This window comes from Bradyrhizobium diazoefficiens, from assembly GCF_016616235.1.
Lineage (GTDB): Bacteria > Pseudomonadota > Alphaproteobacteria > Rhizobiales > Xanthobacteraceae > Bradyrhizobium > Bradyrhizobium diazoefficiens_H.
Genome location: NZ_CP067100.1, coordinates 1399664 through 1511114, shown reverse-complemented (window position 1 = coordinate 1511114; position 111451 = coordinate 1399664). Strand labels below are relative to the sequence as shown.

The window sequence follows — 111451 nt, the reverse complement described above, 5'->3', positions numbered from 1 at the left end:
CGACGATTTCTGCGTGATCGGCGCCTATCCGCCGGGCGCGAAGATGGAGGTTACACGGGCGACGCCAGAGAACCATGCCAAGGCGCTGAAGACGATTCCGCAAGTGGCGCTGCCACCGGCAGATCCCGTGACAGGGAGCAATGGTGCGCTGATGCGGTTGTGGCAGTAGTCGAGAGCGCGGTGTGCCGTAGGGAGGGCAAAGGCGCGCTCTTGCGCGCCGTGCCCACCAAATCTATCGGCACGATACGGTTGGTGGGCACACTTCGCTTTGCCCACCCGACGCAATCCCCTACGCCTCGTTGCCGCCTTCCTGGCGGGTGGCTTCGAACAGGAACCACGTCCGGCGCTCGGTCTCGTCGATGAAGACTTCGAGGATGCTCGCGCTGGCGACGTCGCCGGCCTCATCGCAGACCTCGTGCGCCTTGCGCATCGCAGCGGCGACGTGCTTGTTGTCCTGCATCAATTCACGCAGCATCTCACGCGGCGGAACGTAGTCCTCGTTGTTGTCCTTGATGGTCTGGAGCTTGGCGACCTGGCCGATCGACTTCAGCGTGGTGCCGCCGATCTTGCGGACGCGCTCGGCGAGCTGGTCGGTGGTGGCGAAGATCTGGTCGGACTGCTCGTCGAGCAGAAGGTGATAGTCGCGGAAATGCCGGCCGCTGATGTGCCAGTGGAAATTCTTGGTCTTCAGGTACAGCGCGAATGCGTCGGCCAGAAGCACGTTGAGCGCCTCGGAAACCTTGTTGACCGCCTGGGGCGACAGATCGGTGGGAGTGTCGAGGTCGGGCGAGACCTTGCTGGGGGCTTTGCTCACGGGAAACCTTCCTGTTAGGACGCGGACATTGACGGCGCGTTGCCGCCGCCCTAACGCATAGGGGGCAGCGCCGGTTCCTGAACAGGAACCGTTGGGTCGGGATACCATGGACGATTGGATCGATTACTACGACTCCACGCATACGATCTATGTCAGCAAGCTGCATCGCGATTTGCACTTCCAGATCATCGCGCGGGACATCATCGGCTACATCTCCTCGCCCGACGCGACCGTGCTGGACTATGCCTGCGGCGAGGCGCTGTCGGCGAGCCAGGTCGCATCTGCCTGCGGCCAGCTGATCCTCGCCGAGCCGGCACCCGGGGTGCGCGGCCGGCTGATTGCGCGCTTTGCCCCGAACACAAAGATCCGCGTCCGCTCGCTCGACGACGTCCGCAAGATGCAGGATCAGTCCATCGACCTGGTGGTGATGAACTCGGTCGCGCAATACATGGCGCCCGAGGAGCTCGATGCCGCGCTCCTCACCATCCGCCGCATCCTGAAGCCCTCCGGCAAGCTTGTGCTCGGCGATATCCTGCAGCCCAATGTGGGCATGGGCCGCGACGTGATGGCGCTGCTGAGCTTTGGCCTCCGGCATGGCTTCCTGAAGGACGCGCTGATCGGGCTCATCAGCACCGCACTGTCAGATTACCGTCATCTGCGCTCGCGCATCGGGCTCCAGCGCTACAGCGAGGACGAGATCACCGCCAAGCTCACCGCGGCCGGCTTCGCGGCCCAGCGTGCGCACGCCAATATCGGCCACAATCGCTGGCGCATGACCTTCGTCGCGCGACCGCCCCTGGTGCGTTAAGCATAATCATCGGCTGAGGTGGCCTGACACCGCCGGATCGGACATGATTGTCCCGGCCCGGTGGCGGAAGCGTCTACGCGAGGGCGGTGCATCGCTCTTTATCCTGGTTCAAATCCAGGCCGGGTCTCCAGCCTTCGCGGCTGACGCCGCTTCGGCTAGGCAAGCCCTGTCGTAGCGAAGGCTGCCTCGGCGAAGCCCGAAGGGCGAAGACGGGCACGCTTCGACAGGCCGCTCAAAGCAAACCTCGAAGAAGCGCGAAATCGTCAATCCGCCTCAACCACATCGCACTCCGCAATCAGCTGAAGCCTATCCGCATCCTTCGCCGCTGACTTGAGGACGGCATCGAGCAGGCCCGGAAACCGCGCGTCGAGATCCTCGCGGCGCAGCCGCATGAAGCGGTTGGTCCCTGCGACGCGCGTCAGCATCAGGCCGCATTCGCGCAATTTTGCGAAGTGATAGGCGAGGTTCGACTTGCCGGCGAGCCCGTTGAAATCGCCACAGCAGAGTTCGCTGCTGACACGTTCCTGCTGGGCGAGCTGGTAGACGATCGCAAGACGGATTGGATCGCTCAAGCAATCCAGAACCATCGGCAGCTCGATCTGCTCGCGGGTGGGATGGAGGGGTGTGCGGCTCATGGTCCGGAATCATAGCAAAGCGGCCTCTATGTTCAATAGTTCTTGAACCAATTGACAGGGAAATCTTCGCGTTCGATAGTTCAATAGACATTGAACATAGGGATCATCCTCAAATGAGCATATTCTGGCTGGCCCTCGGGGCCTTCGCAATCGGCACGGAAGGCTTTGTCATTGCAGGGCTTTTGCCGGCGATCGCCAATGATCTTACGATTTCGGTCCCGGCCGCCGGGCAATTGGTCACCGCCTATGCCCTCACCTATGCCGTGGGCTCGCCGATCCTGGCCGTGGCGCTGAACAATATCGACCGCCGTACCGTGCTGGCACTGGCGCTGACGACCTTCATCGCCGGCAACCTCGCGGCTATGGTGGCCTCCAGCTACGCCCTGCTGCTGGCCTCGCGGATGCTGATGGCGCTGGGCTCCGGGCTGTGCATGCCGACGGCGCTCGCCGTGTCGGTGGCCGTCGCCTCCCCTGAACGGCGCGGCCGCGCCGTCGCGCTTGTCACCTCCGGCCTTACGGTTGCGACCGTCATCGGCGTTCCCCTCGGCAATCTGGTCGGCAGCCTGCTCGGCTGGCGCGCGACCTTTGCGATGGTTGCCCTGATTGGGACTGTCGCGCTCGCAGGCCTTCTACTCGGCCTGCCCCGCGGTCTGCCGCGCAATACGGCCTCGTTCGGCGAAAGGCTGGCGGTGGCGCGTCACAGCAATGTCGTGATCGCGCTCCTGATCACCATTCTCTGGGCTCTCGGCGGCTTCACCCTTTTCACTTACTTCGCCGTCCCGCTGCGCGGCCTCGGTTTCGATGCCTCGCAGATCAGCCTCGCGTTGCTGGTGTTCGGCGGTGCCGCCGCGATCGGCAACATGCTCGGCGGCGTCCTGGCCGACCGGCTCGGCGCGCTGGCGACCGCAGCCCTTGGCCTTGCCGGCATGGCGAGCGCGCTGATGCTGTATTCGCTGGTCCTGAAGCTGATGCCGGGGCAGGCGCATTACGCCGTGCTGGGCGCTATCTTCCTCTGGGGCCTCTCGGGCTGGGCGTTCTACCCGGCCCAGATCGCCAGCATCATCCGGATCGAGCCGCAGGCCTCGATGATCGCGCTCTCGCTCAATGCCTCCGCAATGTATCTCGGCTTCGCCATCGGGGGCGCATTGGGCGGCGCGGTGCTGGCCACCCTGTCGCCGAACGATCTCGGCTGGATCGGCGGATCGAGCGTTGCAGCCTCGCTTCTGGTGCATCTCGCCCGCGGCTGGCAGGCACGGCCAAAACCCGTCAAAATTGCCGGTTGATGGGCATTTTTCGGGGTTTCGCCGCCCCAAAAACTGGTCTATGACCCACCCGCGCGCGAGGGAAGACCCCGCGCTCTCGCAGAAGGGGACGCGCGGCGAGCGCGCCCTTTTTTTGTGCCCAGATTCCAGCCCGGCGAGAGTTGATGCCCAAACGTACAGACATCACCACGATCCTGATCATCGGCGCCGGTCCCATCGTGATCGGCCAGGCCTGCGAGTTCGACTATTCGGGCACGCAAGCGGTGAAGACGCTGAAGGAAGAGGGCTATCGCATCGTCCTCGTCAATTCCAACCCGGCCACCATCATGACCGACCCGGAATTGGCTGATGCGACCTATATCGAACCGATCACGCCCGAGATCGTCGCCAAGATCATCGAGAAGGAACGTCACGTCATTCCCGGCGGCTTCGCGCTGCTGCCGACCATGGGCGGCCAGACCGCACTGAACTGCGCGCTGTCGCTGCGCCGGCAAGGCACGCTGGAAAAGTTCGATGTCGAGATGATCGGCGCCACTGCCGATGCCATCGACAAGGCCGAGGATCGCCAGCTGTTTCGCGAGGCCATGACCAAGATCGGGCTCGAGACGCCGAAATCGCGTCTCGCCAACGCCTCCGAGCTGAAGAAGTCCTTCCGCGACAAATACCACGCCGAGCGCGAGAAGCTGTCGGGCGCAGCGCTCGAAGAGCTCGATCGGCAATGGACCCTCGGCGAGAGCGACCGCCGCAAGCGCTATCAGGAATATGCGCTGGGACAGGCGATGATGGCGCTGTCCGAGATCGGCCTGCCCGCAATCATCCGTCCCTCCTTCACCATGGGCGGCACCGGCGGCGGCATCGCCTACAACAAGGAAGAGTTCCTCGACATCATCGAGCGCGGCCTCGACGCATCCCCGACCAACGAAGTGTTGATCGAAGAATCCGTGCTCGGCTGGAAAGAGTTCGAGATGGAGGTGGTGCGCGACAAGAAGGACAATTGCATCATCGTCTGCTCGATCGAGAATTTCGATCCGATGGGCGTGCACACGGGCGATTCCATCACGGTGGCGCCGGCGCTGACGCTGACCGACAAGGAATACCAGATCATGCGCGACGCCTCGCTGGCGGTGCTGCGCGAGATCGGGGTGGAGACCGGCGGCTCCAACGTGCAGTTCGGCGTCAATCCCGAGGACGGCCGCATGGTCGTGATCGAGATGAATCCGCGCGTGTCGCGTTCGTCCGCGCTGGCCTCCAAGGCGACGGGCTTTCCGATCGCCAAGGTCGCGGCCAAGCTTGCCGTCGGCTACACGCTCGACGAGATCGCCAACGACATCACCGGCGGCGCGACGCCGGCTTCGTTCGAGCCGACGATCGACTACGTGGTGACCAAGATTCCGCGTTTCGCATTCGAGAAATTCCCCGGCGCCTCCACCACGCTGACCACGTCGATGAAGTCGGTCGGCGAGGTCATGGCGATCGGCCGCACCTTCCAGGAGAGCCTTCAGAAGGCGTTGCGCGGGCTCGAGACCGGCCTCACCGGCCTCGACGAAATCGAGATAGAGGGCCTTGGGCACGGCGACGACAAGAATGCGATCCGCGCCGCGCTCGGCACGCCGACCCCGAACCGGCTGCTCCAGGTCGCCCAGGCCATGCGGCTCGGCTGGACCAACGAGGACATCTTTAACTCCTGCAAAATCGACCCGTGGTTCCTCGGCGAGATGCGCGGCATCGTCGACATGGAGGAGAAGGTCCGCAAAAATGGCCTGCCGGGCAATGCCTTCGGCATGCGCACGCTCAAGGCCATGGGCTTCTCCGATGCGAGGCTCGCGGTGCTCGCCCACGCGACGGAGGCCGAGGTGACCGCGAAGCGCCACGCGCTCGGCGTTCGTCCCGTTTACAAGCGCATCGACACCTGCGCGGCCGAATTCGCCTCACCCACAGCCTACATGTATTCGACCTACGAGGCGCCGTTCGCGGGCACACTCGCCGACGAGAGCACGCCGTCCGACAAGAAGAAGGTCATCATTCTCGGCGGCGGACCGAACCGGATCGGCCAGGGCATCGAGTTCGATTATTGCTGCTGTCACGCCTGCTTTGCGCTGCATGACGCCGGCTACGAATCTATCATGGTCAACTGCAACCCGGAGACGGTGTCGACCGACTACGACACCGCCGACCGCCTCTATTTCGAGCCGCTCACCGCCGAAGACGTGCTGGAGATCATCGCAAAGGAACGCAGCAACGGCACCCTGCACGGCGTGATCGTGCAGTTCGGCGGCCAGACCCCGCTGAAGCTGGCGCGCGCGCTTGAAGCCGCCGAAGTGCCGATCCTCGGCACCTCGCCCGACGCCATCGACCTCGCCGAAGACCGCGACCGCTTCAAGCGCGTGCTCGACAAGCTCCGTCTGAAGCAGCCGAAGAACGGCATCGCCTATTCGGTCGAGCAGGCGAGGCTCGTTGCCGCCGATCTCGGCCTGCCGCTGGTGGTACGCCCCTCCTACGTGCTCGGCGGCCGCGCCATGCAGATCATCCGCGAGGAGAACCAGCTCAACGACTATCTGCTCGGCACGCTGCCCGAGCTGGTGCCCGCCGACGTCAAGGCGCGCTACCCGAACGACAAGACCGGGCAAATCAACACCGTGCTCGGCAAGAACCCGCTGCTGTTCGACCGCTATTTGTCGGACGCGACCGAGATCGACGTCGACTGCCTCTGCGACGGCAAGGACGTCTTCATCGTCGGCATCATGGAGCACATCGAGGAAGCCGGCATCCATTCCGGCGACAGCGCCTGCTCGCTGCCGCCGCACTCGCTCGAGCCTGAGATGATCGACGAGCTGGAGCGGCAGACCCGTGAGCTCGCGCTCGGCCTTGACGTCGTCGGCCTGATGAACGTGCAATACGCCATCAAGGACGGCGAGATCTACGTGCTCGAAGTCAATCCGCGCGCCTCGCGCACGGTGCCGTTCGTCGCCAAGGTGATCGGCACCCCGGTTGCGAAGATCGCCGCGCGCATCATGGCCGGCGAGAAGCTCGCCGAGTTCAAGCTGAAGAACCACGATCTCAAGCACGTCGGCGTCAAGGAATCGGTGTTTCCGTTCGCTCGCTTCCCCGGTGTCGACACGGTGCTCGGTCCCGAGATGCGTTCGACCGGCGAGGTCATGGGCATCGACCGCAATTTCGAGGTCGCCTTTGCCAAGAGCCAGCTCGGCGGCGGCACGCGCGTGCCGCGTAAGGGCACGGTGTTCGTCTCGGTGCGCGAGAGTGACAAGACGCGTATCACGGAGGCCGTGCGCGAATTGCATTCGCTCGGCTTCAAGGTGCTGGCAACCTCTGGCACGGCGCGCTTCCTCACCGATGAGGGCATCCCGGCCGAGAAGGTGAACAAGGTGCTGGAGGGGCGGCCGCACATCGTTGACGCCATTACCAATGGCGACGTCCAGCTGGTCTTCAACACCACGGAAGGCCCCCAGGCGCTCGCCGACAGCCGTTCGCTGCGTCGCGCGGCCCTCTTGCATAAAGTGCCGTATTACACCACTCTTTCCGGGGCCGTGGCGGCCGCGCAGGGTATCCGCGCCTATCTGGGCGGGGACCTTGAGGTTCGTACCCTGCAGAGCTACTTTTCGGAAACCTGATCGCGCGCGGGAGGCCAGGCCTTGACGGGTTGAGCCTTCCGCTAAGTGATTGGCAATGAAGCCACAATGGCCGGAGGAACTGTCCGGCCATGTGGTTGTTCTGTTCCGGCGCCAAACCCACGTAGCGCTCCGGTGGCCGTGTGTTCAGCCCCGGACATACCGACGAATCAAGGCTGTCGCGCCCCCTGTCGTTGCGGGCGCGTGGCTGAAGGACGAGAGAAGAGATGGAAAAGGTTCCGATGACCCAGGCCGGCTTTGTCGCGCTCGGGGAAGAATTGAAGAAGCGCCAGTCGGAAGACCGTCCGCGCATCATCGAGCACATTGCGGAGGCGCGTTCGCACGGCGACCTGTCGGAAAACGCGGAATATCACGCCGCGAAAGAAGAGCAGTCCCACAACGAGGGCCGCATCGCCGAGCTCGAGGACAAGCTCGCGCGCGCCGACATCATCGACATTTCCAAGCTCTCCGGCGACACCATCAAGTTCGGCGCCACAGTGACGCTGGTCGACGAGGACACCGAGAAGAAGACGGTGTGGCAGATCGTCGGCGAGGTCGAGGCCGACGCCAAGAAGGGCCGCATCTCCATCACCTCGCCGCTCGCGCGCGCGCTGATCGGCAAGAAGAAGGGCGCCTCCGTCGAGGTCAACACGCCCGGCGGCGCCAAGGCCTATGAGATCACCAAGGTGGAGTGGCGGTAACGGAGTTGCTGCTGCGCGCTGTGAGGTTTGAAAAGGCCGCGCGATCTGCGCGGCCTTTGTTTTTGCGTGTTGTTGGGAATGTGATGGACTCGCGCCCTCATTCTCGTGTCCCGGACGCGCTGCAGCGTTCTTACGCTGCCGCGCTGAGCCGGGACCCAGAAGGCAACATGGGAAGGCGCCGTGAGATGGGCCTCGGCTCTGCAGCGCACCGCGGAAGAAGCGCTGCGCTGCGTCCGGGGCACGAGATCAAAGCTACCTGCGCCCCTTCACGTCGAGCGGCACGGCCGCCTCGTATTTGGAGTTATGCAGCACCAGCGACGTCCGCACGTTGCGCACGTGCGGCGCGGCGGTGAGATGCGTGACGAAATCCTGGAACGTCGCCATGTCCGGCGCGACGCATTTCAGGATGAAATCGACCTCGCCCGATAGCATCCAGCATTCACGCACCAAGGGCTCGGCGCGGACGAACTCCTCGAAGGCGCGCAAGTCGGCCTCGGCCTGGCTGGAGAGATGCACGGCGGCGAACACGGTGACGTCGAAGCCGAGCTTGCGGGCGTCGAGCAGGCCGCGATAGCCGTGGATATAGCCTTCCTCCTCCAGCGTCCTGACGCGGCGGAGACACGGCGGGGGCGAGATGCCGACCCGCTTGGCCAGCTCAACATTCGTGATTCGACCGTCGGCCTGGATCTCAGTGAGAATTTTCAGGTCAATCTCGTCTAGGTTCCGCGACACGTGATTGGAACTCCTGCCCTTTTGCGGCGGTATTCGCTGGTTTTCGCAATCCTCATAGCGCAGTCCGCGGCGTTAGCGCAATTTTATTGCGCGTGCATCGCAATCGACTTTTGTTCCTTGTTGGAAAAATCCGCCGACAGGGAATGCAATTCTTGCATAGCTCATCAGAAGGCTTAGATTAGCTCTGACATTTCAGCGCCTCCGCGACGCCTCCCGGCATGTTCCGCGCCCGCGCTGCAAATCCCCCGTGAAAGGCGTCCATCGAAATGTCCGTTCCTGTTCATGCAAAGGTCGTCATCATTGGCTCCGGCCCCGCCGGCTACACCGCCGCGATCTACGCCGCGCGCGCGATGCTCGAGCCAATCCTGATCCAGGGCATCCAGCCGGGCGGCCAGCTCACCATCACCACCGACGTCGAGAACTATCCGGGCTTCGCCGACGTGATCCAGGGCCCCTGGCTGATGGAGCAGATGGAGAAGCAGGCGGTCCATGTCGGCACCAGGATCGTCTCCGACCTGGTCATCAAGCTCGACACCTCGCACCGGCCGTTCCGCCTCACTTGCGACAGCGGCGACGTCTATCTCGCCGACACCGTGATCCTCGCCACAGGCGCGCAGGCGCGCTGGCTCGGGCTGCCGTCCGAGGCCAAGTTCCAGGGCGGCGGCGTCTCGGCCTGCGCCACCTGCGACGGCTTCTTCTACCGCAACAAGGACGTCGTGGTGGTCGGCGGCGGCAATACCGCCGTCGAGGAAGCCCTGTACCTCACCAACCACGCCTCGCAGGTCACCATCGTGCATCGCCGCGACCATTTCCGCGCCGAGCGCATCCTGCAGGAGCGTCTGTTCAGGCACCCCAAGATCAAGGTGGTTTGGGACTCCGCTGTCGACGAGATCTGCGGCACCGAGAGCCCGAACAAGGTCACCCATGTGCGGCTGAAGAACGTCAAGACCGGTGCGCTCACGGACGTGAAGACCGACGGCGTCTTCATCGCCATCGGCCATGCGCCCGCGACCGAGCTGGTGAAAGACCAGGTCAAACTCAAACCCTCGGGCTATATCGAGGTCGCTCCGAATTCGACCGCGACCTCGGTGCCCGGCCTGTTCGCCGCCGGCGACGTTGCCGACGAGACCTATCGTCAGGCCGTCACGGCCGCCGGCCTCGGCTGCATGGCCGCGCTCGAGGCCGAACGCTTCCTGGCCCTGCGCGCCAGCGAGCGCGCCGCAGCGGAATAACGATCATGCCTCGAACACGCGACGGATTTACGGATATGGACTGGGACAAGCTGAAGGTGTTTCACGCGGCGGCGGAAGCGGGCAGCTTCACGCATGCGGGCGAGCAGCTCGGCCTGTCGCAATCGGCGGTGTCGCGCCAGGTCTCGGCGCTGGAGCAGGAGCTCTCGGTCTCGCTGTTCCATCGCCACGCTCGCGGCCTGATCCTCACCGAGCAGGGCGATCTCTTGTTCCGCACCGCGCATGACGTGTTCATGCAGTTGCAGGCGGCGCGCGCGAAGCTGACCGACAGCCGCGAGCGGCCGAGCGGCGATCTCAAGATCACCACCACGCCCGGCGTCGGCATCAACTGGCTGATCCCGCGCCTCGGCGAGTTCACTGCGCTCTATCCGGAGATACGGATCTCACTGATCGTCACCGACGAGGAGCTGGATCTCTCCATGCGCGAGGCGGACGTTGCGATCCGCACCCGCAAGCCGACCCAGCCCGATCTCATTCAGCGCAAGCTGTTCGCGATGGGCTTCCACGCCTATTGCTCGCCGGAGTACATCAAGCGCTTCGGCACGCCGCGCACGCTGGAGGAGCTCGACTCCCACCGCATCATCACGCTGTCCGACGGCAACTTCGCGCCGCATCTTCAGAACCGCAACTGGCTGGTCGAAGCTGCGCGCAACGGCTCGGGTCCGCGCGAGGCGTACTTCAAGGTCAACAACATCCTCGGCCTCGTGCGCGCCTGCCAGCAGGGCCTCGGCATCGCCGCGCTGCCCGACTACCTCGTCGAGGACCAGAGCCGCCTCGTGCAGCTGTTCGGCGAATCGGATTCGATCCAGCTCGACACATATTTCGTCTATCCCGAGGAGCTGAAGACGGTCGCGCGCGTGCAGGTGTTCCGCGACTTCGTGGTGAGCAAGGCGCAACGCTGGCCGTCCTGATTTCCGCATGTCTGACATGCGGCCCCGGCTGTTGCTGCATGGCGCTGGCCAAGCCCATACTGCTTGCACGCTGAGCCTTCGCGTTGCGCATTTGTCCCCCTCCTCCAGTGGCGCGGGAGTTCAGTAATCCCTCTTGGAAGGTGATTGTGTCGGCCTCACGTGGCCAATACCTAAGCCGGGCTCTTTGAGCCCGGCTTTTTTTCTACCGAATCCGGCATTCGCCCTCCGCGTGTATTGACAGTTCCACGTATCCCTCGCATCATTTGCCCCATGATCACGAAGTCGTGCGCCCTCGTTTCGAAAAGGCCCCCGCCCGGGGACCTCGGAATCGTGCGCGCGCTAGGCTGACTTCGTCATCGCGAACTGATCCTGAAAACCCCGCCGCCTGGACGGGGTTTTTTCATGTGCCCTCCGTCTCAGGTTCTCGACGAGAAGGAGATGGAACATGACCGGACTAAGAGAGCATTTGCACGGGCTGTGGCTGCCGCTGGTGACGCCGTTTCAGGGCGGCAGGCTGGACGAGACCTCGCTGCGGCGGCTGACGCGGCACTATAGCGGCGAGAGCATCGAAGGCTTCATCCTCGGGGCGACCTCGGGTGAAGGCATGACCTTGCGCGAGGCCGAGCTCGAGCGCCTCGTCGCGGTGGTGCGCGATGAGATGGCGGCGGGCCGCCGCAATATCCCGATCTGCCTCGGCCTGTCAGGCGCGGATACGGCGCGGCTGAAGAACCGGCTCGATGAGACCGCCGACTGGCCGATCGAGGGCTATCTGATCGCGAGCCCCTACTACGTGCGGCCCTCGCAGCGCGGACTGCTCGCGCATTTCGAGGCGCTCGCCGACCACGCTGCCTGGCCGCTCGCGCTCTACAACATCCCGTATCGCACCTCGGTCAACATCACCAACCAGACCATGCTGCGGCTCACCGAACATCCCAACATCGTCGGCCTCAAGGATTGCGGCGCGAGCCGCGAGCAATCGATCGCGCTGCTGCGCGACAGACCGAAGGGATTTCGCGTGCTGACCGGGGAGGACGCGAACTACTTTGAAGCGCTCACGGACGGTGCCGATGGTGGCATCGTGCTGTCGGCGCACGTCGAGACGGCGACATTCGCGGCCATCTATGCCGAGCACAAGCGCGGCAACGACGATGCGGCACAGGCGCGCTGGAATGAGGTCGCGGAGCTGACGCGTCTGTTGTTCGCCGAGCCGAGCCCCGCGCCGGCGAAGTACTGGCTGTGGCGATCCGGCCTGATCGACAGCCCCGAAGTGCGCCTGCCGATGGTGGAAGTGAGCAGCGAGCTCGCGGCCACGATCGATCGCGAGATCGCGCGACGGATGAAGGTCGCGGCGTAGTCTTTTGAAGGTCGCGGCGTAGTCTTTCTTCGCCTCTCCCCGCTTGCGCGGAGAGGGCTGAATTTGCGCGTGCGCAAATTCAGAGGGGAGTCTCCGCGAGTCCAGCTGCCAACGCATTTGCGGAGACAGCCCCTCACCCCGCCCTCTCCCCGTAAGAACGGGGAGAGGGAGTGACAGAGTGACTGCGTGGTTAACCGGGTGCGAACAGCCGTCGCGCCGGCGGCATGGCGCATCCACGGCTCGTTTACTCGATCGACGCTATCGTTCTCATTCAAAGTCTTTCAAACGGGGAATGACCATGCGGCATCGCACCCGGCCTACGGCCGCGAGCCAGTTCGCGCCCGCCGATCTCTTGCAGGGAATTTTGGTCGTGTCGTCGTTCGGGTTCTGGGCAGTGATGCTCGGCCTGATGCCGGTGCTGCTGTTTCGGATCTGGCTCGCCTGAGGCGCGACGCGCCGGGATAGTTAATCCGTGGTGGCAAATGCGCTCAAAATGCGCAAGCGTCTGCGGGGCGGAATCTTAAAACATCCTGCGTATCGTTGACGTCCATAAGCGAAGAAATCGCGGGGGCGTTTTGTGAACAGTCATAACGAGGCGGCGTCGCATTACGACGCCGGACAGCAGAGCTTTACCACCGAGGACATTCTCTGGGCCGTCGGCATCTGGTCGGTGATCCTGACGCTGTCGCCGGTCATCGTGTTCTACATGCTGATGGTGGCATAGCCGCACCTTCATCTTCATCTCCAGAAACGCAAAACGCGCGGAGCTCCGCGCGTTTGTCGTCCGGGGAATGATTTGATGAAAATTATGCCGCCTGCTTGTGCATTGCGCCGGATGCCGACGCCGTGCCGCGAATAGCCTTGACTGAACGCTCGATCGCCGCCCACAGCCTTGCAATTTCCTGGGCCGCGCGGCTCTCGGCCTGATACTCGCGCGCGCCTTCGCCGTGGCTCAGCGCCATCAGCAAATCCGAACGGTTGGTGATCTGGCCGCCCCACACCGGAGCACGGAATTTCGCCAGCGCCTCGCGGGCGATGGTGACGATCGGGCTTTCGGATTCGTCACGCTTGGCCGGAGCGCCGTTGAGCACGACCGCGTAGGGCTTGCGCGCCGCGCGGCACATCTGGATGGTTTCCTGCACCGCGTTGACGTCGAACACGCCGGGACGGGCCGGAATGACCACCATGGTGGCATTCTTGATCGCATCGTCGACGACGGCCGACAGGTTCGGCGGCGTGTCGATCAACACCCATTCATAACCGTCGCGCTTGGCGGCGGAGACGATGCCGCTGACGGAGTTCACGGCCGACTTGATCGGCGGTTCGTTGGTGCCACGCAGTTTGTGCCACAGCGTGAGCGAGCCTTGCGGATCCGCATCGACAAGCAGAATGGGCTTGGTCGCCTTGATCTGCGCGGCGAGATGTGCAGCCAGGGTACTCTTGCCCGAGCCGCCCTTACGCGATGCAAAAACAATAACGTTCATTCCTTCGGCCTCCAGATTGACCCCAGGCCGCGAAAATGAATCACCGCGCTGATTCGTGAAAGAAAAATTTATGGGGAGTTGTGTCGAAGCCACGAAATAACAAGGCGTGTTGGCTTTTGAGTCACACTGCTCCGCGCGACGACGGAAACGAACTGCAATGAAATGCCTGTCGCGGGCGCGTCTGTGCGCTATTTGAGCAGCGCGGCGGGACCAAGCGGAATTGCAACCTGCCCGCGCAAACCTTGCGACGGCTCTTTTCCATCGCGCGCCTTCACGATTGACGCAAGTCGGCGCGAACAAAACGAGTCCGGTGGCTGGCGCGAGGCTGATGCCGGACCGCTGTCGCTTCCCTCGCGGCAATCTGCGTCACATTGGCCGCAATCGGAGGACGGAACGCAAATGCCCGGGCGAGCGTCCGGGCATCGCAAGTTTCAAACCCGGAACGCGTGCCGCGCTCAGCCCTCGTCGGTTTTCTTCCTGCTCGCCTTCGCCGGCTTCTTTTTCACGGTCTTCGACACGCTCTTGGACGCGCTTCTGGGCGCGATGTGGGTGGGCCTGCCGGCGCGCGGGGCGGCTGCCTCGCCCGGCTCCGGCCCGCGGCGGAAGAACGCCGCGCATTGCGGCGAAAGCTGCGCCTTCTTCTGGATCATGCAGGCGGTGATGGCGTCGACGTTCGGAACGAACTCGCCGCACAGCCGCATCGCATCGGGCGTGCAGGCCTGCTGCTCTTCCTGCGTGTAGGCAAAGCCGCTACCGGGCTGGACCAGAACGGCCAAGGCAAGCGCGAGGCCTGCGGCGCCCAAGGATTGTCTGAAGCGAAACACCGGCATCGATCCCCCAAATGTCGAACAGATGGGAATAGTGGGTGAACGGCGGTGCGTTGGCAACCGAGGGGGGATGCGAAAGCCGGGAGTTGTGCGGTCTCGGCAACAGGGCAGAGGGCAACCGGCGGTCAGCCCGGCAGCAGCGGCACTCTCCGCTGTCATCACCCGCGAAAGCGGGCGACCCAGTATTCCAGAGGCGCCTGACGTTCCCCGAGGGGCCGCGGCGTACTGGATCCCCGCTTTCGCGGGGATGACAGCTGTGAGCACCGGTGAGATCACGGCCGAGCTGCGGCTTCGATACCCCAAGAGAAAAACCGCGAAAACAACCCCATGCACAGTAGCCATGGCATTGCACCCCTTCGCGAATTTTCGCGCCTTGCGGATTTTACGAAATCAATTTGACACGTCGGGCAAAACAGGAGCATGATGGCAACATCGAGGGCGCGTGGGGTGGTGAGGCCATATCCCCCGAGAGGTTGAGGGGCGCATGGCCACCGTATTGATCGTCGCGCCGGTGTTCGCCCTGATCGCGGCCGGCTATGCGTCGGTGCTGTTTCGCTTCGTCAGCGAGAGCGCGCACAAGGGCATCTCCGAATTCGCCTTCAGCATCGCGATCCCCGCGCTGCTGTTCCGCACCATCGTCGTGTCGGAATTCCCCGATGTCAGCCCTTACAGGATGTGGGCCGCCTATTACGGCGCGCTCGCGCTCACCTGGATCGCGGCGCTGGTGCTCTCGGCTCTGCTGCGCGCGCGGCGCGAGGACGGCGAGGACGGCGTCGTGTTCGCGATCGGCTCGGTCTACGGCAACATCGTGATGCTCGGCATTCCGCTTGTGCTCGCAGCGCTCGGCAACGAGGCCGCCCGCCCGATGGCGCTGATCCTGTCGGTGAACACGCCGCTGCTCTGGCTCTGCGGCATCCTGCAGATCGAGCTGGTCAGCCGCAAGCGCACCGGCTCGCCGCTGGCGGTGATCCGCCCCGTGCTCGCCGATCTCGCGCGCAACCCCCTGATGCTGGCGATCGGCTTCGGCGTGATCTGGCGCTTCACCGGCCTCGGCCTCAATCCGGTGGTCGACAGGACCGTCGAGCTGCTCGCGCAGGCGGGATCGCCGGCCGCGCTGATCGCGCTCGGCATCAACCTGTTCCGCTTCGAAGTGAGGGGCGAAAAGCTGAGCATTTTGGTGATGTGCGCGCTCAAGCTGATGGCGATGCCCGCGGCAGCGTTCGTGCTGGCCAAGCTGCTCGGCCTGCCGCCGTTAGCTGCCGGCGTCATCGTGTTGTTCGCGGCAATGCCGACCGGCGCCAACGCCTACATCTTCGCGGCGCAGTATCAGCGGCTAGTGAACCCGGTGTCGGGCGCGGTGGCGCTGGGGACGCTGCTGGCGGCGGTGACGTTGCCGGTGGCGGTGATGGTGGTGGCGGGGGTGAGATAGTGCCCATGGCGATCGCGCGCGAACACGCGGATGCGCGCCGGCGTCCTTGTGTCCCGGATTGATGATGCCGTCGAAGACGCCTTCGGCGACTCGCCAGCGCAAGCCAAACAGCCCTATAAGGGCGATGCGCGATACGGAACTTGGGGCTGAAACGTGACACCGGAAGAAATCCAGAACGAGCGCCTGAAGCTCACGGCCAACTGGTTCAACACTCTCGCCACCGCCGTTCTGACCGCCGGTCTGTTCGTCCCGGCCGCCCAATTTCTGTTCGGTGTGCTGCCTGCGAATACGGATGTCGGCTTGGTCTATGGCATTGGCGGGATTTGCATACTGGCGGGCGTGGGCCTACATTTTGCTGGTCAATGGACGCTCGGAGGCCTGGAATGAGCCAGACCAACCAGATCATCTCAATGCTCTTTCCGCTGCTTGCGCTTGTGGTCGCAGGCCTCACGGCGGTCGCGGTCAGGAAGCCCTGGCGCCCGAAGGCGGTTCGCAACGTTGAGGCCACAGGTAGCATTGCGACCACGCATGTCGTCGGAACAGGTTTCCTGGTCGCCGCCAAAGACCTCGAGCGCCGCGCCCACAACCTCGCCCAAGACCTGGAACGAACTCTCGTCCGCTAACGACCGACAGGCGAAAATGGGCTCGGAGTGTCTCCGGCTTCAAACGCGACGTCTAAAGAGCCAGACAGAACCTTCTGGCTACAGGGCGCGCAGGCGGGATCGCCGGCCGCGCTGATCGCGCTCGGCATCAACCTGTTCCGCTTCGAGGTGAAGGGCGAGAAGCTGAGCATTTTGGTGATGTGCGCGCTCAAGCTGCTGGCGATGCCCGCGGCAGCGTTCGTGCTGGCAAAGCTGCTCGGCCTGCCGCCGATCGCCGCCGGCGTGATCGTGCTGGTCGCGGCGATGCCGACCGGCGCCAACGCCTACATCTTCGCCGCGCAGTATCAGCGGCTGGTGAACCCGGTGTCGGGCGCGGTGGCGCTGGGCACGCTACTGGCGGCGGTGACGTTGCCGGTGGTGGTATGGGTGGTGGCGGGGTGAGATAGTTTGTCGGCGATGCGGCGAACTCGGCCAATCCGGGGCCGTGGCGCCGGCGCTTCGCTGGCGGCTATTGCACACCGGATCTCCGTTTGCCTCGAGGTTGCATCGGCCGCGGAACACGTGCCCGTCACGCCATCGCCATTTTGATCTGGCTCAAATCGGCTTGGAAACCCGTCGATACGGTGGGCTTGAGTGATCACCCCGGGCAAATACTCCGTTTGGTTCAAAACACCGGTCCGCGAAGCCTCCGGCGTGGTCGAGTTCGGGCCTGACGGCAAACTGGACGGCGGCGATTCCACCTTTGCCTACACCGGAGTTTGGACCCAGGAGGGCGAGCACTTCAAAGCCACTGTTACGGCCCGACGCGTCGAGCCGGGGCCGCCCGGTGTCTTTGGACTGGATGAGATCGACATCGTCGTGTCAGGCCGCTCGGTCGATGCCACATCCACGTTCTGCACGGGCTTCGCAAAACAATCGCCCGGGCTGAAGCTCGAAGTGGAGCTTGTGCGGATTGTTGGCGGTCAGTGACGATGGTGCGCGGCCGCAGGTGCTAGCTGGATCGCAGCGAGGATGGCGCGCGGTCCGCGCGGACCCGGCTAATGAAGTTACGGTGACCGCGCACGATTACCGTTTGTCGGCGTGATAGCACGCGCTCTGCGGGATCGGAGGTTTTGTGCAATGTCACCGTAATCGCTCAGTCAGTCATCCGCGCTCTACGGTGGAGAGCGCGTATGACCCTAAGTCTTTGACTTATCACATGGTCGAATGCCGCGTGTAGCTGACTTTCGCTACCAGATCGGTTCACGAACGAATCTGCGCGCTGATTTCGCAGGCTTGTCAAAACGGTGCCGGTATAGCGACCGAACAAAAAGTACTTCAACGCTCTTCTGCATAGATCGTGCAAGCAAACGAATCGCAATAAGCTATTGAAGTTGCTATCATTCGTTTTTGTCGCAAATCTTCGTTGCGTGTGAGCCGAACAATGCGGTCAATCTGGACCATCGCTCGACTCCCACACCCAACTGAGGAAACATCATGCGGCATCCACAACGACTCGACATAAGGTTTCTTGGCACTCAAGTCCGCGCTGAAGGCGTTCTTGGAATTCTTGGGACGATCGTTATCATCGCAGTTGTTATATCGGTCTATTTTAGAACTTGATCATCCGGATGATGAATAGACTAAGTGAACTGATCGAGTCCTACCGCACTGATCGGCAATCTTCTTTTCTCAAGTTGAGCCACAGCGTGCGCGTAAGGCACGAACGTTTAAACGCATCTTGGATAAGAACTTCCGGGAGTTCGGTAAACTTTGGGCCAACGATGCTCGATGCGACCTTCTAATCTTTGGGTTCTTGCCCACTGATAATGAATTGAAGTGCTTTCACCTGGGTTCAAATGTCGTGGCCAATTCGATAACGACCCATTGCGACGAACTTCCGGTAGTGAAAGAAAGAACGTGTCATGCATTTGGTAGCTGCGGCCCGTACTACACAGAGAGGCTTAAAGCTGACATGGCAGCGACACGCAACTTTCACCCCTTCAACATGCTCAACTCGATCATCAAAGAAGGCGTCAGGAGTGACATTGGCGGCTTTATACAAGTAGCTATGGCCTCAAAGAGCGGCGTTAAGCTGCCGCACGTGTTATCGCCACGCTTCGATCTTGGAGATGACAAAGCAGATGTGACGTTTCTCGGACGCGACGCCTTAGAGATTGGAAAGGTCGGGGACTGCGAAGTTGGCAAGGACGCTGTGGGTCCGGACTTGGTTGCGCTTGCGAAAATGCGGGAGGCCGCGAAGAAGACGACGTCCTAAAGAGGCGCACAAAACCGGCATTGACTGGCGTTGCGGATAGGGCACTCCTCGCGTCGAGAGTTTGGTGCACTGTCACCGCAATCTCGGCTAAGCCGGTTGAGGCGCATTGCATGTTCAATCTCTGATCAAAGTAGCTTCGCTGCAACAGCGCTGCGTGATCTCGGATCAGTTCAACAGCTATTGGGTGATTTGGGAGGCGCTGGTACAGTTGGGTGGGCTCGAACCACCGACCTCCTGTTCCACAGACAGGCGCTCTAACCAACTGAGCTACAACTGCATCCTTGCGAGCCGCGCCTTGTGGGCGCCCTGAACGGGCCGTTTCCAAAGGGGGCTGAACGGGGCGGAAACTAGGTGCAACGGCCCGGTTTGGCAAGGCCGCAAAACCCGATATTTGTCCGCTCCAGCGCGCGAAAACAGGGTCGATTGGCTGGGCCTTGTCCACCTCTCCCCGGCGGGGAGAGGTCGGATTGCGCTGGCGCGCGCATGCGCGGCGGAGCGATCCGGGTGAGGGGGCGCAGCCGGAAGTGAGCCCTGGGCCCCTCACCCGGATCGCATCTTCGATGCGATCCGACCTCTCCCTCCGGGAGAGGTGAAGAAAAACCCGGGCCTTTCGACCCGGGTTTTTCAGGTTCAAACCGGCCTCACCGCTCAGGCGGCGGGCGGGGTGTAGAGCTTCGAGGCGCTGGCCTTGATCGGCTCGGCGGTCTCGTTGGCGATGCGCTGGGTGAGCTCGGCCAGCTCTTTGGCCTGGGCCTGGAAGGTCTCGAGCTGGGTGCGGGCGTGGCCGGTCCACAGCGCGAAGGCATCCGACGGCGACTTGGCGCCGAGCAGCTGCTGGGCGAAGTCCAGCTGGGCGCTGCTGTTGGCCTTCATGAACTCCACCAGCTTGGCGGTGTATTCGCTCGCGCCCTTGCTGGCGGTGGTGAACACGGCCTCGACGGTGCCGTTGTGGGTCTCGGCGGCGTCCTTGAACTTGGCGTAGTTCTCGCGGGCCTGCGACACGCCCTTTTCGGCGAACGCACGCATCTGCTCGGGGACCTCGAACGGAATGATCGAGGCAGAAAACGGATCAGTCGCACCTGTCATGGTTGTCCCTCACGATAATGAAAAAAATGCAGTGAGCCTTCTGGCGCGCCCGCCGGGCCCCGAAGGCCTGCCATTCAGCGGGTACGAAGACTGGAAACGCGATACAAACGAGATGGCTCGCCCAGCGCCAGTACTATTGCTGCCTATCATGTCAACATTGTGCAGCGCAATGCGGTACTAGGGTGCATTGCGATAATTTAATCTCGGAGGATGAGGTTCCCAGGCTGAGGAACTCTGGGTTGAGGGAGTCGGATCGCTTGGTAGCGCGCTCTCTCCGTTCCCTCCCCCCTTGTGGGGGAGGGACAGGGAGGGGGGTGCCACACGGGGATTCCATCCGTTGTGCACCCACACTCGATGCCCCACGTCAGCAGCTTTTGCTGGGCTGCCCCTTTCCCTAGCCCTCCCCCACAAGGGGGGAGGGAACGCACCTTTGCCGAGGCGCGTTTCGTTTCCTCAGGCTTCAATGCTTTGGCTTGGTCGCGTCCATCGCGGCGCGGTGGACGATCTGGCCCATTTCGCTGGCCTGGTCGGCCAGCGCCTTCATCTGGGCCTGCACATATTCGCTGTGCAGCCGCATCACCTCGGAGACGTCCTTGGCGTGTACCAGCGACTGGGCGTAGTTGAGGGAAACCTGCACATTGGCTTCGGCAAAGGCGAGCACTTTCGCGCTGAGGTCCCTGGCGCCGGCGCGTATGGTCGCGCCATGTTCCTCCAGCGAGCCCGCGGCAGCCTAGGCGTTGGCGAGGAGCTTGTCGAACGCCTCCCGCGCCTGCTTGAAGCTCGTCTCCGCCATCGACCGCATCTCCGGCGGAAGCTCGAAACGGTCATGTCCCTGGTCGGTCATCCCTGGCACTCCTTCCATGTTCATGTTGCCGGCCTTATCGGCCGTCCCCGGCGCGCCCGCGGGCGAGATCAATGCAGCCCGGTATTGCCGGTATGAAGCGGCCCGGCCCCCCCCGGATTCCTGCGGATGCAACCGCGCTTGCGGCTTGCGGGTTCAGCCACATTAAGGTTATCGCGGCTTGGGCCGCCCTTCGGGAAGCGGGGCCGTGGACCTGCCCGCGCCCGCGGGCGATACTAACCCTTTCTTAAGGCTGCCATTCCCGGCAGCCTGGCCTTGGTTGCGGATACGCGGGACGTAAAGCCGGTCGGATGACGAGTTCGGATTTCCAGTTGCGAGGCGTCGGCGATCCCCGGCTCGCCGTGCACGCGACCTCGCCACTGCCGAGCTGGCTCTGGTCGACCGACGGTGCCCGCGTGCTGTGGGCCAATCCGGTCGGCGCAAAATTCTTCGGCGCGCCCCATGCCGCCGCGCTGGCGGGCAAGACCTTTGGCCCGGCCGACAGCCATCGCCGCCAGGTCGCGCGGCTGGCGCGGCGGCTGCCGGCGACCGGCGCGGTCAGGCTCGAACGGCTGCAAGGTTTTGGCGCCCGGCTCGGCACGCTGATGACCTGCGCCTGCGCGCGGCTCGATTTTGCCGATGGGAGTTCTGGCGTGCTGGTCACCGCGATGGACGCCGCAGCGCGCAGCATGCCGCTGGTCGAACGGCTGCACCGGCTCGTCGCGGGCGCGAAGGTGCCGATGGCGGCGTTCGCGCCTGACGGCCTATTCGCCGGCGCCAGCGAAGCTGCCCGTCCCCTGCTCGGCTGCCACGATCTGACTGATCGGGGCCTCGACCAGGCGCGCAGCGATGCGTTGAAATACGGGCGCGCCGAGGCGCCGACCGCTGACGGCCGGATGGTGCTGCAACGGGTCGGCACGGGCGCCGATGTCGCCCTGATCGCGTTGATCGAACCGGCCGCGCAGCAGGCCGCGCCCGCGGCATCCGCGGACGCCGCACGGGAAGCGCCGGTTGAAGCTGCGCAGCACGCTGCCGCGACGCCCAGCGCCCCGCCGTCGCAGGATGCGCCGGCCGGCATCGACCTGTTCGATGCCTTTGCCGCGCCGGTCGAACCGCTTGAGCCGGACGAGACGATCGAGAGCACGCCCGAGCCGCCCGCGAGCGCAGCCGAGATCCTATCGATCCAGGACGCCGTCAAGGCGGCGGCTGAGGCGCCCACCCAGGAAACGGCCGTCGAGCCGATCGACGCTGCGGCCAAAACTCCGGTTGAAAACATCCCCGCAGCCATTGTGCCGCCCCAAGCCGGGCCGATCAATCCAGGCATGGACGAGCCGCCGTCAGCAGCGCCACCGCGCCAGCATCCGCTGCGCTTCCTGTGGCAGATGGATGCGGACGGCCGCTTTGTGCTCGGCTCGGACGAGTTCATCCGCCTGATCGGCGCGCGCACCGCCGCCGGCTTCGGCCGGCCCTGGCGCGAGATCGCCGAGGAATTTGCGCTCGATCCGGAGGGGCGCGTCGCAGCGGCGCTGGCGAGCCAGGACACCTGGGCCGGCATCACCGTGAACTGGCCGGCCGATGGCGAGCACATTCCGGTCGAGCTCGCCGGCCTGCCGGTCTACGATTGCGAGCGCAAGTTTGCGGGCTTCCGGGGCTTTGGCGTCTGCCGCGATCTCGACGGTCTCAACCGACTCGAGGCGCTGCGCCGCTATGAGCTGCTGGTCGGTCCGCCGGCGCGGCATGAGCCCGAAACTGCGGAGCCAGAACCCGAGGCCGAGGCGCCGCCTTCACCGATCGAGCCGCCGGCACCCGAGCCTGAACCCACACCCGAGCCTGTCGCCGAACTGCCCGACTCCACCAACGACGCGAATTCACACCCAACCGATCCGGAAACGTCAGTGGAAACGCCCTCGGAAACCCCTCCCAACGTCGTGCCGTTCCGCCCGCACGGCGATTCGAGATCGCCGACGCTGACGCCGGTCGAGAACAGCGCATTCAACGAGCTCGCCCGGCAATTGTCCGAGCGGCTCGAACGGGAGCGCGAGAGCATCGCGGCCGTCGCCGAGCCGATGCCTGGAGAGATCACAGCGCCGACGGCCGAGCCCGAGGCGCCGCACGCGCCGGCGCAATGGCTGACCGCGCCGGCGCCGCCCGCGCAAGGCCGCAGCATGCGCGACCGGGCGCTGCTCGACCTCGTGCCGACAGGCATTCTGATCTACCGCCTCGACCGCCTGCTCTACGCCAATCCCGCCTTCCTCGCGCGCATGGGCTATTCCAGCATCAACGCGCTGGAGGATGCCGGCGGGCTCGATGCGCTCTATGTCGAGCCGGGCGTATCGTCGGCCAGCAGCACCTCGCAAGGAGGCACGCCGGTGACGATCAGCGCCACGCTTCCCAACGGCGAAGCGCCGCTTGCGACCACCGAAGCGCATCTGCACACCATCGACTGGGACGGCGACAGCGCGCATGCGCTGATCTGCGCGCTGCCGCAGGCGGCCGTCGCGCCGCCCGTTATCGCCGAGCCGATCGCAATGGTCCCGATCGAGCCGGAGCTCGAGGCGGGCGATGCCGATGCCGAAGATCTCGCCGCGATCCTCGACACCACGGCCGAGGGCATCGTCATGTTCGATGCCGAAGGCAACATCCACGCCTGCAACCGCAGCGCCGAGGCGCTGTTCGGCTATGACGGTCAGGCGCTGCTCGAGCAGACTCTGCTGACGCTGTTCGCGCCCGAGAGCCGGCAGATCGTCGTCGACTATCTCGAAAGCCTCAAGAGCCAGGACATTGCCAGCCTGCTCGACCACGGCCGCGAGGTGCTGGGCCGCGAGAGGAAGGGCGGCGTGATTCCGCTCGCCATGATCATGGGCCGCACGCGGCCCGACGGGCCGAACTTCTTCGCCGTGTTCCGCGACCTCTCGCACGCCAAGAAGGACGAGAGCGAGCTGACCCAGGCGCGCCGCCTCGTCGACGGCGCGGCCAATGCCAAGGCCGACATGCTGGCGCGGATCAGCCACGAGATCCGCACGCCGCTCAACGCCATCATCGGCTTTGCCGAGGTGATGATCTCGGAGCGCTTCGGCACGCTCGGCAACGAGCGCTACGGCGAGTACATGAAGGACATCCGCGCCTCCGGCGAGCGCGTCATCGCCATCATCGACGATCTCCTGGAGCTGTCGCGGATCGAGACCGGCAAGCTCGATCTCAATTTCGCCGATCTCAACCTCAACGAGCTGGTCGAGGCCTGCGTCACGGTGATGCAGCCGCAAGCCAATCGCGAGCGCATCATCATCCGCACCTCGCTGGGCCATGCGCTGCCGCAGGTCACGGCCGACGCGCGCGCGATGCGGCAGATCACCATGAACCTGATCTCGAACTCGATCCGGCTGGCGAGCGCCGGCGGGCAGGTGATCGTCTCCACCGCGATGACCGATGGCGGCGAGATCGCGCTGCGCATCCGCGACACTGGCCATGGCCTCAGCGAGCGCGAGCTCGCCGCCGCGATGGAGCCGTTCCGCACCCCGCCGCCCGGGGATGCCGCAGACAATGCGGCGCTGAGCCTGTCATTGACCAAAGCGCTGGTCGAAGCCAACCGCGCCCGCTTCAACATCAAGAGCGCCGGCAGCTCCGGCACGCTGATCGAAGTGGTGTTCGCGCCGGTGGTGGCGCGGGCGTAAGAGTTTCTTTTAACCTCTCCCCGCTCTTCTGCGGGGAGAGGTCGGATCGCCCCCGGCGATGCGCAGCATCGTCCGGCGCGATCCGGGTGAGGGGCTGGGCACTGTATTCGCCCAGATGAAGTCCATCCGACTCCTCGGACACTCTACTCCCATTCAAACCTCGCCCGCGGAGACAGCCCCTCACCCCACCCTCTCCCCGTAAGAACGGGGCGAGGGAGCTACACAGCGGCGCGTCCCTTACGGTGTTGCCGTCAAAGCTCAAACAAAAGGGCACGGCTTGCGCCGTGCCCTTCGCATTCCGGTCGCTTGATCTCAGCTGTAGATCTCGAACAGCCCCGCGCCGCCCTGGCCGCCGCCGATGCACATGGTCACGACGCCCCATTTCGCCTTGCGGCGCGCGCCTTCCTGGAGCAGATGGCCGGTGAGGCGGGCGCCGGTCATGCCGAAGGGATGGCCGATGGCGATCGAGCCGCCGTTGACGTTGTACTTGGCGGGATCGATCTCGAGCTTGTCGCGGCAATACAGGCATTGGCTGGCGAAGGCCTCGTTGAGTTCCCACAGATCGATGTCGTCGATCTTGAGGCCGGTGCGCTTCAAGAGCTTCGGGATCGCGAACACCGGACCGATGCCCATCTCGTCGGGCTCGCAGCCGGCGGTGGCCCAGGCGACGAAGCGCCCCATCGGCTTGAGGCCGCGCTTCTCGGCGTCCTTGGCTTCCATCAGCACCACGGCGGCGGCGCCGTCGGAGAGCTGGCTGGCATTGCCGGCGGTGACGTACTTGCCGGGGCCCTTCACCGGCTCGAGCTTTGCAAGACCTTCCATCGTGGTGTCGGGGCGATTGCATTCGTCGCGGTCGACGACGTAGTCGACGATGCTCTCGGCCTTGGTCTGCTTGTCGACCAGCTTCATCTTGGTCTTCATCGGGACGATCTCGTCCTTGAACTTGCCCGCCTGCTGCGCCGAGGCCATGCGGCGCTGCGATTCCAGCGAGAACTCGTCCTGATATACGCGACTGAGCTTGTAGCGCTCGGCGACGATGTCGGCGGTGTCGATCATCGCCATGAAGATGTCGGGGGCGACCTTGAGCAGCTCAGGATCGACCGATTCCTTCGGCGTGCCGCCGCCGGGGATCGAGATGCTCTCGACGCCGCCGGCGACGATGCAGTCGGCGCCGTCGGAGCGGATCGAGTTGGCGGCCATCGCGATGGTTTGCAGGCCCGAGGAGCAGAAGCGGTTCACCGAAACGCCGGCGGTGGTCTTCGGCAGGCCGGCGAGCAGCGCGGCCTGGCGCCCGATGTTCGGCGCGCCATGGGCGCAATTGCCGAGATAGCAATCCTCGACATAGTCCTTCTCGACGCCGGCGCGGCTCACCGCGTGCTGGATGGCGTGCGCCGCGAGCGACATCGGCGGCGTGATGTTGAACCCGCCGCGGCCGGATTTGGCGAGGCCCGTGCGTGCATAGGAAACGATGACGGCTTCACGCATTGTTTTCTCCCTTGTCGAACGATTTTGAACGGAGCGCTGGTGCGAGGCGTTCTCGCCGCCATTGGTACACAAAGTGGCGGGTGCGGGGAAAATAAAAACGCCGCCCTCGCGAGAAGGCGGCGTTGTTCCGCGGGTCGGAATATGTCGGCGGATCAGAACGTCAGCGCCTTGACCTGCTTGACCTGCGGCAGGGCCTGGATCTTGGCGAGCACGTCCGCCGGCACCGCGCCATCGACCTCGACAAGCGCGATGGCGTCGCCGCCCTGCTCGACGCGGCCGAGATGGAAGGTGGCGATGTTGATCTTGGCGTCGCCCAAAAGGCCGGCGAAATGGCCGATGAAGCCCGGCTTGTCCTCATTGGTGACGTAGATCATCGACTTGCCGAACTCGGCGTCGACCCGGATGCCCTTGATGTCGACGAGACGCGGCTTGCCGTCGTGATAGACGGTGCCGGAGACCGAGCGCTCCTGGCGTTCAGTTGCGACGGTGACGGTGATCAGGCTCTCATAATCGCTCTGCGCGGCGCGGACGATCTCGTCCACCACCATGCCGCGCTCCTTGGCGACGACGGGCGCGGACACCACGTTGACCTCGCCCAGCATCGGCCGCAGCAGGCCCGACAGCACCGCCGAGGTGATCGCCTTGATCTTCATCTCGGCGACGTGGCCCTCATAGGTGATCTCGACCTTGAGGATGCCGCTCTCGGTGAGCTGGCCGGCGAACGAGCCGAGCTTCTCGGCGAGCGCGATGAAGGGCTTCAGCTTCGGCGCTTCTTCGGCGGTGATCGACGGAAAGTTGACCGCGTTGGAGATCGCGCCGGTGAGGAGATAGTCGGACATCTGCTCGGCGACCTGGAGCGCGACGTTCTCCTGCGCTTCCGTTGTGGAGGCGCCGAGATGCGGCGTGCAGATCACGTTGGGATGGCCGAACAGGACGTTCTTGGTCGCGGGCTCCTCGACGAAGACGTCGAAGGCGGCGCCGGCGACGTGCTTGGAATTGAGCGCATCGACCACCGCCTGCTCGTCGACGAGACCGCCGCGGGCGCAGTTGATCAGGCGCACGCCCTTCTTCATCTTGGCGATCGCGGATGCGTCGATGATGTTCCTGGTCTTCTCGGTCAGCGGCGTATGCAGCGTGATGAAGTCGGCGCGCTTGAGGAGCTCGTCGAGCTCGACCTTCTCGACGCCGATGTCCTTGGCGCGCTCCGGCGAGAGGAACGGATCGAACGCGATCACCTTCATGCGCAGGCCGAGCGCGCGGTCGGCGACGATCGAGCCGATATTGCCGCAGCCGACGATCCCGAGCACCTTGCCGGTGATCTCGACGCCCATGAAGCGGTTCTTCTCCCACTTGCCGGCCTGCGTGGACGCATCGGCCTGCGGGATCTCGCGCGCCAGCGCCAGCATCAGGGTAATCGCGTGCTCGGCGGTCGTGATCGAATTGCCGAACGGCGTGTTCATCACGATGATGCCCTTGGCCGTCGCCGCGGGGATCTCGACATTGTCGACGCCGATGCCGGCGCGGCCGATCACCTTGAGGTTGGTGGCCCTGTCGAGGATTTTTGCGGTCGCCTTGGTCGCGGAGCGGATCGCAAGGCCGTCGTAATTGCCGATGATCTCGGCGAGCTTGTCCTTGTCCTTGCCGAGATTGGGCTGGAAGTCGACCTCGATGCCGCGGTCTTTGAAGATCTGGACGGCGGCGGGAGACAGAGCGTCGGAGATGAGAACTTTGGGTTTGGTCATGGGATTTGTCCTTCACACCCTCCCCTGGAGGGGGAGGGTCGGCGCGAAGCGCCGGGGTGGGGTGAAGCTGCAAAGAGAAAATCGCCGGTGCGCCGTGTGGAGAGATCACCCCACCCCGCCGCACCTGACGGTGCGTCGACCCTCCCCCTCCAGGGGAGGGTAAGAACTCACGCTGCCTTGGGGAGCGCGGCCTTGGTCTCGGCAAAGGCCCAGTCGATCCACTGCGTCAGCAGCTCGACGTCCTTCGCCTCGACGGTCGCGCCGCACCAGATGCGCAGGCCCGCCGGCGCGTCGCGGTAGTACGCGAAGTCGTAACCGGCGCCTTCCTTCTCGACCAGCGCCACCAGCTTCTTCGAGAACTCCGCCTGCGCGTCGTCCGAGAGCGAGGTGATCGCGGGATCGGTGAACTTCAGGCACACCGAGGTGTTGGAGCGGATCGATGGGTCCTTGGCCAGGAAGTCGATCCACGGCGTCTTCGCCTGCCAGTCGGCCAGCACCTTGGTGTTGGCGTCGGCGCGCGCGATCAGCGCCTTGAGGCCGCCGATCGACTTGGCCCAATTCAGCGCATCGAGATAATCCTCGACACACAGCATCGACGGCGTGTTGATGGTCTCACCGACGAAAATGCCTTCGTTGATCTTGCCGCCCTTGGTCATGCGGAAGATCTTCGGCAGCGGCCAGGCTGGCTTGTAGGTCTCGAGCCGCTCCACTGCGCGCGGCGAGAGGATCAGCATGCCGTGTGCGGCTTCGCCGCCGAGCGCCTTCTGCCAGGAAAAGGTGACGACGTCGAGCTTGGCCCAGTCCAGCGGCTGAGCAAACGCGGCAGACGTTGCGTCGCAGATGGTCAGACCTTCGCGGTCCGCCTTGATCCAGTCGGCGTTCGGCACGCGCACGCCCGAGGTGGTGCCGTTCCAGGTGAAGACGACGTCGCTGTTGGGATCGACCTTGGAGAGGTCGGGGATCTCACCATAGCCTGCGTTGAGCTTGGTGACATCCTTGAGCTTCAATTCCTTGACGATGTCGCTGACCCAGCCTTCGCCGAAGGATTCCCAGGCGAGCGTGGTGACCGGCCGCGCACCGAGCAGCGACCACAGCGCCATCTCGACCGCGCCGGTATCGGACGCCGGCACGATGCCGATGCGATAGTCGGCGGGCACTTCAAGCACTTCGCGCGTCAGATCGATCGCGAGCTTGAGCTTGGCCTTGCCGACCTTCGCGCGATGCGAACGGCCGAGCGCTGCGTCCTTGAGATTTTGGGCGTTCCAGCCGGGCCGCTTGGCGCAGGGGCCGGAGGAGAAATGCGGCACGGTCGGCCGCGAAGCGGGCTTCGCTACAGTCATGATCTACCCTTCCAGATAGTAAGCCTCCCGTTGGGGGGAGGTGTCCCGCCGCGGCTGATACGGGAATCGGGAAGACCAGTCAAGAAAGTTTCAGCGTCTCACGCCGGAGTGAAGGCGCTTCCGGCGCGATTTCCGGGGATTCGACAGCCGCGAGCGCGTTCAGCAAGTCCGTGGCCTCGCTGATCAATTGCGCGGCCCGACGGCGGCTGCCGACTTTCAAAATGCATTTGTCATGGGCCAGCACAACGTAGTCGTTGCCGACCTTGATCATCGAATAGCTTGTCATCGAAATCCCCGAACCGACCGAGCTCGGTGTCTGAAGCTCCCGTAGCACCCTTCGTTCCTAGCGCCACGTGAACGACGAACGGGTAGTTTATCAGCTGTTAAGATGAACGAATGCGCGAGCCGATTGTGCAGCTTGCGCAACGTTCGCGACCAGAGCCCCATTCCGATACAATCGGAATGGGGCGCTGGATTTTTGTACTGACGCGCTTTCTTTACGCGAACCGGTATCCACTTCGCTCGAAAACGCTCCTGCTGCGTCAAAAGCGGACAGTCATTCCGACATGGCTCGCGGCAAATCCGAGCCGCTTGTAGAACCGCTGCGCATCGACGCGGCTCGAATGCGTCAGCAATTCGACCAGATTGCAGCCGCGCGCCTTTGCCTCCGCGATCGCCCATTGCACCAATTGCTCGCCGATGCCGCGGCTGCGGCAATCAGTGGCGACGCGGACGTCTTCGAGCAGACCGCGCACGCCGCCCTGCGAGCTGATGCCTGCGAGCACAGCGAGTTGCAGGCAACCAACCACCCTGCCCTCGCTCTCGGCGACCACGAGCGTCAGGTTCGGATCGCGATCGACCCGCTCGAATGCTGCGTAATAGGCCGCCGGCAGCGGAGTCTCGAGTCGCTCGCGGGCGCGCCCGAGATGATCGTCGGCGAGCATTGCGACGATCGCGGCGACGTCCTCGCGGCGCGCGGGACGGATGGAAACGGACGTGTCGGTCATGTCGGAAATCCCAGCCTCAGCGCACAGGCCGAAGGCCGAGAAAGGCCTCCGCTTCGCCGATCCAGCGGCGAACCGCCGCATAACGGCCGAGATCGAAGCCGCCTTCATGCGCGAGGCGGGTATAAGCGAGCAGCGCAATATCGGCGAGCGAAACCTCTTCGCCGGCGAAGAAGCGGCTTGCGGCAAGATGCTGTTCCATGCGGTCGAGCGCCGCATAGCCGCGCTTGATCTTGTCAGGATCGAGTTCGGAGGCGTCCTTGCCGAGATAGATCATGAGGAAGCGGCACACCGCGATGTAAGGCTCGTGGCTGTACTGCTCCCAGAACAGCCACTCGTCCATCTTCGCCGCCGTGAACGCATCGCGCGGGATCAGCGCGCTGTCGCGGGCGAGATAGCGGATGATGGCATTGGATTGCGCCAGCGTGCGGCCGTCGTCGAAGGCGACGGTCGGCACCTGACCGGCGCCGTTCATCTTCAGGAATTGCGGCGTGCGCGACTCGCCCTTGCGCGTGTCGGTCTCGACCCAGCGGTAAGGCAGCGCGAGCTTATCGCAGACCCACTTCACCTTCAGACAATTGCCCGAATTGGTGTCGCCGTAGATCTGCATCGTGGTCGCCCCGCGTTGGAGCGACAGAGCATCAGGACGGAGGAAACCTGTCAACCAGCTGCCAAGGCGGGTCTAGAACTTGTAGCCGGCGCCCAGGCGAAAATTGTTCAAGTTGACCGAGATATCCTTGGCGTTCGAGAAACCGACATGTTCCCATTCGCCGCGCAGGATCACACAGTCGAGCAACGCGTATTCGATTCCGATGCCCCCCGTCCATCCGTAGATGAAGCTGTTCGCGCGCCGCTCCGATTGTGACATCGTACCGGCGCCGGCGACCGAGCGAGTGGTGACGCCAGTGATCGGGTCGGTAAAGTCGTCGTATTTCACGTATGATACGGTCGCAAACCTCGACACGTCGGCACGTCCGACCGCAAGGCCGCCAAACGCATAAGGCATGAAGTCGCCACCGGACCATCCAACACGACCTCTGAAGGTCGCGTAGTCCTTGAGCTGCAACGCGGCGCCGCCGCCGAGCGTCGTATTGTAGGTATAGAGGTGATTCGTGGGAGCTGTTTCGCCGGGGACCAATCTCGTCATGGAGTCGCTTGCGCTGCTCGCGAGATTGTTCATGTAGCTGTAGTTGGCCTCGACGCCCATCACGGCATCATAGTACTGCCAATTCCGGCCAACATAGGCGCCAAATCCAGTCGCCTGGACGTGATTTTTCGGCAGCAGCGACCATCCCCCAACCGGGGCTTGCAGGACGCTATCGCGAAGCATGAAATCGGTCATCGATTTCGGGGCATGACTGAAATTGATCTCAGAAGTGGCAAAGCCGAACTGGCCGCCGACATAAAAGCCGTCCCAGTTATGAGATGACTTCGACAGGCCATCGTCGAAGCTGCCGCGAAGGATCGGCAGATCCGGCATGTCGGCCGCATGCGCGGCAGACGCCGTCCCCAACATCGCCGCCGCCAACAAAAGCCCACGCATCGCAACGCTCCAAATCGAACTCGAACTTTTCGCCATGATCATGGCTCGTTAACCTTAACCAATGGTTGCGCCGGAGCCTTTCGTCGCCGCGGAGCAATGAAAAAATCGCAAAAGCAAAACGGCGCGGGATTATCCCGCGCCGTTAAGAGAGTTTAACCGGTGAGCTTAAGAATCAGCCCTTGGTGACGAGCGGCGGCGGCATGTAGGCCGGCGGGCTGTTGAGATCCCAGCGCACGCCGAGCTTGACGTCGTGCGAGGTGATGTCCTTGACCTTGATCGTCGAGGCGCCGGAGATACTGCCGTCGAACGCGCGGAAGTTGCCGGGCGCAGCGTCGCCGAGATCCATGTAGCTGTAGGCCAGTTCGACGGTGAAGCCGGGATTGACCTTGTAGGCGAGACCGGCGTGAGCGGCCCAGGCGAGGTTCCATTTTCCGTTGTCGCCGAAATAAGTGACGCTGTTGGACAGCGCACCGGCGGTGTAGCGGACGCCGTTGTCCTGGAAGCTCGAGAGCTTGTTGTAGGAGCCGCCGATACCGGCGCCGATGAACGGCGTGATGCACCACCAGGTGCCGAGATCGACATAGGCGTTGGCCATCACGACCCACTCGGACTTGCTGCCGGTGTAGGTATTGGCTTCGACGTCGGTAGGGCCGAGAACGACGCTGTCCGACCCGTGCAGATTGGCCTTGCCGCGATACTGGCCGATCACGTCGGCGCGGAACCAGTTGTTGAAGCGATAGCCGACGCCGAGATCGAACAAGGGCGAGGAATCGAAGCCGAGCCCATTCGTGGTGGTCGGGAACGCAGCCGCGGTCGCACTCTCGATGCGCTTGGCGCTCTGGTTCGTCATGCCGACGTCACCGCGCAGATACCAGCCACCGAAATCGGCGGGCGGGGCGGGCGGCGCGTACATCGGAGGCGGAGCCGCGATCGGCATGTCGGCGGCGAACGCCATCGACGAGATCAGTGATGCCGCGCCTGCGGCAAGGAGAGACTTAACGCTACGCATTGGCTTCGTCCTTATGGCCGGTGAGGCAAAATGCAGATGCCCCACGTTCTGGAAACTCACGGGAGGACGATGGCACCAAATGCTTAAGCGCCACTTAACCCTAATTTTTAAGGTTGATTTTTTCTGAGCGCACACGCGGCTGCGGCGCAAGCGTTGCAAAATTGCGGCAGCCCGCGCGCCGCAATTGCTAACGAAGTGTGAAGGCATAGCGCCGCAAGAGAGGATGCGTTAACGCGCGCGCTGCGGAAGCTTCGGCAGGAATGCGCATATGGCGTGTTGGAGAACCTGAGCGCGCGCCTCGTCCTTCGAGACGACCGCTCCGCGGTCTCCTCAGGATGAGGCTAAGCGGCAGCTTTGCCGGCTGAAACTGCTGCCGCGCACTCCGCCCTCATCCTCAGGGCCCGTCAAAGGCGGGCGTCTCGAAGGATGGACGCGGGGAGGCCGCTTCCAAGCGCGATTGCCCCGCGCTCCAGAGGAGGGTGACGAAGAAAGCTCAGGCCGCCGCCTGCCCCAGCGCCGACACGATGGTGTCGACGACGTCCTCGACCAGGATGCGGTCCTCGCCTTCGCCCATGACGCGGATCACGGGCTCGGTGCCGGAGGAGCGGATCAGGAGGCGGCCATGGCCGTTGAGGCGCTTCTCGCCGTCGGAGATCGCCGACTTGACGTCGGAATCGTCGAGCGGCTTGCCGCCTTTGTGGCGGACGTTCTTGAGGATCTGCGGCAGCGGATCGAAACGGTGGCAGACCTCGGAGACAGGGCGGCGCAGCTTCTGCACCACGGCGAGCACCTGGAGCGCAGCCACGAAGCCATCGCCGGTGGTGGCGTAGTCGGACAGGATGATGTGGCCGGACTGCTCGCCGCCGAGATTGTAGCCGCCGCTCAGCATCTGCTCGAGCACATAGCGGTCGCCCACCGGGGTGCGCACGAGATCGAGGCCCTGCCCCTTCAGGAAGCGCTCGAGACCGAGATTGGACATCACGGTGGCGACGATGCCGGGCCGCGACAGCCGGCCGTCTTCCTTCCAGCTCTGCGCGATCACCGCGAGCAGCTGGTCGCCGTCGACGACATGGCCGCGCTCGTCGACCAGGATGACGCGGTCGGCGTCGCCATCGAGCGCAATGCCGATATCGGCGCGCATCTCGCGCACCTTCTTCGACAGCGCTTCCGGCGAGGTCGAGCCGCAATCCTTGTTGATGTTGAAACCATCAGGCTCGACGCCGATCGGCACTACGTCGGCGCCCAATTCCCACAGCGCTTCCGGCACCACCTTGTAGGCGGCGCCGTTGGCGCAGTCGATCACGACGCGCAGGCCCTCGAGCGACAGGTCGCGCGGCAGCGTGCGCTTGGCGAATTCGATGTAGCGGTCATGCACGCCGTCGATGCGGCGGGCGCGGCCGAGGCTGGCGCTCTGTGCCAGGCGCTTGTCGATGGGTTCGTCGAGCAGCTGCTCGATCTGCTTCTCGACGTCATCGGAGAGCTTGAAGCCCTGCGGGCCAAACAGCTTGATGCCGTTGTCCTCGAACAGATTGTGCGAGGCCGAGATCATCACGCCGAGATCGGCGCGCATCGACTTGGTCAGCATTGCCACCGCCGGCGTCGGCATCGGGCCGACCAGCAGCACGTCCATACCGACCGAGGTGAAGCCCGCGACCATCGCGTATTCGATCATGTAGCCGGACAGGCGCGTGTCCTTGCCGATCACCACGCGATGGCGGTGGTCGCCACGCTGAAATGCAAGGCCTGCGGCCTGGCCGACCTTGAGCGCGAGCTCCGGCGTGATCAGTCCGTTGGCGCGGCCCCGGATCCCGTCCGTCCCGAAATATTTGCGGCTCATATCGTCCCCCAGCGCAACAACCAGGGAGTCCCTCTACAACCGCGGGCTGCCCGGAGGGGACCCGCATCCCTGATTTGCCGAGGTGTTATAAAGCCAACGCGGCTATCTTGGCTTCAAAAAATATGATGAATCATTACGGAACCGGGGTGCCCCTTGCTCCAGTAACCCGCTGTTAACATTATATTTCCCCTGCACCTGGGGAAAATGGCGGGAACCGGCCTAGTCCGAACGTTTGACATGGCCATCGCCCCGGCTCGGCGCCGGTTGGGTGACGTTGACGGGATCGGAGGCCGGGAAGGTCTCCTCCAGGCCCTCTTCCAGCGCCTCCTCGAGGTCGCGCTTCTCCTTGATCTCTTTGATCTCTTCCGGCGTCGGTTCGCTGCGTGGCCCGGGTCCTGTACGCGGCTTGGTCATGGCGCCCTTTCGCAAACGATTTGGCTGTGCATCCAACCATGCTAGATGACCCCTAAACCTTCCGATGCAAGCCTTCCAATTCAAGCCTTCCAATTCAAAGCTTCCGAGACAAGACGGGCCGGGGAAACCTTCATGAAGCACATCACCTGTATCGACGATCTTCGCGCGCTGCATCGGCGCCGCGTGCCGAAGGCATTCTTCGACTATTGCGACCGCGGCTCCTATGCCGAGGAAACACTGCGCGCCAACCGCGAGGACATGCAGGCGATCAAGTTCCGCCAGCGCATCCTGGTCGACGTCTCCAGGCGCGACACCGCGACCACGATCCTCGGCGAGCCCTCGACCATGCCGCTGATCCTCGCGCCGGTCGGCCTGCTCGGCATGCAGCATGGCGACGGCGAGATCCACGCCTGCCGCGCCGCGCAGGCCGCCGGCATTCCGTTCACGCAATCGACGATGTCGATCTGCTCGATCGAGGACATCGCCGCCAGTGTCGAGAAGCCGTTCTGGTTCCAGCTCTACGTGATGAAGGACCGCGGCTTCATCAAGGAGCTGATCCAGCGCGCGATGGCCGCGAAATGCAGCGCGCTCGTGCTCACCGTCGACCTGCAGGTGATCGGCCAGCGCCACGCCGACATCAAGAACGGCATGACGGTGCCCCCCGAATGGTCGCTGTCGAAGCTGCTGGATTTCGCCAGCAAGCCGGCCTGGGTCTCCGGCGTGCTGCAAGGCAAGCGCCGCACCTTCGGCAACATCGCAGGCCACGTGAAGAACACCGAAGATCTCAACCGCCTCGCCGAATGGACCGCCTCGCAGTTCGACACCTCGTTGAATTGGAAGGACGTCGAATGGGTCCGCAGCCTCTGGCCGGGCAAGCTCATCATCAAGGGCATTCTCGACGTCGAGGACGCCGAGGAAGCCGCCAAGACCGGCGCGCAGGCGCTGGTGGTGTCGAACCATGGCGGCCGTCAGCTTGACGGCGCGCCGTCCTCGATCGAGGTGCTGCCGGAGATCGCCGATGCGGTCGGTGAGAAGATGGAGATCATGTTCGACGGCGGCATCCGCTCCGGCCAGGACGTGATGCGCGCGCTCGCGCTTGGCGCAAAGTCCTGCATGATCGGCCGCGCTTATGCTTACGGCCTGGGGGCCGGCGGCCAGGCCGGCGTCGCCAAGGCGATCGACATCATCCAGAAGGAACTGCTGACCACGATGGGCCTGTGCGGCGTCAACCGGATCGACGAGATCGACGATCACGTGATTGCGGTGTGAGCTGCTTTCTAACCTCTCCCCGCTCTTCTGCGGGGAGAGGTCGGCGCGAAGCGCCGGGTGAGGGGCAAGGCACGCCTGTAGCAAACATGGAAGTCCATCCGACCTCCGTTATGCCATACACCTCAAGCCGAACGCGTGGAGAGAGCCCCTCACCCCACCCTCCCCCGTAAGAACGGGGCGAGGGAGTGAGGGGGCGGTGCGTCTCTCACAGTCTCACATCGGCGGGGTCAGGCCATCACGGCCGACACTGACGCGGTTGGTCTCGAACGAGCCGTCCGGCCGCTGCTTCATGAAAGCGATCACCTTGGCGCCGGGCTTGAGGTCGGACTTCTCGCCGGGCACGTAAGTGACGACCGGCGTCGTGTCCGGGACGAACACCTTCTTCTCACCATCCTTGTATTTGACCAGCAGCGTGTGCCCGTCATTGCCGACCACGCTCTCGGACACGGTCGCGTTGGTCATGGTGGAATTGGGTTTCAGGTCCCAGGGCCGCGAGCCCTCGCCGGTGCCGCGCATGCTCTCCGGAAACACGTGGACCTCGACGGCGTTCTGACCGCCGTCCGGGCCCGGCACGGTGGTCGCGCCGATGAACGAACCCGCCTTGATGTCGGCAAGCGAAATCTTCGTGATGCCGGACACGCGCAGATCGGGCGCGATGTGCAGCTTGACGTCCTCGCCGCTGCGCGACTTGACCTGCATGGTGTCGCCGTCGACGCTCTCGATCGTGCCGCGCACGCGCGTCGGCACCGGCGCCTTTTGCGCGGCGGCATAGAGCGTGGACGCGGCCACCATCGCGACGGCGATGAGCGGACGCGTGAAAGTTGAACGTTGAACGGTCATGACGGTCTCCGATTGTCCCCACGGATGGTGAACGCCGCAGACTGCCGACTATTCTCTCAAGTCTTTGTGAGGTCGGCCTCGACCAGCACGCGCAGCTCCGCCGTCACCTGCGGCCGCCGGCCGAACCACAGCTCGAAGCCGCGCACCGCCTGGTGCAAGAGCATGCCGAGCCCGTCGGCCGTCTTGAGGCCGCGCGCCGCTGCTGCCGCCAGCAGCGGCGTCACCAGCGGGACATAGACGAGGTCGGCAACGACGGCATCCTGCGGCAGGCGCGCCGCGTCGACATCGAGCGCGGGCTGGCCGTGCATGCCGAGCGAGGTCGTATTCACGAGAAGCTTTGCGCGCGGCAAGACGTCCTTGACCGCGTCCCACGTCACGGGAAGCACGTTCGGCCCGAACTGCTTTGCAAGAGACTCGGCGCGCGCGATGGTGCGATTAGCGAGATGGATGCGCTTGATGCCGCGCTCGAGCAGGCCGAACACGACCGCACGCGAGGAGCCGCCGGCCCCGAGCACCAGCGCTTCGTCCGCCTTGTCCCAGCCGGGCGCGCTGGCGTCGAGATTGCCGATGAAGCCTTCGACGTCGGTGTTGGTCGAGCGCAGCTCGCCGTCGGCGAACCACAAGGTGTTGGCGGCACCGACAGTCTTGGCGCGCGCGTCGGGTGTCGACAGCGCCAGCACAGCTTCTTTATGCGGAATGGTGACGTTGGCGCCGACGAAGCCGCGCAGCGACAGCCGCAGCACGAAATCTCTGAGGTCCTCGGGCGGAACCGCCTCGATGACATAGCCGCCCTCGATGCCCAGCGTGCGCAGCCAGTAATGATGGATCAGCGGCGAGCGCGAATGCGCGGCCGGCCAACCGATCAAGCAGGCTGCGGGCGTCTTGGGCGCGGTCATCACGTCTGGGGACCCTCGGGATAGTGTCGCTGGGCGATCTCATTTCGCCTTGCGGCCGTCCTGTCAAGGATGCGCTCGTGGAACGGATGTCGCGGCAATGATGGCCAGCAACAAGGCGCAGGCCAGCGCCAGAGTGCGGCGGGATCTCAGCACAGAAGTTTGCGCCCCATTTACCGGGCGCAAACTAGCTGGCTCGATGCGGATTGCCAACGATCGCGCGGGTTTTCACTTCTCCCGCTCTTGCCTAGAGAGACGTCGGATCACGTCAGTAATCCGGGTGACCGGCTGGGCACAATCGCGCGAGGAGCAAATGTCCCTCCGGCTCGTAAAGTCGTCCGCCTACAATTCAGACCGCATTCGTGGAGAGGCCCCTCACCCCACCCTCTCCCCGTAAGAACGGGGAGAGGGAGTGAGAGAGTGGGGCGCCCCTTACAATGAGAGAACGGTGCATCCCTTACTGCGCGGGACGGATCACGCCGCGTGCTGATGCGCGGCGATGATCTGGTCGGCGGCGCGGCCGGTGACTTCGGCCATGTGGTCGAACTGGCGGGTGAAGCTGCCCGCCCCTGCCGTGGCCGAACGCAGCTCGACGATCAATTCGCCGATCTCGGCCTCGGGCATCATGGCGCGGACACAGTCCCAGCCATTCCAGCCGTCGCGGGTGTCGAAGCCGAGGATCTGGCCCCGACGCGCCGACAGGATCGCATTGATCTTGGCTGTGGCATCGGTCGGACAGACGATCTCGACCACGTGGATCGGCTCCAGCAGCACCGGCTGGCATTGCGGCAGGCCTTCGTTGAGCCCGATCCGCGCCGCCGTGCGGAAGGCAAGATCGGAGCTGTCGACGCTGTGATAGGAGCCGTCGGTCAGCGTCACCTGCACGTCGGTGACGGGGAAGCCGAGCGGACCGCGCGCGAGGCCGTCGACGACGCCTTCTTCCACCGCCGGGATGTAGTTGCGCGGCACCGCGCCGCCGACCACCTTCTCGGCGAACTTGAAGCCGTCGCCGCGCGGCAGCGGCCTGATGTCGAGCACGACGTCGCCGAACTGGCCATGGCCGCCGGACTGCTTCTTGTGGCGGCCGCGCTGGGTGATCGGCTTGCGGATGGTCTCCTGATAGCCGATCGCGGGCGGATGCGAAGAAATCTTGACGCCGAAACGGTCGCGCAGGCGCTCGACCTCGACGCGCAGATGCATCTCGCCCTGCCCCCACAGCACGGTGTCGTGGGTCTGAGGATTCTGCACCACGACGAGCGAGGGATCCTCCTCGTGCAGGCGGGCCAGCGCCTGGCCGAGCTTGACATCGTCCTTGCGGTCGGTGGACGCGATCGAGATCGCGAGCACCGGCGGCGTCGGCTCCGGGGCGGTGAGCGCAGTCGGCGGCGTCTTGCCGTTCGAGATGGTGTCGCCGGTCTTGAACGGATCCAGCTTGGCGAGCGCCACCGTGTCTCCGGCGTCAGCCGCGGCACGCTTGGTATCGTAGGCGCCGTTGACGGCGAGGATGCCGGAGATGCGGCTGGTCCCGCCGGAGGACGATTGCAGCGTGGCGCCGTCGTCGAGATGGCCGGTGAGCAGCCGTGTCAGCGACAGCTTTCCGCCGTGCTGCGAATGCAGCGTCTTGAAGACGTAGCCGATTGCGTCCTTGCTCTCGGGCACGCCGAGACGTTTGGCGGTCTCCGCCACACCGGGTGCCTCGTGGCGCAGCGCCTTCATCAGGCGCAGCACGCCGTTCTCGCGCGCAGCAGCCCCTAGCAGCACGGGGCAGATCAGCCCTTCGCGGAGTTCGCGGGCGAGATCGTCGAACACCGCATCGCGCGGCGGCTGGATGTCTTCGAGCAATTGCTCCATCAGCGCGTCATCGTGATCGGCGAGCTTCTCCAGCATCGAGAAGCGGGCCTCCTTCTCGCGATCGAGATCGCCGCCTTCGAGCGCGATCACCTCGGAAGCCTTGTGCTCGCGATAGACGAACGCGCGCTCCAGCGCGAGATCGACGAAACCCTCGATCAAATCGCCCTTCCAGATCGGGATCTGGCGCAGCACCAGCGGCACGCGCGAGGCGGGCTGGAGCATCGCGAGCGTCTCGCGGATGCGCTGGCTGGCGCGATCGATCTTGTTGAGGAACAGGAAACGCGGGATCTTCAGCTCCTCCAGCTCGCGCAGGATGATCTGAAGCTGCGGCAGCTTCTTCTCGTCGGCCTCGCACACCACGATCGCGGCGTCGATCGCGGGCAGTGCGGCGCGCATGTCGTGGGCGAATTCGACGGAACCGGGACAATCCAGGAAAGTATAGCTGTCGCCCATGAAACTCGTGGTGGCGGCAGTGAGGCCGACGGTCATCTTGTGATGACGGGCCTCGGGCGTGGCGTCGCCGACGGAGGTTCCAGCATCGACGCTGCCGGCACGCGGGATTGCGCCGGTTCGCGCCAGGATGGCTTCGAGAAGTGTGGTTTTACCGCTTTGGAAAGGGCCCACCAGCGCAATGCACCGTGGACCTCGGGGACTTCTGACGTCTTGTCCCATTTCGCCGCCTCCTTTTTGTGGAGCTCGGCCCATGATTGGGTCGGCAAACGTTGATGCTCTGCCCGTCCCCGAGGTTTGGCAAGCATCAAACGTCGCTGCGGTGCGTCGTCAGCTGGATCGAGATCAGATCGCCGTGATGTTCCATCTCTCTCCGACGGGGAGAGGTTAAAACATCGGCGCCGTCGTCAGGCGTCAACGGCCCGGACGGAGTTCCAGGCTTTCGAGGCCGGCGGCGACGTTGAGGCCGACCTGGCCCTGCACGCTGAGCGGCTGCAGCGCGATCGAATTGTTGGAGCCGCCGACCAGCACGTTGCCCCCTAAGCCGACGCCGATCGAGGCGCTGCCCTGCGCGCCGGCATAATTGCCCGAGAGGTCGCCGGGGCCGAGCCGGTCGACCGGCGCGAACACGCCCCAGGCCAGCGTGGTTTCCTGGGTGATGCCGATGTCGAGACCCACTTTGCGGATCGTCGCGACGTAGCGATCTTCAGGCAGGCCGTCGGCGCGCAGCACGCAGCCGAGATTGGTCACCGATCCCACGATGAAGCCGACGCTGGCGCCGCCGCGGCATTCGAGCACGCCGACCCGCACCATCCGCTGCTGCTGCGCGCCGCTGCTTGCGACGGAGGCAATGAGACCCGCCGCGGTGAGCCCGGCGAAGATGAACGAACGGCGCATGAAACGTCTCCGGCGATGAATGTGATGCGGCAGGAAGGCGCGGCGACGCCGCGCGATGGTCTATGCCACAACAGCGTTGTGGGTGCCAGATCGGACACGGCTGAAATCGAACGCGCGGAGAGAGCCCCTCACCCCTCCCTCTCCCCGCAAGAGCGGGGCGAGAGAGCGAGAGAGCCGTGCGCCCCATACGATGGGAGAAGAACTGGCGCGTGCGATCGGAGGCGACTTAACCTCTCCCCGCCCTTCTGCGGGGAGAGGTCGGATTGCGCAGCAATCCGGGTGAGGGGCAGGGCACAACGTTGATCTGAGCAAAGGTGCCCCTGACTCCGACGCCCAACCATTCTCGCTCGGACTGAAAACAAAAAAGCCCGCACGAAGCGGGCCTTTCCAATTTACGCTGTCGCGACAGCCCTACCGCAGATTTCCGCAAAAACGCTGGATGCGCTTGCAGGCGTCTTCGAGGTCGGAGGTCTTGGTTGCGTAGGAGATGCGGAACGCCGGGCCAAGGCCGAAGGCCGACCCCTGCACCACCGCGACGCCTTCGGTCTCCAGGAGTTCGGTGACGAACTGCTCGTCGTTGCCGATCACGTTGCCCGACGGCGCTTTCTTGCCGATCGTGCCGGCGCAGGACGGATAGACGTAGAACGCGCCCTCCGGCCGCGGGCACTCGATGCCGTTCGCCTGGTTGAGCATGGAGACCACGAGGTCGCGGCGCTCCTTGAACACCTTGTTGTTGGCGGGGATGAAGTCCTGCGGACCGTTCAGCGCCTCGACCGAGGCCCACTGCGCGATCGAGCACGGGTTCGAGGTCGACTGCGACTGGATGGTCGACATCGCCTTGATGAGCTGAGCCGGGCCGCCGGCATAGCCGATGCGCCAGCCGGTCATGCAATAGGCCTTCGACACGCCGTTCACGGTGAGCGTGCGGTCGTAGAGACCGGGCTCGACCTGCGCGACAGTGGTGAACTGGAAGTCATCATAGACGAGGTGCTCGTACATGTCGTCGGTCATCACCCACACCTGCGGATGCTTGACCAGCACGTCGGTGAGCGCCTTCAGTTCAGCCTTGGTGTAGGCGGCGCCGGTCGGGTTCGACGGCGAGCACAGGATCACCCATTTGGTCTTCGGCGTGATCGCGCGCTCGAGCGCCTCGGCGCCGAGCTTGAAGCCGGTTGCGGCGGTGCAGACCACCGGCACCGGCTCGCCGCCGGCGAGCGCCACCATTTCAGGATAGCTGACCCAGTACGGCGCCGGGATGATCACCTCGTCGCCCGGATTGATGGTCGCCATCAGCGCGTTGTAGAGCACCTGCTTGCCGCCGGTGCCGACGATGATCTGGTTCGGCTTGTAGGCGACGCCGTTCTCGCGCTGGAACTTCGCGATGATGGCGTCCTTCAGCTCGGGAATGCCGTCGACCGCGGTGTATTTGGTCTTGCCGGCCTCAATGGCGCGGATCGCCGCCAGCTTGATATTGGCGGGCGTGTCGAAATCGGGCTCGCCTGCGCCGAGGCCGATGACGTTGCGGCCCGCCGCTTTCAGCGCGCGTGCTTTATCCGTGACCGCGATGGTCGCGGACGGCTTCACACGGTCGAGCGCAGCGGCAAGGAAGGACATCGTCATCTCCTGACAAGCGCCGTGAACCCTTTGGCTTCACGACTCCAATTGTGGGAATGCAGCCACCCTAAAACGTGTACCGCTGCGCCGCAAGAAACTTCGGTCCAATCTCGAAAAAGTTTCGGGATTTCGAGCGTTTCAAGGCAGGATTTCCCGCAATTTTCCGCAACTTTGCCGACCAAACTCCTCATATCCGGCAAGGCTTGTCCTCGGAGCAATTCTGCGTGTCGCGCGCTGACGCTTCTGCACCTTCATGACCGGGGCTTGTCCCGGCCATCCCGTCCTGGTCACGCGGCACGAAGAACGACGATGCGGAGAGATTTAATTCCCTGGCGCAGATTGCTCCCTATTCACACCAACGCACGGCACAACTGTCCGTCTGTTGACGCAAGCGTGAACTGAGTTGCACGGTCGCACGGAAATGATCTTCCGCCGCGTTGCAATGCGGTAGGGTTTTCGAGTTTTTCTATTGGCCAGCCCTTGCAGCGGATTCGCATCGGCATCATTGTTTAGCCGCGGCGCGTAGGCAGGACGCACCGCACTTTCCCCATCCAGGTTAGAACTCCCAGAATGTACAAGCTCTATTCGATGCAACGCTCGGGCAACAGCTACAAGGTCCGCCTTGCGCTGGCGCTTTTGAACGTGCCCTACCAACCGATCGAGGTGGACATTCTGCGCGGCGAAAGCCGCACGCCGGACTTCCTGGCGAAGAACCCGTCCGGCCAGGTGCCGCTGCTCGAGGTCGGCGACGCCCGCTATATCGCCGAGTCCAACGCCATCCTGTGGTACCTTGCGGTCGGCACACCACTTGCGCCGGAGCACCGCATCGATCGCGCCGAGGCGCTGCAATGGATGTTCTTCGAGCAGCACGCGCTGGAGCCGAACATCGGCGCCGCCTATTTCTGGCTGTCGCTGGTCAAGGGTGGCCGCGATCTCCAGACCCACGCGCTGGAGGACTGGATGGAGCGCGGCTATGGCGCGCTCCAGGTGATGGAGAACCATCTCAAGACCAACGCCTATTTCGCCGCCCGCCAGCTCACGGTCGCCGACATCGCGCTCTACGGCTACACCCACCTCGCCGATCGCTGCGACTTCGACCTGTCGACGTTCCCGGCGATCCGGGACTGGCTGAAGCGGGTGGAAGCCGCGCCCGGCTTTGTGTCGATGGAGTGGCGGCCGGCCGAGATCGACGATCCCGCCAGCATCGCCGCGAGCGCGTGACGCCGCAGTCCCGCTCAGGCGAATAGCGGGCGTAAGGCCCGCCTCCGCCGCAATCTCGCCATATTCGGCGCGACAGCCGCCGCAATATTGCCCGTTGAGGTCGTGAGATTGTTCGATGTCGCGGGTGATTCGCTCGCATGTTGAAGGATTTAGACCCATGATTCGGGCGTCCGGCACGGCAGGCTTTCAGGGCCGAACCGATACCGTTTCGTCTTCCCGGCTGACCAACGCGGTCGCGGCCTCGCTCGCCGTCGCCGCGCTCTCGCTGTGCCTGATCGTCACCCTGACGGTGCTGTCGACCAAGGCGACCATGGCGATGGGCCTGCCGGCCTGATTCCCGTCTCATCCTCGACCAGCCTTCATGGCGCCAAGAAAACCTTTGATCTGGCCCGTGCCGACCGGCATCGCGACAGGACGTCGATGAAATCACCTGTGCTCATCGTTGCAATCACCCTGACGGCGGCCATCCTGGTCGCAGCGTCGCTGCTGATAGCGGTCGGCACGCGCAGGGGGCCGGGGACGTCGACGCTGAATGCGCCAACGCAGCAGCAGCGCGTCAAGCACGCGCATTTGGCCTAAAATCATCCGAAAGCTTTTCGTGGAGCCGCAAGCGCCTCTTAAGCGCACCGCACGAAATCGGATTGCGACGCGGCTGAATTCATCAACCGCGCATTCCGCGACTACTTTGCGGTGGCTGATGACATCGCCGACGCCAGGCCGCCCTTCATCGCGCTGATGTATCACGGCCGCGACACCGGCACGTTCGAGCTGCCGGAGGACGAGCTCGGCACCTTCGTCGCCCAACGCATGGAGATGGTGCGGATCGGCGATGCCATGCCGATCAACATCGCCTTACGCAATGGCGAGGTGCTGCGCTTCGTCTGCGCCGCGCTGCCCGACGGTGGCCGCATGCTGAGCTATACGCCAGTGACCGACCTCGTGCGCCACACCGATGCGCCCGCGCGCGCCGACTACTACCGCTCGCTGCGCGATCCCCGGAGCCGCAAGCTGATCCGGTATCTTCCCGCCGCGGAGTGAGGCGACGGCGAACTTCGCTCGCAATTGATCGGCATGCCCTTCATCACGTATGAAGCTCCTTCACTCATCGCGGGATCTTCACATGTCGCTCACCATTCGCTCCGTCACGAGGCAGGACTATGATCAATGGCTGCCGCTGTGGGACGGCTACAACGCCTTCTACGGCCGCTCGGGGCCGACCGCGCTATCGGGCGAGATCACACGCGTGACGTGGCAGCGCTTCTTCGATGCCTATGAGCCGGTGCATGCGCTGGTCGCCGAGGGCGACGGCAAGCTGCTCGGGCTGACTCACTACCTGTTCCATCGCAGCACCACCGCGATCGAGCCGTCCTGCTATCTGCAGGACCTGTTCACGCTGGAGGCCGCGCGCGGCAAGGGCGTCGCCTCGGCGCTGATCTACGGGGTGTACGAGCGTGCAAAACTTGCGGGCTCGCCACGCGTCTACTGGCAGACGCACGAGACCAACGTCACGGCGCAAAGCCTTTACGACAAAGTCGCGGAGCGCTCCGGTTTCATCGTCTATCGCAAGCTGTTCTGATCCTGGCATACAGCCTGTGGATAATTCCCGCTGTCACCCGCGCGTTACATAGCGAGACTAGGCTGCAGCTGCGTCTGATCAGGCCCCCCGTCACCGATCAAGCGCCCCAAAGCGGTCCCCGTCAGTCGCCGCGTCTGACAGGGGCCGCATTTTTTTTGAAGCGCGGCGTTACTTCGCGCCGCGCCCGACCGTCTGCATCACCTCAAAACCTTCGAACTGAGGATGGCCAAGATAGAGCGGCTTGTTATCGCCCGCTTTGTGATGCGCCGCGCGAAACGCCTCCGACTTGGTCCAGGCCTCGAACGCGGCATGGCTGGTCCAGATCGTGTGCGAGGCGTAGAGCGTGTGGTCCTCGAGCTCGGGACCGCGCAACAGGTGGAATTCGACGAAGCCCGGCACCTTGTCCAGATGCGTATCGCGGGTGAGCCAGACCTGCTCGAAGGCGGCCTCGGAGCCCTTGGCGACACGGAAGCGGTTCATGGCGATGTACATGGGTGAATTCTCCTGCAGGCGGATGATTGTAAGGGAGGCGCCGCTCTCTCACTCCCTCGCGCCGTTCTTACGGGGCCGCGACGAGCTTCGCTCGCGCTGAGAGGGTGGGGTGAGGGGCTGCCTCCGCGAGTTCGCTCTCAACGTAGACGAAGCGCCGCTGTTGTACGAGTCGGACAGGCCGTCACTTCGGCAATAGTGTGCTCTGCCCCTCACCCGGATCGCATCTGCGATGCGATCCGACCTCTCCCCGCAAAGAGCGGGGAGAGGTTAAGCAACCAGCCCCTTCATCGGCTTTGCTGCCGCGCTGTCCGGAAACACCGTCTCCGCCAGCACGCGGTCGGACAGGCCGAACTGGCCCTGCAGCGCGCCCTTGATCACCGAGCGCAGATCTGTCGTCGGCTTGAGGTCGCGGCCGTCATACAAGTTCGCGGGCTTGAGGCCGGGCCAGTCGGAGATGACACGGCCGCCTTTCACGGCGCCGCCGGCGAGCAGCGCGATCGTTCCGGTGCCGTGGTCGGTGCCGTCGGTGCCGTTGACGCGCGCGGTGCGGCCGAACTCGGTGGCGACGAGGACGACGGTATCGCGCCAGCGATCGCCAAGGCCGCTTTCGAATTCGGCGAACGCGCCGTCGAGCCCGCCGAGCAGGAAGGCGAGACGCCCCACCGGGCCGCCTTCATTGGCGTGGGTGTCCCAACCGTCGAAGGCGAGCGCAGCAATGCGCGGGCCATCGTCCGCCGCCATCAGCTTCGCCGCGCCGCGCGCAACCTGACGCATCTGCGCAAGCTGGTTGCCGGGCTTGCGCTTCATGTCATCGCCGTTGGCAGCCTTTTCCAGCTGAAGGCCTTGCGACAGCGCCGCGGCCAGTGCGGGATCGCGGTGGCGATAGAGATCGACGAGACGCATCGCGGTGTCGTCATCGGCCTGCGGCAGCGCCACCGGCGCCCAGCCGACGGTCGGCGCATTGCCGCGCAGCACCAGCGGCGTGGTCGGGCCGACCGCAAGACCGCTTGACACGCGCTCGCCGCGCGGCAGCGTTTCCAGCGCGCGGTTGAGCCAGCCGGATTGCACCCGGCCCGGGCCCGCATAGCCGCTTTCGAGCACGTCCTGGCCGTCGAAATGCGAGCGGTCGCGATAGGGCGTCGCGACCGCGTGGATCACCGCAGCATGCCCATCGCGGTACATCCGCGCGAATTCCGGCATCGCCGGATGCAGCGCGAAGAAGCTGTCGAGCTTGAGCGCGGGATGCGCGCCATCCACCGCGAGCGCGATGGAGCCGTGCAGGCCGGCATAATCGGGATCACCGACCGGCGCGACGGTCGAGAGCCCATCGAGCGCGCCGCGCAGGATCACCACGACCAACCGCGGATCGCGGCCGTCGGCCGCGCGCGCGAATTTCGGCAAATAGGCCCAGGCCGCGAACGAGGCGCCGCCCAGCAAGAGGCCACGGCGCGAGGTGAGGAGCCGGTTCTCGACGCAGTCGATCATCTTCATCTCCTCTGCATCTCGGGCGACATCAGCAATAGCGCCAGCGCCTGCTGGCGCGATTCCGCGCGCTCGATGGTTTTGCGCGTTTCGATCGACGCCGCATCAGCGGCGGCGAATTCGAGCAGGTCGAGCGGATCGATGTTGTTGCCGAGCCGCGCGCCCATCTGCGCGGCGATGTCGAGCCTGAGCTTCATTCCCTCAGGCGCGGCCCAGGCGGCGCTGGTGTCAGGAAAACCGTTCGGGCCGGACGGCGACCACAGCGGCTGTCCCAGCAGATTGAGACTGTTGAGATACGCACCGGGATCCTCCGGCACGCGCGCGAGCAGCCGGCCGCTCGCGACCAGGAAATCGTAAGGGCTGCGCATTTTTGTCAATGGCGCCTTCCAGGCCTCGTCGGAATCCACCAGCGCGGTGGCGAGCGCCTTGAGGTCACCGTCGGTCCTGACGAAGACGTCGCGCAGTCGCGCCACCAGTGCCGGCGGCGGATCGTCGGCGACGAAGTGACGGACGAGCTTGGTCGCGATGAAATTCGCGGTCGAGGGATGGCGCGCGATGTCGGCGAGCGCGGCCTCGCCCTGCGCCAGTCCCGCCGGCTCGTAGGTCTTGCCCAGCAGCATCTGCGGCCCGGGCTGGTGCGCATTGGCGTTGAACACGAAGGAGCCGGGCGTGCCCAATTGCCCCTGCCGTCCGGCAAAGGTCCACCCCGTGATGATGCGCGCGAGCGAGGTGACGTCGCCTTGCGTGTAGCCGCCGCCGACGCCGAGCGTATGCAGCTCCATGATCTCGCGCGCGAGATTTTCGTTGAGCCCGCGCTTGCGGTTTTGTCCTGCGCGCGAATCCGGCCCGAGCGATTGCTGGTTGTCGAGGAAGAACAGCATCGCCGGATGCTGCTCGACGGCTTTCAGCATGTCGGCAAAACGCCCGAGCACGTGCGGCCGGATCGCCTCGCGCTCGAACGCGCCGGCCCAGATCCGCGCCAGCTCGCCCTTGCTGGCGGAGATGCAGAAATGATTGGACCAGAACACGACGAGGCGCTCGATGAAGCCGCACTCGACCAGCGTGGCGCGCTGCAACCGCGCCAGGGCTTCAGTGCGAAAGGTCTTTTGAATGACGTTGAGCGGCTGCGGCGCGGGCTTTGCCGCCGGCGGCGCGGCGGCGTTCGGCTGCATCGTATCGGGCTTCGCCGTGGTGTCGGCCGGCTTCGCATCAGCCATCTGGCCGGCGATCTCGGTCGCGACCGTGTTCAGCGAGAGATTGCGGCGCAAGCCCGGCTTCTGGTCGGCCGGCGCCTGTTGCGGCGCCTCCGTGGGCGCGGCCGCTTTCGCCGCCTCGCGCGCCTGCTTGACCTGATCCTGATAGGCGAACACGGCTTGGCCAAGCTGCGGCGTCGATTGCAGGCCCGGCGCCTCCAGCAGCACGCCGTTGCGCCGCGCGAGCTCCGCCTTCACGAAACCGCGCGGGTCGGAGGCCGCATTGATGAGATCACCGGAGGCCCCGCCACGCGCGCCGAAGCCGAAACGGTTGAGCGCGACGAGCGCGGCTTGCGAATCGCGGGCCATCGATTTGTCCTTGCTCACCGCTTTCCGAGTCTGTGGGCAGCACATAATATACCGCAGCGAGAGATGAACCCGACATGAAAATAACGGCGCATGAATTATGACAAGTTGGAAAGAATCCCAAGCGCCGGAGCCGCGCCGCCTCGCCTGCTCCCGCTGCGGCGCCGAGTTCGGCTGCGACCTGTCAGGCAAGTGCTGGTGCGCGGAGGAGGCAGCAAAGCTGCCGATGCCGGCCAAGGGCGAGGATTGTCTATGCCGGGCGTGCTTGCGCGAGGCGGCGGAAGCTGCACGTAGCCGGGATGGAGCGCAAGCGTAATCCGGATTCGTGCCACGCATTGCGACCTTCCCGGATTGCGCTGCGCTCGATCCGGGCTACGAAGATTATACCGGATGTCCCGGCGACTTGCGCGCCATGCCGTCGAACGCGTCGAGCAGCTTTTCGCGCCAGGCGTAGACGGGATCATCCGCCTCCAGCAGCTTGAACGGGCTCGTCACCCGCGCCCATTGGAAACCGCCGAACACGATGTAGTCGGCGTAGTTCGGCGCGTGGCCGCCGATGAACGGCTGCTTCTTCAGGGTCTGCCGCATCACCTCCAGCGACTTACGGAAGCCGGTCACGGCGCTATCGCGGCCTGCCATCACCTCTTCCAGACTCTTGCCGCCGAAGCGCGCCTCGCGCGAGGCGCGGAAATAGACGGCGTCAGCCTCAGCCAGATGGTTCGGGATATCGGCGACGATCAGCGGAAAGATACCGCCGACGATGGCGATGTCGCCCCACGCATTGATCATGCGCGCCATGGCACGGCCGCCCTCGCCGCCGAACAGCGACGGACGATCCGGGAAATGGTCTTCGAGATAATTCGCGATCGTCCAGGAATCGACCACTGGCTTGTCGTGATGCAGCAGCACCGGGACCTTCTCCGAGCCGTGCGGCGCGATCGCGCTTTTCTCGGTGAAGCGCCAGGGCAGCGGTTCCGCCGCGAGCCCCTTGTGCGCCAGCGCCATCCGCGTGCGCCAGCAATACGGGCTGAACGGGCGCGAGGCGTCGGTGCCGACGAGTTCGTAGAGTTTGAGCGACATGAAGGGCAACTCCTGCCAGACCCTCATCCTGAGGAGCGCGGAACGCGCGTCTCGAAGGATGAAGGCCCGATCTCGGCCTCGCCCTTCGAGACGCGCGCGAGATGCGCGCTCATCAGGGTGAGGGTCTCCCATTCTGGATTGCTTCGCTTGCGCTCGCAATGACGATGTGGAGGCGTCACCGCCCGTTCATTCGCAGCAGCTGTTCACCGTCTCGTGTCACGGCGATGACCAGCCCGATGCCGGGCAGCGTCTCGCGGGCGACGTAGCCGCGCTCGGCGGCGTCCTCCCAGATGGTGAGGCGCGGGCACGAGGTCTTCCAGTCGAAATCACCTCGGCATAGGCGCGCGGCTCGCGCGCGACCCATTCGACGAAATCAAGCACCAGCGGATCGGCGTCACAGCTCATTGCAAACCTCCCGTCATTGCAAGCCCCCCTTGGCGAAGGCGGCCAGCACCGGCGCGCGGAGCTGGAGCCAGCCGCCATAGGCGATGTAGTAACAGGCGATGGTGGTGATCAGCTTGTTCGACCATGCGACGAATTGCTGGTCGGTCATGGCCTCCAGAATGCGCCGCGCCAGCGTGGTGCCGAGCATGGATGCCACGATCGCGACGCCGGCGAGCACGGGATCGAGGCTCGCGGCCTGGTCGATCACGCCGCCGAAATAGATCAGTTTGGTGAAGTGGCTGACGAGCTGGCACATCGCCTTGGTCGCGACCTTCTCGCGCCGGCCGAAATCGCCGCCGAGGAAGAAGGTGTCGAGCAGCGGGCCGGAGACGCCGGTCATCAGCATCAGGCCCATGCAGATCGTGCCGTAGACGGTGCCCTGCCAGAGACGGTCGGGATCCGGCTTGATGTTTGACGGCAGCAGCCGCGCCATGAACGGCGTGGCACCGAGCAGCAGCAGCGCCACCGGCTTGTCCGGCACGTAGCGGGTGAGCGACCAGGCTGCGAGCGCAATCGCCGCGCCGACCATGTAGTTCGCGACCGGCCGCCAGCGGATATGCGCCCGCCACAAAAACGCGCGCCAGCCATTCGATGCCATCTGCGTGATCGCATGCAGCACCATCGCCGCCGGCAGCGGCATCAGGGCGAGCAGCACGCCGATCAAGATCAGCCCGCCCGCCATGCCGAACAGCCCCGACAGGAACGCGGTGGCGACCATCAGCAATCCAAGGGCAGCGATCATGATCGGCGTCACGGGAGGATTCTCCGTAGCAAGTGAGGGACGCAAACTGCTTCACTCCCTCGCCCCGCACTTGCGGGGAGAGGGTGGGGTGAGGGGCTGCATCGGCAATTACCGTGGCAGTAGGACTCGCGGAGAGTCCCCCTCACCCGGAATTTGCTTGCGCAAATTCCGGCCTCTCCCCGCAGGCGGGGAGAGGCGAAGAGCAGCGCCGCCGCCCCGAACACAACTTAGAACCACGCTCATTCTTGTGCCTCGCTTGCCCCTTCTTCGCAAACTGAGTTATCTTGTCCTGGCATCAGCTTTCCTGAGGGTCATTCATTTGCGGCGGCTGCTGTTTCTCAACGGCATCAAGGCATTCGAGGCGGCGGCGCGGACCGGCAGCTTCGCTGCGGCCGGGCTCGAGCTCAGCGTGTCCGCGGCCGCGGTGAGCCGCATGGTGCATCTGCTGGAAGAACGGCTCGGCCTCGCGCTGTTCGAGCGCAAGGCCAACCGGCTGGTACTGACCCAGTCAGGGCGGGCCTATCAGAGCGGGCTGACGCCGATCTTCGATGCGCTGGCAAGCCTCACCGCGCAGGTGACGGCGCCATCCGGCGTCCGCGTTCTCACCATCGGCGTCGGCCACACCTTTGCGATGCGCTGGCTGATCCCGCGGCTGTCGGAGTTTCGCAGCGAGGAGCCCGACATCGAGGTGCGCTTCACCACCGGCGGCGCCTCGGTGCCGTTCGGCGAGGACTGGAGCTGCGGTATCAAGCTCGGCAGCGGCGACTGGCCTGGCCTCGTCGCCGAGCCGCTGTTCGCCGGCGACCTCATGCCGGTCTGCGTGCCCCGGCTCGCCACCTCATTGAAGCGCCCGGCCGATCTCAAGGGCCCGACCCTGATCCGCGTCGAACATTCGCCGGAGGACTGGCCGATCTGGCTGAAAGCGGCGAACCTCACGCGCATCCATCCGCGCGGGCCGGAGTTCCAGTACTACGGCCAAGCGCTCCAGGCCGCCGCCGACGGACTCGGCATCGCCATGGGCATCCGGCCCTATATCGACGACGACATCGCCGCTGGCCGGCTGGTCGCCCCGTTCGATCTCTCGGTGCCCAAGGGCATGCGCTGGTACCTCGTCTATCGCAGCTTTCAGACCGAGCAGCGCGACTTTGCCGCGTTCCGCCGCTGGATCATGCGCGCCGCGGCGGAACCCGCAGCCCGTCCCCGGCGGCTCGGGCGGGCCGCCGCACGAAGCTGACCGCGGGCCGATCACCCGTTCGGGTGAAAAAGCCGACCGCTTGTGAACGGCTTCACATCCGCAAATCCGCAAACGTGGTCCCCTAGACCTCTGACAAGATGCATTTGGGGACCACCAATGACGACCCTCTACGACGGCTTTGACATCGAATCCTTCGAAGCTGGCAAAGGCCTGTGGCACGCCCGCATCCGCCGCGCGGATTTCAGCCCGGTTGCCATCGACGGCGTGCTGTTTCCGGCCATGGAAGTCGGCTTCGCCTGGCCCGACCCCGACGCCGCGATCGCCGACGCCAAGCACCACATCGATCGCTTCCGCCGGCGCGCCGAAGAGAGCGACGATGAATAAGCCGCACTGAGAGACTGCGCGGCATAACAGGGAACCGGTCATGTCCATCACCGACGTCGAAGACGCACCGCGGTCGCGGATCTACGCCCGCGCCGTGCTCTCGGATTGCCCGGAATGCGACGGCGATCTCACGGTGCTCCGTGTGATCGGCGGCCGCGCCGGATGCGAGTACTGGACCATGCGCTGCACCGATTGCGGCGGCATTCATCTCGACATCCTCGAGCCGCATCAGGCGGCCGAAGATGACGAGGGGCCACGGCCGGCGGCGTGACGTTCCCGGCTGCTGCCAGCCTGCTGTCAGCAGCCTGAATTGCGACGGGCCTTCGCCCTTTCCTGAGGGGCGGACTCGGCCCATATTCGGGGGCATGGCGAAGAAACCTGCATCCTCCGAAAAATCCGGCAAATCCACCAAGACCAAAGCGCCGAACTCCAAGGCGCATCGCCCTGACGTGCAGCCGATCGGGCCGGCGCTGGCCGAGCTGCTCAATCCCGCGATCAACCGCGGCGATGCCGGGCTCGGCTCGGGCACCGGCCTGCAGCCGCCGCCGGACAATTCGCGCGACCGCCGCGCAGGGGGCGAAGCCGCTGCGCATCGCGCGCGGGCCTCGACGCCGAAGGAGTTTCCGCAGGATATGGCGCGGCCGGCATCAGGCAGCGCGACTCGCGGCTTACCCCTCTCCCCGGCCCTCCCCCACAAGGGGGGAGGGAGCGGAGAGACCAGTGGTTTCGATGAGGCGCCGCAGGCCAATTACGGCACCGCAGCCACGATCCCGACGCTCGACCCGGAACTGGCGCGGCAGCTCGGCCTTCCCACCGAGGAGGACGATGCCGAGGCACTGGCGCGGCCGCCACGTTCCAAGATGGAGGCGCTCGGCGTCAAGGCCACCGCCGACGCCCTTGAATCGCTGATCCGCGAGGGCCGGCCGGAGTTCCGCAAGGACGACGGCTCCATGAAGGTGTGGACGCCGCACCGCCCGCGACGCCCGGAAAAGTCCGAAGGCGGCGTGCGTTTCGAGATCAAGTCGGCCTACGAGCCCAAGGGCGATCAGCCGACCGCGATCGCCGAGCTGGTCGAAGGCATCAACCGCAACGACCGTTCGCAGGTGCTGCTCGGCGTCACTGGCTCCGGCAAGACCTACACCATGGCCAAGGTGATCGAGGCGACGCAGCGCCCGGCGCTGATCCTGGCGCCAAACAAGACGCTCGCCGCCCAGCTCTATGGCGAGTTCAAGAATTTCTTTCCCGACAACGCCGTCGAGTATTTCGTCAGCTATTACGACTACTACCAGCCGGAGGCGTATGTCCCCCGCACGGACACGTACATAGAAAAGGATTCCTCCATCAACGAGCAGATCGACCGCATGCGCCACTCGGCGACGCGCGCGCTGCTCGAACGCGACGACGTCATCATCGTGGCGTCGGTGTCCTGCATCTATGGTATCGGCTCGGTCGAGACCTACACTGCGATGACGTTCGCGTTGAAGAAGGGCGAGCGCATCGACCAGCGCCAGCTCATCGCCGACCTCGTCGCGCTCCAGTACAAGCGAACCCAGGCCGATTTCACCCGCGGCACGTTTCGCGTGCGCGGCGACGTCATCGACATCTTCCCGGCGCACTATGAAGACCGCGCCTGGCGCGTGAATTTGTTCGGCGACACCATCGAGACCATCGAGGAGTTCGATCCGCTCACCGGCCACAAGCAGGACGAGCTCGAATTCATCAAGATGTACGCCAACTCGCACTATGTGACGCCGCGCCCGACCCTGGTGCAGGCGATCAAGTCGATCAAGTCGGAACTGAAGCAACGGCTCGACCAGTTCCACGACCAGGGGCGCCTGCTGGAAGCGCAGCGGCTGGAGCAGCGCACCACCTTCGACCTCGAGATGATGGAGGCGACGGGAAGCTGCGCCGGCATCGAGAACTATTCGCGCTATCTCACCGGCCGCCGCCCCGGCGAGCCGCCGCCGACGCTGTTCGAATACGTCCCCGACAACGCGCTGATCTTCGCCGACGAGAGCCACGTCACCATCCCGCAGATCGGCGCCATGTTCCGCGGCGACTTCCGCCGCAAGGCGACGCTGGCCGAATACGGTTTCCGTCTGCCGTCCTGCATGGACAACCGCCCCTTGCGCTTCGAGGAATGGGACATGATGCGGCCGCAGACCATCGCGGTGTCGGCGACGCCGAGCGGCTGGGAGCTCAACGAGAGCGGCGGCGTGTTCGTCGAACAGGTCATTCGCCCCACGGGCTTGATCGATCCGCCCGTCGACATCCGCCCTGCCCGCACGCAAGTGGACGATCTCGTCGGCGAGGTCCGCGCCACCGCGCAGGCCGGCTATCGCTCGTTGATCACAGTGCTGACCAAGCGCATGGCGGAGGACCTCACCGAATATCTGCATGAGCAGGGCATTCGCGTCCGCTACATGCACAGCGACATCGACACCATCGAGCGCATCGAGATCATCCGCGATTTGCGTCTCGGCGCCTTCGACGCGCTGGTCGGCATCAATTTGCTTCGCGAAGGCCTCGACATTCCCGAATGCGCGCTGGTCGCGATCCTCGACGCCGACAAGGAAGGTTTTTTGCGCAGCGAGACGTCGCTGATCCAGACCATCGGCCGCGCCGCGCGCAACGTCGACGGCAAGGTGATCCTCTATGCCGACCAGATGACGGGATCGATGGAGCGCGCCATCGCCGAGACCAACCGCCGCCGCGAGAAGCAGGTCGAGTACAACACGGCCAACGGCATCACGCCGGAGAGCGTGAAGAAGCAAATCGGCGGCATCCTCAACTCGGTCTACGAGCGCGACCACGTGCTGGTCGAAGTCGGCGGCCACGACATGACCGACGACGTCATCTCGATCGGCCACAACTTTGAAGCCGTGCTCGCCGATCTCGAAACAAGGATGCGCGAAGCCGCCGCCGATCTGAACTTCGAGGAAGCCGCCCGCCTCCGCGACGAGGTCAAACGCCTGCGCGCCACCGAGCTCGCGGTGGTCGACGACCCCACCGCCAAGCAGCGCGCGGTGCAGAGCAAGGCCGGCGCCTATGCCGGCACGAAGAAGTACGGCGACGCCGCGAACCTGCCCGTCAGCGCCATGAAGAACAAGAGCGCCGCCACCGCGCTTAAGGCCGGCAGCGGCAAGGGCTCGCGCGTGCACAAGCCGCATCTCGACGAGATGCACGGCCCGGAATCGCTGCCCTACCGCCCAGCCCCAACGCTGCCGTCAAAGCCGTTCGGCAGCACCAGCCGGATCATCCAGCCGACGGATTCAAGGCAGTCGGGGCCGGAGTTCGGGCCGGCGCCGAAGTCGACCGGGGGGATGCCGGGACGGCGCGGGGGGTGGAAGAAGAGGTAGGACGCTGGCAATCCAAGCGAGTTTCGTTACTTTGCGCTCACATCAAGCGGACTGACGGGCCATCTTCTAGAACACTGCCGTTCGTTGCTATGGATTCCGGGCTCGCCGCTTTGCGGCGCCCCGGAATGACGAGAACACTACTCCCCTCACCCCACGCTCGCCGTCACCACCGCCATCACCGACAGCAGCAGCACGATGGTCATGAGTTGGAGCGAGGCGACCGGCTGGGTGCGCCAGGCCGTGATCTTGTCGGCCAGCGACAGATGGGCCTCGAAGAATTTTGGTTCGTAGACGGTCTTGAAGACGGCGGGGAAGCTCGGGCCGAGGGTCACAGCGAGCATCGCGTGGGCGAGCGAGGCGATGGCGACGAAGATGGCGACGCCGGGGTCGCCGACGAGGTCGTGGTTGCCGGCGAGCTTGAGCAGCAAGGCGGCGGCGGCGAAGGTCGGGAAGCTCTGCAGCGTCGCGGTCAGCGCGAGGCCTTCGAGCGCGTTGTGGAGGTGGGACTTTCTCGCGGCGACGGTGGCGGCCATGGCACGTCTCCCTGATGACATGCCCGTGACGCTAGCAGCGCCGGGCGGGGCGTGATGTGAGACGGGTCACGCGGTGATGTTCACCTCGCCCCGCTTGCGGGAGAGGTCGAATTCGAGCGCAGCTCGAATTCGGGTGAGGGGGAGCCTCCGCCAGTCCAACCGTCACCGTCCCTGCGGAGGCTCCCCCTCACCCCAACCCTCTGCCCGCAAGCGGGGCGAGGGAGCAGACCGCGCGAGGCGGATGGAGCGTCGTCTTACAACTTCCCCTGCCCGTTCACCTGCCCCTGCTGTTGCTGCTGTTGCTGCTGCTTCTCCTGCTGCTTGGCATGATGGCGGCCGTAGAGGCAGCCGGCGGCGGCGCCGAGCACGCCGTGATGGCCGGCATAATGGCCGGCGACGCCGCCGACCACGGCGCCCTTGATGCAGCCCTTGGCGTTGGCTGAGGAGCTTCCGCCAAGCAGCAGAAGCGCGGCGGCCAGGATGAGAAGCGGGGATTTCATGGATCGATGTCTCCGGATGCGGTGTCCCGCCATCAACGAGCGCAAGCGGGTCCGGGTTCCTCGGCGCGGTGCGCGCGCCGATCTGCCAGCCGTCATGACGCGCGCTCGAATTGGTACCGCGGGTGCAGGCGCAACCCGCCCCATGAACCTGGCATTGCGCTCGCGCGTCATATCCTGTGTTTTTGCGGATTGATGGACCTGCGAGCCGCGCGATAGCGTTTGCGATCCACGGCCGATGAGGGCGGGAGCGGCATGACGGTTGAACCGCTGAACAGGCAACGCGTGCTGCATCTGCTCGACGCTTTCGCGCGCGGCGATATCGAAACCGCGCTGTCGTGCTGCACCGAAGACGTCGACTTCCTCACCCATGCACCGATCGACGTGCTGCCGCACATGGGGCCGCGCCACGGCAAGCAGGAGCTGCGGGAGCTGTGGCAGACGATCTGGTCGCGCTATTCGGAGATCCGCTACAAGGCGCCGCACATCCTCGCCGACGGCGACGAGGTCGCGACCTACATGCACACCTATTTCAGGAAGCGCAGCAACGAGCGCATCGTGCAGTTCGACATGGCGGTGTTCTACAGCTTCCGCGGCGGCCAGGTCTCGCAGATCCGCGAGATCATCGATTCCTACGACTTGGTGCAGCAGGTGCTGGAGCGCGAGATCGGACCGCTGATCATGGGGAAGAGGTTGGATTGATGATCTCCCTCTCCTCGTTCTTACGGGGAGAGGGTCGGGATGAAAGGCCTCTCTCCACACGAGCGGTCATCGATATACCTGTACCCCCTCACCCGGATCGCAAGAGCGATCCGACCTCTCCCCGCAAGCGGAGAGAGGTGAAGGAGAAACCGGGAAATTACGGGCTTCTATGATCAACCTCACAAACGGCCATCACTTGTGCATTGCAAAAACGTGAATTGCGTTTGGGCCGAAGTTCCCTATTTTATTCGTATACGAATGAGTTGAACGCCCCGAGCCGCCGTCACGGCGCATGGGGCTGTTTTCCGTTTTTTGCAAGCCAGCTTCAGGACTGCCCCAGATGACAGAGCACAGCCTCTGGCGTTTCTCGCGTGCGTTGCATCGCGCGATCAACGACCGGGATTTCAGCGATGTCGAGACCCTGATCGACGAGGACGTCGAGTGGGCGCTCTATGGCCCGATCGACATGTTTCCGTTCCTCGGCGCGCGGCAGGGCAAGAACGCCGTGCTCGAGGTCATCCGCCAGCTCGCCGACAATTTTAGGGTCCGCCGCTTCGACCGCGAGAGCATCATGCTGGGCGTCGATTCCGCCGCCTCGATGCTGCGCTATACGCTGACGGCGCTCGATTCCCACAAGCCGATTTCCTTGCGGGTCGCGCAGTTCGCCCAGTTCAGAGCCGGCAAGCTGATCAGCATGCGCGTGCTGATCGACACGTTTGATCTCGTTGAACAGGCACTCGGCCGCGCCATTCATCTGCCAAAGATGACCAGCGCCGGCTGAGGGGGACACCAACGGGCCCCGCTTTTCGGGACCGATGACGATGCGCGATGCGACGTCCTGGCCTCCAGCCCCGCCGGGATGCCGTCGTATCACGCGCTTGTCATCGGGCGCGCGCCTTGCGCGCGGCCCGCTGGTTCGCGTCCAAAGGCGCGTTGCCCCAAGCGAGCCGCCACAATTTCGCAACGATAGATCAGCATCTATGGCATGGACCGAATGGCGCATGGTCATCACCGAGGACCGCCTTATATTGGCGGACGGCATGCGCCGGGGCTCGCGGGCAGGACGATGGAATTCTCGACAGGTTTTGGCTGGACCAGGCTGACGGTGCTGGCGGCCGCGTTCATTTTCGGCTCGGTGCTGACGGTGTCGGCGCAGATCATTCCGCCCTTCTCCCCCGGCCCGGCTGCGACCGACGAGGAGGCCGAGACGGCGGAGGCGCCTGATGTCAACGATCCCGACGTGATGAAGGGCATCGACGTCGACAAGCTCGACTGGGGCCAGCTCGCGATCGACGCCGGCACGCTCAACGACATCATCGCCGCCAAGAAGCGCGCCAAGGCCGCGGCCAATAACGGGCTGAACTGGTCATCGAACGCCAATGCCAACGGCTCCTCGGCGGTGACCGTGAAGCAGTCGGTGTTCGAGTTCTGGGACACGAGGATCGGCGCCGACATGACGGTGGCGAAGGAGCCGACCACGATGTCCGAGCTCTTGGCGCAAAAGGCCGCCAATGGCGGCAACGTGCCGCAATCCTCCGGCGCCGCCTGGGCGACCGCGACCGCGCCGGGCGCAGGCGCGATCTGGGACAAGACCGCGGTGGAAGCCCGCGTCGATCCCGGCTCCGAGCAGAGCAAGGTCGGCGCCTCGCTAAGCAAGTCGGTGCCGCTGTCGGGCGACACCTCGCTGACGCTGCAGAATGGCTACAGCGTCAACCAGCAGGGCACCACCGCCGTCCCCGGCATCGGCGGTCACATCACGCGCAATTACGAGACCGACCAGAGCGCGAAGGTCACCATCACCGACACCGGCACCAGCATCATCGCCGGCCAGTCGCTGTCGACCACCGACGACAAATGGCTGCGCAAGCTCGGCGCCGAGCAAAAGCTGTTCGACAACGTCACCGTATCAGGCTCGGTCGGCGAGACCTCGCAAGGCGCGATCAACAAGAGCGTGACGGCGGGCTTCAAGAAGAGCTGGTGAGTTCCGGCCTCTCCCCGTGCGCGGCGAGAGGCCGGAATTTGCGCAAGCAAATTCCGGGTGAGGGGGAGCCTCCGCGAGTCCAAGCCCTAGTGCGGAAGCAGCCCCTCACCCCACCCTTTCCCCCCAAGAACGGGAAGAGGGAGTGAGACACCGACTGAGCCGCGAACACGGTTCGTCGTCGCAGCCGCCTTCAGACTTCCGTAACCATACGCCACGGCAAAGCCCCCGAATGGTCCGCCCTTGCCGCACCTCGGCCAAGTTGCGGTCAAAATCGGACGCCCTAGTCGGCTCGCAGAACGCCGTCGTGCGGGGGACACTCGCGCTGCGCTCAACGCGATCAGGGGAACAATGATGAACGCCATTCGTCCGGAAAAGATCGAAGCCACCGAGACCGAGACGGTCGACAACAACCTCGCCGCCGTGACCGAGGTCGAGGCCGGCATCCGCGACTTCGTCCGCAACGACATCGCCTATCTGCGCCGGCCGGCCACGCCGACCACCGACGCGCCGCCGCTCGACCCGAGCGCGGAAGCCACCGTCACCAACGTCAACTCGCTGATCCAGCGCGTCGCCGGCACCTCGCTCGCCGAGATCGAGAATCTGATCTCCGAGCTCGAGAGCCTGCGCGACCTGCTCCATGCCGAAGGCCAGCGCGTCCAGCGCGAGATCTCCGGCTACGCCCAGCTCAGCCAGGCCGCGATGAAGTCGACCCGCATGATCGCCGACAATGTCGCGCAGTGGAAGCGCGCCGCCGACGGCCTGCGCAACAGCTGATAGCTACCAGCGCCAGCATCACCGGCCGCCGCGTTCCCGGAAGGGAGCGCGGCGGTTTTGATTCTGGGGCGGGTGCGTGTTCGCACGCACAGTGCCCGCAATGCCGGTGTCATCGCCCGGCTTGCCGTCTTCGCTAAAGCTTCGCCGGCCGAGCACCCTTATGGTCCGGCGTAGCCTTGGCGGAGCCGGGACTAGGCGATCCAGTACTCCGAGCCGGCGCGGCCAGAACCGAGAAGCCGCGGCGTGCTGAATGCCCCGGTCAGGCCGGGGCATGACGGTGAGGGTGGGGCGCCAGCTGCGCGTCCGACGGAGGGTGCGTTTTGAACCCCCTGCCCTTCGCCGGCGACCAAATGCCAAGCGCCCGTGCCGCTGACGGCCGGGCCTGGGGGCATGTCAGATGGAAAGCATTCGGCCCGACGCCACGGACCCCATACCGCTGCGGCCTGCGCCGAGCCAGTTCGGCACGATCATGCTGCGCTTTGTCGGGTTGTTGGCAGTTGCGATCGCCATCCTGGCGTTCGTCTATAGCCGCTGAGCCGAGGCCGGATGCCGGCTCCGAAGACTTAACAAATCTTACCGGGCGGCTTCCACGGTCGAGGCTTCCAGGGTGTAGGCGCCGTCGGCATAGCCCTTCACCACCATGCCGGCGACCAGCATCACGGCCAGCGTGGCCGTAGCAAAAATGAATCCGACCAGCTTGAGTGCGCCGCGGTCTGCCATGGTCCTCGTCCCCTGTACTCTGTCTAATTCGCTTCAATTAGACAGCGACAGGTTCATAATTGGTTAGCAACTCGATGGTTCCGCCAACTGCTTCGCCGGCAAACCACATTGAGCAGGCTTATGGCAGCCGCCCCGAATCGCGTCCATAGCGCGCGGGCAACAGTTGGCTGCTTTCTCTCCCTCTCCCCGTTCTTACGGGGAGAGGGTTGGGTGAGGGGCCTCTCTCCACACGTGAGATCCATCGAGGGACCTGTACCCCCTCACCCGAATTCGATCTGCGATCGAATTCGACCTCTCCCCGCAAGCGGGGAGAGGTGAAGAAGCAGCAGCTCGATCGATTCTAAATCACGCGCCCTTCCGCATCGGCACGAAAGCTGTGGCGGTGATCGAATAGACTTCTTCGCCGCGTTGGTTGGTGCCGGTGGTCTGGGCGGTCAGGATGCCCCAGCCCCGGCGCGAGGCCGAGCTGCGCTTGTCGATGACGACGGTGACGTAAGAGACAGTGTCGCCGGCGAGCACCGGCCTGATCCAGCGCAGGTCGCGAAAGCCCGGCGACGGGCCCCACACCGCGACCTCCTCGCCGCGCGCCGCGGCCTCCCGCGCCAGACGCTGGCCGTCGGCGACAAGCAGGCTCATGCAGGCCGAGCCGACATGCCAGCCGGAAGCGGCGAGCCCACCGAACAGCGAGTTCTTGCCCTCCTCCTCGTCGAGGTGGAAGCGCTGCGGATCGAACTTTGCGGCGAACGCCTTGATGGACTCCGCGGTGAACGTATAGGCGCCGATCTCGCGGCGCTGGCCGATCGCGATCTCTTCGAAGAACGGCATCAGACCGCTCCCTCGCGCCGCTTGATCAGGATCGGCGAGGTCATCTCGGCGAGCGCCTGCCCGGCTGCGTTGCGCGCGGTGCATTTGAACTTGACGATGCCGAGCTCGGGGCGGCTCTTCGAGGTGCGCGCCTCCACGACGTCGACATCGAGCATAAGGTCGTCGCCTGGCCTGAGCGGCGAGAGCCAGCGCACCTCGTCGACGCCGGGGGATCCCAGCGAAGCGGCGCGGGTGATGAAGCCGTCGGCCATCATCCGCATCATCAGCGAGCAGAGGTGCCAGCCCGAGCCGGACAGGCCGCGCAGCATGCTCTTAGCCGCAGCCTCCTCGTCGAGGTGCATCGGCTGCGGATCGAACTCGGCGGCAAAGGCCAAAATCTCGTCGCGGGTGACATGGCGCGGGCCGAATGTGCCGAACCGGCCGGTGGGGAAATCTTCGAAGGTGAGGGTCATCTTGGGAAAGCTTTGCGGGAATGACAGATTGTGGCCGCACTTTGCGGCAATCTCAACCCGCCGACCCGCATGGCTCGTGCTACATACGGGTATCGGCGTTGATTTGAGTCGGATCGATCGGCGGCCGAAGCCCGATTTGGCGTCCCGACTTGCCGTGCCGACTTGCCCTGGGGAGAGCAATGTTTTCATTCAGCGACCTGTTTCAATGGGACCGCTTCATCACGCCCACCATCATCAAGACCTTCTACTGGCTGGTGATCGCGCTGATCTGCCTGTTCGGCCTCTCCGGCATTTTCTCAGGGCTCGCGACCATGGCGGTCAGCCCGTTCGGCGGCTTCCTGCTGCTGCTGTCGTCGATCGCCAGCGTCGTCGTCGGCATCGTGTTCTCGCGCATCGTCGCGGAGCTGATCCTGATCGTGTTCCGCATCAACGAGCATCTCGGCGCGATCCGCGACCAGGGCGGCGGGATGCGGTGAGGCTCTCGTGTCCCGGACGAGTCGCGGCATGAAATGACGCGACGCAGAGCCGGGACCCATTGCTTCTGCAATCGAGATTCCTGGGCCCCGGCTCTGCAGCGCACCGCAACAGCGCTGCGCTGCGTCCGGGGCACGAATCCGCGCTACGTGTTAAACCTAAAATGCATCACGTCGCCGTCGGCGACGATGTACTCCTTGCCTTCGAGCCGCAGCTTGCCGGCATCGCGGGCGCCGGCTTCGCCGCCGAGCGCGACATAGTCGTCATAGGCGATGGTCTCGGCGCGGATAAAACCCTTCTCGAAATCGGTGTGGATCACACCGGCGGCGCCCGGCGCCTTGGTGCCGCGATAGATGGTCCAGGCGCGTGCTTCCTTCGGGCCCACCGTGAAATAGGTGATGAGGTCGAGCAGCGTGTAGCCGGCGCGGATCAGGCGATCGAGGCCGGCTTCTTCCAGACCCAGCGTCTCCAGGAAGTCGGCGCGCTCCTCGCGCGAGATGGTGGCGATCTCGGATTCGATCTTGGCGGAAATGACGACGGCGACGGCGCCTTCCTTGGCGGCCTGCTCCTGCACCGCCTGGGAGAACGAATTGCCTGTCGCGGCCGAGCCTTCCTCGACGTTGCAGACATAGAGCACGGGCTTGGACGACAGCAGGCCGAGCATGCCGAAGGCCCGCTCCTCCTCCGCCTTGCGCGCGACGAGGCGCGCGGGCTTGCCCTCGCGCAGCAGCACCAGCGTGCGATTGACGAGGTCGAGCTGCTCCTTGGCGTCCTTGTCGTTGCCCTTGGCCTTCTTGGTGAGGTTGTCGACGCGCTTTTCGAGGCTGTCGAGATCGGCGAGCATCAGCTCGGTCTCGATGGTCTCGATGTCGGCGAGCGGGGCGATCTTGCCTTCGACATGGGTGATGTCGGAATCTTCAAAGCAGCGCACGACGTGCGCGATGGCGTCGACCTCGCGGATGTTGGCGAGAAACTGGTTGCCGAGGCCTTCGCCCTTGGAGGCGCCGCGCACGAGGCCGGCGATGTCGACGAAGGTGAGCCGGGTCGGGATGATCTGCGCGGATTTGGCGATCGCCGCCAGCTTATCGAGCCGCGGATCGGGCACGGCCACCTCGCCGACATTCGGCTCGATGGTGCAGAACGGATAGTTCGCGGCCTGCGCCGCCGCCGTCTCGGTCAGCGCGTTGAACAAGGTCGACTTGCCGACATTGGGCAATCCGACGATCCCGCATTTGAATCCCACGAGCGTTATTCCTTGCCGTTGTCGTCCTTGGTCAAAAATCCCTTCGCCTGCATGGCGAGATGCACCCTGTTGGCAAAGGTCGCGTCCGTGCCCTCAGCGATCAGTGCGGCGTGCTCGGCGACGGCGTCGCAGAGCGTCACCACCCAGTCGTTGTCGGCCTTGGCGAAGTCCGACAGCACGTGGCCGTGCACCAGCTCCTTGACGCCGGGATGACCGATGCCGAGCCTGACACGGCGGTAGTCGTTTCCGATATGCGCCGAGATCGAGCGCAGGCCGTTGTGGCCGGCGATGCCGCCTCCGATCTTCACCCGCACCTTGCCCGGCGGCAGTTCGAGTTCGTCGTGAAACACGGTGACGTCGCCCGGCGCGATCTTGAAGAAGCCTGCCGCCTCCTGAACGCTGCGGCCGGACTCGTTCATGTAGGTCATGGGCTTGAGCAGGATCACGCGCTCGGTGCCGAGCGTGCCTTCCGAGGTCTCGCCCTGAAAACGACGGCGCCATGGTGCGAAACCATGACGCCGCGCGATCTCGTCGACGGCCATGAAGCCGATATTGTGCCGGTTACGTGCGTATTTCGCGCCGGGATTGCCGAGCCCAACAAAGAGTCGCATGACGCGGCGCGCCCCTCGCTCGGCGCGCGGCTAGAGACCGCGCGCCAGCTTTGAGAGATTACTTCTTCTTGTCGCCGCCGGCGGGAGCCTTGGCAGCAGCCGCCGGAGCAGCACCTGCAGTCGGAGCAGCAGCACCTGCCGCCGGAGCAGCAGCGCCAGCAACCGGAGCCGCGCCACCAGCAGCAGCCGCAGCCGCGGCCTTCTGCTCTTCGGCGTAGCCGGACGGCGGCACGATGGTGACGAGGGTCGCGTCCTCGCGGGTCAGCGCCTTGACGCCGGCCGGCAGCTTGACGTCCGACAGATGCAGCGAGTGACCGATTTCCAGCGAGCCGACGTCGGCCTCGATGTACTGCGGAATGCTCTCGACACCGCATTCGAGCTCGATGGCGTGGGCGACGATGTTGACGGTGCCGCCGCGCTTCACGCCCGGGGAAGATTCCGCCTTCACCACATGCAAGGGAACGCTGATGCGGATGGTGGCGCCTTCCCCTAACCGCATGAAGTCGACATGGATCGGGAAGTCCTTGACCGGATCGAGGTGATAGTCGCGCGGAATCACGCGGTGCTTCTTGCCCTCGAGGTCGATATCGACCAGCGTGGTCAGGAACCGGCCGGCGAGAATGCGCTGGCGCAGTTCACGATCTGCAATCGAGATCGTCAGCGGGGGCTGGTTGTCACCATAGATCACTCCGGGCACTCTGCCGGCGCGACGCTCAGCCCGGGCGGCCCCCTTGCCGCTCTTCGGACGTGCGGTCGCCTTCAATTCCTTGACGGTCGTCGCCATGTCGTTAAGTCCTTGTTTTTGCAAAAGTTAATGGGCCGCAGCGCGGCCCATGGCATCGTCCGCAGCAAGCCTCCAGGGGTGCGGGGGCCGCGGACGTGGCGGGCTTTTACCCGGAAGATGCGGAAATGACAAGGAGAATGGGCTGGCGGCCCGGGTTCCACCCTCCCCTGGAGGGGGAGGGTCGATGCGATGCAGCGAAGCGGAATGCGCAGCGGGGTGGGGTGACAGTCTCTCCAATCAGGTGGTGCCCGAGTGGAGAGATCACCCCACCCCGGCGCTGCGCGCCGACCCTCCCCCTCCAGGGGAGGGTAAGAAGGAGCGCGGCGTTACGTGGACGTCCCGCCCAGCCTGGCCTCCAGCGCCGCAATCCGCGCCTTCAGGGCCTCGTTCTCCTCACGCGCCAGGCGGGCCATGTCCTTGACCGCCTCGAACTCCTCGCGCTTGACGAGGTCCATGTCGCGCAGGAATTTTTCAGCCTGGGTGCGCATCACCGTATCGAACTCGCGCTTGACGCCCTGGGCGGCACCGGCGGCGTCGTTCATCAGGCGGCCGATCTCGTCGAAAAACCGGTTGCTGGTCTGGGTCATGTCGGTCTCCTGGTGCCGTCGATAAACTTTGCGCGAATGCTCGAAAGACAATGGCAATCCGAGCGAAATGGTTCAAGAGCCGGGCGGCGCTATCCTTGTCATGCCCCGGTTTCCTTGCAATCGTATTCAACGTCCCTGCATAACAAGAATCACAAAAGCGGAACGCAAGACATGATCGAGCAGCAGATCGCAATTCCCACCAAGGACGGCCACACCGCGACCTTCATCGTTCATCCCGAGCGCGGCGGGCCGTTCCCGGTCATCCTGTTCTACATGGACGCGCCGGCGATCCGCGAGGAGCTGCGCGACATGGCGCGCCGGCTCGCGACTTCGGGCTACTACGTGATGCTGCCGAACCTCTATTACCGCTCCGGCGTGATGGAGTTCGGCGCGCTGCCGACTGACCCGAACGCGCCGGAGCGCAAGCGCATGTTCGCGCTGATGGGCTCGCTCACGATTCCCATGATCATGGACGACACAAGCGCGCTGCTCGCCTATGCCGAGGGCCAGACCGCCGCGAACAGCAAAATCGTCGGCGCCGTCGGCTATTGCATGAGTGGCCGCTACGCCATCAATGCCGCCACGCATTTCCCTGAAAGCGTCAAGGCCGCCGCCTCGATCTACGGTGTGCAGCTCGCGACGGAGCAGGGCGACAGCCCGCATCTGGCGGCAGGCAAGACCAAGGCGGAGCTCTATTTCGCCTGCGCCGAGACCGATGTCTACGCGCCGCCGGAGATTGTCGAGAAGGTCAAAGAGGGCATGAGCGGCGCCAATGCCGAGGTCGAGATCTATCCTGGCACGCATCACGGTTTCGCCTTTCCCAAGCGTCCGGTCTACAACCGCGACGCCGCCGAGCGGCATTGGGAGCGGCTGCTGGCGCTCTATCGCCGCAACCTCGTCTAGACATAGAAGGCGTGATGCCCTTTCTGCTCATCGACTTTCCCGCCTTCAAGCCGATCGCGATCGAGATCGGTCCGTTCGCGATCCGCTGGTATGCGCTGGCCTATATCTGCGGCATCGTGTTCGGCTGGCTCTATGCGCGCTCGCTGCTGAAGAACCAGCGGCTGTGGGGCGGACCCGCGCCGATCTCGCAGGTTCAGATCGACGACTTCATCCTGTGGGTCACGCTCGGCATCATCCTCGGCGGCCGCACCGGCTATGTGCTGTTCTACAATCTGCCCTTCTTCATGGAGCATCCCGCCGCGATCTTCCGGTTGTGGGAGGGCGGCATGTCGTTCCATGGCGGCTTCCTCGGTTGCGTCGTCGCGGTGATGTGGTTCGCCTACCGGAACCGCATCTCGATTCTCTCGCTGGGCGACATCACCACCGCGGTCGCGCCGGTCGGGCTGCTGCTCGGGCGCATCGCCAATTTCATCAATGGCGAATTGTGGGGCCGCGCCACCGACCCGAGCCTGCCCTGGGCGATGATCTTCCCCAACGATCCCACCCAGCTGCCGCGCCATCCGAGCCAGCTCTATGAGGCCGGCATGGAGGGCATCCTGCTGTTCACCGTGCTCGCCATCATGATCCGCTTCGGCGCCTTGAAGCGGCCTGGCATGATCCTCGGCGCCTTCATTTTGATCTATGGTCTGACCCGGATCGCCGGCGAGCATTTCCGCGAGCCGGACGTTCAGCTCGGCTTTCTCTGGGGCGGGTTAACCATGGGCATGCTGTTGTCCATTCCGATGCTTATTGTCGGGGGCATACTTATTGTATGGGCAGTGCGGCGCGGTGCGCCGAAGCCGATTGAGGCCGTTCGTTAATTCATTTCGAGAAGGCACGCCGTGACCGACCAGCCGCTCCTCGACGAGATCAAGGCGCTGATCAAGTCCTCAGGGCCCATGCCGGTGTGGCGGTACATGGAACTGTGCCTGATGCATCCGCGCTACGGCTATTACGTCTCGCGCGATCCTTTGGGCCGTGAAGGCGACTTCACCACCGCGCCCGAGGTCAGCCAGATGTTCGGCGAGCTGCTCGGCCTGTGGACCGCATCGGTATGGAAGCAGATGGGCTCGCCGCAATTCCTGCGGCTGATCGAGCTCGGTCCCGGCCGCGGCACCATGATGGCAGATGCGCTGCGCGCGCTGCGCGTGCTGCCGCCGCTCTACCAGGCGCTTCACGTCCACATGGTCGAGGTCAATCCGGTCCTGCGCGAACGGCAGAATGCGACGCTGCAAGGCGTGCGCAACATCGCCTGGCACGACAGCATCGACGAGGTGCCGGAAGGCCCCGGCATCATCCTCGCCAACGAATATTTCGACGTGCTGCCGATCCACCAGATGGTTCGCCACGAGAACGGCTGGCACGAGCGCGTCATCGAGCTCGATTCCAACGGCAGGCTTCAATTCGGCGCGGCGGCCGAGCCGACGCCGCGTTTCGACGTGCTGCTGCCGCCGCTGGTGCGCGCCGCGCCGGTCGGCGCGGTGTTCGAATGGCGGCCCGACGCCGAGATCATGAAGCTCGCCACCCGCGTGCGCGACCAGGACGGTGCGGCGCTGATCATCGACTACGGCCATTTGCGCAGCGATGCCGGCGACACCTTCCAGGCCATCGCACGCCACAGCTTCACCGATCCCCTGAAGGCGCCGGGCCAGGCCGACCTCACCGCCCATGTCGATTTCCAGGCGCTGGCGCGGGCGGCAGAAGACGTCGGCGCGCGCGTGCACGGTCCGGTAACGCAGGGCGATTTCCTCAAGCGCGTCGGCATCGACACCCGCGCCGCCGCCTTGATGCAGAAGGCGACGCCGGAGGTCGCCACCGACATTTCCGTGGCGCTCAAGCGGCTGACCGATACAGGGCGCGACGGCATGGGATCGATGTTCAAGGTGCTCGGCATCTCCGAGCCGCGATTGACCGGCCTTGCCGGCCTCAGCGACCTCGAACACGCCGGAGGCCATCAATGACGCTCACTTCGTCGCTGCTCTCGGCGGTGCCCGGCCTGCGCCACGCCTTCTTCACCCGCGAAGGCGGCGTCTCCAGCGGCATTTATGCGGCGCTGAACGGCGGGCTCGGCTCCAACGACGATCAGGCCCTTGTCGCGGAGAATCGCCGCCGCATGGCCGAGCATGTCGGCGTTGCGCCGGAGCATTTCATCAGCCTGCACCAGATCCATTCGCCCGACGTGCTCGTGGCGGAGGCGCCATGGCCGAGCGGGCCTCGCCCGAAGGGCGATGCGCTGGTGACAAAGACACCCGGCATCGCGCTCGGCGTCTCCACCGCCGATTGCGGGCCGGTGCTGTTCGTCGACCCGAACGCGGGTGTGATCGGCGGCGCCCATGCCGGCTGGAAGGGTGCGCTGACCGGCGTGCTGGAGTCCACGATTGTTGCGATGGAAAAGCTCGGCGCGACGCGCAGCGGCATCATCGCCGCGATCGGCCCGTTGATCCGGCAGGACAGCTACGAGGTCGGCAACGAGTTCGTCGCGCGCTTCATCGAAGCGGACGCGGACAACGCGATGTTCTTCATCCCGTCGGTGCGTGAGAGACACGCAATGTTCGATCTCGCCGGCTTCATCCGCAAGCGGCTGGAAGCCGCCGGCATTTTGATGATCGACGATCTCGGTCTCGACACCTACGCCGACGAGCGCTTCTTCAGCTACCGCCGCTCGGTGCATCGCAACGAGCCGGACTACGGCCGCCACATTCACGCGATTGCGCTGGAAGACTAGGCCTCAGTCGCTGCACTTTTCGAACAGCGGCGTTTGCTGTGTCGTACGGTGCCATTCTGTTGGCATCTTATCGTAGGACTTGGCTGGCGGAGGTGGCGGCGGAGGGCGGACGTAAAAACCTTCCTCGACGTCAAACTTCTTTCCGTCCTCTCGGTGCGCAGAAAAAGTTCGATATTTGTCGCCAACCTTGAGGAGAACGATCTCCCATACTTCACCAGGCTGACGCCACCACACGACGGGCAGACTGGGTGGGGGATCTTGAACTGATAGGAATTTGATCTTGTCCTCGGCAATGCGTGTCGCCGAATAGATCGTGCTGATGAATGTCCTCATCTGCCCGTACGTTCGGTTCGTGAGGTTGATGGTCGGCGGACCGGACGACGGACAATATAAGTCAATCGAGCGCCGCAAGAGTCCTGATCGCAGGCTCTCCTTGGATCCTTTTGACAATCGACCGACCACGCGCCGAGAAGTCCGAATCAACGAATGACGTCGGCCGCACTCTCTTCGGCAGCGGCCGGCCACGCAACAAGGCACGCAACGATTACGCCGAATGCAGCCCCCCTCACCGACTGCCCCCTTGTCACTGACTCTATCAATTAAGCCCTGTGGCCCGCCCGCCCTAGACGTTAAGCGATTTTAACGATATCGCAAGGCGCAATGAGGGAAGCGTCAATCCGCCTGCTCCAAACCGGGACAATCGTGCGCGCGATCATTGCGGCCGCATCGGTTGTGGTCGCATGCCTGCTTGGCGGCTGCGCCGGCAGCGGCGGCAGCGCCGCCAACTCCTATGCGATGGCGCCGAGCGGCGGGTCGGGGGCGACCGTCGCCTTCGAATCAATTGATGGACCGCCGCCGCAGGTGTTCGACCGCATGGTCGGCGTGCTCGAAAGCGAGTCCAAGCTGCGCAGCCTGTCCGTGGTCTCCCGCGAGGGCTCGGCCGCCTACCGGGTGCGCAGCTACCTCTCCGCCCAGGTGGTGCGCGGCAAGACCGTGATCGCCTGGGTCTGGGACGTCTACGACGCCAACCAGCAGCGGGCGTTGCGCCTCTCCGGCGAGGAACCGACCTCCGCCAAGGGCGGTCGCGATGCGACGCGCGATCCTTGGCAAGCGGCTGACGATCTGGTGCTGCGGAAGATCGCCCAGGCCGGATTCAGCGGACTTTCCAATATGATCAACGGAACGCCGGATGCGCCCGGCGCGGTTCCCGGCCTGCGCGGACCGGCGGTGGCGAGCGCTATTCCGGCAGCTCCGGCGCCGGACGTGCCGGCCTCGGCGCTTGGCTATGCCGAGCAATAACCCCCGCTAAACCACGGCCCCAACTTGCTGCCAAGCCGTTGGCCCGACTCAGGATTTTCGAAGGGAAAACGTAGCATCCCGGGTTGCCATTGCGGCCTCTCGCCTGATATTTCCTCGCCCGTCGTAACCGTGCTGCCAGTGGGTATTCTCTGATGTTGAACGTCGTATCCAGCAAAGCGCGGGAGGAAGCGTCCATGTCGGCCAAGAACGGCTCCATCAAGCTTGTCGCCGGCAACTCCAATCCGGCTCTCGCCCAGGCCATCGCCCAGGGCCTCGACATGCCGCTGACCAAGGCGGTGGTACGGCGCTTCGCCGACATGGAGATCTTCGTCGAGGTCCAGGAGAACATCCGCGGCTCGGATGCCTTCATCATCCAGTCGACCTCGTTTCCGGCGAACGACAATCTGATGGAGCTCTTGATCATCACCGACGCGTTGCGCCGCTCCTCGGCGCGCCGCATCACCGCAGTGATCCCGTATTTCGGCTATGCTCGGCAGGACCGCCGCTCCGGCTCGCGCACGCCGATCTCGGCCAAGCTCGTCGCCAATCTGATCACCCATGCCGGCGTGGACCGCGTCATGACGCTCGACCTGCATGCCGGCCAGATCCAGGGCTTCTTCGACATCCCGACCGACAATTTGTTCGCCGCCCCCCTGATGGTGCGCGACATTCGCGAACGTTTCGACCTCAGCAAGGTCATGGTGGTATCGCCCGACGTCGGCGGCGTGGCCCGCGCCCGCGGCCTTGCCAAGCGCATCAACACCCCGCTCGCGATCGTCGACAAGCGCCGCGAGCGTCCGGGTGAATCCGAGGTCATGAACGTGATCGGCGACGTCTCCGGCTACAGCTGTATCCTGGTCGACGACATCGTCGATTCCGGCGGCACGCTGGTGAACGCGGCCGACGCGCTGCTCGCCAAGGGCGCCAAGGACGTCTACGCCTACATCACCCACGGCGTGCTCTCCGGCGGCGCTGCCGCCCGCATCGCCGGCTCGAAGCTGAAGGAGCTGGTGATCACCGACTCGATCCTGCCGACCGAGGCCGTGACCAGGGCACCGAACATCCGCACGCTGCCGATCGGCAGCCTGATCTCCGACGCCATCGCGCGCACCGCGGCGGAAGAGTCGGTGTCGAGCCTGTTCGACTAAGTTAATTTTCGCAGTTCCATGGGTGGGCAGAGGCGAAGCGCGCCGTGCCCACCTTTTTATATTGGCGATGCCAAGGTCACCTCACGCCGCAAAGCCCGGCAACACCACATCCCTCATCAGCGCGAGCATCACCGCGGTCTGCTCCTGGCCCGACCGCTGATAGTTTCCGCAGTGGATCACTACGACGAGATCGCGCGCGGGGATCACGAACAGATACTGGCCGCCCCAGCCGACTCCGCCGAACCAGTGCAATGGGTGCGCGGTGGCGAAATCGCCCATGTACCAGTGATAGCCATAGTGACGGCCGAAGCTGATCGGCACGACCGGCCTGGTCACGCGCTCCACCCAATCGGCCGACACGATCGACTTTCCGTTCCAGTTGCCTCCCGCCAGCATGAGCTGACCGATCTTGACGAGATCGCGCGGTAAGAGACGCGCCCCTGACGCTGCGCGCGGCTCGCCGTCGCGGCCAACGCTCCAGTCGGACGAACCGAAGCCCATGGGATCGAACAGCACCCGCCGGCAATAGGCCGGCAGAGCTTCGCCGGTGCCCCTTGCAATGAGCCGGCCAAGCAGCGCGGTGGCGCCGCCGCAATAGGTCCATTTCACGCCGGGCTCGCTGAGAATCGGACGTTCGAGAATGAAGCGATAGCGATCGGGCGCGGCTTCCATCGCCGTCTCGCCATTGCGTGGATCACCGTAAACGATGGTGAGCTCGTCCCATTCGAAGCCGAGCGTCATGGAGAGCAGATGATGGATCGTGAGCTTGTCACGGCCGGGCTGCGCGGCGAGATCGGCATATTCCGGAAACTGCGCGTAGAGCTTTGCATCCGGCGGCGGCACCTTGCCTTCCGCGAGCGCAACGCCATAGGCGAGGCCGACGACGCTCTTCGAGACAGAGCGCAGATCGTGCAGCACGTCGGGACCAAAGACGACATCGCCGAGGGGAGCGCCCAGGCGCTCGTCCGCGCCTTGCCCGTAATGCTCAAACGCGAGCTTGCCGCCCTGGTTGACCAACAACGCATGCAGACCGAGCAACTTTCCGGCCTGCTCGAGCCCTGCGAGGCGCTCCGCCGCATCCGATGATGCGGCACTCGCTGACATAGCCCGTGGAAGAACGATGCTAGCGCCAAGACAAGCCAGCAGATGACGACGGTTGAGAGAAGCCATAGCCAATTGCTCCGAAACGAGGTATTCACAGATACCTTGCAATGCATGGTACCTTGCTATATAAGCTCCCTCGAAAGCTGTGTAGTCAAGGAGGAAATGGCCGACTCGACGAATCAGGTTCAGCTCAAGAAGGGCGCGCTGGAGCTCTGCGTGCTCGCTCTGCTCGCGCGCGGCGAGAGCTATGCCTATGAGATTGCGAGCACGTTGTCGGCCGGCGTCGGCATGGGTGAAGGCACGATCTATCCGCTGATGCGGCGCATGCAGGATGACGGCCTGGTGGACACCCGCCTCGAGGAATCCAGCAGCGGCCCGCCGCGCAAATACTACCGGCTGACGACCGCCGGCCGTGCCGCCTTTACCTCGCAGAAGCGCGATTGGCGAAGTTTTGCCGACGCAGTCGACCGCCTCCTCGGAGACGCCAGATGACCCGCGACGATTTCCTTCACATCCTCGCCGACGGACTCGCGGGACTGCCCTCGGCCGAGGTCGACGACATCCTCTCCGACTATGCCGCCCATTTCGAAGAGGCCCGCGCCTCAGGACGATCGGAACGAGAGGTCGCCGCCGCGCTCGGCGACCCCAGGCGGCTGGCGCGCGAGCTGCGCGCCGAGACGGGATTGCGGCGGTGGGAGAACCATCACTCCTTCCGCAACTCGACGGCCGCGCTGTTTGCGCTGAGCGGCCTTGCCGTGGTCGACATCGTCCTGCTGCTGCCGTTGCTGCTCGCGGTCTTGCTCATCCTGCTCGTGATCGCTTTCGTGATGTGCGTGCTGGGAATCGTCGGCATCGGATTGCTGCTCAGCGTCTACAAGCATTTTGGCGACGGACACGTCGTCAATCTGATCTTGCGCGGGCTCGCCGGCATCGCACTGGTGACCACGGGCGCAGGCTTCGGTGCGCTCCTGGCGCTTGGACTCAATGCCGCTGTCCGATGGCTCGGCACTTATGCGCGGCTGCATTATCGGCTGCTCAAGCCGGAACAGCCGGTCGCGTAAGGCGATGCATGGACGTCCGGGGCGGCGTGACCGCCACCCCCGGAACAACCTCGTTGTGGCTATCCTACGATCCCCGCCGCGACCTGGCCGCGCAGGCGCTCGAGGCCGTGCAATGTCTCGGCGCAGGCGGCCGCGACTTCGGCGCCCTTGATGGCAAAGTGCTTGCGGAAGAAATCGTAGTGCACTTCGGTCTCGTGGAATTGCTGCGGCGTCAGCACCGCCGAGAACACCGGCACCTCGGTGCGCAGCTGCACGTCCATCAGCGCCTTGATCACGGTGTCGGCGACGAATTCGTGGCGATAGATGCCACCGTCGACGACGAGCCCGGCCGCGACGATCGCGGTGTAGCGCCGCGTCTTGGCGAGGACTTGCGCGTGCAGCGGGATCTCGAACGAACCCGGCACCTCAAACACGTCGACATGGGTGAGGTGGCGCGCTTCGGCCTCCTTCATGAAGGCGATGCGGGCTTCCGCGACCACGTCGCGATGCCAGCAGGCCTGCACGAAGGCCACCCGCTGCGGCTTTGCAAAGCGCGGATGCTCGGGCGCCGGGTCCTGCGGAACCGGCGCTTGGATGATTTCGGACGTTTCGGCTTGGGTATCTTGTAACATCTGATTCATGGCTTTCCTCAGTTAAGGACCAGAATCAGGGCACACGGAACGACAAGCAGCCGCACCTTGCGATGCGTCTGCCACCGACCGTTCTCTTTCATCCGGACTTTAACCGTCGGCTTCGGAGTTGCACCGAATCTGCTGACCCTTCCCTTCGGGGTAACCCTCACGGAAGGCGCTCGCGGGCTTGGACCTTTCGGTCCTTACCGCCGGTGGGGACTTTCACCCCGCCCTGAGAACATCGGCCGCTCGGGATTGAGCGACCTGGGTGGAAATATGACGCCAGCCGGCGGCCGCAGCAAGCGTGTTCCGCATGGAAAAACCGCATGGTCCCATGCCGGCTTGGAGGTCCAGTCCCCGCGCGGCGGAATTACGGGTTGGCCCGGCATCGGCGAAATCCGATTCCGGTTTGTTCTCATTCGTTAACGATTGTGGCCGAGATCAGCTGTGGACGAAGGAGTCCTCGCTTGTGGACGGACTCGGCAGCCAGTTGCGCAGATTCCGCAAATCACATCACTTGATCCGCGACAGGCCCGCGCTGATCCGAGGGGATTGCGACAGCGACTCCGAGGGGAATCGCGATAGCGACGTTGAGGGAGCGTGCCGGGCCGGCGGCGTGCGTATCAAAGACAACAAAAAGGCAAGAGGTCGAGACGGCATGTCCCTGCTCGAAGGCACTATCGATTCCAGAAGCCATCCGCTCGCGGTGGTCGAAGATATCGCGGCCAGCAACAACTGGCCGTTCGAACGCTCCGGCGAAGACGAACTCACCATTGTCTCCAAGGGACAATGGACCGACTACCAGCTCTCCTTCACCTGGATGGGCGAGATCGAGGCGCTGCATCTGGCCTGCGCGTTCGACATGAAGATTCCGGTGCCGCGGCTGGCCGAGGTGCAGCGGCTCGTCGCCGCCGTCAACGAGCAATTGTGGGTCGGCCATTTCGACCTCTGGACCACCACCGGCATGATCATGCATCGCCAGGCGCTGGTGCTGCCGGGCGGGCTCACCGCCTCCACCGCGCAATGCGAGGCGATGCTCGCCGGCGCCATCCACGCCTGCGAACGGTACTTCCCGGCATTCCAGTTCGTGGTGTGGGCCGGCAAGACCACGGCGCAGGCCATGGATGCCGCGATGTTCGACACGGTCGGAGAGGCGTAAGGCTCGCCTTTCTCTCTGCTGTCGTCCCGGATAAGCGCAGCGAAGCGAAGCGCCGATCCGGGACCCATACCGCGTGATTTCACCGTAGCGCGCGATGCTTGTTGCTCGGCTCTCGATCCAATAGAACGGCCTGTGGTTATGGGTCCCTGCGTTCGCAGGGACGACAACGGTATTGGTGGTGACCACAGTGGCAGACAACAGCACTCTCAAAAACATCTCCGGCACCATCCTGCTCGCCGGCGCCGGCAAGATGGGCGGCGCGATGCTGACCGGATGGCTGGCGGGCGGGCTCGATCCGCGCCGCGTCGCGGTGGTCGATCCGCATCTCTCGCCCGAGATCACCGCGCTTGCCGCAAGAGGCGTCGCGCTCAATCCCGACGTCACGGCGGCAGGCTTTGTCGAGACGATGGTCGTCGCGGTGAAGCCGCAGATGTTTCGCGAGGCCGGCGCCAAGTTGAAATCGTTCGTCTCGGACAAGACCTCGGTGGTCTCGATCATGGCGGGAACCACGATCGCTGCGCTCGAGGAGGTCATCGGCGGCGCCGTGGTGCGGGCGATGCCGAACACGCCTGCTGCGATCGGCCGCGGCATCACCGTGGCGGTCGCAACGAACAATGTCAGCACCACGCAGCGCGCGGTGGCGGACGCCTTGCTGCGCGCCACCGGCGCGGTCGAATGGGTCGACGATGAAGGCCTGATGGACGCAGTGACCGCTGTCTCCGGCTCGGGCCCGGCCTATGTGTTCCTGCTCGCCGAGGAGCTCGCGCGGGCCGGCGTCGAAGCCGGATTGCCCGAAGCGCTCGCGACCAGGCTCGCGCGTGAGACCGTCGCCGGCTCCGGCGAGCTGCTGCACCAAACGGACCTTCCCTCCGCAACGCTGCGCCAGAATGTCACCTCGCCCGGCGGCACCACGGCCGCGGCGCTCGGCGTGCTGATGGGCGAGCCCGGCCTGCGGGAGTTGATGATCCGCGCCATCGCGGCGGCGACGCAGCGGTCGAAGGACCTGGCGAAGTAACGAGTTGCCGTAGGGTGGGTTAGCGCAGCGTAACCCACCATGCTTCAGCGACCGCGGAACAAAGTTGGTGGGTTACGCCGAGCGGACTACGCTTCCGCGCAGCCGCGCGGCTAACCCACCCTACGATTTCGCCGCCAGCCGCTTGTTGAACATCTCGACGTTGACGAGCCCACGCGCGTGGTGGCCCTCGCCGAGCTTGCGCGTGCCCTCGAACGCCTCGACCTCGAAGCGGATGACGCGGCGCTCGACCGCGACCACTTTCGCGGTGGTCCGCACCGTCGCGCCGACCAAAGCTGCCGCAAGATGTCGAATGTCGACTTCGGTGCCGACGGTGACCCAGCCCGGCTGAAGCGCGGCGCGGATCGCATCGCCCGCCGTCATCTCCATCTCCAGGATCATCATCGGCGTCGCATAGACAAAAGGCATGCCGGGCACGAAATGCCCGACGGTGCGCTCCACCGGGACCACCAGCGTGCGCTCGGCGCTCATGCCGACCTTGATGAAGTCGCGTGCGTCCATGGTGCTTGCTCGTCATTCCAGGGCGCGCGAAGCGCGAACTATGGTGCGCGGTTGCACACCCGAGAATCCAGAGATTGTCGATCGAGATTCCGGGTTCGGCCCTCGCGGGCCGCCCCGGAATGACGCTAACGCGTCACTTCTTCGCGGCCGCCGCGCGCTCCACAAAGGTCTTGCCGCCCTTCATCTTGTGGCGGAGCGGGGCTTCGTTAATCTGGATGACGACGGCATCGGCGTCGACGCCGAGATTCTTCACCAGCGCCTGGGTGATGTCGCGCATCATACCGGCCTTTTGCTCGTCGGTGCGGCCCTCGGCCATGCTGACGGTGATCTCAGGCATTTTTCTCTCCCTTGCGGCCGGACACCGGCCATTGACGATCGCCATCAAACAAGACGTGGATGCCCGGGACAAGCCCGGGCATAACGGCCTGCCGGAATGGCTATCCCCACTTTACGTCATGGCGCGCCAGAACCTCGTGCACCTTCACGACGAGATCCGCTTCGCTGCACGAGAACTGCGCCGGGCGGCTCTCGCGCCATTCCTGGTTGGAGGCGATCGCGGCCGCCGCCTTCGCGCCCTCGATCAGATCCTTGACCTGCACCTCGCCGCGCGCCTTTTCGTCCGAGCCCTGGATGATCACGCAAGGTGAGTTGCGGCGGTTGGCATATTTGAGCTGGTTGCCCATATTCTTGGGATTGCCGAGATAGAGCTCGGCGCGGATGCCAGCGGTGCGCAAGCTCGCCACCATCTTCTGGTACTCGGCGACACGGTCGCGGTCGAATACGGTGACGACGACGGGTCCGAACTCGGGCCGCGTGTCGAGCTTGCCGAGCAGCGTCAGCGCCGCCTGCAGCCGCGAGACGCCGATCGAGAAACCGGTCGCCGGCACCGGCTCACCGCGGAAGCGCGAGACGAGGCCGTCGTAACGTCCGCCGCCGCCGACCGAGCCGAACCGCACCGGGCGCCCCTTCTCGTCCTTGGTCTCGAGCAGGAGTTCGACCTCGTAGACCGGGCCGGTGTAATATTCGAGACCGCGCACGACGGAGGGATCGATCTTGATGCGGTCCGCACCATAACCCGACGCCGTCACCAGCTTTGCAATCTCTTCCAGCTCGCTTACGCCGGCCTGACCGATTTCGCTCTTGGCGAGATAGGTTTCTGCCGCGGCGATCGCCTCTTTCCAATCGTCACGCGGCTTGGTGATGGCGAGAACGACGTCAGCTTCAGCATCGCTCAGCTTGGCGCCTTTGGTGAAGTCGCCCCTGCCTTCTTCGCCGCCATCCCATCGTCCGGGACCGAGCAGCTTGCGAACTTCGTCGGCGGAAAACTTGTCGAGCTTGTCGATCGCGCGCAGCACGGTCAGTCGGCGGCCCGCGTTGTCATCACCACCGAGCCCGATGGCTTCCAGGACGCCGTCGAGCACTTTGCGATTGTTGACCTTCACGACATAAGAGCCGCGCGCGATGCCCAGCGCCTCCATCGTATCAGCAGCCATCATGCAGATCTCGGCATCCGCCGCCGGCGTTGCCGAGCCGACCGTGTCGGCATCGAACTGCATGAACTGGCGGAAGCGGCCGGGGCCGGGCTTTTCGTTGCGGAAGACGTAACCGACGCGGTAGCTGCGATAGGGCAGGACCAAAGCGTCGGTGCCATAGCGCTCGCCGACATAGCGCGCGAGCGGCGCGGTCAGATCATAGCGCAAGCTGATCCACTGCTCGTCGTCGTCCTGGAACGAGAACACGCCCTCGTTCGGACGGTCCTGGTCGGGCAGGAATTTTCCGAGCGCGTCGGTGTATTCCATCGCCGGCGTCTCCACAGGCTCGAAGCCGTAGAGCTCGTAGACGGCGCGGATCTTCTCGACCATCTCGCGCGTCGCCCGGATCGCGGCGGGATCGCGATCCTCCAGCCCGCGCGGCAGCCGCGCCTTCAGTTTCTGGGGTTTTTTGGGTTTTTCGGCCATGCGGGCGTTTACCAGCGGACGCGCAAGGCGGCAACCGGGGTGTGTTCTTCACCTCGCCCCGCCTGCGGGGAGAGGTCGGTCGCGAAGCGACCGGGTGAGGGGGACTCTCCGCGAACTCATATCGCTCGAATTCGCGGTGACAGCCCCTCACCCGACCCTCTCCCCGCAAGAGCGGGGCGAGGGAGCGAGAGAGCCTGCGCAGCTTACACAACGGCCTCTCAAAACACCTTCCGGATCCAGTTGTGCGGATCGTTGGTGCGGCCGTACTGGATGTCGACGAGCTGCTTGCGCAGGCCCATGGCGACGGGGCCGGCGGCGCCGCCCGAGATCTCGAAATCGCCGCTCACCGAGCGCACCTTGCCGATCGGCGAGATCACCGCGGCGGTGCCGCAGGCAAACGCTTCCTTCAGTCGGCCGGAGGCGGCATCCTTGCGCCACTGGTCGAGCGAATACGGCTCCTCGCGCACCGTCTTGCCGGCATCGCGGGCAAGCGCGATGATGGAGTCGCGGGTGATGCCGGGCAGGATGGTGCCGAGCGGCGGCGTCGACAGCGAGCCATCGTCGAACACGAAGAACACGTTCATGCCGCCGAGCTCCTCGATGTAGCGGCGCTCGAGCGCGTCAAGGAACACGACCTGATCGCAGCCGTGCTGGATCGCCTCGGCCTGGGCGCGCAGGCTCGCAGCATAATTGCCGCCGCATTTGACGGCGCCGGTGCCGCCGACCGCGGCCCGCGTGTAATTCTCTGAAACCCAGATCGACACCGGCGCAGGCCCGCCCTTGAAATAGGAGCCCACCGGCGAGGCGATTACCGCGAAAATGTATTCCGACGACGGCTTGACGCCGAGGAAGGTCTCGCTGGCGATCATGAAGGGGCGCAGGTAAAGGCTGCCCTCGCCGCCCGGCATCCAGGCGCGGTCGATGCGCACGACCTGCTCGACCGCCTCGATGAAGACGTCCTCGGGCAGCTGCGCCATCGCCATGCGATCGGCGGAGTCCTTGAAGCGGCGCGCATTGGCATCGGGGCGGAACAGGTTCACCCCGCCGTCGTCACGCTTGTAGGCCTTGAGACCTTCGAAGATTTCCTGGGCGTAGTGCAGAACCGCGCCGGCCGGATCGAGCTGGAAATTGGCGCGCGCCTCGATCTTCGCCTCGTACCAGCCGCCCTTGGCCTGGTTGTAGCGGACGATCGCCATGTGATCGGTGAAGACCCGCCCGAAGCCGGGATCCACCAGCTTAGCGACGCGGTCCTTCTCTGGCGTCGGATTGGATGCGGGCTGGATATCGAATGTCATGCTCATGTCCTTGCCTCCCGCTGCCGGTGGCGGCGCCGTCTTGGCGCCGTCCCGCCCTGTTCGGGCCCGGCTGGCTTGATTAGGTTTGTGGCCGGACCGACGCCAGCCTTGTTACGGCCGGTTTCCGTGGCCAGCATGTCTTTGGAGGACATGCTTTTGCGGAAGGCGGAAGTCCAGTATGTTTTGCCGAAATGCCGCTCGACAATCGCACGGTAGATCTGCTTCGGCCGTCGCCGCCTGTCCGGCTTACTCCGGCCGCCCTGCTTCGATGCACCCGATGCGAAACGATCTAAAATTTCGTTCGGGTCGATCGTTTTGTAACATTGAACCTAAGATACGTCAATATGCCTGACATAAATTTCGCGACTCCCTCTCAAGATGCTGCCGCGCCCCGGCCGGCGGCAGGCGATGGAGGCAATTTGCGCTGGGATATCATCGAGCTGCTGTTCTTCGCCTATCGCGATTTCGTCGGCGATCCCGACCAGGAGCTGGAGGCGTTCGGCTTCGGTCGGGCCCACCACAGGGTCATGCATTTCGTCTACCGTTATCCCGGCCTCAAAGTCGCCGACCTGCTCGACGTCCTGCGCATTACTAAGCAATCGCTCGGCCGCGTGCTCAAGCAGCTGCTGGACGAGGGCTATATCGTGCAGAAGACCGGCGACAATGACCGCCGCCAGCGCCTGCTCTATGCGACGCCGAAGGGCGAGGCGCTGGTGCAGAAGCTCGCGGGGCTCCAGACCACGCGGATCACCAGGGCGCTAGCCGAGCTGGCGCCGCAGGACGCCGAGACGGTCAAGCGCTTCCTGCGCGCGATGATCGACCGCGACGATCCGGACAAGGTGCTCGAGACGATCTTCGCTTCCGTCAATCAAGACAGCAAGGAGTGACCGTGCCGCTCGCTGCCACGCTCGCCCGCCCGCCGGCGCAACCGGCCGACGACGCCCCGCATCTTCTTCTCGTCGATGACGACCGCCGCATCCGCGATCTGCTGTCGCGTTTCCTTGCGGCCGAAGGCTATCGCGTCTCGACTGCCGCCAGCGCCAGCGACGCGCGCTCGAAGCTCATGAGCCTGCATTTCGATCTCCTGATCCTCGACGTCATGATGCCCGGCGAGACCGGCTTCGACCTCGCCCGTTTCATCCGCACCTCCTCATCGGTGCCGATCGTGATGCTGACCGCGCGCCATGAAGCAGAAAGCCGCATCGAAGGCCTGCAAATCGGCGCCGACGATTACGTCGCAAAGCCGTTCGAGCCGCGCGAGCTTGCGCTGCGCATCAACAACATCCTCAAGCGCGCCGCGCCGCCGCCGCAAGCCACGACCGTCGAGAAGATCGCGTTTGGTCCCTACGTCTATCATCTCGATCGCGGTGAACTGCGCCAGGGCGAGGAGGTCATCCATCTCACCGACCGCGAGCGCGAGATGCTGCGGATTCTCTCGGAGACGCCGGGCGAGACCGTGCCGCGCAGCGCGCTGACCGGCAATGGCAGCGTCAACGAGCGCGCCGTCGACGTGCAGATCAACCGCCTCAGGCGCAAGATCGAGACCGACCCCGCCAATCCGCTGTTCCTTCAGGCGGTGCGCGGCATCGGCTACCGCCTGGTGGCCTCGCCATAACGTAGTGAAGCGCGCTAGATGAGCACGATCGATACCGGCCTGACGCTGCTCAAGAGCGCCGCCGGCCGCGTCTCGGCCGTCAACGGCTGGATGGGCAACGCGTTCAAGGGCTGGATGCCGACCGGCCTCTATGCCCGCGCGCTGCTGATCATGATCGTGCCGATGGTGGTCCTGCAATCGGTCGTCGCCTTCGTCTTCATGGAGCGGCACTGGAACACGGTGACGCGCCGCCTGTCGGCCGCGGTGGTGCAGGACATCGCCGCGCTGATCGACGTCTACAAGGGCTATCCGCAGGACCGGGATCGCGACCAGATCCGCCGCATCGCCCAGCAGCGCCTCGGTCTCGTCGTCGACTTCCTGCCTGCCGGCGACATGCCGCCGCCCGGACCCAAGCCGTTCTTCTCGCTGCTCGACCAGACGCTGTCGGTGCAGCTCGGCCGCCAGATCGGGCGCTCGTTCTGGATCGACACCGTCGGCCGCTCCAACCTGGTCGAGATCCGCATCCAGCTCGACGATGCCGTGATGCGCGTGTTCGCGCAGCGCAGCGCCGCCTATGCCTCGAACTCCGAAATCTTCCTGTTCTGGATGGTCGGAACGTCCTCGATCCTCTTGATCGTCGCGGTGCTATTCCTGCGCAACCAGATCAAGCCGATCCTGCGGCTCGCGGACGCCGCTGAAAGTTTCGGCAAGGGCCGCGAAGCGCCGAACTTCAGACCCAGAGGCGCGCGCGAGGTACGGCGCGCGGCGGTCGCCTTCATCGAGATGAAATCGCGCATCGAGCGCACGATGGAGCAGCGCACCGCGATGCTCGCCGGCGTCAGCCATGATCTGCGCACCATCCTCACCCGGTTCAAGCTCGAGCTCGAGCTGATCGGCGACAGCCCCGAGCTCGAAGGCATGCGCAAGGACGTCGACGAGATGTCGATGATGCTGGAAGATTACCTTGCGTTTGCCCGCGGCGATTCCGGCGAGCAGTCGCAGCCGACCGACATGGCGCAGGCGCTCGAAGAGCTGCGCAGCGACGCCGAGCGCCACGGCCACACTGCGACCGTGGCCTTCAACGGCCTGCCCGTGGTCACCGTGAAACCGGCCTCGTTCAAGCGCTGTCTCGCCAACCTCGTCACCAACGCCGCGCGCTACGGCAAGGCCATCGCCATCACCGGCCAGCGCGATCATCGCTATCTCACCGTCACCGTCGACGACGATGGGCCGGGTATCCCGACGCATCTGCGCGAAGAGGTGTTCAAGCCATTCCTGCGGCTCGACAACGCCCGCAACCAGGACGAAGGCGGCACGGGTCTTGGCCTCGCTATCGCCCGCGACATCGCCCGCTCGCATGGCGGCGACATCACCCTCGGCGACAGCCCGATGGGGGGATTGCGGGCAAGCGTGCGGATTCCGGTGTAGGTGCCGTTCTTCACCCCGGCCCGCTTGCGGGGAGAGGTCGAGTTCGATCGCAGATCGAATTCGGGTGAGGGGGCACAGGTCTCACAAGAATCTCGTTCGCTGAGGAAGGTCCCTCACCCCAGCCCCTCTCCCCGTAAGAACGGGGCGAGGGAGCGCACCGGTTTCGCAGCGACCACACCCTACTTCGGCAACAGCGCCTTCAATTTGTCCACGTCGCGCACGTTCATCTTGAACCCCCCGGGCATCACGATGTCGCCGGGCTTCTGGTCCGCCTTGCAGGCGCCGAGCCATTTGGCCTCGAGCTGCATCGTCGTATCCCGGCCTGCGGCGCCGACCGCGCCGCCTTGCGCGTGCGAGGAGGTCTTCACCGTGTAGGCCGAGTTGAAATCGCCTGTGATCTCGGCATGCGAGGTCGTGCTGATGCCGGCGACGCTGCATTCGGAATCGCTGACATAGCCGGTCGCCGTCTTCCTGATGTCCTGCTTGGAGCAGATCTGCTTGGCCATCGGGGAAACGTTGTTGTTCATCTCCTTGTCGACGGTCTCGTCGGTGCAGTGCTGCATGGTCATCTCGGGCACCGGCGTGCCGGTCCTGACCATCTTCATTTCCCAAAGGCCGGCCTTGCGCACCGGCAAATCGTCGGCGCAGGCGCTGCCTGCCGACAACGCAAGGCAAAGCGTCGAGCCGAGCAAAGCAAGCTTGCGCGTCATGTTGGAGGCTCCCGGCTTGAGAGATGCGGCGTTAGGACGACGCCTCAGTACAGCGTGCGGATCGGCCGGTCGGCGGCGCCATAGGGCACCCAGCGGCAGGAGAACGAGACGTAGCCGCCCTCATAGGCCTGAATCGCAAGGAATTTGGCGACCTTGCCGTAGCGCGCGCAATGATCGACGGCGACCTGGCGGGCATCGACCTGGGTCGCCATCGAATAGGCGATGATGCCGCCGGTGTCGTTGCCCTTGAACGGCGGCACCGGAAGGATGTCAGCACGCGCCGACTGGCTCGCCAAGATACCCAGGGCGAGAAGGCCCGCGGCCGCAATGATTCGCATTCCCGTTACTCCAATTGGTTGGCGTCAGTTTACGGTGCCGGGACCAAAGTGAAAAGAACCGAAGCCTTGCCGGCTGCGCCCTTGTGGTCAACTCCTCGCCGAGTGTTGCCGCGCTGCACTTGACCCCGCCCGGCCTTCGCGGCACCGTCCGACCTTCGCAAGACCAGCTGTCCGGATTGCCCATGCACGCCCCCTCCCTGAAATCGCTCCGCTTTGCCGCCGTGCTCGGCCTCATGTTCGGGGCGCTGTCGCTCGGTGAGGCCAGGGCCGCCAATCCGCTCGAGCTGAACTTCTGGCTGAGCGGGCCGCGCTATGACGGCGCCGTCGCCGATTGTGACAAGGCCCTGCCGACGATCGCCACCCAGTTCTGGGAGAAGGAAAGCTCGTTCTGGAATTCCTCGCTGAAGATCACCGGCTTCGCCGCCGTTCACGAGGTCGCGTTCCGGCCCTGGGCGTCCGATAACATTCCGCGCCGCTATTGCACCGGCGAGGCCATGCTCACCGATGGCAAGGTCCGCAAGGTGCATTTCTCGATCATCGAGGACGGCGGCTTCGCCGGCTACGGCAACGGCGTCGAATGGTGCGTGGTCGGGGTCGACCGCAATTGGGCCTACAATCCGGCGTGCCGCGCCGCCAAGCCCTGATACGTAAGCCTTATACGCAAGCCCCTGACGCGAAAGACCCCGATTCGGACCCGTTCAGGCGGCCGAACGGTCGTCGCCTGAATTTTGTTCTTGAAATGTTCTTATTGCCTGCTAGGCTTGCTGCACAGTCTAGTTGAGGGGCGTTGTCATGTTTGATTTTAGATTGCATTCCTTCTCCCGTCTCGTGATCTCGCTGACGCTCGCCGCCGGGCTGCTGGCGCTGGCAGGCGGCGCCAAGGCCCAGGACAAGCGGCAGAACGCGCCCGGCGAGTTCGATTTCTATGTGCTGTCATTGTCGTGGTCGCCCTCGTTCTGCGAGGAGGCGTCCGAGCGCGGCGGGCGCGCGCAGATGCAGTGCAGCGGGCGGCCCTACGCGTTCGTGGTGCACGGGCTGTGGCCGCAATATGAGAACGGCTTTCCGGAATATTGCCAGCGGCCCTCGCCGCGGCTGAACCGCAGCATCGTCTCTTCGATGCTCGATCTGATGCCGGCGCCGGGCCTGATCTTCAACGAGTGGGACAAGCACGGCACCTGCTCCGGCCTCGACGGCCGCAACTATTTCGAGACCATTCGCAAGGCCCGCGCCGCGATCAAGATTCCCGCCGAGTATCTCGATCTGTCGGAAGCCAAGACGGTGGCACCCGCCGAAGTCGAGGAGGCCTTCATCAAGGCCAATCCGGGCCTCAGCAACGCCGCCGTCTCGGTGACCTGCAACCGGACGCGGCTGTCCGAGGTCCGCATCTGCCTCAGCAAGGATTTGCAGTTCCGCGCCTGCGAGGAAATCGACCGCCGCGCCTGCCGCCGCGACCAGGTGACGATGCCGCCGATTCGGGGTGGTTGAAGGGCGCCGTCTCAACGTCGTCGTTCCGGGATAGTGCGTTCCGCACCAGACCCGGAATCTCGAGATTCTCAGGTGCGCAATTGCGACCATAACTTGGTGCTCCGCACCACTCCGGAATGACGGCCGTTACTTTCATCGCGCGATGTCGTAACTCTGCGCCATGAACTATCGCCATGCCTTCCACGCCGGCAACTTCGCCGATGTCATCAAGCACATCGTGCTGGCCCGCATCATCACGTACCTGCAGGACAAGCCGGGGGCGTTCCGCATCATCGACACCCATGCCGGCGCCGGCCTGTACGATCTCGAAAGCGATGAGGCTCGCCGCGGCGGCGAGTGGCTGACGGGCATCGCACGGCTGCTGCAGGCGCGCTTGTCGAACGAGACCGCGGCATTGACAAAGCCCTATCTCGACATCGTCCGCGCCTTCAATCCGAAGGGCGAGCTCAAGGCCTATCCGGGCTCGCCGCTGATCGCGCGCGGCCTGCTCCGGCCGCAGGACCGCCTCGTCGCCTGCGAACTCGAGCCGAAGGCGCGAAGAGCGCTGATCGACGTGCTGCGCCGCGACGAACAGGCCCGCGTGGTCGATCTCGACGGCTGGGTCGCGCTGCCCGCCTTCGTGCCGCCGAACGAGCGGCGCGGCCTCGTGCTGATCGATCCGCCGTTCGAGGCCAAGGACGAGTTCGAGAAGCTCGGCGACGTCTTCGCGACCGCCTACGCGAAATGGCCGACCGGTATCTATGTAATCTGGTATCCCGCCAAGAGCCGGCGCGCCACCGACACGCTGGCGCAATCGGTGGCGCGGCTCGCAGCCGCAGCAAAGCCACCGGGAAAATGTCTGCGCCTCGAATTCAGCGTCGCGCCGCAAGCCGATGGTGCAGCGCTCACCTCCGCCGGGCTCCTCATCGTCAATCCGCCCTACACGCTGCAAGGTGAGCTCAAGACCATCCTGCCCGAGCTGGAAATGCCGCTCGGCCAGGGCGGCGCTGCCAGATTCCGATTAGAGGTGCCCAAGCCTTAACGCTACGCCGTAACACCCCGGCATTCTTGGGAAAAATATGCAGGAGCGGTAGTCAATCCGCAAAGAACCGTATTATGCTGTTTTCGTGACTGGCTTTGCGTTCCGCTTCCGCGAATGGTTGCGGCGGAGTGAAGGCCCTAAGAAAGTCCGACCGGACCGATGAGGTCCGCCCAAGGATGGCCAGCTCCCGGGCTTCGTAAGGCCCGGTCATGTCGTGACGTGAGTCTGCGTCGCGACGGAGGAGCAATGAGGGGGAGTTTCCCGATGGCCATGACGGGAACGGTCAAGTTCTTCAACGGCGAGCGCGGCTACGGCTTCATCAAGCCTGACGACGGCGGTCGCGATGTCTTCGTTCACATCACCGCGGTGGAGCGGGCGGGACTGAAGGACCTTGCCGAAGGACAGCGTATTACTTTCGAAGTCGAACCGGACAAGAAGGGGAAGGGACCCAAGGCGGTCAACTTGGTGATCCTCTCCTAGCGAGCCTACGCAAGACACCTGGCGCAAAAAAATCCCGGCCGCGAGCGGCCGGGAGGCTGTAGTCCGGTATTTTCTTCTTCAGCGATCAGAAGTGATAGTTCACGCCTGCGCGCACAACGCTGGCGCTGTAGCCATTTGACACGCCCGTAATTGCGAACTGGCTGGTCGACAGATCGATGTAGAGATATTCGAGCTTGGCGCTCCAGTTCGGCGCAAGACCGACTTCCGCGCCGGCACCGATGGTCCAGCCGGCCCTGGTGTGCGACTCGGTCCAGCCGAATGTCTGCCCGCGCAGCTCGCCGAAGGCGAGGCCTGCGGTGCCGTAAAACAGCACGTTGCTGAACGCATAGCCGGCGCGGCCGCGCAGGGTGCCGAACCAGGGATTTGAGAACTTCCATGGCGCGAAGGTGTCGTCGGCGCCTGTGGCCTGGATGTCGCCCTCGACGCCGAACACAAACGGGCCGTTCTGGAAATTGTAGCCGGCCTGCACGCCGCCGACGAAGCCGGACGGCTTTGCGGGATTGTTGTCGACCGAGCCCCATTCGTAACCGATGTTGCCACCGAGATAAGGACCGGCCCAGCTATACGCATTCAGCGGCTGATTGACGGTATAGGGCGCCCGCTGCCCGTAATTGAGATCGGCGGCCTCTGCCGAAGCTGTCCAGCCGGCTGCAACCAACGCGGCTGCGCCCACAACGAACCTCTTCATCGATACTCTCTCCAACACAACTGCCGCCCCCGCGGTGCCGCGCCGCCGCGCGAGGCCACCGCATGGTTACGGAACCACGACTTTTTCGCGTAGGATTTATCGAGAGTTTTAAGTTAAAGGCCTGTTAAGCCGGGTTACCGCGCTATTAACAGGCTTAAGCAAGCGTTACCGGAACTGCGCCGCCATCCCTGTGCGTGCGGCATGGCCGGAACTTCAAATCGGCACCCCCAGCGCCTAAATTCACTCCATGGTTCACGATTCCCCCGACAATCCGGACGAGCGCGCGCGCAAATCGCCCCGCCCTGCCGCGACCGACGCTCCGCCGGAGAGCCTGACGCCGCCGGACCTCGATCCCGCCACCAGCACCAGCGAGGACGAGGACGATGCGCTGCTGCCTGATATCCTCGAAGAGAGCGGCGCGGTCGGCGAAGGCCCGCTGGCGACCGGTCACGAGGCGATCGAGCGCGCGGTCCGGCTCGCCCCCACCTCGCCCGGCGTCTACCGGATGCTCAATGCCAACGGCGACGTGCTCTATGTCGGCAAGGCCAAGAACGTCAAAAAGCGCCTGTCGAACTACGCGCGCCAGAGCGCGCCGCAGCCGGCCCGCATCCTGCGCATGATCGCCGCCACCGTGACGGTGGAGATCGTTTCGACCAACACCGAGACCGAGGCGCTGCTGCTGGAAGCCAACCTCATCAAGCAGCTGCGGCCGCGCTTCAACGTGCAGCTGCGCGACGACAAATCGTTTCCCTATATCCTGATCACAGGCGACCATTGGGCGCCACAGATCCTGAAGCACCGTGGCGCGCAGACCCGGCCTGGCCGCTATTTCGGCCCGTTCGCCTCAGCCGGCGCCGTCAACCGCACCATCACCGCACTTCAGCGCGCGTTCCTGATCCGGTCCTGCACCGATTCCTTCTTCGAAAGCCGCAGCCGCCCCTGCCTGCTCCACCAGATCCGCCGCTGCGCCGGTCCCTGCACCCGCGAGATCGACTTTCCCGGCTATACGACGCTGGTGCGCGAGGCGACCGACTTCCTGTCCGGCAAGAGCCATGCGGTGAAGCAGGAGCTTGCCGGCGAGATGGAGAAGGCCTCGCACGAGCTCGAATTCGAGCGCGCGGCGCTCTACCGCGACCGCCTCGCCGCGCTGTCGGCGATCCAGTCGCAGCAGGGCATCAATCCACGCACGGTGGAGGAAGCCGACGTGTTCGCGATCCACCAGGAGGGCGGCTTCTCCTGCGTCGAGGTGTTCTTCTTCCGCACCGGCCAGAACTGGGGCAACCGCGCCTATTTCCCGCGCGCGGAGAAGACTTTTACGCCGGAGGAAGTGCTGGGGTCCTTCCTCGCCCAATTCTACGACGACAAGCCGCCGCCGAGAAACATCCTGCTCTCGCACGAGATCGAGGAAAGCGAGCTGCTCGCCAATGCGCTGTCAATCAAGGCCGGCCACAAGATCGAGGTCGCCGCGCCCAAGCGCGGCGAGAAGAAGGAGCTGGTCCTCCACGCATTGACCAATGCGCGCGAGGCGCTGGGCCGCAAGCTGGCGGACACCGCGACGCAGGGCCGCCTGCTGGACGCCATAGCCACCACGCTCAACCTCCCGCATCCGCCCAAGCGCATCGAGGTCTACGACAACAGCCACATCCAGGGCACCAATGCCGTCGGCGCGATGATCGTCGCCGGTCCGGATGGTTTCGTGAAAAACCAGTACCGCAAGTTCAACATCAAGTCCGAAGGGATCACGCCGGGTGACGACTTCGCCATGATGCGGGAGGTGCTGGAACGCCGCTTCAAGCGCCTGATCAATCCACCTGAGGAGGGCGTGGCCAAGGAAAACATCCAGGCGAAGGACGACGACTTCCCGCAATGGCCTGACCTCGTCATCATCGACGGCGGTCGCGGCCAGCTCAACGCCGTCAGGGAGATCTTTACGAATCTCGGCCTGACGCAGGTGTCGCTGATGTCGGTCGCCAAAGGGCCGGACCGGGATGCCGGTCGCGAGACCCTGTTCATGCCGGAGCGCGAGGCGATCAAGTTGGAGCCGCGCGACCCCGTGCTCTATTTCATCCAGCGGCTGCGGGACGAGGCCCACCGCTTCGTCATCGGCTCGCACCGCAAGCTGCGCAAGAAGGATATCCGCGAGGCCGGTTTGCAGGAGATTCCGGGCATCGGCCCGTCGCGCAAACGTGCCTTGCTGCACCATTTCGGAACTCTGAAGGAGATCGAACGGGCCTCGATCGCCGATCTCGGCAAGGTTCCGGGGGTCAGTGCCGAGAGCGCCCGCAGGATTTTCGAGTATTTCCATCCCCAGCCGGGATGAACTAAAGGGGACCCAAAGGCAGCCATTGGTCATATGGTCGTCGCATCCCGCACTCCATGTGGGAGGGACGGTTGACCTCAGGGCATCAGCGGTATTGGTAGGACGGATGAACATCGCCACGACACGAGGGACGACCAGCCGCGCGATGTCCCTCCCGAACATCCTGACCTATGGCCGGATCGCCGCGATCCCGGTCGTGGTCGGATGCATCTATGCGCAGTCGATCATGGACTATCCGCTGTGGCTGCGCTGGGTCGCGGTCGCCATCTTCATCGGCGCCGCGGTCACGGATTATCTCGACGGCTACTACGCACGGATCTGGAATCAGCAATCGGCGTTCGGCCGGATGCTGGACCCGATCGCCGACAAGCTCCTGGTCGCCTCCTGCCTGCTGATGCTCGCCGCCGACGGCATCATTCATGGCTGGTCGCTATGGGCCGCGATCGTGATCCTGTGCCGCGAGATCCTGGTCTCGGGCCTGCGCGAATACCTGGCCGCGCTCCGCGTCAGCGTGCCCGTGACCAAGCTCGCCAAGTGGAAGACCACCGTTCAGCTCGTCGCCATCGGGTTCCTGCTCGCAGGTCCGGCCGGCGATGAGGTCGTTCCGGTGGTTTCGCTGATCGGCCTCGTCCTGCTGTGGGCCTCGGCGCTGCTGACCATGTACACCGGCTACGATTATTTCCGCGCCGGCATCCACCACCTCATCAAGGAGGATGAGGCATGAAGGTGAAGTATTTCGCCTGGGTGCGCGAGCGCGTCGGCAAAGCCGAGGAGACCATCGAGCCGCCCGCGACGGTGCGCACCGTCGAGGAGCTGATCGCCTGGCTGTCCGGTCAAAGCGAGGCTTACGCTTATGCTTTCGAAAAGCCCAAGGTGATCCGCGCCGCGATCGACCACGCTCATGTCAGGTCGGACGCCATGATTGCGGGCGCCCGCGAGATCGCGTTCTTCCCGCCCATGACCGGCGGCTAGGCCATGACCTCCCCCGTTTGCCCCGTCGCCATCCGCATCCAGGAAGATGATTTCGACATCGCGTGCGAGATCGCGGCTCTGACCGGGGGCCGCACCGACATCGGCGCGGTCGTGAGCTTCTCCGGCATCTGCCGTGCCGACGAGGACAGCGCAAAGATCGCTGCGCTCACGCTCGAACATTATCCGGGCATGGCGGAGGAAGAGATCCAGCGCCATGTCGACGAAGCGACGTCACGCTGGCCGCTCAACGGAGTCACGGTGATCCACCGCGTCGGCCGCTTCATGCCGGGCCAGAACATCGTGCTGGTGCTCACGGCCTCGCAGCACCGCCAGGCGGCATTCCAGGCGGCCGAGTTCCTGATGGATTACCTGAAGACCAGCGCGCCCTTCTGGAAGAAGGAAGAGAGCGCCACCGGCACCGGCTGGGTCGAGGCCCAGGCCCGTGACGACGAGGCCGCCGCACGCTGGACCCGATCCTGATGGCAAGATCCTGATGGCAAGAGCGTCGAAAAAGACAACGCGCGGCCTCGCTGCACCGAAACTCGCGAAGGCCGCACCGAAACTCGCGAAGGTCGGCCGCGGCGAGCTGCTCACGCTGATCGATTTCGTCCGCTATGCAGTGAGCCGCTTCACAGCGGCGAAGCTTGCCTTCGCTCACGGCACCACCGATCCCGTCGCCGAGGCCGTGTTCCTGGTCTGCGAGGCCCTGCATCTGCATCCCGACCAGTTCGAGCTCTTCGGCCATGCCTGTGTCACGGCGGCGGAAGGCAAGACCCTGCTCGATCTCATCCATCAGCGCATCACGACGCGCAAACCCGCCGCCTATCTCGTCAACAAGATCTACATGCGCGGCCTGCCCTTCTATGTCGACGAGCGCGTCATCGTTCCGCGCTCCTTCATCGGCGAGCTGCTGGAGTCGCATTTCGGCGGCGACGGCGAAATAGGCTCGCTGATCGACGACCCCGCCGGGGTTGAACGCGTGCTTGATCTCTGCACCGGCTCGGGGTGTCTTGCGGTCCTCGCCGCGCATCATTTCCCGAATGCCACGGTCGACGCCGTCGACATCTCCAAGGGCGCGCTCGAAGTCGCCACGCGCAATGTCAGCGAGCACGGGCTCAATGACCGCATCACGCTTCACCGCGGCGATCTGTTCGCCCCGCTCGGCGATGCGCGGTATGACCTCATCGTCAGCAATCCGCCTTACGTCGATGCCGAAGGCATGGCAGCATTGCCGCCGGAATGCCGGGCCGAGCCGAAGCTCGCCTTCGATGGCGGCGCCGACGGTCTCGACATCGTCCGCCGCATCCTGCACGAGGCATCCGATCACCTCGCGCCGGATGGCGGCTTGATCTGCGAGATCGGCCGCGGCCGCGAGCTGGTCGACGAGGCGTTTCCGGAACTGCCGCTGCTCTGGCTCGACACCGAGGAGTCCGAGGGCGAGGTGTTCTGGATTTCGGCTGCCGATCTCGGCTGATCGGTCCCGGCAGCTTCGTTTCGCGCGGAACAAGTCAAATTCCGCCACGTTCATCCCCCGACGAATTTCTCGCTCTCGGAGGATGTCCGCATGCTCGCGCCATCGGGCGAATTGCTGCGCGCCGGAATGGCGCTCAAGCTCAACCATCTCAAGCGCGCCGCCCAGTCTTATCTGCGCGACCGCACCAGCCAGGCCACGGGCCGCGCGAGTTCCTATGCCGTGGCGGCCGGACTGTTCGCGGCGGCCGGGCTGTTCCTGATCGCAACCTTGTTCGTCGGCCTGATCGCCCTGTACCGCTGGGTCGCCATCACCTACGGACAATTCTGGGGCTTTGGCGCGGTCGCCGCGGTGCTGCTGGTGCTGGCCGCAATCTGCGCCGGGGTCGCGATGGCGCAAATGAAGCGCCGGCCCCGGCCGATCGTGCCGCTCGCCAGCCGCATGCGCGTGGCAATCGCCACGCCGCGGATCCCGCGCGGGACGGTCAAGCAGGCGGTAAAGGAGGTGGCCACGACGATTCCGCTGGCCCCGCTCGCGCCGGGCGAACGCAGCCATGGCAATACGTTCTCGGCGCGGACCAACCGCCCCGTGCAGCTCGGCCTGATGCTCGCCGCGATCGGGCTGCTGGGCGTCACGGCTGCACGCCGGAGGCGCCACGGTCACAGATCGGACGCCTGAGATGCAGGTGCGGCGCTCCGAGCAGCTCGATTCCTGGCTGCTGATTGCCGCCACGGCCGTCTTCGTCCTCACTGCGGAGCGCTATTTTCAGGAGTCCGGCCTGATCGGCTCGGGGCCTCCAAAAGACCACCGCAAAAGCGAGGCGAATTCACCGGAAACCAGCCCGGCGGGCGCGGCCATGCAGCCCGGCCACGGCCGCCGCTCCAAGAGCCCGTTCGCGATTCCCTGGGCCGGCTGGAAGGATATCTTCTGGCGCACCTATCAGCGCATCGACGAGGATCGCCTGCTCGCGACCGCCGGCGGCGTCGTGTTCTTCGGGCTGCTCGCGATCTTTCCGGCGGTGACCGCACTCGTCTCGGCCTACGGCCTGTTCGCCGATCCCTCGACGATCAGCGCCAATCTTCAGACGCTCGCGACGATGCTGCCCCAGGGCTCGTTCCAGATCGTCGAGGACCAGGTCGCCCGCGTGGTGTCGAAAGGCAATACGGCGCTCGGCGCCACCTTCCTGTTCGGCTTCGTGCTTGCGGTCTGGAGCGCCAATGCCGGCGTCAAATCGATCTTCGACGCCCTCAACGTCGCCTATGAGGAGCGCGAGAAGCGCAGCTTCATCCGGCTGAATCTGGTCTCGCTGGCCTTCACGGTCGGCGGCATCGCGGCGCTGCTGCTGATGGTGGGGGCCGTGGTCGCGTTCCCGCTCGCGCTCGATCACCTCGGCCTCGCGCCCGAAAGCAAGCTGATCGTCGCGCTCGCGCGATGGCCCCTGCTGTTCGTCATTCTGCTGGTGGCGCTTGCCATTCTCTATCGTTTCGCCCCCAGCCGCGACTCGCCGCGCTGGCAATGGCTGAGCATCGGCGCGGTGACGGCCGCCATCCTGTGGATTGCCGGTTCGGCGCTGCTGTCCTGGTATCTTTCGAAATTCGGCAACTACAACGCGACCTACGGCTCGCTCGGCGCGGCGATCGGGTTGATGATGTGGATGTGGATGTCGGCGATTGTCATCATGTTCGGCGCGGAGTTGAATTCGGAGATCGAGCGGCAGACCCTGCGCGATACCACCACCGGCCGCCCCAAGCCGCTCGGCAGCCGCGAGGCCGTCTCGGCCGACACGGTCGGCGCCACCGCGCCATCCTGACCTCGCCGCAATGAGGCCGCTATCCCCTCGAATCAACAATGATGTTAGGGTGATACGGCCGAGGGGAGCACGAGGCGTGACGGGTCCGGATAATGGCCCGTGTTTTCCCGGGGTGAAGCAGTCAGCTCTTTGAGGCGTAACGCGCGGCATGATTCGCATTTCGACGATCTTCATCGCCATCTGCATGGTTCTGGTCGCGGCCTCGCTCGGGCTGGTTCTCTACGCGGTCGCCGGCATCAGCGGCACCGAATCCGCGATTGTGGCGCTGACGGCGCTGACCTTCCTGATCCTCTACAACGCCGTGTCGATGCGGTTGCGCGACCGCAGCGACGTCGGCGGCCAGATCGCCGACCTCTCGCGCGGCACCGCCGATCTCGCTCGCCAGGTCGCCGAGTTCGGCCGCCGCCTCGCGGCGATCGAGGGACGGATCGCCTCGTCCAATTCGACCAACTCCGACCGCATCCAGTCGGTGGTCGGCGAGATCAACGAACTCGGCGGGCTGGTCAAGCAACTCGCCACCACGGTGTCGGCCCACGAGGACCTGCTGGCCGGCGCAGCGCCAGTGCCCGCTGCCGTTGCGCGGCCGGAATCGGAGGCGCCAATCGATTTGGCTGCATCCTTTGACGAGAAGCCGGTCGCCCCGCCCCCGCATCCCACGCCGCAAGCGCGGCCAGCAGCACCGTCGGTCCAGGCCCAGACCGCCAATCCGGCTCACGCCACCAACGGCCGTAATCAGACCCAGCTGCTGGCGACGCTGCGCAACGCGATCGACGAGAACCGCATCGACATCTTCCTCCAGCCGATGGTGACGCTGCCGCAGCGCAAGGTGCGGTTCTACGAGGCGGTGACGCGCCTGCGCGACGAGCGCGACCAGCTGATCGCGGCCGAGGAGTTCATCAGCATCGCAGAAGCCTCCGGGCTGATCGGGCGCATCGACAACATGGTGATGCTGCGCTGCGTGCAGGTGCTGCGGCGCCTGATGGTGCGCAACAAGGAGGTCGGCGTGTTCTGCAACGTCGCGGCCTCCACGCTGGGCAATTCCACCAGCTTCGCGCAGTGCCTCGACTTCCTCGAAGCCAACCGGGCGCTGGCGCCCTCGCTGGTGCTGGAATTCAAGCAGTCGACCTTCCGCAATCTCGGCCTGGCCGAGACCGAGAATCTCGCCGCGCTCGCCCAGCGCGGCTTCCGCTTCTCGATCGATCATGTCACCGATCTCAGGATCGAACCGCGCGAGCTCGCCGATCGCGGCGTGCGCTTCATCAAGGTGCCGGCGACGCTGCTGCTCGACCCCAGGCAGGCGTCCGCCTCGGACATCCATCCGTCCGACCTCTCCGACCTGCTCGGCCGCTTCGGCATCGACCTGATCGCCGAGCGGATCGAGGGCGAGCGCGCCGTGGTCGATCTGCTCGACTACGACGTGCGATTTGGCCAGGGCTTTCTGTTCGCACCGCCCCGGCCATTGCGACCGGAGGGGGCATCTGCTACCGGCGGGGCCGCGCCGAACCAGGCGCAGGACATCCAAGGATCCAATGGCTCCGCTTCCCCCAGCCCAGGCGCGGCGTCAGCCACGCCTCAACGCATCACCGGCAACGCGGCGCTCGCGCGCCGCATCTGATCGGCCGCGCGCATCATGACCACACTGCATTTCGCCGAAGGCTTGCGTGAGCTCGTGGGCGACGTCGAGGTCGTGCTCAGCGACATCTGGGGCGTGGTCCATAACGGCCTGGAATCGTTCCCCGAAGCCTGCGAGGCGCTGCACACCTATCGCAGTCGCGGCGGCACGGTGATCCTGATCACCAACGCGCCACGGCCGGCCGATTCCGTGCAGCGGCAGTTGCGCAAGCTCGGCGTTGCCGACGAGACCTATGACGCCATCGTGTCATCGGGCGATCTGACCCGGCTCTATGTCGCCGAGCATCCCGGAAGCAAGATGTTCTGGCTCGGCCCCGAGCGCGACAATTCGATCTATCGCGGCCTCGATGCGGCGACCGCGCCGCTGGAGGAAGCCGACTACATCGTCTGCACCGGCCTCTATGACGACGAGACCGAAACGGCGGAGGACTACCGCAGCATGATGCTGAAGGCGCGCGAGCGCAAGCTGACGCTGGTCTGCGCCAATCCCGATATCGTGGTCGAGCGCGGCGACCGGCTGATCTATTGCGCCGGCGCGATCGCGGAGCTCTACCGCGAGCTCGGCGGCGAGGTGATCTTCTACGGCAAGCCGCACCGGCCGATCTACGAGCGCGCGATGCGGCTGGCGGGCGAGCGCCAGGGTCATATGATCGACCGGAAGAAGGTGCTGGCGATCGGCGATTCCGTCCGCACCGACCTCACCGGCGCGCGCGAGTTCGGCATCGACTGCCTGTTCGTGACCCGCGGCATCCATTCCGAGGAGTTCGAAGGTCTCGACCAACTCGACCCGAAGTCCGTGCTGGAATTGTTCGGCCATCCGCCGAAGGCGCTGATGCGCGAATTGAAATGGTGATCGACGCAGTAAGCCCGGGACAAGCCCGGGCTCTTCAAATTCAGGCGATGGAACCGAACTGCGCTTACGCGCTCGCCATGTCCGGGAAGACCGCTTCGATCTTGGTCTTCAGCGTCGCCGCGTTGAACGGCTTGACGATGTAATTGTTCACGCCGGCCTTCTTGGCCGCGATCACGTTCTCGGTCTTCGACTCGGCCGTGATCATGATGAAGGGCGTGGTGGCGAGGTTGGGGTCCGCGCGCACTTCGCGCAGCAGGTCGTAACCGGTCATCGGCTCCATGTTCCAGTCGGAAATCACGAGCCCGTACTTCTTGCCGCGCATCTTGTTCAGAGCCGCCGAACCGTCGCTGGCATCATCGATATTATCGAAGCCAAGCTGCTTCAGCAGATTCCTGATGATACGGATCATGGTGCTATAGTCATCCACCACCAGAACCGGCATCGACAAATCAACCGCCATCTCGACTCCCCCAACGCATACCCAGGAATATTACGATCGGACCTGCCAGGCCGGAGCCCGGCGATTCCACACTCAAGGACTAGCACCAAGGCGTTAAACAGCCCGTTAACTGCGGACGCCTCCGAAGAATTGAAATGGTGTTCAATTCGGGTCGCACCCCTGCCGCTTGACTTCATCCGGCCGGTCGCGCCACGGTCCGGCCGATCCCCGCCGGCTCCGAGAATTCCCCTGATGGCCCAGCCTTTTACCGTTATCCGCGATACCACGCCGGATTCCGCCATTCCCCGGGGCGCCGTGGTCGCCATGGGCAATTTCGACGGCGTTCATCTCGGCCATCGCGCGGTGATCGCGGCGGCCCTGGAAATGGGCCGGACGCATGGCCGCCCTGCGCTGGCGTTGACCTTCGAGCCGCACCCGCGGCGGTTTTTCAGCCCCAACACCCCGCAATTCCGCCTGACCGACGAGCGAGCCAAGCTGCGGCTTCTGGCCGGCACCGGCCTTGCCGGCGCCGTGGTCATGACCTTCGACAAGGCCCGCGCCGGCACCAGCGCGCAAGATTTCATTCACCATGACCTGATCGGGCGGCTCGGCGTCAGCGGCATCGCGGTCGGCTACGACTTCCATTTCGGCAAGGGCCGGGTCGGCTCACCAAGCCTGCTTGCGAACGAAGCGCCCAGGCTCGGCATCGAGATCGACGTGCAGCCGCATGTCGATATCGACGAGCGGCCGGTCTCCTCCAGCGCGATCCGGATCGCGCTCGCCGAGGGCCTGCTCGACGAGGCCACCGCCATGCTGGGCGCGCCCTGGTTCATCACCGGCGAAGTGATCCACGGCGAGAAGCGCGGCCGCAACCTCGGCTATCCCACCGCCAATATCCGCCTCGACGCCAATTGCGGGCTCAAGCACGGCATCTATGCGGTGCGGGTCGGCTGCGGCGCTGAGCGCCTCGATGGCGTGGCGAGCTTCGGCCGCCGCCCGACCTTCGACAACGGCGCGCCCCTCCTGGAAATCTTCCTGTTCGACTTCAAGGGCGACCTCTACGGCCAGACGCTCGACTGCGCCTTCGTCGGCTTCATCCGCGAGGAGCTGAAATTCGACAGCCTGGAGGCCCTGATCCGCCAAATGGACGACGATTCCGCCCGCGCCCGCGCCATGCTGGCCGCTGCCCCGGACGCGTTTCCGCGGCTTGGCGTGATCGATTGAGGCCCAAAACCGGTCTCGCCGGACCTTTGCGCTTCCCTTGGCCCCCTGCTATGGAGAGCCCATGTTTGCGCGGCGCGTCATAGGGATTAGCGGCCCGGCTTCCGCCTGAGCCTGAAGGCTCGGCGCAAGACCGGGATTTCGTCGTTTTCACCCGCGATTCCGCATCGCCATCTGTTCCCCGCGCCCGTCCGAGCCAGTCAGCCTCATGTCCGAAAAGCCGCAAAAGTCCCAAAAGTCTGAAGCCAAAGACTATTCCAAGACCCTGTTCCTGCCGCAGACCGAATTCCCGATGCGCGCAGGCCTGCCGCAGCGCGAGCCGGAGATCCTGAAGCGCTGGTACGAGATCGGCCTCTACGAGAAGCTGCGCGAAAGTGCGAAGGGCCGCGCCAAGTTCGTGCTGCATGACGGCCCGCCCTATGCCAACGGCAACATCCATATCGGCACGGCGCTGAACAAGATCCTGAAGGATCTCGTCACCAAGAGCCAGCAGATGCTCGGCTTCGATTCCAACTACGTGCCCGGCTGGGACTGTCACGGCCTGCCGATCGAGTGGAAGGTCGAGGAGGAGCACTATCGCAAGAAGGGCAAGCAGAAGCCCGACTTCCGCGACAGTGCCGCGATGATCGATTTCCGGAAAGAGTGCCGCGCCTACGCCACGCACTGGCTCGGCGTGCAGCGCGAGGAATTCAAGCGCCTCGGGGTGATCGGCGATTGGGACCATCCCTACGCCACCATGAGCTATCCGGCCGAAGCCCAGATCGCACGCGAGCTGATGAAGTTCGCCGCCAACGGCACGCTCTATCGCGGCTCCAAGCCGGTGATGTGGAGCGTGGTCGAGAAGACCGCGCTGGCCGAGGCCGAGGTCGAATACGAGGACTACACATCCGATACGGTGTGGGTAAAGTTCCCGGTCACCTCGCCCGCGCATGGCGCGCTCGCCTCCGCAAGCGTGGTGATCTGGACCACCACGCCCTGGACGCTGCCGGGCAACCGCGCCATCTCATTCTCGCCGAAGATTGCCTACGGCCTCTACAAGGTCACGGATGCACCTGCGGACAATTGGGCCAAGACCGGCGACCTGCTCATCCTCGCCGACGCCCTTGCTGAAGAAGTCTTCAAGCAGGCGCGCGTGACGGCCTTCGAGAAGGTCCGCGACATCCCCGGCGACACCATGGACGCGATCGAATGCGCCCATCCACTGAACGGCCTCGCCGGCGGCTACGACTTCATCGTTCCGCTGCTGCCCGGCGATCACGTCACCGACGACACCGGCACCGGCTTCGTGCACACGGCGCCCGGCCATGGCCGCGAGGACTTCGACGCCTGGATGGCGCAGGCGCGCGATCTCGATGCGCGCGGCATCAACACGGCAATCCCCTATACCGTCGACGAGAACGGCACCTACACCGATCATGCGCCGGGCTTTGCCGGCAGGCGCGTCATCAACGACAAGGGCGAGAAGGGCGATGCCAACGAGGCCGTGATCAAGGCACTCATCGAAAGAGGCATGCTGCTCGCGCGCGGCCGGCTCAAGCATCAATATCCGCACTCCTGGCGCTCCAAGAAGCCGGTGATCTTCCGCAACACGCCGCAATGGTTCATCGCGATGGACAAGGATGTTGCTGCAAACGGCAAAACCAAGTCCGGCGATACGCTGCGCGCCCGCGCGCTGCACGCGATCTCGGTGACGCAATGGGTGCCGCCGTCGGGCGAGAACCGCATCAACGGCATGATCGAGGCCCGCCCCGACTGGGTGATCTCGCGCCAGCGCGCCTGGGGTGTGCCGATCGCCGTGTTCGTGCGCGAGAAGGGTGACGGCTCCGCCGAGATCCTTCAGGACGAGGCCGTCAACACGCGCATCGGCGACGCCTTCGCGAAGGAGGGCGCCGACGCCTGGTACGCGCAAGGGGCGCGTGAACGTTTCCTGGGCGCGCGTGCGAGCGAGGACTGGCAGAAGGTCGACGACATCCTCGACGTCTGGTTCGACTCGGGCTCGACGCACGCTTTCGTGCTCGAAGATCCCGTGCATTTCCCGGGCCTCGCCGGCATCAAGCGCAAGGTCGACGGCGGCACCGATACCGTGATGTATCTGGAAGGTTCGGATCAGCATCGCGGCTGGTTCCACTCCTCGCTGCTGGAGAGCTGCGGCACGCGCGGCCGGGCTCCCTACGACATCGTGCTGACCCACGGCTTCACCCAGGCCGAGGACGGCCGCAAGATGTCGAAGTCGCTCGGCAACACCATCGAGCCGCAGGCCGTCATCAAGGAATCCGGCGCCGACATCCTGAGGCTCTGGGTCGCATCCTGCGACTATACGGACGACCAGCGCATCGGCCCGGAGATCCTGAAGAATACGGTCGAGACCTACCGCAAGCTGCGCAACACCGTGCGCTGGATGCTCGGCACGCTGCATCATTATAAGCCGACTGAGGCGGTCGCCCCGGCCGAGATGCCCGAACTCGAGCGGCTGATGCTGCACGAGCTCGCGGTGCGCGCCGCCGCTATCGACAAGGCCTATCGCGAGTTCGATTACAAGACCGTCGTCGCGATCCTGTCCGCCTTCCTCAACAGCGAGCTCTCGGCGTTCTATTTCGACATCCGCAAGGACACGCTTTATTGCGATCCGCCGTCCTCGTTGACGCGAAAGGCGACGCTGACCACGATCGACCTGCTCTGCGCCTCGATCCTGAAATGGCTGGCGCCGATCCTGAGCTTCACCGCGGAGGAGGCTTGGCGCATGTACCGGCCCGATGCCGAACCGTCGGTGCATCTGACGCTGTTCCCGAACGATCTCGAACGCTTTCGCGACGACAAGCTCGCCGCGAAGTGGGAGACCATCCGCAACGTCCGCCGCGTCGTCACCGGTGCGCTCGAGCTCGAACGCGCCGCCAAGAACATCGGCTCGTCGCTGGAGGCCTCGCCGGTGATCTATGTCGCCGACAGGGACATGCAGATGACGCTGTTCGACATCGATCTCGCCGAAGTCTGCATCACCTCGAATTACGAGGTGCGCGAGGGCGAGGCGCCGGCCGATGCATTCCGTCTCGATGCCGAGCCCGGCGTCGCGGTCATCGTCGAGAAGGCCGTGGGCACGAAGTGCGCCCGCTCCTGGAAGATCTCGCCAATGGTCGGTGAGGACCCTGAATATCCCGACGTCACCCCGCGCGACGCCAAGGCGCTGCGCGAATGGAAGGCGTTGGGGGTGAGCGTCTGATCCCAGCCATGACCCCGCTCCGCGCCGGCATCCTCGCGGCAATGGTCACGCTCGTGGCCGACCAGGCTTCGAAGCTCTGGCTGCTGAACGTGTTCGACCTCGCCCGCCTCGGCGTGGTGAGGGTGACGTCGTTCTTCGACCTGGTGCTGGCCAAGAACGTCGGGATCAGCTTCGGCTGGCTGCAGAACGACGGCCAGGCGGCGCAGCTCGCGCTGATGGCCGTGAAAGTCGTTGCAGTGGTCGCCTTGGCGATCTGGATGGTCCGTTCGCAAACCCGGCTTGCGACCGTCGCTCTGGGACTGATCATCGGCGGCGCGATCGGCAACGGCATCGACCGCTTCGCCTACGGCGCGGTGATCGATTTCGCCCTGTTCCATATCGAGATCGGCGGAAATACCTATAATTGGTATGTGTTCAACCTCGCGGACGTGGCCATCGTTGCTGGGGTGGCGGCGCTATTGTATGATTCCTTCCTGGGGGTACCCGCCGCAAAAGCGCCCTGATCCCGGCCGATACGGGCGGGCGGGTGGAACCCCGTTTTTGCGACGGTTGGCCGCGCGCGAGCGGCAATCTGCCACAATATGGAACAGGTACATGCGCAGCTCGAAGACCAGCGGTTCGATGGTTCGCGATCCCCAATCGGGGTTCTGGCGGGCGTTGAAATTATCCGCGGTCGCGCTCGGCATCGGTCTCGTCATGTCGGCAGGTGCGGCCCGCGCCGGTGACGACGAAGATGACGACATGACCTTCGAAGAGAAGCTCATCGACAACCTGATGTCCGGCATCGGCGCCAAGAGCATGGAAAAGCCCGGCATCGAATACCGCGAGCGCTCGCCGCTGGTGGTACCGCCGAAGCTTGACCTGCCGCCGCCAGCCGAGACCCAGGCCAAGAATGCGCCTAACTGGCCCAAGGACCCCGACGAGAAGCGCCGCAAGGAAGCCATCGCCGCGCGGAAGAAGGCCGTCAAGGCGACGGAGAACTGGCAGGCCGGCCGCACACTTTCGCCGGCCGAGATGGAGGTCGGCAGGACCGCAGCACCCGAGCGCACCAGCAATGATCCGATCCAGCCGGGCACCAACGGCAACCCATCGCTCAGCCCCGCCCAGCTCGGTTTCACCGGCGGTCTGTGGGGCATGCTGAAGGGCGGCACCCCCGAAGAAAAGCAATTCACGTCCGAGCCGCCGCGCCAGTCCCTGGTCGAGCCGCCGCCGGGCTACCAGACACCGTCGCCGAACTACGCCTATGGCGCCGGCAAGGACAATACGAAAAAGACCTACTTCGACATCATGTCGGGCAAGGACAAGGAACAATAGCGTTCCGTCCGGCCGCGACATCCTGACACGAGCGGAGCTGGCGCCGGCGGCCCTGCACGTCCGGACGCGAGCGATAAATTGCTCATCAGTAACTTGCCTACGCGTTGAGTTCTCTGCTTCGTGACGCGAAGCCTCAGCCGCGCGGCGTAGCATACCGCGCTACCGAGCCGGAGATCCGGACCTCGGCCTTTCACAGGGATCATGATGTCTTCTTACCGATCGGCTGCCTGCCTCATTGCCGCGCTGCTTTCGACGAGTGTCCTCTCGGCCAGCGCCGCCCTCGCCCAGACCACGGTGACATCGGCTCCGCCGGCCAGCTTCACGCTTCCCAACGGCATGCAGGTCGTGGTGATCCCCGATCACCGCACGCCCGTGGTCACCGAGATGATCTGGTACAAGGTCGGCTCGGCCGACGAGACGCCGGGCAAATCCGGGCTCGCGCATTTCCTCGAACATCTGATGTTCAAGGGAACCTCGAAGCACCCGGTCGGCGAATTCTCCCAGACCGTGCTCCGCGTCGGCGGCAACGAGAACGCCTCGACCTCGGTCGACTACACCAACTACTACCAGCGCGTAACGAAAGAGCAGCTGCCGATCATGATGGAGTTCGAGGCCGACCGCATGACCGGCCTGATCCTCAAGGACGAGAACGTGCTGCCCGAGCGCGACGTCGTGCTCGAAGAGTACAACATGCGCGTCGCCAACAATCCCGACGCGCGGCTCAACGAGCAGATCATGGCCGCGCTCTATCTCAATCATCCCTACGGCCGGCCGGTGATCGGCTGGCACCAGGAGATCGAGAAGCTCGATCGCGAGGATGCACTCGCCTTCTACCGCCGCTTCTACGCGCCGAACAACGCGATCCTGGTGATCGCCGGCGACGTCGAGGCCGCCGACATCCGCCCGCTGGTCGAGCGCAATTTTGGCTCGATCCCCGCGCAGCCCGCGATTCCGGCACGCCGCATCCGGCCGCAGGAGCCGGAGCCGGCGGCGCCACGCACCGTCACGCTGGCCGACCCCCGCGTCGAGCAGCCGAACCTGCGCCGCTATTATCTCGTGCCCTCGGCGACGACAGCCGCGGCCGGCGAGAGCGCCGCGCTCGACGTGCTGGCGCAGCTGATGGGCAGTGGCAGCAATTCCTATCTCTACCGCGCCCTCGTCGTCGACAAGCCGCTCGCGGTCTCCGCCAGCGCCAGCTATTCGAGCATCTCGCTCGACCCGACCCAGTTCGCGATCTCGGCCGCACCAAAGCCGGGCGTCAGCTTTACCGAAGTCGAGCAGGTGGTCGACGGTGTCATCGCCGGCATCGCGCAGAACCCGATCCGTGCCGAAGACCTTGAGCGGGTGAAGACTCAGCTCATTGCAGAGGCGATCTACGCTCAGGACAACCAGGCGGTGCTGGCGCGCTGGTATGGCGGCGCGCTGACCACGGGCCTTTCGGTCGAGGACATCAGAAGCTGGCCCGACCGCATCCGCGCGGTCACCGCCGAGCAGGTTCGCACCGTTGCGCAGAAATGGCTCGAGAAGAAGCGCTCGGTGACCGGCTATCTCATCAAGGACACCGCCACTGCCAAGCGCGAGGAGAAGCGTTCGTGACCTATCCCTTCCTTCGACGCGTTGCATTCTCCGTTGTCGCCGGCACGGCGCTCGCGCTGGCGGCCGTCTCGCCGTCGCAAGCGGCCGCAAAGATCCAGCGTCTGGTCTCGCCCGGCGGCATCGAGGCCTGGTTCGTCCAGGACGCAACCGTGCCGCTGATCGCCATGGAATATTCCTTTGCCGGCGGTTCGGCGCAGGATCCCAAGGACAAATCGGGCGTCGCCAATCTGGTCGGCGACCTCCTCGACGAAGGCTCCGGCGATCTCGATTCCAAGACCTTCCATGAGCGGCTCGACCGCCGCGCCATCGAGCTGTCCTTCAGCGCCACCCGCGATACGTTCCGCGGCAGCTTGCGCATGCTGCGCGACAACAAGGACGAGGCATTCGACCTGCTCAGGAGCGCGCTGACCTCGCCGCATTTCGACACCGCCGATGTCGAGCGCATCCGCTCGCAGGTGATCTCCGGCCTGCGCCGCGAGACCACCAACCCGAGCTCGTTGGCGAGCCGAAAATTCCTCGAGGTCGCCTTTGGCGATCATCCCTATGGGCGGCAGACCAATGGCACGCTGGAGAGCGTGCCGACCATCACCGTCGCCGACCTGAAGGATTATGTCGGTCGGGTGCTCGCCAAGGACGGGCTGAAGATCGCGGTGGTCGGCGACGTCGATCCCGAGACGCTCGGCAAGCTGCTCGACCACACCTTCGGCAGTCTTCCCGCCAAGGCCAATCTGACGCCGGTTCCCGACATCGAGGCGGAGAAGCCGCCGCAGCGCGCCTTCGTGACGCTCGACGTGCCGCAGACCGTCATCACCTTCGGCGGTCCCGGCGTGAAGCGCAGCGATCCCAACTTCATGGCGGCCTACGTCGTCAACCACATCCTCGGCGGCGGCGGATTGTCCTCGCGGCTCTATCGCGAGGTGCGCGAGAAGCGTGGCCTCGCCTATTCGGTGTTCGAATCGCTGCTCTGGATGGAGCATTCAGCGGTCTTCATCGGCAATACCGGCACACGCGCCGACCGCGCTGGCGACACTATCGACGCGATCGAGAAGGAAGTGCGCCGCATCGCCGAGGAGGGCCCGACGCAGAAGGAGCTCGACGAGGCCAAGTCCTACCTCAAGGGCTCGCAGATGCTGGCGCTCGACACCTCCTCCAAGCTCGCCCAGGCGCTGCTGCAATACCAGCACGACAAGCTGCCGATCGACTATATCGAAAAGCGCAACGCCATCGTCGATGCGGTGACGCTGGACGACGCCAAGGAAGCCGCAAAGCGCCTCTGGGGCCAAGGCCTCCTGACCGTCGTCGTCGGTCGCGCCCCGCAGGCCGCCGCGCAGCCGGCGGCGGCGATGCCGAAGTCGAACTGATTTTCCGGACGCCTCCTGCAATGGCCGGGCTCGCCCGGCCATTTGCGTTTGGCATGAGCGCCATTGCCGAACGTGGACGTCCGCGATATGTCCGGAACATCACGAATGGTGTTCCCATGCTGCGGATATCCCGCGATCTCGTCATCGACGAGGACGACATCGAGATCGGCTTTGTCCGCGCCTCCGGCCCGGGCGGGCAGAACGTCAACAAGGTCGCGACCTCGGCCCAGTTGCGCTTTGACACGCGCAAGCTGACCATCCCCGACGACGCAGCGATCCGGCTCGCCCGCATCGCCGGCCAGCGCATGACCAAGGATGGCGTGATCGTGATCCACGCCCAGCGCTTCCGCACTCAGGAGCGCAACCGGCAGGACGCCATCGACCGGCTCACGGAGATGCTGCGCGAGGCCATGGTGCGCCCCGTCCCGCGCCGCGCAACGCGGCCGACCTACGCCTCCAAGCAGCGCCGGCTCGAGGGCAAGAAGCGCCGCAGCGACGTCAAGGCGAAGCGCGGACGCGGTTTCGACGATTAGACCACCGAAAAATCTCCGGCCGCAAGGCGACCGGAGATTTGCCGTTTCAAGGATTGGGCATCAGTAGCGCTTGCCAGTGGCAGCTCCGCCCGGAGCGGAATCGTCGGCCGTACCCTTGTGCGCCGCGCTGCCGGTGGTTCCGGCGGTACCCTTCGTACCCTTGGTCGACTTCATGCCCACCTTCTCGCCTGCGGTCCCCTGCTGCGCGCCGACATCATCATCCTCGCTGCCCATGGTCGCGCCGCCTTGCATGGGTTTGCTTTGCACGGTGCCGCCCGGCCTAGCGCCAGATGACGTACCTTGCGCGAGAACGGGCGTCGCAATCAGGACCGAGAGAGCGCATGCGATCGCGGAGGTCTTCACCAACTTCATCCATTTCTCCTGGATTTTTCGCGATGAACGGTTCGGTTGCTTGCTGCGCCGCTCGCCTGCACCGGACCGCTCCATCGCAAAGAGAGTTCGAGCGACGCGGTCGTGATGCAACCCCTGTGGTGTGTTGATCGTTTAGGAATTTCGCGGCCGTTTCGCGGAATTGCGCTCCACATATGCGACCGCCCGCGGATGCACGCCGCATTCATCGCAGCTGCCCGAGGCCAATAATTTCCCACATCTGGTATGTGGGAAGCGCGACCTTCCCCATGCATTTGTTGCGGGGCAGAGTTAGACTGGGACATTCGCTGAGTGAACCCATGCCCGTCCGCCAACTTCCCGAACAGATCGTTAATCGCATCGCCGCCGGCGAGGTGGTCGAGCGTCCAGCGAGCGTGGTCAAGGAACTGGTCGAGAATGCGATCGATGCCGGCGCAAGCCGGATCGACGTCTTTACCGATGGCGGCGGCCGTCGGCGGATCGGCATCACCGACGACGGCAGCGGCATGACCGCAAAAGACCTCGCGCTCGCGGTCGAGCGCCACGCGACCTCAAAACTCGACGACGAGGATCTGCTCCAGATCCGCACCCTCGGGTTCCGCGGCGAGGCGCTGCCCTCGATCGGCTCGGTGGCGCGGCTATCGATCACCACGCGGCATGCGAGCGAGCCGCACGCCTGGGCACTCAATGTCGAGGGCGGCGAGAAGTCCGAGATCATGCCGGCGGCGCTGGCGCATGGCACGCGTGTCGAAGTCAATGAGCTCTTTTATGCAACGCCGGCGCGGCTGAAATTCTTGAAGACCGACCGTACCGAGGCGGAAGCGATCCGCGAGGTGGTGCGGCGCCTCGCAATGGCACGGCCCGACATTGCTTTCACGCTGGCGGGCGAAGAGCGCGCTCCGGTGACCTGGGCTGCAGCGTTGCCAGGCGCTGCGGGTCGCTTGACGCGGCTCGGCGACATCCTGGGCGTGGAGTTCCGCAGCCATGCTTTCGAAGTCCATGCCGAGCGCGGAGGCGTTATCGTTGCCGGCTATGCCGCGGCGCCGGCGCTGACCAAGGCCAACGCGCTCGGGCAATATCTTTTCGTCAACGGCCGGCCGGTGCGCGACAAGCTGATCCTGGGGGCGGTGCGCGGCGCCTATGCCGATTACCTGCCGCGCGACCGTCATCCAGTGCTGGCGCTGTTCGTCACGCTCGATCCGCGCGAGGTCGACGCCAACGTGCATCCGGCCAAGACCGAGGTGCGCTTCCGCAACGCCGGCCTTGTCCGCGCGCTGATCGTGCATGGACTGAAGGAGGGCCTCGCGCGTGAGGGCCGCCGCACCGCCGCCAATAGCGGCGAGAGTGCGCTGTCCTCGTTCCGGCCGGCCTTTACGCCGCAACGCCCCGCAAGCTGGGACTGGCGCGCCTCGCCGTCCGCTCCGGTCGCGCCGATGACGCCATTCGACGGCTCCGCCGCGCCCGCTTTCGCGGAGAGCGCCCAGGCAGCATTCGACGTCGGCGCACCGAGCGCTGATGTGCGGATCGAGACGCAGCCAACGGCTGACCTCGTCGATCGCCCGCTCGGCGCGGCGCGCACGCAGATCCACGAGACCTATATCGTCTCGCAGACCCGCGACGGCCTGATCATCGTCGACCAGCACGCCGCGCATGAGCGCATCGTCTATGAGCGGCTGAAGGCCTCGCTGGCCACCAACGGCGTGCAGCGGCAGATCCTCTTGATCCCCGAGATCGTCGAGATGGACGAAGCCACCGTAGAGCGCCTGCTGGCGCGCAGCGAAGAGCTGGTCTCGTTCGGCCTCGCCATCGAATCCTTCGGCCCCGGCGCGGTCGCGGTGCGCGAGACGCCCTCGCTGCTCGGCAAGACCAATGCCGGCGGCCTCTTGCGCGATCTCTCCGAGCACATGGCCGAATGGGACGAGGCGCTTCCTCTCGAACGTCGCCTGATGCACGTCGCCGCCACCATGGCCTGCCACGGCTCGGTGCGCGCCGGCCGCCGGCTGCGGCCAGAGGAGATGAACGCCCTGCTCCGCGAGATGGAGGAGACGCCGAACTCCGGCCAGTGCAATCACGGCCGGCCGACCTATGTCGAGCTGAAGCTGAGCGATGTGGAGAAGCTGTTCGGGCGGAGATAGCTCCGGTCGTATAGGATGGGTAGAGCGAAGCGAAACCCGTCAATTCTACCGACGCGGTGAGACGATGGGTTTCGCTTCGCTCTACCCATCCTACGACTTCTTCAAAAAAACAAACTCCGTGTCATCATACGCCCGCCGCTCCAGCTCCCCGAATCCTTCCGGCGTCACGAACTGCGCGGCTTTGGCCTCTTCCACCACCAGCAGCGCGCCCGGCGTCAGCCAGCCGCCGTCGCGCAAGGACGCCAGCGCCTTCTCCGCAAGACCCTTGCCGTAGGGCGGATCGAGGAACACCAGCGAGAACGGCTCGACGGGATGCGCAGGGCCGAGGTCGGTCGCATCGCGGCGATAGACTTTTGTCACGCCACCGAGGCCGAGTGCCTCGACATTGTTGCGCAGCAACGCGCGCGCCTCCGCGCCGTTGTCGACGAACAGCGTGAACTTCGCGCCGCGCGAGGACGCCTCGATGCCGAGCGCGCCGGTGCCGGCAAAGAGATCGAGCACGCGCGCGTCCTCAATCGGATTGTCATAGGCGTGCAGGAGGATGTTGAACACGGACTCGCGCAGGCGGTCCGCCGTGGGGCGGATGTCGCGCGAGGACGGTGAGGCGAGATTGCGCCCCTTCAAACGACCGCCGACGACGCGCAAGCTAGTCCTCCCGCGGCGTCAGGTCACGCTTGCCGTGATAGCCGCGCTTGGGACGGCGCGGCGGGCCGTAGCCACTGGCCTCGGCCTCGTTGCGCTCGCGCGCCTCGTCGCTGCCGGTGCGCTGCACCAGCACGCGGCGGCCCTTGCGGTCAGCGATCACGCCACGCTTGCTGGCAGGCTTCTTCTCGCGCGGTGCGCCGTCGTCGCCGGCTGAAGCGGGTTTCTGCGGCACGTCGAACTGGGCGCCCGACTTCTCGATCACCTTGTCGCCGAGCTGCTCGCGCAGCACGCGCGAGCGGACCTCCTCGACCTGGCCCTCGGGGACCTCGCCGAGCTGGAACGGGCCGTAGGAGACGCGGATCAGCCGGTTCACCTCGAGGCCGAGATGGGCGCAAACGTTGCGCACCTCGCGGTTCTTGCCTTCGCGGATCGCGAACACCAGCCAGACATTGGCACCCTGGTCGCGCTCCAGCGTGGCCTCGATCGGACCATATTTGACGCCTTCGATCTCGATGCCGTTCTTGAGCTGGTCGAGCTGCGCCTGGGTGACGTCGCCATGGGCGCGAACGCGGTAGCGGCGCAGCCAGCCGGTGTCGGGCAGCTCCAGCGTGCGCGCGAGCCCGCCATCATTGGTGAGCAGTAGCAGCCCTTCCGTGTTGAAGTCGAGCCGGCCGATCGAGATCAGGCGCGGCAAGCCCTCGGGCAGATTGTCGAACACGGTCGGACGCCCCTCGGGGTCGTCATGCGTCGTCATCAGCCCGCGCGGC

General features: G+C 64.9%; 116 protein-coding genes, 1 tRNA gene, 3 pseudogenes and 1 riboswitch (2 of these 121 cut by a window edge). Of the genes and pseudogenes, 68 read left to right on the top strand and 52 right to left on the bottom strand.

What is annotated here, in order from left to right; translation table 11 throughout:
- On the top strand, positions 1-169 hold the end of the coding sequence (locus tag JJB99_RS07205; protein ID WP_200498115.1) for a cupin domain-containing protein. Its footprint begins 353 nt before the window's first position; only the last 169 of its 522 coding nucleotides appear in the window; the start codon falls outside the window, past its left edge; the stop codon is at positions 167-169.
- A 120-nt stretch (positions 170-289) separates the two neighbouring features.
- Here the strand turns inward: JJB99_RS07205 and JJB99_RS07200 are convergent, their stop codons facing one another.
- Positions 290-814: a Dps family protein gene (locus JJB99_RS07200; protein ID WP_200498114.1), complete on the bottom strand. Its 525-nt coding sequence runs from the start codon at positions 812-814 to the stop codon at positions 290-292.
- 106 nt (positions 815-920) lie between these two features.
- Here JJB99_RS07200 and JJB99_RS07195 point away from each other — a divergent pair, with 106 nt between their 5' ends.
- Positions 921-1622 (top strand): class I SAM-dependent methyltransferase, encoded by a 702-nt coding sequence (locus tag JJB99_RS07195; protein WP_200498113.1) that lies wholly within the window; start codon positions 921-923, stop codon positions 1620-1622.
- Between the two features lie 263 nt (positions 1623-1885).
- Here JJB99_RS07195 and JJB99_RS07190 read toward each other — a convergent pair whose 3' ends face one another.
- Positions 1886-2257, bottom strand: coding sequence for an ArsR/SmtB family transcription factor (locus tag JJB99_RS07190; RefSeq protein WP_200498112.1), 372 nt, complete (start codon positions 2255-2257; stop codon positions 1886-1888).
- Between the two features lie 113 nt (positions 2258-2370).
- Between JJB99_RS07190 and JJB99_RS07185 the strand changes: the two genes are divergently transcribed.
- The 3 genes from JJB99_RS07185 (at position 2371) to greA (ending at position 7846) form a co-directional block, all read left to right on the top strand.
- Entirely contained in the window at positions 2371-3540 is a 1170-nt protein-coding gene (locus JJB99_RS07185; RefSeq protein WP_200498111.1) for an MFS transporter, read from the top strand.
- A 143-nt stretch (positions 3541-3683) separates the two neighbouring features.
- The gene (gene carB, locus JJB99_RS07180; protein WP_200498110.1) at positions 3684-7148 is read left to right on the top strand and encodes a carbamoyl-phosphate synthase large subunit; all 3465 of its coding nucleotides are present in this window, start codon (positions 3684-3686) and stop codon (positions 7146-7148) included.
- Between the two features lie 224 nt (positions 7149-7372).
- Entirely contained in the window at positions 7373-7846 is a 474-nt protein-coding gene (gene greA, locus JJB99_RS07175; protein ID WP_080135440.1) for a transcription elongation factor GreA, read from the top strand.
- Positions 7847-8098: 252 nt separating this feature from the next.
- On the opposite strand, the gene JJB99_RS07170 is transcribed toward greA, so the two are convergent.
- On the bottom strand, positions 8099-8578 hold the full coding sequence (locus JJB99_RS07170) for an Lrp/AsnC family transcriptional regulator (protein WP_200498109.1): 480 nt from the start codon (positions 8576-8578) through the stop codon (positions 8099-8101).
- A 266-nt stretch (positions 8579-8844) separates the two neighbouring features.
- Here JJB99_RS07170 and trxB point away from each other — a divergent pair, with 266 nt between their 5' ends.
- The 5 genes from trxB to JJB99_RS07145 all read left to right on the top strand — a co-directional run bounded on the left by trxB (position 8845) and on the right by JJB99_RS07145 (position 12817).
- Entirely contained in the window at positions 8845-9810 is a 966-nt protein-coding gene (trxB, locus tag JJB99_RS07165) for a thioredoxin-disulfide reductase (RefSeq protein ID WP_200498108.1), read from the top strand.
- 5 nt (positions 9811-9815) lie between these two features.
- Complete coding sequence (locus tag JJB99_RS07160; RefSeq protein ID WP_057741302.1) at positions 9816-10739, top strand: LysR family transcriptional regulator; 924 nt, start codon at positions 9816-9818, stop codon at positions 10737-10739.
- A gap of 445 nt (positions 10740-11184) precedes the next feature.
- Positions 11185-12093: a 4-hydroxy-tetrahydrodipicolinate synthase family protein gene (locus JJB99_RS07155; protein WP_200498107.1), complete on the top strand. Its 909-nt coding sequence runs from the start codon at positions 11185-11187 to the stop codon at positions 12091-12093.
- Between the two features lie 298 nt (positions 12094-12391).
- The gene (locus JJB99_RS07150; RefSeq protein ID WP_200498106.1) at positions 12392-12538 is read left to right on the top strand and encodes a hypothetical protein; all 147 of its coding nucleotides are present in this window, start codon (positions 12392-12394) and stop codon (positions 12536-12538) included.
- A gap of 132 nt (positions 12539-12670) precedes the next feature.
- Positions 12671-12817: a hypothetical protein gene (locus tag JJB99_RS07145; protein WP_200498105.1), complete on the top strand. Its 147-nt coding sequence runs from the start codon at positions 12671-12673 to the stop codon at positions 12815-12817.
- A gap of 82 nt (positions 12818-12899) precedes the next feature.
- On the opposite strand, the gene JJB99_RS07140 is transcribed toward JJB99_RS07145, so the two are convergent.
- Positions 12900-13577 (bottom strand): ParA family protein, encoded by a 678-nt coding sequence (locus tag JJB99_RS07140; protein ID WP_200500070.1) that lies wholly within the window; start codon positions 13575-13577, stop codon positions 12900-12902.
- 455 nt (positions 13578-14032) lie between these two features.
- On the bottom strand, positions 14033-14407 hold the full coding sequence (locus tag JJB99_RS07135; protein ID WP_200498104.1) for a hypothetical protein: 375 nt from the start codon (positions 14405-14407) through the stop codon (positions 14033-14035).
- A 481-nt stretch (positions 14408-14888) separates the two neighbouring features.
- Between JJB99_RS07135 and JJB99_RS07130 the strand changes: the two genes are divergently transcribed.
- The 6 genes from JJB99_RS07130 (at position 14889) to JJB99_RS07105 (ending at position 18692) form a co-directional block, all read left to right on the top strand.
- Positions 14889-15833: an AEC family transporter gene (locus tag JJB99_RS07130; RefSeq protein ID WP_200498103.1), complete on the top strand. Its 945-nt coding sequence runs from the start codon at positions 14889-14891 to the stop codon at positions 15831-15833.
- Positions 15834-15986: 153 nt separating this feature from the next.
- Positions 15987-16220, top strand: coding sequence for a hypothetical protein (locus JJB99_RS07125; protein ID WP_200498102.1), 234 nt, complete (start codon positions 15987-15989; stop codon positions 16218-16220).
- Positions 16217-16456, top strand: a complete 240-nt coding sequence (locus JJB99_RS07120; RefSeq protein ID WP_200498101.1) for a hypothetical protein — start codon at positions 16217-16219, stop codon at positions 16454-16456. The genes JJB99_RS07125 and JJB99_RS07120 overlap by 4 nt, the downstream gene beginning before the upstream one ends.
- A gap of 27 nt (positions 16457-16483) precedes the next feature.
- A complete protein-coding gene (locus JJB99_RS07115) occupies positions 16484-16876 on the top strand; it encodes an AEC family transporter (RefSeq protein ID WP_246775158.1) in 393 nt (130 codons plus the stop codon).
- 192 nt (positions 16877-17068) lie between these two features.
- The gene (locus tag JJB99_RS07110) at positions 17069-17404 is read left to right on the top strand and encodes a hypothetical protein (protein WP_200498100.1); all 336 of its coding nucleotides are present in this window, start codon (positions 17069-17071) and stop codon (positions 17402-17404) included.
- Between the two features lie 985 nt (positions 17405-18389).
- The gene (locus JJB99_RS07105; protein ID WP_200498099.1) at positions 18390-18692 is read left to right on the top strand and encodes a hypothetical protein; all 303 of its coding nucleotides are present in this window, start codon (positions 18390-18392) and stop codon (positions 18690-18692) included.
- 200 nt (positions 18693-18892) lie between these two features.
- On the opposite strand, the gene JJB99_RS07100 is transcribed toward JJB99_RS07105, so the two are convergent.
- The 3 genes and pseudogenes from JJB99_RS07100 to JJB99_RS07090 all read right to left on the bottom strand — a co-directional run bounded on the left by JJB99_RS07100 (position 18893) and on the right by JJB99_RS07090 (position 20622).
- Positions 18893-18969: transfer RNA gene (locus JJB99_RS07100), tRNA-His, on the bottom strand.
- A 371-nt stretch (positions 18970-19340) separates the two neighbouring features.
- Positions 19341-19778 (bottom strand): phasin, encoded by a 438-nt coding sequence (locus JJB99_RS07095; RefSeq protein ID WP_200498098.1) that lies wholly within the window; start codon positions 19776-19778, stop codon positions 19341-19343.
- Positions 19779-20238: 460 nt separating this feature from the next.
- A pseudogene (locus JJB99_RS07090) lies at positions 20239-20622 on the bottom strand (phasin family protein).
- A gap of 308 nt (positions 20623-20930) precedes the next feature.
- On the opposite strand from JJB99_RS07090, the gene JJB99_RS07085 reads away from it, so the two are divergent.
- Positions 20931-24290, top strand: coding sequence for a PAS domain S-box protein (locus JJB99_RS07085; protein WP_200498097.1), 3360 nt, complete (start codon positions 20931-20933; stop codon positions 24288-24290).
- 312 nt (positions 24291-24602) lie between these two features.
- Here the strand turns inward: JJB99_RS07085 and JJB99_RS07080 are convergent, their stop codons facing one another.
- The 10 genes from JJB99_RS07080 to JJB99_RS07035 all read right to left on the bottom strand — a co-directional run bounded on the left by JJB99_RS07080 (position 24603) and on the right by JJB99_RS07035 (position 34664).
- The gene (locus tag JJB99_RS07080) at positions 24603-25775 is read right to left on the bottom strand and encodes a thiolase family protein (RefSeq protein WP_200498096.1); all 1173 of its coding nucleotides are present in this window, start codon (positions 25773-25775) and stop codon (positions 24603-24605) included.
- 152 nt (positions 25776-25927) lie between these two features.
- Positions 25928-27517: a phosphoglycerate dehydrogenase gene (serA, locus tag JJB99_RS07075; RefSeq protein ID WP_200498095.1), complete on the bottom strand. Its 1590-nt coding sequence runs from the start codon at positions 27515-27517 to the stop codon at positions 25928-25930.
- 167 nt (positions 27518-27684) lie between these two features.
- Positions 27685-28857: a phosphoserine transaminase gene (locus JJB99_RS07070; RefSeq protein ID WP_200498094.1), complete on the bottom strand. Its 1173-nt coding sequence runs from the start codon at positions 28855-28857 to the stop codon at positions 27685-27687.
- A gap of 79 nt (positions 28858-28936) precedes the next feature.
- A complete protein-coding gene (locus tag JJB99_RS07065) occupies positions 28937-29143 on the bottom strand; it encodes a hypothetical protein (RefSeq protein WP_200498093.1) in 207 nt (68 codons plus the stop codon).
- Between the two features lie 256 nt (positions 29144-29399).
- Complete coding sequence (locus JJB99_RS07060; RefSeq protein WP_200498092.1) at positions 29400-29864, bottom strand: GNAT family N-acetyltransferase; 465 nt, start codon at positions 29862-29864, stop codon at positions 29400-29402.
- A 16-nt stretch (positions 29865-29880) separates the two neighbouring features.
- On the bottom strand, positions 29881-30471 hold the full coding sequence (locus JJB99_RS07055; RefSeq protein WP_200498091.1) for a glutathione S-transferase family protein: 591 nt from the start codon (positions 30469-30471) through the stop codon (positions 29881-29883).
- A gap of 72 nt (positions 30472-30543) precedes the next feature.
- Positions 30544-31446: an outer membrane protein gene (locus JJB99_RS07050; RefSeq protein WP_246775157.1), complete on the bottom strand. Its 903-nt coding sequence runs from the start codon at positions 31444-31446 to the stop codon at positions 30544-30546.
- Positions 31447-31576: 130 nt separating this feature from the next.
- Positions 31577-32413 (bottom strand): outer membrane protein, encoded by an 837-nt coding sequence (locus JJB99_RS07045; protein ID WP_200498090.1) that lies wholly within the window; start codon positions 32411-32413, stop codon positions 31577-31579.
- A gap of 493 nt (positions 32414-32906) precedes the next feature.
- Positions 32907-34250, bottom strand: coding sequence for a phosphoglucosamine mutase (gene glmM, locus JJB99_RS07040; RefSeq protein WP_200498089.1), 1344 nt, complete (start codon positions 34248-34250; stop codon positions 32907-32909).
- A 219-nt stretch (positions 34251-34469) separates the two neighbouring features.
- On the bottom strand, positions 34470-34664 hold the full coding sequence (locus JJB99_RS07035; RefSeq protein ID WP_200498088.1) for a hypothetical protein: 195 nt from the start codon (positions 34662-34664) through the stop codon (positions 34470-34472).
- A gap of 132 nt (positions 34665-34796) precedes the next feature.
- Between JJB99_RS07035 and JJB99_RS07030 the strand changes: the two genes are divergently transcribed.
- The gene (locus tag JJB99_RS07030; protein WP_200498087.1) at positions 34797-35933 is read left to right on the top strand and encodes an alpha-hydroxy acid oxidase; all 1137 of its coding nucleotides are present in this window, start codon (positions 34797-34799) and stop codon (positions 35931-35933) included.
- A gap of 213 nt (positions 35934-36146) precedes the next feature.
- On the opposite strand, the gene JJB99_RS07025 is transcribed toward JJB99_RS07030, so the two are convergent.
- The 5 genes from JJB99_RS07025 to JJB99_RS07005 form a co-directional block, all read right to left on the bottom strand.
- Positions 36147-36773 (bottom strand): hypothetical protein, encoded by a 627-nt coding sequence (locus tag JJB99_RS07025; protein ID WP_200498086.1) that lies wholly within the window; start codon positions 36771-36773, stop codon positions 36147-36149.
- A 56-nt stretch (positions 36774-36829) separates the two neighbouring features.
- A complete protein-coding gene (locus JJB99_RS07020) occupies positions 36830-37669 on the bottom strand; it encodes a shikimate dehydrogenase (protein WP_200498085.1) in 840 nt (279 codons plus the stop codon).
- A 471-nt stretch (positions 37670-38140) separates the two neighbouring features.
- Positions 38141-40189 carry an elongation factor G gene (locus JJB99_RS07015; RefSeq protein WP_200498084.1) on the bottom strand — a complete coding sequence of 683 codons (2049 nt, stop codon included), beginning with the start codon at positions 40187-40189 and terminating at the stop codon, positions 38141-38143.
- Positions 40190-40381: 192 nt separating this feature from the next.
- Positions 40382-40864: a DUF992 domain-containing protein gene (locus JJB99_RS07010; protein WP_200498083.1), complete on the bottom strand. Its 483-nt coding sequence runs from the start codon at positions 40862-40864 to the stop codon at positions 40382-40384.
- A 411-nt stretch (positions 40865-41275) separates the two neighbouring features.
- Complete coding sequence (locus JJB99_RS07005; RefSeq protein WP_200498082.1) at positions 41276-42478, bottom strand: pyridoxal phosphate-dependent aminotransferase; 1203 nt, start codon at positions 42476-42478, stop codon at positions 41276-41278.
- A gap of 570 nt (positions 42479-43048) precedes the next feature.
- Between JJB99_RS07005 and JJB99_RS07000 the strand changes: the two genes are divergently transcribed.
- From JJB99_RS07000 to JJB99_RS06980, 5 genes and pseudogenes are all read left to right on the top strand, one after another.
- Complete coding sequence (locus tag JJB99_RS07000; RefSeq protein WP_200498081.1) at positions 43049-43699, top strand: glutathione S-transferase family protein; 651 nt, start codon at positions 43049-43051, stop codon at positions 43697-43699.
- 157 nt (positions 43700-43856) lie between these two features.
- Complete coding sequence (locus JJB99_RS06995; RefSeq protein WP_200498080.1) at positions 43857-44033, top strand: hypothetical protein; 177 nt, start codon at positions 43857-43859, stop codon at positions 44031-44033.
- A gap of 86 nt (positions 44034-44119) precedes the next feature.
- A complete protein-coding gene (locus JJB99_RS06990; protein WP_200498079.1) occupies positions 44120-44278 on the top strand; it encodes a hypothetical protein in 159 nt (52 codons plus the stop codon).
- Between the two features lie 72 nt (positions 44279-44350).
- Positions 44351-44737 (top strand): annotated as a pseudogene (locus JJB99_RS06985) (PAS-domain containing protein); the annotation flags it as partial.
- A gap of 82 nt (positions 44738-44819) precedes the next feature.
- The gene (locus JJB99_RS06980; RefSeq protein ID WP_200498078.1) at positions 44820-45275 is read left to right on the top strand and encodes a GNAT family N-acetyltransferase; all 456 of its coding nucleotides are present in this window, start codon (positions 44820-44822) and stop codon (positions 45273-45275) included.
- A 168-nt stretch (positions 45276-45443) separates the two neighbouring features.
- Here the strand turns inward: JJB99_RS06980 and JJB99_RS06975 are convergent, their stop codons facing one another.
- The 3 genes from JJB99_RS06975 to JJB99_RS06965 all read right to left on the bottom strand — a co-directional run bounded on the left by JJB99_RS06975 (position 45444) and on the right by JJB99_RS06965 (position 48811).
- The gene (locus tag JJB99_RS06975; protein ID WP_200498077.1) at positions 45444-45767 is read right to left on the bottom strand and encodes an antibiotic biosynthesis monooxygenase family protein; all 324 of its coding nucleotides are present in this window, start codon (positions 45765-45767) and stop codon (positions 45444-45446) included.
- A gap of 267 nt (positions 45768-46034) precedes the next feature.
- Positions 46035-47252, bottom strand: coding sequence for a DUF1501 domain-containing protein (locus JJB99_RS06970; RefSeq protein WP_200498076.1), 1218 nt, complete (start codon positions 47250-47252; stop codon positions 46035-46037).
- A gap of 2 nt (positions 47253-47254) precedes the next feature.
- Positions 47255-48811 carry a DUF1800 domain-containing protein gene (locus JJB99_RS06965; RefSeq protein ID WP_200498075.1) on the bottom strand — a complete coding sequence of 519 codons (1557 nt, stop codon included), beginning with the start codon at positions 48809-48811 and terminating at the stop codon, positions 47255-47257.
- A 97-nt stretch (positions 48812-48908) separates the two neighbouring features.
- Between JJB99_RS06965 and JJB99_RS36085 the strand changes: the two genes are divergently transcribed.
- Positions 48909-49124 (top strand): cysteine-rich CWC family protein, encoded by a 216-nt coding sequence (locus JJB99_RS36085; protein ID WP_246775156.1) that lies wholly within the window; start codon positions 48909-48911, stop codon positions 49122-49124.
- 65 nt (positions 49125-49189) lie between these two features.
- Here the strand turns inward: JJB99_RS36085 and JJB99_RS06960 are convergent, their stop codons facing one another.
- The 3 genes and pseudogenes from JJB99_RS06960 to JJB99_RS06950 form a co-directional block, all read right to left on the bottom strand.
- On the bottom strand, positions 49190-49888 hold the full coding sequence (locus JJB99_RS06960) for a glutathione S-transferase family protein (RefSeq protein ID WP_200498074.1): 699 nt from the start codon (positions 49886-49888) through the stop codon (positions 49190-49192).
- Between the two features lie 175 nt (positions 49889-50063).
- A pseudogene (locus tag JJB99_RS06955) lies at positions 50064-50293 on the bottom strand (hypothetical protein).
- A gap of 13 nt (positions 50294-50306) precedes the next feature.
- Positions 50307-51086, bottom strand: coding sequence for a sulfite exporter TauE/SafE family protein (locus JJB99_RS06950; protein ID WP_200498073.1), 780 nt, complete (start codon positions 51084-51086; stop codon positions 50307-50309).
- Positions 51087-51393: 307 nt separating this feature from the next.
- On the opposite strand from JJB99_RS06950, the gene JJB99_RS06945 reads away from it, so the two are divergent.
- The 4 genes from JJB99_RS06945 to uvrB all read left to right on the top strand — a co-directional run bounded on the left by JJB99_RS06945 (position 51394) and on the right by uvrB (position 56012).
- Positions 51394-52308: a LysR substrate-binding domain-containing protein gene (locus tag JJB99_RS06945; RefSeq protein ID WP_200498072.1), complete on the top strand. Its 915-nt coding sequence runs from the start codon at positions 51394-51396 to the stop codon at positions 52306-52308.
- 117 nt (positions 52309-52425) lie between these two features.
- On the top strand, positions 52426-52653 hold the full coding sequence (locus tag JJB99_RS06940) for a hypothetical protein (protein WP_200498071.1): 228 nt from the start codon (positions 52426-52428) through the stop codon (positions 52651-52653).
- A 40-nt stretch (positions 52654-52693) separates the two neighbouring features.
- A complete protein-coding gene (locus tag JJB99_RS06935) occupies positions 52694-52924 on the top strand; it encodes a hypothetical protein (protein WP_200498070.1) in 231 nt (76 codons plus the stop codon).
- Positions 52925-53018: 94 nt separating this feature from the next.
- A complete protein-coding gene (gene uvrB / locus JJB99_RS06930; protein WP_200498069.1) occupies positions 53019-56012 on the top strand; it encodes an excinuclease ABC subunit UvrB in 2994 nt (997 codons plus the stop codon).
- Positions 56013-56158: 146 nt separating this feature from the next.
- Here uvrB and JJB99_RS06925 read toward each other — a convergent pair whose 3' ends face one another.
- Positions 56159-56545 (bottom strand): hypothetical protein, encoded by a 387-nt coding sequence (locus JJB99_RS06925; RefSeq protein WP_200498068.1) that lies wholly within the window; start codon positions 56543-56545, stop codon positions 56159-56161.
- A gap of 254 nt (positions 56546-56799) precedes the next feature.
- Complete coding sequence (locus JJB99_RS06920) at positions 56800-57045, bottom strand: hypothetical protein (protein WP_200498067.1); 246 nt, start codon at positions 57043-57045, stop codon at positions 56800-56802.
- Positions 57046-57297: 252 nt separating this feature from the next.
- On the opposite strand from JJB99_RS06920, the gene JJB99_RS06915 reads away from it, so the two are divergent.
- The 5 genes from JJB99_RS06915 (at position 57298) to JJB99_RS06895 (ending at position 61034) form a co-directional block, all read left to right on the top strand.
- Positions 57298-57744 (top strand): nuclear transport factor 2 family protein, encoded by a 447-nt coding sequence (locus JJB99_RS06915; RefSeq protein WP_200498066.1) that lies wholly within the window; start codon positions 57298-57300, stop codon positions 57742-57744.
- A 340-nt stretch (positions 57745-58084) separates the two neighbouring features.
- Complete coding sequence (locus tag JJB99_RS06910; RefSeq protein WP_200498065.1) at positions 58085-58525, top strand: nuclear transport factor 2 family protein; 441 nt, start codon at positions 58085-58087, stop codon at positions 58523-58525.
- Between the two features lie 285 nt (positions 58526-58810).
- Positions 58811-59725: a hypothetical protein gene (locus JJB99_RS06905; RefSeq protein ID WP_200498064.1), complete on the top strand. Its 915-nt coding sequence runs from the start codon at positions 58811-58813 to the stop codon at positions 59723-59725.
- A gap of 351 nt (positions 59726-60076) precedes the next feature.
- A complete protein-coding gene (locus JJB99_RS06900; RefSeq protein ID WP_200498063.1) occupies positions 60077-60499 on the top strand; it encodes a hypothetical protein in 423 nt (140 codons plus the stop codon).
- A gap of 397 nt (positions 60500-60896) precedes the next feature.
- Entirely contained in the window at positions 60897-61034 is a 138-nt protein-coding gene (locus tag JJB99_RS06895) for a hypothetical protein (RefSeq protein WP_200498062.1), read from the top strand.
- A gap of 38 nt (positions 61035-61072) precedes the next feature.
- On the opposite strand, the gene JJB99_RS06890 is transcribed toward JJB99_RS06895, so the two are convergent.
- The 3 genes from JJB99_RS06890 to JJB99_RS06880 all read right to left on the bottom strand — a co-directional run bounded on the left by JJB99_RS06890 (position 61073) and on the right by JJB99_RS06880 (position 62496).
- Positions 61073-61219, bottom strand: coding sequence for a hypothetical protein (locus JJB99_RS06890; RefSeq protein WP_007596790.1), 147 nt, complete (start codon positions 61217-61219; stop codon positions 61073-61075).
- Between the two features lie 345 nt (positions 61220-61564).
- The gene (locus tag JJB99_RS06885; protein ID WP_200498061.1) at positions 61565-62044 is read right to left on the bottom strand and encodes a MaoC family dehydratase; all 480 of its coding nucleotides are present in this window, start codon (positions 62042-62044) and stop codon (positions 61565-61567) included.
- Positions 62044-62496, bottom strand: a complete 453-nt coding sequence (locus JJB99_RS06880) for a MaoC family dehydratase (protein ID WP_200498060.1) — start codon at positions 62494-62496, stop codon at positions 62044-62046. Before JJB99_RS06880 ends, JJB99_RS06885 begins: the two co-directional genes overlap by 1 nt.
- 179 nt (positions 62497-62675) lie before the next feature.
- Here JJB99_RS06880 and JJB99_RS06875 point away from each other — a divergent pair, with 179 nt between their 5' ends.
- Positions 62676-62972: a DUF4282 domain-containing protein gene (locus JJB99_RS06875; RefSeq protein WP_200498059.1), complete on the top strand. Its 297-nt coding sequence runs from the start codon at positions 62676-62678 to the stop codon at positions 62970-62972.
- A 143-nt stretch (positions 62973-63115) separates the two neighbouring features.
- On the opposite strand, the gene ychF is transcribed toward JJB99_RS06875, so the two are convergent.
- The 4 genes from ychF to JJB99_RS06855 form a co-directional block, all read right to left on the bottom strand.
- Positions 63116-64213: a redox-regulated ATPase YchF gene (gene ychF, locus JJB99_RS06870; protein WP_200498058.1), complete on the bottom strand. Its 1098-nt coding sequence runs from the start codon at positions 64211-64213 to the stop codon at positions 63116-63118.
- A gap of 5 nt (positions 64214-64218) precedes the next feature.
- Positions 64219-64824: an aminoacyl-tRNA hydrolase gene (gene pth, locus JJB99_RS06865; RefSeq protein ID WP_200498057.1), complete on the bottom strand. Its 606-nt coding sequence runs from the start codon at positions 64822-64824 to the stop codon at positions 64219-64221.
- A 58-nt stretch (positions 64825-64882) separates the two neighbouring features.
- Positions 64883-65608, bottom strand: a complete 726-nt coding sequence (locus JJB99_RS06860) for a 50S ribosomal protein L25/general stress protein Ctc (protein ID WP_200498056.1) — start codon at positions 65606-65608, stop codon at positions 64883-64885.
- 326 nt (positions 65609-65934) lie between these two features.
- A complete protein-coding gene (locus JJB99_RS06855) occupies positions 65935-66195 on the bottom strand; it encodes an accessory factor UbiK family protein (protein ID WP_200498055.1) in 261 nt (86 codons plus the stop codon).
- A 171-nt stretch (positions 66196-66366) separates the two neighbouring features.
- On the opposite strand from JJB99_RS06855, the gene JJB99_RS06850 reads away from it, so the two are divergent.
- From JJB99_RS06850 to pgeF, 4 genes are read left to right on the top strand one after another with little or no spacing between them, the layout of a single operon-like run.
- A complete protein-coding gene (locus JJB99_RS06850; protein WP_200498054.1) occupies positions 66367-67098 on the top strand; it encodes a dienelactone hydrolase family protein in 732 nt (243 codons plus the stop codon).
- Between the two features lie 14 nt (positions 67099-67112).
- A complete protein-coding gene (lgt, locus tag JJB99_RS06845) occupies positions 67113-67958 on the top strand; it encodes a prolipoprotein diacylglyceryl transferase (protein WP_200498053.1) in 846 nt (281 codons plus the stop codon).
- Between the two features lie 21 nt (positions 67959-67979).
- Complete coding sequence (locus JJB99_RS06840; protein WP_200498052.1) at positions 67980-69098, top strand: class I SAM-dependent methyltransferase; 1119 nt, start codon at positions 67980-67982, stop codon at positions 69096-69098.
- Positions 69095-69862, top strand: coding sequence for a peptidoglycan editing factor PgeF (gene pgeF, locus JJB99_RS06835; protein ID WP_200498051.1), 768 nt, complete (start codon positions 69095-69097; stop codon positions 69860-69862). Before JJB99_RS06840 ends, pgeF begins: the two co-directional genes overlap by 4 nt.
- 3 nt (positions 69863-69865) lie before the next feature.
- Here the strand turns inward: pgeF and JJB99_RS06830 are convergent, their stop codons facing one another.
- The gene (locus JJB99_RS06830; protein WP_200498050.1) at positions 69866-70195 is read right to left on the bottom strand and encodes a hypothetical protein; all 330 of its coding nucleotides are present in this window, start codon (positions 70193-70195) and stop codon (positions 69866-69868) included.
- A gap of 327 nt (positions 70196-70522) precedes the next feature.
- Between JJB99_RS06830 and JJB99_RS06825 the strand changes: the two genes are divergently transcribed.
- Both JJB99_RS06825 and JJB99_RS06820 read left to right on the top strand, forming a co-directional pair.
- Positions 70523-71161, top strand: coding sequence for a hypothetical protein (locus JJB99_RS06825; protein WP_200498049.1), 639 nt, complete (start codon positions 70523-70525; stop codon positions 71159-71161).
- Between the two features lie 194 nt (positions 71162-71355).
- Complete coding sequence (locus JJB99_RS06820; protein WP_200498048.1) at positions 71356-72309, top strand: ribose-phosphate pyrophosphokinase; 954 nt, start codon at positions 71356-71358, stop codon at positions 72307-72309.
- Positions 72310-72390: 81 nt separating this feature from the next.
- On the opposite strand, the gene JJB99_RS06815 is transcribed toward JJB99_RS06820, so the two are convergent.
- On the bottom strand, positions 72391-73413 hold the full coding sequence (locus JJB99_RS06815; protein ID WP_200498047.1) for a serine hydrolase domain-containing protein: 1023 nt from the start codon (positions 73411-73413) through the stop codon (positions 72391-72393).
- A gap of 162 nt (positions 73414-73575) precedes the next feature.
- Between JJB99_RS06815 and JJB99_RS06810 the strand changes: the two genes are divergently transcribed.
- A complete protein-coding gene (locus JJB99_RS06810) occupies positions 73576-73905 on the top strand; it encodes a PadR family transcriptional regulator (RefSeq protein ID WP_200498046.1) in 330 nt (109 codons plus the stop codon).
- The gene (locus JJB99_RS06805) at positions 73902-74474 is read left to right on the top strand and encodes a DUF1700 domain-containing protein (protein WP_200498045.1); all 573 of its coding nucleotides are present in this window, start codon (positions 73902-73904) and stop codon (positions 74472-74474) included. Before JJB99_RS06810 ends, JJB99_RS06805 begins: the two co-directional genes overlap by 4 nt.
- 59 nt (positions 74475-74533) lie before the next feature.
- Here the strand turns inward: JJB99_RS06805 and JJB99_RS06800 are convergent, their stop codons facing one another.
- Complete coding sequence (locus JJB99_RS06800) at positions 74534-75094, bottom strand: 6,7-dimethyl-8-ribityllumazine synthase (RefSeq protein WP_200498044.1); 561 nt, start codon at positions 75092-75094, stop codon at positions 74534-74536.
- Positions 75095-75170: 76 nt separating this feature from the next.
- Positions 75171-75329, bottom strand: a riboswitch (FMN riboswitch).
- 414 nt (positions 75330-75743) lie between these two features.
- On the opposite strand from JJB99_RS06800, the gene JJB99_RS06795 reads away from it, so the two are divergent.
- Positions 75744-76244, top strand: coding sequence for a YbjN domain-containing protein (locus JJB99_RS06795; RefSeq protein WP_200498043.1), 501 nt, complete (start codon positions 75744-75746; stop codon positions 76242-76244).
- A gap of 187 nt (positions 76245-76431) precedes the next feature.
- A complete protein-coding gene (proC, locus tag JJB99_RS06790) occupies positions 76432-77259 on the top strand; it encodes a pyrroline-5-carboxylate reductase (RefSeq protein WP_246775155.1) in 828 nt (275 codons plus the stop codon).
- 120 nt (positions 77260-77379) lie between these two features.
- On the opposite strand, the gene JJB99_RS06785 is transcribed toward proC, so the two are convergent.
- The 4 genes from JJB99_RS06785 to JJB99_RS06770 all read right to left on the bottom strand — a co-directional run bounded on the left by JJB99_RS06785 (position 77380) and on the right by JJB99_RS06770 (position 81037).
- Positions 77380-77778, bottom strand: coding sequence for a thioesterase family protein (locus JJB99_RS06785; protein ID WP_200498041.1), 399 nt, complete (start codon positions 77776-77778; stop codon positions 77380-77382).
- 133 nt (positions 77779-77911) lie between these two features.
- Positions 77912-78115, bottom strand: coding sequence for a tautomerase family protein (locus tag JJB99_RS06780; protein ID WP_008144861.1), 204 nt, complete (start codon positions 78113-78115; stop codon positions 77912-77914).
- A gap of 100 nt (positions 78116-78215) precedes the next feature.
- A complete protein-coding gene (gene hisS / locus JJB99_RS06775) occupies positions 78216-79736 on the bottom strand; it encodes a histidine--tRNA ligase (protein WP_200498040.1) in 1521 nt (506 codons plus the stop codon).
- Positions 79737-79954: 218 nt separating this feature from the next.
- Positions 79955-81037, bottom strand: a complete 1083-nt coding sequence (locus JJB99_RS06770; RefSeq protein WP_200498039.1) for a branched-chain amino acid aminotransferase — start codon at positions 81035-81037, stop codon at positions 79955-79957.
- Between the two features lie 338 nt (positions 81038-81375).
- On the opposite strand from JJB99_RS06770, the gene JJB99_RS06765 reads away from it, so the two are divergent.
- Genes JJB99_RS06765 through JJB99_RS06755 form a run of 3 tightly spaced genes read left to right on the top strand, consistent with a single transcriptional unit; the run spans position 81376 to position 84053 of the window.
- A complete protein-coding gene (locus JJB99_RS06765) occupies positions 81376-81918 on the top strand; it encodes a MarR family winged helix-turn-helix transcriptional regulator (protein WP_200498038.1) in 543 nt (180 codons plus the stop codon).
- Positions 81915-82646, top strand: a complete 732-nt coding sequence (locus tag JJB99_RS06760) for a response regulator (RefSeq protein ID WP_200498037.1) — start codon at positions 81915-81917, stop codon at positions 82644-82646. The genes JJB99_RS06765 and JJB99_RS06760 overlap by 4 nt, the downstream gene beginning before the upstream one ends.
- Before the next feature lie 18 nt (positions 82647-82664).
- Positions 82665-84053 (top strand): ATP-binding protein, encoded by a 1389-nt coding sequence (locus JJB99_RS06755; protein ID WP_200498036.1) that lies wholly within the window; start codon positions 82665-82667, stop codon positions 84051-84053.
- 179 nt (positions 84054-84232) lie between these two features.
- Here the strand turns inward: JJB99_RS06755 and JJB99_RS06750 are convergent, their stop codons facing one another.
- Complete coding sequence (locus tag JJB99_RS06750) at positions 84233-84763, bottom strand: DUF3617 domain-containing protein (protein WP_200498035.1); 531 nt, start codon at positions 84761-84763, stop codon at positions 84233-84235.
- A 44-nt stretch (positions 84764-84807) separates the two neighbouring features.
- Entirely contained in the window at positions 84808-85101 is a 294-nt protein-coding gene (locus JJB99_RS06745) for a hypothetical protein (RefSeq protein WP_200498034.1), read from the bottom strand.
- Positions 85102-85334: 233 nt separating this feature from the next.
- On the opposite strand from JJB99_RS06745, the gene JJB99_RS06740 reads away from it, so the two are divergent.
- The 4 genes from JJB99_RS06740 to JJB99_RS06725 all read left to right on the top strand — a co-directional run bounded on the left by JJB99_RS06740 (position 85335) and on the right by JJB99_RS06725 (position 88087).
- Complete coding sequence (locus JJB99_RS06740) at positions 85335-85745, top strand: hypothetical protein (protein WP_433995772.1); 411 nt, start codon at positions 85335-85337, stop codon at positions 85743-85745.
- A 148-nt stretch (positions 85746-85893) separates the two neighbouring features.
- Positions 85894-86586 (top strand): ribonuclease T2 family protein, encoded by a 693-nt coding sequence (locus JJB99_RS06735; protein WP_200498032.1) that lies wholly within the window; start codon positions 85894-85896, stop codon positions 86584-86586.
- A 160-nt stretch (positions 86587-86746) separates the two neighbouring features.
- A complete protein-coding gene (locus JJB99_RS06730; protein WP_200498031.1) occupies positions 86747-87607 on the top strand; it encodes a 23S rRNA (adenine(2030)-N(6))-methyltransferase RlmJ in 861 nt (286 codons plus the stop codon).
- A 264-nt stretch (positions 87608-87871) separates the two neighbouring features.
- Positions 87872-88087, top strand: coding sequence for a cold-shock protein (locus tag JJB99_RS06725; RefSeq protein WP_008544396.1), 216 nt, complete (start codon positions 87872-87874; stop codon positions 88085-88087).
- An 85-nt stretch (positions 88088-88172) separates the two neighbouring features.
- Here JJB99_RS06725 and JJB99_RS06720 read toward each other — a convergent pair whose 3' ends face one another.
- Positions 88173-88796 carry an outer membrane protein gene (locus JJB99_RS06720; protein WP_200498030.1) on the bottom strand — a complete coding sequence of 208 codons (624 nt, stop codon included), beginning with the start codon at positions 88794-88796 and terminating at the stop codon, positions 88173-88175.
- A gap of 247 nt (positions 88797-89043) precedes the next feature.
- Here JJB99_RS06720 and uvrC point away from each other — a divergent pair, with 247 nt between their 5' ends.
- From uvrC to JJB99_RS06675, 9 genes are all read left to right on the top strand, one after another.
- Complete coding sequence (gene uvrC, locus JJB99_RS06715) at positions 89044-91116, top strand: excinuclease ABC subunit UvrC (RefSeq protein WP_200498029.1); 2073 nt, start codon at positions 89044-89046, stop codon at positions 91114-91116.
- 106 nt (positions 91117-91222) lie between these two features.
- Positions 91223-91840, top strand: a complete 618-nt coding sequence (pgsA, locus tag JJB99_RS06710; RefSeq protein ID WP_200498028.1) for a CDP-diacylglycerol--glycerol-3-phosphate 3-phosphatidyltransferase — start codon at positions 91223-91225, stop codon at positions 91838-91840.
- The gene (moaD, locus tag JJB99_RS06705; RefSeq protein WP_200498027.1) at positions 91837-92088 is read left to right on the top strand and encodes a molybdopterin converting factor subunit 1; all 252 of its coding nucleotides are present in this window, start codon (positions 91837-91839) and stop codon (positions 92086-92088) included. Before pgsA ends, moaD begins: the two co-directional genes overlap by 4 nt.
- Before the next feature lie 3 nt (positions 92089-92091).
- Positions 92092-92568 (top strand): molybdenum cofactor biosynthesis protein MoaE, encoded by a 477-nt coding sequence (locus JJB99_RS06700; protein ID WP_200498026.1) that lies wholly within the window; start codon positions 92092-92094, stop codon positions 92566-92568.
- A 13-nt stretch (positions 92569-92581) separates the two neighbouring features.
- Positions 92582-93562: a 50S ribosomal protein L3 N(5)-glutamine methyltransferase gene (gene prmB, locus JJB99_RS06695; protein ID WP_200498025.1), complete on the top strand. Its 981-nt coding sequence runs from the start codon at positions 92582-92584 to the stop codon at positions 93560-93562.
- Between the two features lie 90 nt (positions 93563-93652).
- The gene (locus tag JJB99_RS06690; RefSeq protein ID WP_200498024.1) at positions 93653-94237 is read left to right on the top strand and encodes a phage holin family protein; all 585 of its coding nucleotides are present in this window, start codon (positions 93653-93655) and stop codon (positions 94235-94237) included.
- Position 94238: 1 nt separating this feature from the next.
- Positions 94239-95369 carry a YihY/virulence factor BrkB family protein gene (locus tag JJB99_RS06685; RefSeq protein WP_200498023.1) on the top strand — a complete coding sequence of 377 codons (1131 nt, stop codon included), beginning with the start codon at positions 94239-94241 and terminating at the stop codon, positions 95367-95369.
- A gap of 148 nt (positions 95370-95517) precedes the next feature.
- The gene (locus JJB99_RS06680) at positions 95518-96984 is read left to right on the top strand and encodes an EAL domain-containing protein (RefSeq protein ID WP_200498022.1); all 1467 of its coding nucleotides are present in this window, start codon (positions 95518-95520) and stop codon (positions 96982-96984) included.
- A gap of 15 nt (positions 96985-96999) precedes the next feature.
- Positions 97000-97854: a TIGR01459 family HAD-type hydrolase gene (locus JJB99_RS06675; RefSeq protein ID WP_200498021.1), complete on the top strand. Its 855-nt coding sequence runs from the start codon at positions 97000-97002 to the stop codon at positions 97852-97854.
- Positions 97855-97918: 64 nt separating this feature from the next.
- Here JJB99_RS06675 and JJB99_RS06670 read toward each other — a convergent pair whose 3' ends face one another.
- Complete coding sequence (locus JJB99_RS06670; RefSeq protein ID WP_027551917.1) at positions 97919-98314, bottom strand: response regulator; 396 nt, start codon at positions 98312-98314, stop codon at positions 97919-97921.
- 231 nt (positions 98315-98545) lie between these two features.
- Between JJB99_RS06670 and JJB99_RS06665 the strand changes: the two genes are divergently transcribed.
- The 7 genes from JJB99_RS06665 (at position 98546) to arfB (ending at position 107535) form a co-directional block, all read left to right on the top strand.
- Positions 98546-99517, top strand: a complete 972-nt coding sequence (locus JJB99_RS06665) for a bifunctional riboflavin kinase/FAD synthetase (protein WP_200498020.1) — start codon at positions 98546-98548, stop codon at positions 99515-99517.
- A 205-nt stretch (positions 99518-99722) separates the two neighbouring features.
- Positions 99723-102731, top strand: a complete 3009-nt coding sequence (gene ileS, locus JJB99_RS06660) for an isoleucine--tRNA ligase (protein WP_200498019.1) — start codon at positions 99723-99725, stop codon at positions 102729-102731.
- 8 nt (positions 102732-102739) lie between these two features.
- On the top strand, positions 102740-103234 hold the full coding sequence (lspA, locus tag JJB99_RS06655) for a signal peptidase II (protein ID WP_200498018.1): 495 nt from the start codon (positions 102740-102742) through the stop codon (positions 103232-103234).
- Between the two features lie 91 nt (positions 103235-103325).
- Complete coding sequence (locus JJB99_RS06650; protein WP_200498017.1) at positions 103326-104045, top strand: hypothetical protein; 720 nt, start codon at positions 103326-103328, stop codon at positions 104043-104045.
- A 201-nt stretch (positions 104046-104246) separates the two neighbouring features.
- Positions 104247-105641 carry a M16 family metallopeptidase gene (locus JJB99_RS06645; RefSeq protein WP_433995751.1) on the top strand — a complete coding sequence of 465 codons (1395 nt, stop codon included), beginning with the start codon at positions 104247-104249 and terminating at the stop codon, positions 105639-105641.
- Positions 105638-107002, top strand: coding sequence for a M16 family metallopeptidase (locus JJB99_RS06640; RefSeq protein ID WP_200498016.1), 1365 nt, complete (start codon positions 105638-105640; stop codon positions 107000-107002). Before JJB99_RS06645 ends, JJB99_RS06640 begins: the two co-directional genes overlap by 4 nt.
- 116 nt (positions 107003-107118) lie before the next feature.
- Positions 107119-107535, top strand: a complete 417-nt coding sequence (arfB, locus tag JJB99_RS06635; RefSeq protein ID WP_200498015.1) for an alternative ribosome rescue aminoacyl-tRNA hydrolase ArfB — start codon at positions 107119-107121, stop codon at positions 107533-107535.
- Between the two features lie 60 nt (positions 107536-107595).
- On the opposite strand, the gene JJB99_RS06630 is transcribed toward arfB, so the two are convergent.
- Complete coding sequence (locus JJB99_RS06630) at positions 107596-107907, bottom strand: hypothetical protein (RefSeq protein WP_200498014.1); 312 nt, start codon at positions 107905-107907, stop codon at positions 107596-107598.
- Positions 107908-108224: 317 nt separating this feature from the next.
- Here JJB99_RS06630 and mutL point away from each other — a divergent pair, with 317 nt between their 5' ends.
- The gene (mutL, locus tag JJB99_RS06625) at positions 108225-110039 is read left to right on the top strand and encodes a DNA mismatch repair endonuclease MutL (protein ID WP_200498013.1); all 1815 of its coding nucleotides are present in this window, start codon (positions 108225-108227) and stop codon (positions 110037-110039) included.
- A 90-nt stretch (positions 110040-110129) separates the two neighbouring features.
- On the opposite strand, the gene rsmD is transcribed toward mutL, so the two are convergent.
- Positions 110130-110684 carry a 16S rRNA (guanine(966)-N(2))-methyltransferase RsmD gene (gene rsmD / locus JJB99_RS06620; RefSeq protein WP_200498012.1) on the bottom strand — a complete coding sequence of 185 codons (555 nt, stop codon included), beginning with the start codon at positions 110682-110684 and terminating at the stop codon, positions 110130-110132.
- 1 nt (position 110685) lies between these two features.
- Positions 110686-111451, bottom strand: the end of a protein-coding gene (locus tag JJB99_RS06615; RefSeq protein ID WP_200498011.1) for a pseudouridine synthase. It continues 1298 nt past the right edge of the window; only the last 766 of its 2064 coding nucleotides appear in the window; its start codon lies off the right edge, out of view; it ends in the stop codon at positions 110686-110688.

Excerpts from the sequence above, each read along its gene's own strand:
- JJB99_RS06745 (WP_200498034.1), bottom strand. The coding sequence starts at position 85,101 with ATGCGAATCATTGCGGCCGCGGGCCTTCTCGCCCTGGGTATCTTGGCG.
- JJB99_RS06825 (WP_200498049.1), top strand. The coding sequence starts at position 70,523 with ATGAGGGAAGCGTCAATCCGCCTGCTCCAAACCGGGACAATCGTGCGC.
- JJB99_RS06830 (WP_200498050.1), bottom strand. The coding sequence starts at position 70,195 with ATGAGGACATTCATCAGCACGATCTATTCGGCGACACGCATTGCCGAG.
- arfB (WP_200498015.1), top strand. The coding sequence starts at position 107,119 with ATGCTGCGGATATCCCGCGATCTCGTCATCGACGAGGACGACATCGAG.
- pgeF (WP_200498051.1), top strand. The coding sequence starts at position 69,095 with ATGACGCTCACTTCGTCGCTGCTCTCGGCGGTGCCCGGCCTGCGCCAC.
- ileS (WP_200498019.1), top strand. The coding sequence starts at position 99,723 with ATGTCCGAAAAGCCGCAAAAGTCCCAAAAGTCTGAAGCCAAAGACTAT.
- JJB99_RS06940 (WP_200498071.1), top strand. The coding sequence starts at position 52,426 with ATGACGACCCTCTACGACGGCTTTGACATCGAATCCTTCGAAGCTGGC.
- JJB99_RS07085 (WP_200498097.1), top strand. The coding sequence starts at position 20,931 with ATGACGAGTTCGGATTTCCAGTTGCGAGGCGTCGGCGATCCCCGGCTC.
- JJB99_RS07130 (WP_200498103.1), top strand. The coding sequence starts at position 14,889 with ATGGCCACCGTATTGATCGTCGCGCCGGTGTTCGCCCTGATCGCGGCC.
- JJB99_RS06740 (WP_433995772.1), top strand. The coding sequence starts at position 85,335 with ATGTTCGGGGCGCTGTCGCTCGGTGAGGCCAGGGCCGCCAATCCGCTC.
- serA (WP_200498095.1), bottom strand. The coding sequence starts at position 27,517 with ATGACCAAACCCAAAGTTCTCATCTCCGACGCTCTGTCTCCCGCCGCC.
- JJB99_RS07160 (WP_057741302.1), top strand. The coding sequence starts at position 9,816 with ATGCCTCGAACACGCGACGGATTTACGGATATGGACTGGGACAAGCTG.
- JJB99_RS06735 (WP_200498032.1), top strand. The coding sequence starts at position 85,894 with ATGTTTGATTTTAGATTGCATTCCTTCTCCCGTCTCGTGATCTCGCTG.
- JJB99_RS06645 (WP_433995751.1), top strand. The coding sequence starts at position 104,247 with ATGATGTCTTCTTACCGATCGGCTGCCTGCCTCATTGCCGCGCTGCTT.
- JJB99_RS06960 (WP_200498074.1), bottom strand. The coding sequence starts at position 49,888 with ATGTCGCTCAAACTCTACGAACTCGTCGGCACCGACGCCTCGCGCCCG.
- JJB99_RS06765 (WP_200498038.1), top strand. The coding sequence starts at position 81,376 with ATGCCTGACATAAATTTCGCGACTCCCTCTCAAGATGCTGCCGCGCCC.
- JJB99_RS07070 (WP_200498094.1), bottom strand. The coding sequence starts at position 28,857 with ATGACTGTAGCGAAGCCCGCTTCGCGGCCGACCGTGCCGCATTTCTCC.
- lspA (WP_200498018.1), top strand. The coding sequence starts at position 102,740 with ATGACCCCGCTCCGCGCCGGCATCCTCGCGGCAATGGTCACGCTCGTG.
- JJB99_RS06665 (WP_200498020.1), top strand. The coding sequence starts at position 98,546 with ATGGCCCAGCCTTTTACCGTTATCCGCGATACCACGCCGGATTCCGCC.
- JJB99_RS06935 (WP_200498070.1), top strand. The coding sequence starts at position 52,694 with ATGTCCATCACCGACGTCGAAGACGCACCGCGGTCGCGGATCTACGCC.
- JJB99_RS07015 (WP_200498084.1), bottom strand. The coding sequence starts at position 40,189 with ATGGGACAAGACGTCAGAAGTCCCCGAGGTCCACGGTGCATTGCGCTG.
- JJB99_RS06750 (WP_200498035.1), bottom strand. The coding sequence starts at position 84,763 with ATGACGCGCAAGCTTGCTTTGCTCGGCTCGACGCTTTGCCTTGCGTTG.
- JJB99_RS07065 (WP_200498093.1), bottom strand. The coding sequence starts at position 29,143 with ATGACAAGCTATTCGATGATCAAGGTCGGCAACGACTACGTTGTGCTG.
- JJB99_RS06680 (WP_200498022.1), top strand. The coding sequence starts at position 95,518 with ATGATTCGCATTTCGACGATCTTCATCGCCATCTGCATGGTTCTGGTC.
- JJB99_RS06885 (WP_200498061.1), bottom strand. The coding sequence starts at position 62,044 with ATGCCGTTCTTCGAAGAGATCGCGATCGGCCAGCGCCGCGAGATCGGC.
- JJB99_RS06900 (WP_200498063.1), top strand. The coding sequence starts at position 60,077 with ATGAACGCCATTCGTCCGGAAAAGATCGAAGCCACCGAGACCGAGACG.
- JJB99_RS06650 (WP_200498017.1), top strand. The coding sequence starts at position 103,326 with ATGCGCAGCTCGAAGACCAGCGGTTCGATGGTTCGCGATCCCCAATCG.
- JJB99_RS06675 (WP_200498021.1), top strand. The coding sequence starts at position 97,000 with ATGACCACACTGCATTTCGCCGAAGGCTTGCGTGAGCTCGTGGGCGAC.
- JJB99_RS06875 (WP_200498059.1), top strand. The coding sequence starts at position 62,676 with ATGTTTTCATTCAGCGACCTGTTTCAATGGGACCGCTTCATCACGCCC.
- JJB99_RS06770 (WP_200498039.1), bottom strand. The coding sequence starts at position 81,037 with ATGAGCATGACATTCGATATCCAGCCCGCATCCAATCCGACGCCAGAG.
- JJB99_RS06780 (WP_008144861.1), bottom strand. The coding sequence starts at position 78,115 with ATGCCTGAGATCACCGTCAGCATGGCCGAGGGCCGCACCGACGAGCAA.
- JJB99_RS06980 (WP_200498078.1), top strand. The coding sequence starts at position 44,820 with ATGTCGCTCACCATTCGCTCCGTCACGAGGCAGGACTATGATCAATGG.
- JJB99_RS06800 (WP_200498044.1), bottom strand. The coding sequence starts at position 75,094 with ATGAATCAGATGTTACAAGATACCCAAGCCGAAACGTCCGAAATCATC.
- JJB99_RS06630 (WP_200498014.1), bottom strand. The coding sequence starts at position 107,907 with ATGAAGTTGGTGAAGACCTCCGCGATCGCATGCGCTCTCTCGGTCCTG.
- JJB99_RS06795 (WP_200498043.1), top strand. The coding sequence starts at position 75,744 with ATGTCCCTGCTCGAAGGCACTATCGATTCCAGAAGCCATCCGCTCGCG.
- JJB99_RS06925 (WP_200498068.1), bottom strand. The coding sequence starts at position 56,545 with ATGGCCGCCACCGTCGCCGCGAGAAAGTCCCACCTCCACAACGCGCTC.
- JJB99_RS07055 (WP_200498091.1), bottom strand. The coding sequence starts at position 30,471 with ATGCAGATCTACGGCGACACCAATTCGGGCAATTGTCTGAAGGTGAAG.
- JJB99_RS07140 (WP_200500070.1), bottom strand. The coding sequence starts at position 13,577 with ATGAACGTTATTGTTTTTGCATCGCGTAAGGGCGGCTCGGGCAAGAGT.
- JJB99_RS07150 (WP_200498106.1), top strand. The coding sequence starts at position 12,392 with ATGCGGCATCGCACCCGGCCTACGGCCGCGAGCCAGTTCGCGCCCGCC.
- JJB99_RS06880 (WP_200498060.1), bottom strand. The coding sequence starts at position 62,496 with ATGACCCTCACCTTCGAAGATTTCCCCACCGGCCGGTTCGGCACATTC.
- JJB99_RS07120 (WP_200498101.1), top strand. The coding sequence starts at position 16,217 with ATGAGCCAGACCAACCAGATCATCTCAATGCTCTTTCCGCTGCTTGCG.
- JJB99_RS06915 (WP_200498066.1), top strand. The coding sequence starts at position 57,298 with ATGACGGTTGAACCGCTGAACAGGCAACGCGTGCTGCATCTGCTCGAC.
- pgsA (WP_200498028.1), top strand. The coding sequence starts at position 91,223 with ATGAACATCGCCACGACACGAGGGACGACCAGCCGCGCGATGTCCCTC.
- moaD (WP_200498027.1), top strand. The coding sequence starts at position 91,837 with ATGAAGGTGAAGTATTTCGCCTGGGTGCGCGAGCGCGTCGGCAAAGCC.
- JJB99_RS06785 (WP_200498041.1), bottom strand. The coding sequence starts at position 77,778 with ATGGACGCACGCGACTTCATCAAGGTCGGCATGAGCGCCGAGCGCACG.
- JJB99_RS06975 (WP_200498077.1), bottom strand. The coding sequence starts at position 45,767 with ATGTACATCGCCATGAACCGCTTCCGTGTCGCCAAGGGCTCCGAGGCC.
- JJB99_RS07050 (WP_246775157.1), bottom strand. The coding sequence starts at position 31,446 with ATGATCATGGCGAAAAGTTCGAGTTCGATTTGGAGCGTTGCGATGCGT.
- mutL (WP_200498013.1), top strand. The coding sequence starts at position 108,225 with ATGCCCGTCCGCCAACTTCCCGAACAGATCGTTAATCGCATCGCCGCC.
- JJB99_RS36085 (WP_246775156.1), top strand. The coding sequence starts at position 48,909 with ATGACAAGTTGGAAAGAATCCCAAGCGCCGGAGCCGCGCCGCCTCGCC.
- glmM (WP_200498089.1), bottom strand. The coding sequence starts at position 34,250 with ATGAGCCGCAAATATTTCGGGACGGACGGGATCCGGGGCCGCGCCAAC.
- JJB99_RS07105 (WP_200498099.1), top strand. The coding sequence starts at position 18,390 with ATGGCAGCGACACGCAACTTTCACCCCTTCAACATGCTCAACTCGATC.
- JJB99_RS07155 (WP_200498107.1), top strand. The coding sequence starts at position 11,185 with ATGACCGGACTAAGAGAGCATTTGCACGGGCTGTGGCTGCCGCTGGTG.
- JJB99_RS06905 (WP_200498064.1), top strand. The coding sequence starts at position 58,811 with ATGGAATTCTCGACAGGTTTTGGCTGGACCAGGCTGACGGTGCTGGCG.
- JJB99_RS07185 (WP_200498111.1), top strand. The coding sequence starts at position 2,371 with ATGAGCATATTCTGGCTGGCCCTCGGGGCCTTCGCAATCGGCACGGAA.
- JJB99_RS06685 (WP_200498023.1), top strand. The coding sequence starts at position 94,239 with ATGCAGGTGCGGCGCTCCGAGCAGCTCGATTCCTGGCTGCTGATTGCC.
- JJB99_RS06895 (WP_200498062.1), top strand. The coding sequence starts at position 60,897 with ATGGAAAGCATTCGGCCCGACGCCACGGACCCCATACCGCTGCGGCCT.
- carB (WP_200498110.1), top strand. The coding sequence starts at position 3,684 with ATGCCCAAACGTACAGACATCACCACGATCCTGATCATCGGCGCCGGT.
- JJB99_RS06810 (WP_200498046.1), top strand. The coding sequence starts at position 73,576 with ATGGCCGACTCGACGAATCAGGTTCAGCTCAAGAAGGGCGCGCTGGAG.
- JJB99_RS06850 (WP_200498054.1), top strand. The coding sequence starts at position 66,367 with ATGATCGAGCAGCAGATCGCAATTCCCACCAAGGACGGCCACACCGCG.
- JJB99_RS07190 (WP_200498112.1), bottom strand. The coding sequence starts at position 2,257 with ATGAGCCGCACACCCCTCCATCCCACCCGCGAGCAGATCGAGCTGCCG.
- JJB99_RS06805 (WP_200498045.1), top strand. The coding sequence starts at position 73,902 with ATGACCCGCGACGATTTCCTTCACATCCTCGCCGACGGACTCGCGGGA.
- hisS (WP_200498040.1), bottom strand. The coding sequence starts at position 79,736 with ATGGCCGAAAAACCCAAAAAACCCCAGAAACTGAAGGCGCGGCTGCCG.
- JJB99_RS07095 (WP_200498098.1), bottom strand. The coding sequence starts at position 19,778 with ATGACAGGTGCGACTGATCCGTTTTCTGCCTCGATCATTCCGTTCGAG.
- JJB99_RS07035 (WP_200498088.1), bottom strand. The coding sequence starts at position 34,664 with ATGACCAAGCCGCGTACAGGACCCGGGCCACGCAGCGAACCGACGCCG.
- JJB99_RS06855 (WP_200498055.1), bottom strand. The coding sequence starts at position 66,195 with ATGACCCAGACCAGCAACCGGTTTTTCGACGAGATCGGCCGCCTGATG.
- JJB99_RS06970 (WP_200498076.1), bottom strand. The coding sequence starts at position 47,252 with ATGATCGACTGCGTCGAGAACCGGCTCCTCACCTCGCGCCGTGGCCTC.
- JJB99_RS07045 (WP_200498090.1), bottom strand. The coding sequence starts at position 32,413 with ATGCGTAGCGTTAAGTCTCTCCTTGCCGCAGGCGCGGCATCACTGATC.
- prmB (WP_200498025.1), top strand. The coding sequence starts at position 92,582 with ATGGCAAGAGCGTCGAAAAAGACAACGCGCGGCCTCGCTGCACCGAAA.
- JJB99_RS06920 (WP_200498067.1), bottom strand. The coding sequence starts at position 57,045 with ATGAAATCCCCGCTTCTCATCCTGGCCGCCGCGCTTCTGCTGCTTGGC.
- JJB99_RS07000 (WP_200498081.1), top strand. The coding sequence starts at position 43,049 with ATGTACAAGCTCTATTCGATGCAACGCTCGGGCAACAGCTACAAGGTC.
- JJB99_RS06990 (WP_200498079.1), top strand. The coding sequence starts at position 44,120 with ATGAAATCACCTGTGCTCATCGTTGCAATCACCCTGACGGCGGCCATC.
- JJB99_RS07195 (WP_200498113.1), top strand. The coding sequence starts at position 921 with ATGGACGATTGGATCGATTACTACGACTCCACGCATACGATCTATGTC.
- JJB99_RS07060 (WP_200498092.1), bottom strand. The coding sequence starts at position 29,864 with ATGACCGACACGTCCGTTTCCATCCGTCCCGCGCGCCGCGAGGACGTC.
- JJB99_RS06755 (WP_200498036.1), top strand. The coding sequence starts at position 82,665 with ATGAGCACGATCGATACCGGCCTGACGCTGCTCAAGAGCGCCGCCGGC.
- JJB99_RS06890 (WP_007596790.1), bottom strand. The coding sequence starts at position 61,219 with ATGGCAGACCGCGGCGCACTCAAGCTGGTCGGATTCATTTTTGCTACG.
- pth (WP_200498057.1), bottom strand. The coding sequence starts at position 64,824 with ATGCGACTCTTTGTTGGGCTCGGCAATCCCGGCGCGAAATACGCACGT.
- JJB99_RS07025 (WP_200498086.1), bottom strand. The coding sequence starts at position 36,773 with ATGACCGTTCAACGTTCAACTTTCACGCGTCCGCTCATCGCCGTCGCG.
- JJB99_RS07005 (WP_200498082.1), bottom strand. The coding sequence starts at position 42,478 with ATGTCCTTCCTTGCCGCTGCGCTCGACCGTGTGAAGCCGTCCGCGACC.
- JJB99_RS06860 (WP_200498056.1), bottom strand. The coding sequence starts at position 65,608 with ATGGCGACGACCGTCAAGGAATTGAAGGCGACCGCACGTCCGAAGAGC.
- JJB99_RS07020 (WP_200498085.1), bottom strand. The coding sequence starts at position 37,669 with ATGACCGCGCCCAAGACGCCCGCAGCCTGCTTGATCGGTTGGCCGGCC.
- trxB (WP_200498108.1), top strand. The coding sequence starts at position 8,845 with ATGTCCGTTCCTGTTCATGCAAAGGTCGTCATCATTGGCTCCGGCCCC.
- JJB99_RS07010 (WP_200498083.1), bottom strand. The coding sequence starts at position 40,864 with ATGCGCCGTTCGTTCATCTTCGCCGGGCTCACCGCGGCGGGTCTCATT.
- lgt (WP_200498053.1), top strand. The coding sequence starts at position 67,113 with ATGCCCTTTCTGCTCATCGACTTTCCCGCCTTCAAGCCGATCGCGATC.
- JJB99_RS06815 (WP_200498047.1), bottom strand. The coding sequence starts at position 73,413 with ATGTCAGCGAGTGCCGCATCATCGGATGCGGCGGAGCGCCTCGCAGGG.
- JJB99_RS06725 (WP_008544396.1), top strand. The coding sequence starts at position 87,872 with ATGGCCATGACGGGAACGGTCAAGTTCTTCAACGGCGAGCGCGGCTAC.
- JJB99_RS06910 (WP_200498065.1), top strand. The coding sequence starts at position 58,085 with ATGACAGAGCACAGCCTCTGGCGTTTCTCGCGTGCGTTGCATCGCGCG.
- JJB99_RS06995 (WP_200498080.1), top strand. The coding sequence starts at position 43,857 with ATGATTCGGGCGTCCGGCACGGCAGGCTTTCAGGGCCGAACCGATACC.
- JJB99_RS06965 (WP_200498075.1), bottom strand. The coding sequence starts at position 48,811 with ATGGCCCGCGATTCGCAAGCCGCGCTCGTCGCGCTCAACCGTTTCGGC.
- JJB99_RS06690 (WP_200498024.1), top strand. The coding sequence starts at position 93,653 with ATGCTCGCGCCATCGGGCGAATTGCTGCGCGCCGGAATGGCGCTCAAG.
- JJB99_RS06720 (WP_200498030.1), bottom strand. The coding sequence starts at position 88,796 with ATGAAGAGGTTCGTTGTGGGCGCAGCCGCGTTGGTTGCAGCCGGCTGG.
- uvrC (WP_200498029.1), top strand. The coding sequence starts at position 89,044 with ATGGTTCACGATTCCCCCGACAATCCGGACGAGCGCGCGCGCAAATCG.
- JJB99_RS07135 (WP_200498104.1), bottom strand. The coding sequence starts at position 14,407 with ATGCCGGTGTTTCGCTTCAGACAATCCTTGGGCGCCGCAGGCCTCGCG.
- greA (WP_080135440.1), top strand. The coding sequence starts at position 7,373 with ATGGAAAAGGTTCCGATGACCCAGGCCGGCTTTGTCGCGCTCGGGGAA.
- JJB99_RS06730 (WP_200498031.1), top strand. The coding sequence starts at position 86,747 with ATGAACTATCGCCATGCCTTCCACGCCGGCAACTTCGCCGATGTCATC.
- JJB99_RS06670 (WP_027551917.1), bottom strand. The coding sequence starts at position 98,314 with ATGGCGGTTGATTTGTCGATGCCGGTTCTGGTGGTGGATGACTATAGC.
- JJB99_RS07080 (WP_200498096.1), bottom strand. The coding sequence starts at position 25,775 with ATGCGTGAAGCCGTCATCGTTTCCTATGCACGCACGGGCCTCGCCAAA.
- JJB99_RS06820 (WP_200498048.1), top strand. The coding sequence starts at position 71,356 with ATGTCGGCCAAGAACGGCTCCATCAAGCTTGTCGCCGGCAACTCCAAT.
- JJB99_RS07030 (WP_200498087.1), top strand. The coding sequence starts at position 34,797 with ATGAAGCACATCACCTGTATCGACGATCTTCGCGCGCTGCATCGGCGC.
- JJB99_RS06700 (WP_200498026.1), top strand. The coding sequence starts at position 92,092 with ATGACCTCCCCCGTTTGCCCCGTCGCCATCCGCATCCAGGAAGATGAT.
- uvrB (WP_200498069.1), top strand. The coding sequence starts at position 53,019 with ATGGCGAAGAAACCTGCATCCTCCGAAAAATCCGGCAAATCCACCAAG.